Source organism: Paenibacillus sp. B46(2026) (assembly GCF_056786355.1).
Window position 1 is genome coordinate 5,767,147 of sequence record NZ_CM165907.1, and the last position, 115,343, is coordinate 5,882,489.

Consider the following 115,343-nt stretch of genomic DNA (forward strand, 5'->3'; position numbering starts at 1 on the left):
GTGTACCTTTATTTTCGAAAAAAGAATTTTGTTCCGGGCCCTCGGCATAGACAACAATGATGCTGACAGGTAATCGATCCCCCTCGTAACCCTGATGTGCTCTTACAACCTTCTCGAAGCGAATATAACAATCCCACCATGATTTTCTAATCTCTGGATCAAAAAATTCCTTTAAGATGTTTTGCGCCTGTACTTTCAAACATCGGATGACATTCGAGGAAATAATCCAGATTGGTTTTCCAACCATCATAACGCATTCTTTATGTTGAGTTTTTCTATGTCTTATGTACTACTTTAATAAGAGAACCTTCCCCTCGATACCCGATTCAGCCGCTGCAATAGCCTGTTGAACATTCGTTAGTTCATACGTCGCCCCATTGTTTGCCATGACAAGCCTCCCTGCTCTGATCAGCTCCATCACCTCATGAAATACCTGTTCCCAGCGTTCTTGCGAACAGCGTTCCACCCAATGCTTTAACCAGAAAAGTTTCACATGAACTTGTGTTCCCCGGGTTACTTCATGCCATAACGGTGTGATCCCCGAAAGCAGTCCTACACTGATGACCGTACCATTTGGCTTAAGACAACTGACCAACTGTTCCCCGTCTGTCCCTCCAATACAATCCACGGCTGCATCAGCACCGCACCCCTCTGTTAATTCCGTCATTCTAGCCTGTAGCAACTCTTTCGTCGTATTGATAACAGAAACTGCTCCAAGACGATACAGTTCAGCAGTATGACGATCACCTCTTGTAAGCGCAATCAATTTAAACCCATAGATTTTTGAGATCTGTGCAAAGATTCGTCCGATCGCAGATCCCCCCGCATTCACAATCAAGGTATCACCATACGTAAGATTAAGCATCTCTGTACAGATCAACCAAGCCGTAATCGGGTTAATATAGAGCTGACTTGCTGATTGATCATCGATATCATTAGGCACAATGATTGTATTGCGATTCAAAGTCTTCACGACGTCCTGCCAAGTATTCTCGCCTTTCAAAGGCAAGACACGGCGCCCCAACATTTGATTGGATACTCCCGGCCCTACTGCTTCTACTATCCCCACGCCCTCAAACCCGGGAACAGCTGGTAATCGGGTACGATGCGGGTAAGCTCCTCGAACAGGAATAATATCGGAGGGATTAATAGGCCGAGCATACATCCTCACTGCTAATTCACCGGGCCCAGGTGGTATCACATCTTTTTCTTCCATACATAACACTTCACTTGGTTCGCCAAAACGATAATAACGGATTACCCTAGCTTTCATTGGTACATCTCCTAAAATAATTTTGCTAAAATAGCTCTAGCTAAAATATTGAATATATTGACAGAGTGTATAACAATAGTATCACTGGTAAATTATTTCATCAACGACTTATTATGATATAATCCAACTTTTTTTTCGATAATATATTCGATAACTTCTGCTTAGAAAAAAAAAGAGCCCCACAACCTTGAATTCCAAGGTCGTGAAGCTCTTTCATCATATAAATTAATGTGCAACAGCATTGTTAAGCATGATCCAGATCGAACCAATCACGATAGTCATCATGATCAGCAAACCGAAGATAAGAGCCATCACATTCCAGCGTGGTTTCTCTGTTTCACGGATATGCATGAAGAAGAAGAGTTGAACCACAAACTGAAGTGCCGCTGTGCCAAGAACAACAATGAGTGTTCCTGTTCTTTCCATCATATCATTGAGAACCACCACAAGTGGAATGATTGTCAGAACGACGGACAGGATGAAGCCGATGACATAAGACTTCAGTGAACCATGTTGCTCATGACCGTGGGAATCATGTGAGTTGTGCTCTGACATCTACATCACCCCCATGAGATAGACGATCGACAGGAGGAAAATCCATACGACGTCCAAGAAGTGCCAGTACAAGCTGATGACGTTGATTTTACCGCGAGTAACATCGGTAATACCACGTTTTTTCAGTTGTAACATAAGTCCAATCATCCAGATCAGACCGAGCGATACGTGAAGTCCGTGAGTTCCCACAAGGGTGAAGAATGCGCCAGAAGCAGCACTCGTTGTAAAGCTAAACCCTTCGTGAATCAACTCAATAAACTCATATACTTCCAGTGCGATAAAGCTTGCACCCAGAACGGCTGTTACCGCCAGCCAACTGATTAATTGTTTTACTTTGCCTTGATTCATCGCCAGTACGGCAAGTCCGCTCGTGAATGAACTTGTGAGCAAGATAAATGTTTCGGCAATAACACCAGGCATTTTGATCAATTCAGACAAAATCGGTCCGCCCGCCGTATTGTCACGCAACACAATGAAGGTTGCGAACAATACGGAGAACAGGATAACGTCAGAAATCAGGAAGAACCAGAATCCGAGAATTTTCATTTCCTGTGGATCATGATGTCCATGGTCATGACCATGTGCATGATTCTCACCGTGCTTAGCGGCTGCTTGAGCCATCTATACCGACCCCCTTAACGACGCTTCGGTACGCTTAATTTCGTCGACCGGAATATAATAATCCGTATCGTATGAGAATGAACGGGCGATCATGCAGATCCCTACGCCAGCGAGTCCGAGAATTGCCATCCAAAGCCATCCGAAGACAAAGCCGAAACCGGCGATGAACCAGAAGACAGACATGATGAACGGAATTCCAGAGTTCTTCGGCATATGAATCGGCTCAAGCGGTTGCTCTGGCGGATAGATGCCTTTGGCACGACGTTCTTTCTCTTCCCACCACTCATCAATATCATCTCCGCGCGGTGTAACGGCGAAGTTGTATTCAGGAGCTGGTGAAGGAATTGACCACTCCAGCGTACGGCCATCCCATGGATCGGCAGGAGCTTTGAGTGATTTGTATTTACGAATACCGTCTGCGATTTGCGCTACTTGGAACAGGAACCCGACACCCATCAGGAATGCCCCGATTGTAGATACGAAGTTCAATTCCCACCAGCCAGTATCCCAGCCGTAAGTGCTCAGACGACGTGTCATACCCATCAAGCCGACAGCGTACTGCGGCATGAAGCAGACATAGAAACCAATATTCCAAGTCCAGAATGCCCATTTGCCCAGTTTCTCTTCGAGTTGGAAACCGAACATTTTAGGCCACCAGTAATACAGACCTGCGAAGTATCCGAAGACAACGCCACCGATCAATACTTGGTGGAAGTGGGCAATCAGGAAGTAACTGTTGTGGAACTGGAAGTCAGCAGGCGCAACGGATAACAGAACGCCTGTCATACCCCCGACAATAAAGCACGGGATAAAGGCAAGTGTCCACATCATCGGAGTCGCCATGCGAATCCTTCCTCGATACATGGTAAATAGCCAGTTGAATATCTTAACCCCTGTTGGAATAGCAATCAACATCGTAGTTACGGCGAAGAATGCATTCACGTCTGCTCCAGAACCCATCGTGAAGAAGTGATGCGCCCATGTGAAGAAGGACAGGAAGCTGATGATCAACATTGCAAATACCATCGACTTGTAACCAAACAGTTTTTTCCGAGAAAAGGTACTTACAATCTCGGAGAACACACCGAATGCCGGCAAGACGACAATGTATACCTCAGGGTGACCCCACATCCAGATCAAGTTGATATACATCATTGGGTTACCGCCCAAATCAAGTGTGAAGAAATGCGCCCCGGCAAACCTGTCGAGGAATAGCAATGCAAGTGTCACGGTCAAGATTGGGAAAGCGAACAAGATGATAATACAGGTGGAGAATACCGACCATGTGAACATCGGCATTTTCATCCATCTCATGCCTGGCGCACGCATTTTAATGATGGTAACCAGGAAGTTGATACCGGTAGCCAGGGAACCGATACCTGATATCTGTATACCCCATATATAGAAGTTCTGTCCTACCCCCGGACTGTGCGACAGCTCCGATAGAGGCGGATAACTCAGCCATCCCGCATCCGGTGAACCACCGATAACGAAGGACAGGTTAAACAGCATTGCGCCCAGGAAGAACAACCAGAAGCTGAGTGAATTCAGGAACGGGAACGCAACGTCTCTTGCTCCGATCTGTAATGGTACGATAACGTTAAATAGACCAAACATAAATGGCATCGCCATGAACAGGATCATGATTGTGCCGTGAGTTGTGAAGACCTGATTATAGTGTTCAGGATTTAGAAATTCATTATTAGGCATAGCCAGCTGAAGGCGCATCATTAGCGCATCCACACCACCACGGAATAACATGATAATGGAAGCGATGATATACATGATACCGATCTTTTTGTGATCGACAGTCGTTAACCAGTTACGCCAGAGCCAGCCCCATTTTTTGAAATAAGTTAGCACCGCTACAATAGTAATCATGGTAATTCCGATAGCTACCATCGCACCATAAATGAGCGGATCACCGGTTACGAAAAACTCCGATGCAAACTCTTTAAGTCCCTCTAACATTGGGGGCCTCCTTTCGAATCTTTAGTTAGCACTCTTGTCCTCGTCTTGATTGGACGTATCAGTTGCATCTTGAATGGCTCCAGAAGCTTCGTTTGAAGTTCCATGCTTGCTGTGAGCACTTTGACCATCTACAACATACTTGGTTACGATATTTTGGAACAATCCTTCTGGGAAGGCAGAATAATAAGCAACATTGCTTGTTCCTGGTTCAGCCAGTGCACTGTAACCTTCTGTAGTCAATGGCTGAGAATTCTGTTTCACATCAGTTACCCATTTGTCAAAATCTTCGTCCGATGTAGCATTCACATCAAAACGCATTTCTCCAAAATGCTCACCTGTGAAGTTAGCACCGGAACCCCAGTACTTACCTTCATGATCTGCCTGCAGGTACAAGGTCATCGCCATACCCGACATCGTATAAATTTGTCCTCCAAGTTGCGGAATCCAGAACGAATTCATTGGTGAATCCGCAGTGAGTTCAAATTTCACGGGCCGATCTGCCGGAATATTCAACGTGTTGACCGTTGCAATCCCTTGCTCAGGATACATAAACAGCCATTTCCAATCCAGTGAAGACACTTGAATGGTAATAGGTGCTTTCTCAGAAGCCAGTGGCTTCGAAGGCTCCAGATCATACGTGTAACGAATCGTAACAATCGCAAGCAGTCCAATAATAATAATTGGAACCGTCCACCAGATTGCCTCAGCCTTTGTACTATGAGACCAGTTAGGCTCATAAGCAGCTTTGTTATCCGGCTTGTCGCGGTAACGCCATACGATTACGGCAGACAAAATGAGTACTGGCACAATAATGACAGCACACAAAATTGTCGAGATGACAATCAAATCTCTCTGCGAAGCGCCAATTGGTCCCTTCGGATCCAGAACAACGTACTGCCCGCCTGCCAGCATTGGCCAGACAATCAATGCAATTGTAACCAACGTCAGGACAACCGGAATGATGATCCGGGTTAGCGACCTAGGTTTCTTGTTCATTTTGATCCCCTCTCCTTAAATTCGCTCATACTGAAAAATCAGTATACTACTCTCTTCCTACTAAAGATATCAGAAATGAACAACTTTTTTGTTCTTGTTAACAAATTTGTCGATTTTACACCTTAAATGTGTGAATTTTTTCTCACAAATCGCTTGCGTGGTTGATATTTGCTTATTGTAATCTTTACACATCAAGTCACAAAATAAAGCCCTTTGCAGTCCCGTTGAACAATGTCAACGAATCCGCAAAGGGCTTTATTGACTGGATTCCGGGTACTTATCCAGTCTTATTATGAACGAGTAAACGCAGGATTATAATCAATCGGCGCCTTCGTCTTCCCGGCGTGTATGAACAAGGCCAATCGCTTTGGCAATAACGTAAATAAACACACTACCTACAAGGAATCCAATACCGACCATCAAGCCAAGATTACGATCGTTAAATTCATTCAGATTGAACAGACACATGATCACTCCCGTAATGAGTGCGACCCATGCCAGAACTGTCATCGTCAAGACGGCGCGCCGCATATTTTTGTCTTTGCGCTCCAATTGGCTAACCATTGCTGTCTTCGATGCCATAGTAAACACTTCCTTTTCCCTTTTTGTAAGTGCTTTCCTTATACCAATATACCACATCAATATGAATTTTAGTCAACAAATGTTCAAATTTCCTTCGCAATTTGGACACTTTATTTTAAATTTACCCGTTGACAAAACATTAATCATTTCTTTCTTACTTCTTATAACCCAAAAACCGTCTCTTCATAACAGAAAACACACTTGACCTTATGAAACCTTTATGAACTACTCATTTTCATCTGTGAAATAACAAAAAAGACGGCGCATCAGAATACTCCAATGCTACCGTCTTTCTCATTTTTAATTCCCTTAAACCCTGCCATTGAATCTATTGGGGATTGTGTTCGTTCCGTGTTTCCAACCAATTATTTTTGATTACATTCTGATACCAGTAATAGCTCTCCTTCGGTGTTCTCACAAGCGAACGATAATCCACATGAACGAGACCGAAGCGCATACGATAACCTTCTGCCCATTCGAAATTATCCATCAGTGACCAAGCCATATATCCTTTTAGGTTAATACCGTCGTTAATGATGCGGTGAATTTGAGCCAAATGCTGCTCATAATAGGCAATCCGGCGATCATCATTAATTTTGCCATTCTCCAGGTCATCATTGATGCAGGCACCATTCTCCGTGATATACACATCCACATTGCCGTACTTTTGCAAGTAATGCATGAATTCATACAACCCGCGTGATTCCACTGGCCAGCCAATATCGGTCTTGGTCAAGCCCATGTCGACTTCTTCCGATTGCAGAGCGCCTGCTTCTGGATTGAAGCGATTGATTCCCATCGTGTAATAATTGATTCCGAGCAGATCGATCGGTTGCGAGATGATCTCCATGTCACCTTCTTGAATAGGCACGGTAGCACCCGCTTCTGCAAACCAATCCACCATAAACTGCGGATATGAACCTTTATAGATCGGATCGAGAAACCAATCGGTATTAAGCGCAATTGATCGGTCACACGCAGCCTGATCTTCAGGTGATTTGCTGTACGGCTCAGCCCAGCATACGTTGGGTGCGATACCAATCTGTCCGGTTATGCCCATCCGACGGAAGGATTGAACAGCTTTACCGTGAGCAACCAGCAGTCCATGAGCAACATTGATTGATGTTTGCAGGTTTTTGTTTCCTGGCGCATGGATACCAAGAAGGTTCGACAGGAACGCGATACACCATGGTTCGTTGAATGTCAGCCAAAAGTTGATTTTGCCTGAGAATTCTTTGAAAATCACTTCGGCATATTTGACGAAGGCATCCACGGTTCTGCGGTTCCCCCAGCCCCCGTCATCCTCCAGCGTTTGTGGAAGATCCCAGTGATACAGGGTGAGAAACGGCTCGATGCCAGCCTCCAGCAATGCATCCACGAAGCGGTGGTAGAAGTCCAGACCTTCTTGATTGATCTCACCATCTCCGTCAGGAATAACACGCGGCCAAGCAATGGAGAATCGGTACGTATTAATCCCGAGTTTCTTCATCAATTCGATATCTTCCTCATACCGGTGGTAGCTGTCACACGCGACATCACCATTGTCTCCGTTATATACTTTGCCAGGCGTGCGCGCAAACGTATCCCAGATGGATACCCCACGTCCACCCTCCTGAGCCGCTCCTTCTATTTGATAGGAAGCTGTTGCTGTCCCCCAGCGGAAATCTTTCGGAAATTGAAAAATCGTCATGGTTTACTCCTCCGTCTCATGATGACACGCGGATCGTCTGTCCTGCGGTCATGGTTAAAATAACTACATAATCGCCTTGCGGCGTAAGCTCTGACTTGGCTTGTTCATGTCCTTCCACGCGCAGGGGATAAGCACTGCGAATGGTCAGCGAGTCATTTCGATCTGCCTTAATGACCGCTGAAGCAAGCTTGTTGTCCGCCCATGTCATGCCCACTGTATACCCACCTCTTGCACGAAGCCCTTCAACACGACCTTGAGTCCAGAGGTCAGGCAGTGCAGGTAGTAAATGCAACTCGTTCAAGTGGCTCTGCAATAACATCTCGGCCATTCCAGCCGTACCTCCAAAGTTTCCATCGATCTGGAACGGTGGATGGTCGTCAAACAGATTCGGATGCGTGGATCGGGCGAGCAGTGTGCGTACAAACTGATGTGCCTGGTTCTTATCCAGTAGTCGTGCATACAGATTGATCAACCATGCGCAGCTCCATCCTGTATGCCCGCCACCTTGTGAGATACGACGTTCAAGCGACACCCGTGCAGCTTCCACAAGTTCCGGTGTATGCACGCGGTTAATCTGCTCCCCCGGATACAGTCCATACAGATGGGAGACGTGTCGATGCCCTGGCTCAGATTCAGCAAAATCCTTAAACCACTCCAGCAATTGCCCTTCGCTTCCAATTTGGAATGGATAGAGTTTGTCCATAGCCTCACCCCACGCGCTCGCCAATGGCTGATCTACATCCAGTTGCTTGGCGGCCTCAATACAGCGGCTGAACAGTTCACGAATTAATGTCATATCCATCGTTGAAGCCATGGATATACTGCGCGCCTCTCCTGCTTCTGTCAGAAACTTGTTCTCTGGTGAAGTGGATGGAATCGTGACCAGATAACCGTCAGGTCCTTCCACCAGCCAGTCGAGACAGAACAATGCAGCCTCTTTCATGATGGGATATGCACGCTCCTCTAGAAAACGCTGATCCCTGGTAAATTGGTAATGCTCCCATAGATGCGAGGTCAGCCAGACACCGCCCATCGGCCAGAATGCCCAGCTCGCGTCTCCGCCTGTAGGCGTAGAGGTTCTCCAGATATCCACGTTATGATGCGCAGTCCATCCACCGGCTCCGTAGAGAATCCGCGCTGTTCTGCGCCCTGTATCACTGAGATCTGTCAGCATATCAAACAGCGGCTCATGACACTCACTGAGATTGCAGACTTCTGCCGGCCAGTAATTCATCTCGGTATTGATATTGATTGTGTAGTCACTGTGCCACGGCGGCTCCACCTGATGGTTCCAGATTCCCTGCAGATTGGCTGGCTGGCTTCCCGGGCGTGAACTAGCCATTAACAGATATCTTCCATATTGAAAATAAAGTGCCTCAAGCCCAGAGTCTTGTTTCCCTGCTTGATAGGCTTGCAATCTTTCATCTGTAGGTAATTCGGCGTTAGCCGATACACCTAGATCAATAGAGACTCTGTTAAACAACGCACTATGATCTTGAATATGTCGGTCACGAAGCGCTTCCGCGCCATGTGTGATCGCTTTGGAGATCATATCCTTGCATTCCTCTTCCAATACAAAATGATTCTTCACAGGCAACACATCGTAACTTTCAAAGGACGTAGCTGCAGCGAGATAAAACACAACCTGATCAGCACCCTGAATATGTAGCTTGCCTTCCAGATTGGAGACCTTCACCTGCTCGCCTGACGCCGTAGCTGCTACACGCACAGCATATGCCGTTCCCCGATCCTCCTCATAAATGACAGATTCCGGGTGATCCCTGAAGTAATTGGACTCCACATGACTTGGGCACCGACTGAACATGGTTAGTGCATCTCCCGAAGTCTCAACGCGATAAGGATGGGGACTGTCTAGCGTAACACTTACATTCACAGCGCCCTTCCGATCAGCAGTCAATATGCAGACCATCAGATCATCCACAGCACTGGAATACACTTCACGCACATATCGAGTTCCTTTCCATGAATACGCCGTGGTTGCAATACCTGATTCAAGATCAAGCTCACGCTCATATGCATCATACGAAAGATCATCCAGACCTTCATGGTGCAATAGTAAATGACCCATCGGCTGGTAAGCCTCCACATCACGGCCAAGCATTTCACGGTTTAACAAATCCTCAGCATCACCATACTGTCCTGACATGATCAACTCACGTGTCTGTTTCAAATACCGTTGGCTGCTGTATTGAATCGTATCCCGTGGAAATCCTGACCATAATGTATCTTCATTGAGCTGAATTCGTTCATCTGCTGCGCCACCGTACACCATGCCTCCAAGACGGCCGTTCCCGATGGGGAGCGCTTCTTCCCAGCGTTTTGCCGGTTGTCGATACCATAGACGATTGATTTTAGTTTGATTATTGTGTTGGGACATGATTAGCTCCTGTTCCTGAATAAGCAGTAAAATTCTCGTGTGCATAAAACGTTTTCGGTAAGTGCTTACAATAATAAAATTATATGTGATTTCAAAATTTGCGTCAATGTATATCATCACATCATCCATAAAAAAAAGGCCCCTTACAGGGCCTTTCCTTGTGCAACCATGGATTGCAAACCATCCATATTATTTTACGTCTTTTCCTGTCCACAGAGAGACACGTTCCTTAACCCAAACCGTAAATTGTTTCTCCATATCAACTGCACCAGCTTTGTCCAAATCAGCCAGTAAAGCATCATATGTTGCATCAAAGTTTGCTGGTGTAGTCAGAACAGCTTCCGGAATCCGTTTACGGATGATATCCTGCGTTTTCTGGAATGTTACTTCATAGTCTGTACCGGAAGGCACTGACATGTTATATGCTGCGCCCCAATCCTTAACTGGCAGATCTTCTTCAGCCGGATAGAATTCTTTCCAGGTCGTGATCCCGTAAGCTTTCAGTGTTTCTTTCTCGGCAGCTGTGTAACCAGCTACAATCTGCTCTGGGAAGTTCGTTGTGTAGTAGTTATCCGTTGAATCTTTTACACCATCACCGTATCTTGCGCTAAATACGTTGTACATCCCAATTCCTGTTTCCTTACTGAAATTGGAGTTGTCATTCGTTTTACGGTCCTGGACGTCATCTGGAATCACGCGTTTACCATCTTCTACGTTGTAATGTTCACCTTCGATACCCCAGTTTCTCAGAACTTGTCCTTCATCGGAAGCAAGCCAATCCATGAATTTGATGATACGCACCGGATCTTTGGCCGAAGTTGTGATCCCGATGCCATAACCGTCAAATCCGGCTGGTTGGAACGTGTGATCCACAATTTCATCGTTAAGTGATACAGAGAAGTGAGCGTATGTGGCATCATCCTTGCCCGATGATTTGAGCGCGTTCTCCGCTTCTTGATAATTCCACTCTTGGTCAATCAGACCGAGTACACGGCCACTGGCAATTTTGGACTTGTATTGGTCATCCTTTTGAACAAATGCATCTTTGTCCAGCAGGCCTTCATTGTACATTTTGTTCAACCAGCGGAAATATTCTCTTTCCTCTGGACGTTTGTAGTGCAGTTTTGCTTCATACGTTTCAGGGTCAATGTAATATTCACCATCATCCGGTGCACCTGTTGCCTGGAAAGCCGGATTCGTTACCGTGATCATGATCTTCCAGTCATCTGCATTTAATGTCAATGGAATGGTTGGTTGACCATCAATCGTTGGATGTTTTTCATAATAGGCTCTGAGTACGTTTTCGTAATCCTCAAGTGTCTTCACTTCAGGGTACCCAAGCTCTTTCAATACTCTTTGCTGAATTTCGAATCCACCTGTAGCGTCAAACGTAACATTATCGACACCCATATTGGTTGGAATGGTATATATCGCTTGATCTTCGAGACTGTATTTCAAACGGTTCATCTGTTCTCCATAGATTTTTTTCAAATTGGGAGCATGCTCCTCAATCAGATCCGTGAGATCCAGCATCGCACCTGCATCCACAAGTTTAGATAAGTTACCTTTAGGGTAGATCATATCAGGAAAGTCACCACTGGCAGCCATAAGCGCAATCTTCTGGTTACCACCATCGTTTACATCATACTCGGCTTCAATTGTAACGCCTGTTTGCTCCGTGATCTTTTTACCAACAGCATCTTGCATCTTGTTCCAGGTTGGACTAGCATCCGCTCCGAAGAACGTTACTGTAATTGGTTCGGTTCCGCTGGACTCTGCAGTCTCTTTGGTTCCCGAATTCCCACAGCCAGCTGTGACCAACATCGCACTTGCGAGCATCAACATTGCAAACGTCTTGGGTGTATTACCTTTCATTTTGCCTCTCATTGTCTAGTTCCCCCTATTATTTATGAAGGTTTTATCTGTATAACAGGCTTTACGCCTGAGGATACCACTTTTTTGAATGCGCTTTCGATACAGTCCATTCTAGCTTTTTGTAAAGCTCCGTTTCAAATGGTTTAAGCGAAATAACAATTCGGCTAACATTTATAAAACGTTTTCGTAATAACTATAAAACGCTTACTGAAAGTGCTTACATGATAAATTATATGCTATCCACCACCTTACGTCAACAACAAAAAAAGCCCTTTCTCAAGGGCTTTTTTTGCAATGAAAACCATTGGCTTTTATGACTTGTTTTCAATCTTATTTCACATCTTTTCCAGTCCAGAGAGCTACACGTTCCTTGATCCAAACAGTATATTGTTGCTCCATCTCTACCGCACCCGCTTTATCGAGTTCAGCCAGGAGACCATCATATACACTGTCAAAGTTCTCAGGTTTGGCAAGGATGGCTTCCGGAATTCGTTTACGGATGATATCCTGCGTTTTCTGGAACGTTACGTTATAATCCGTGTCAGAAGGTACTGGCATGTTATACGCTGCGCCCCAATCTTTCAGCTTCAGGTCCTCTTCAGAAGGATAGAAATCTTTCCATGTTGTAATGCCATAGGCTTTCAAGGTTTCCTTCTCAGCTGCAGTGTAGCCTGCCTGGATCTGCTCAGGGAAGTTCGTTGTGTAATAGTTATCCGTGGAATCCTTTACACCGTCACCGTATCTAGCGCTAAACACGTTATACATGCCAACGCCAGATTCTTTCGTGAATGCGGAGTTATCATTGGTTTTACGATCTTGTACGTCATCCGGAATGATGCGCTTCCCATTTTCGACTTGATAATGTTGACCTTCAACGCCCCAGTTTCTCAGTACCTGGCCTTCATCAGAAGCAAGCCAATCCATGAACTTGATGATCCGTACCGGATCTTTGGCCGAAGTTGTAATCCCAATGCCGTATCCATCAAAACCTGTCGGCTGGAATGTATGGTCCACAATGTCCTTGTTCAGGGACACGGAGAAGTGGGCATATGTTTTATCGCCACCGTTAGACGATTTCAAAGCATTCTCCGCCTCACCGTAGTTCCACTCCTGGTCGATCAGACCAAGTACACGGCCACTGGCAATTTTGGATTTGTATTGGTCATCCTTTTGAACAAATGTGTCTTTGTCCAACAGGCCTTCATTGTACATTTTATTCAACCAGCGGAAGTACTCTTTCTCCTCAGGACGTTTGTAGTGTAGAACGGCTTCATATGTCTCAGGGTTGATATAATACTCACCATCATCCGGTCCACCAGTAGCTTGGAACGCCGGGTTCGTTACCGTAATCATGATCTTCCAGTCGTCTGCATTTAATGTCAACGGAATAGTCGGTTGACCATCAATTGTCGGATGTTTTTCATAATACGTTCTCAGTACGTTTTCATAGTCCTCAAGCGTTTTCACTTCAGGGTAGCCGAGCTCTTTTAATACTCTTTGTTGAATTTCGAATCCGCCCGTAGCGTCAAATGCAACGTTATCTACACCCATATTGGTCGGGATCGTGTAAATGGCTTGATCATCCAAGCTGTATTTCAGACGATTCATCTGGTCGCCATAAATTTTCTTCAGGTTTGGCGCATGCTCCTCAATCAGGTCAGTCAGGTCCAGCATTGCGCCTGCATCCACAAGCTTAGAAAGGTTGCCTTTGGGATAAATCATATCAGGATAATCACCACTGGCAGCCATCAAAGGAATCTTCTGGTCGCCACCATTATTCACATCATACTCAGCTTCAATTGTAACACCCGTTGCCTTTGTAATCTCTTGACCGACAGCATCCTTCATGTTATTCCAGTTCGGACTTGCGTCTGCACCAAAGAATGTAAAGGTTACTGGACTGGTTGTATCTCCGGAATCAACCGGCTGTTCTGAAGCGGTCGTTCCTCCTCCGCTGCATCCTGCAGTAATTGCAAGAGCACTGGCTAACAGAAGCATTGCGAATGTTTTTGGTGTTTTGCCCTTCATGTGTAATCCCCCTTATGGATATTAATGAAGCTGTATATTTGTATAACAGGCTGACCTGCACATACCGTGACCAGATGAAACAAATGTAATTTTCTTGTTTTTATAATATTAGAAGCGTTTTCTTAAAAAAGAAAAAAATGTTCTTCTTGCCTTACTTCCTCTTCATCCTGCAAATATTTACATTGAGATTCAGGTGTATGCCACGTGTTGTACAAGCAAATGTAAGTGCTTTCATATTTGAATGATAATCGCTCCTATATCCCTTGTCAATAGTGAATTTATAAAATTGAAAACGTTTTTTAGAAAACGTTTTAGATAAAAAAAGAACCCAGATATTCCGGGTTCTTTTTCGTTTTTAATCTGATTTGCTAATCGTTTATTTAGCTTCTTCACCGCTCCACAATTGAACACGGTTTTGAACGAGTTCTGTGTATTGTTTCTCCATATCCTCTGCGCCTGCTTGGTTCACTTCTGCAATCATGCCGTCATAGATCGCATCGAACTGTTCAGGAGTACTGAGAATGGCTTCCGGGATACGTTTCCGAATGATATCCTGTGTTTTCTTGAAGATGACGTTGTAGTTGGAGTCACCTGGTGTTGGCAGATTGTATGCTGCTCCCCATGGTTTGATTGGGAACTCATCTTCACTTGGGAACAGGTCTTTCCACGTCGTAGCACCGTACGCTTTGAGTGTTTCTTTCTCTGCATCGGAATATGCTGCCACGATCTGTTCAGGGAAATTCGTAGTGTAGTAGTTATCCGTTGAATCCTTCACACCGTCTCCATAGTGACCTGACATATTGGTGTACAGTCCAATACCCGTTTCTTTCTGGAATACAGCTGCATTATTGGTTTTCTGATCCAGAATGTCGGCAGGAATGACACGTTTGCCGTCCTTCACTTCGTACTGTTTGCCCTCAATTCCCCAGTTCATCAGCACTTGCCCTTCTTCAGAAGCCAGGTAATCGAAGAATTTGATCGTACGAACCGGGTCAGGATTCGATGTTGTAATCCCTACACCCCAACCGGATACAAAACCAGGGTCTTGGTAGGCATGATCCTTGATATCTTCGGACAGGGTTACCGGGAAGTGTGAATACGTTGCTTCATCCTTGCCCGCAGATTTCAGTGCATTTTCTGCATCGGAATAACCCCAATCCTGGTCAATGACACCCAGAACACGTCCACTTGCAATTTTGGATTTGTATTGGTCTGTTTTCTGGATAAAGCTGTCCTGATCCAGCAATCCAGTGTTGTACATATGGTTCAACCAGCGGAAGTACTCCTTTTCCTCTGGACGTTTGTAATGCAGACTTGCTTCATACGTCTCTGGATTGATGTAGTATTCACCGTCATCCGGAGCTCCTGTTGCCTGGAAGGCCGGGTTCGTTACGGTAATCATGATTCTCCAATCATCCGCGTCCAGTGTTAACGGGATCGTTGGCTGACCATCAATCGTTGGGTGTTTCTCTTTGTACGCCTTCAGTACATTCTCGTAATCCTCAAGTGTACGCACTTCCGGGTATCCGAGTTCTTTCAGTACACGATGCTGAATGCCAAATCCACCGCCTGCATCAAAGTACTTCTGGTCTACCGCATAATACGTCGGCAGCACATAAATAGCCTGATCTTCATTACTGTATTTCAACCGGTCCATGTAATTACCATACAGCTTCTTCAGATTGGGAGCATATTGGTCGATCAGATCTGTCAGATCGAGCATTGCTCCGGCATCCACCAGTTTGCTGAGTTCTCCTTTGGGGGAGACAATATCCGGATAGTCTCCGCTCGCCGCCATTAAGGATATTTTATCTTGACCACCACTAACGGCAAATTCACCGTTAAGGGTTATCCCTGTTTTTTCCGTAAGGACTTTACCTACTTCATCCTTCATGCCATTCCAGTTCGGACTGGGGTCAACGCTGAAGAAATCAAAAGTAAGTGGAGTTGTCTCTGCACTTGTATCCTTGAACGACGTATCACCGCCGCTTCCTCCACCGCAACCTGCGAGTAAAGACATTGCAAGCACTGGTGCCAGTGCAATCTTCATTTTGGAACCTGCCATAATGGTAATCCTCCCTGTTTCATATGTCTGTCTTATCCGGGACTTTTTTGTCCCTGTCTATAGCTTCATGAATACCACACCGCAGCCCTATACGGTGAAGCGCAGACCAAATGGCTGCGCTTCGGGTATCCTGATGCTTCATTTGTAGATGTACGGCCGCTCTATTTGGCAGCCTGTACCCACTTGTTTAACCTTTTACTGCGCCCAGTGTCATACCGCCAACAAAGTACTTCTGAAGGAATGGATATACAATGAGGATTGGAACCGTTACAACGATCGTAATCGCCATTTTGATCGATTCCGGTGAAATCTGTGTCATTTGCTGCGCCATATCATTGGCATTTCGTCCAGCACCTGAGCCTTGCTGTGTACTTTGCAATACTTTCATCAGCTCATATTGGAGCGTGGTCAGATGTGCCTTTGAACCATTATACAGGTACGTATCGAACCACGCATTCCATTGACCTACAGCCAGGAACAATGCGATGGTAGCAAGCACTGGTTTACACAGTGGCAAGATGATTCTGTAATAGATTGTAAAGTCATTCGCTCCGTCCAGCTTCGCGGATTCCTGCAATGAGTATGGCAGGCCATCAATGAATGAACGGATGATGAACACGTTAAATGCACTGATCATGCCAGGCAATACATATACCCAGAATGTACCGATCAGGTTCAAGTCACGCATCAGAATGTACACCGGAATCAGACCACCGGAGAAATACATCGTGAGCGCGAGCGTTGTGGAAACAAATTTTCTAAGTCCAAAATCAGGTCTGCTCAGTGTAAAGGCGATCATGGATGAACTGATCAATCCGAGCACGGTACCTACAAGTGTACGCAGAATGGAGATCTGCAAACCTTGTAACAATCCATCATATTGGAAAATCGTTTTGTAGTTCTGTAATGTGAATTCGCGAGGCCACAAGTATATTCCGCCACGTACTGTATCTGTCGAGTTATTGAGTGAGATGGCTAGTACGTTAAGGAATGGATAAAGTGTTACAACCAGCACCATGGTCATCGCGAGGATGTTGAATATATCGAACAGTTTATCGCCCCGAGTAGCATTGAATGCTTTGTTCGCCATAATGTCGTCCCCTCCCTACATGATGCTTTCTTTAGTGAATTTTTTGAACAAGCCGTTCGCAGTAAACAGAAGGATGATACTGACAACGGAGTTGAATATACCTATGGCTGTACCATACGAGAATCGTCCCATATTCAAACCATAATTGAGCGCGTATAGATCAAGTACTTCCGAGTAGTCTGTGACCAGACTGTTGCCAAGCAAGAACTGCTTCTCGAACCCGATACTGATAAGATGTCCAATTGACATGATGAAAAGTACGGAAATCGTGGTCCGTATGCCAGGCAACGTGATGTGCCACATTTGTCTCCAGCGGTTGGCTCCATCTACACGGGAAGCTTCATACAGCTCATTGTCGATACCTGTAATCGCCGCCAGATAGATGATGGCATTCCAACCGGTTTCCTTCCACATATCTGAAGCGGTTACAATGTACCAGAACAAGTTCCCCTTGGCCATGAATTGGATCGGCTGATCGATAATGTTCAGTCCTACCAATAGATCATTGATAATCCCTCCATCGGTGGAGAGCATCTTCGTAATGATCCCGGCTACAACAACCCAGGATACAAAGTGAGGCAGATATGATACCGTTTGCACGGCACGTTTGAAGAACATGCCTCTCATTTCATTCAGGAGAATAGCGAAGAATATCGGCACGATAAAACCGACAACCAGTCCCATCAAACTCATTGCAAGCGTATTTCGAAGTACCAGATAGAAACGATCATCACTGAACAGCTCTACAAAGTGTTTAAAGCCAACCCACTCTTGATCACCAAACGATCTGGCAGGTTTATAATTTTGGAAAGCCATCGTCCATCCCCATAGTGGCAGATAGTTAAATACGAAAACCCAAGCTACAAATGGCAATGACATGAGATAGAGATATTTCTGCTGTTTCATTCTGTCCCAAATTCCGTTCCGCCGATTCTTTAAAGGCGGTTTGGGGTCACTGCTTCTGTTCGCGGAAGCGGATTTTTTTGTTAGCGTTTCCATCTCCGTTCCCCCTCCTCTGTTTTATAAAATAATCATACTTGATAGAGCGTTTTCAAAATACCATCTGGATTTTAGAGAAAATCATATAAAAATTAGATATAGACATATATAATCAGACATTAATTAGTTAAAATCAGTGATAAATTCTACTTTTAAATGAAACAAAAGTAATATTAAGGTAAAATATTATCTTAAATGGTAAATATCGAAAACGTTTTATAGTAATCGTTTACTTCAACTACATGGCATACAAAAAGGACCCTTTCGGGTCCCTCTGATTACAATGTAAATTGAATGGTTTGCAGTTTAACGATGCCGAGTAATTGCGCTACTGATATGGAGGTTGCTGGACGGAATTGATCTCCATGCAGATACGCAAGTATCTCCTGAAATAAGTAGGCGGCATCCGGACGCTTCATTAACGCCAGGTTGGTGAACGGAAGTGAGGATACCAAAATCCTGCCCTTCCCTACTTTTGCCTCAAAAGCATAAGCAAGCCGTTTGGCCCGATGGAAATGATCGATCACTTCAATCAGCGGCTTCACCCCGGGCAACGTATCCAAACATATCGCTGGGGTACCGTTCACCAGGTGATACCAATGCCAGTCGGAAGCTCCATCATGTGGGAAGGAACCCAACAGTGGTATCTGATCGTTCAAATACATGCCCATCGTTGCACCAGGCTGTGTAGCGAACATGAGATAATTCCAGAATACAGGCAGGTACTTGGTCTCCACTGAATCATATAGCCCTTCTGCGGTTGGCTGAATCCAAACATTCCCCCCGTTGACTACATAATCAACGACATTGGGTGTTAACGACTGAACGATAACCAAGTCAATCTCCCGATTTTTCAACAACTGAAATCCATCAATACGATCCACAGCATCATGTTGTGCTTCCCCGAGGAACGGCTGCAGCTCTGTCACGGTATTCCAGATTCGTTTCGATTGCGAATGAGTCCTATAAAATGGGAAGGACCAGCCATGCCACATATTGACTGCGATCCTCTCCGAATCACCTGATCGCAGTTCCGCTTCGATCCGAAAAGCTGCTGCCCCTTCACGAGGTGCGGTAGCGACGAGGCATCCCAGTGACATTACAGACCCGCATTGGATATCTCCGGTTTTCCATTCCCCTTTGTTAAGTATCACATCATTGCGAATCAACTTCCACTGTATGGATGCATCTTTAAGTCGCTCTTTACCATAGTGAGATATGCGTACATCCACTTGGATAGGTTCTCCAGCGTAAAATGTACGCTCCTTGCAGCTTAACAATAGAACCACATCAGCGTTGAATCGCTTGAATTCTTCAGGGGTTGTAATGCCTTTGTCGTCCCAGAATACGTCCAAAATGCCCGTCGTAGCATGTCCCTGGCCCGGAAAATCGCGGATATCCAGCAACTGCACGCCCGCAGCATCTGGTGTTCGCCGAATCCGCTCCATAGCTTCTTTTAGGGAACGCACCAGATGTGTACCGCTGGCCTGTTGAAAATGCTCCAAGTCCTCGATCATGCCTTTGTTTGTTAACGATTCTTCGATCGGTCGTAACCAGCTAGGACGCAATACGCCAGTATACTTCGCTCGCTCTTGGGGCCGCACATACATGGTGTACTGTGCATGTTCGTGCCCAATGACGGGATGCTCCGCGAGCCGAGTGACTGCATGATAGTCCAGCGTGGTATCCGGCACAGCAGAATATGCGGATTCCAGCGGAGGATGCCAGTTCAACGACTGGATATAATAATCACCTTCCCGCCCTTGCGTCGGAAGCTGCCCAAAACCTGTGTTGTCCGTATATAACCGGGTCGGGTCGATATCCCTTGCCCTCGATACCCATGCATTAAGTTCAGGATGGCCATTCGGACCAATAAGCTCATTCCCCATGGAGAACATGACGAATGAAGGATGTCTGTGCAGCGACTGGAGCAACCCGTCCAGTTCTTGTGTCAGATAAGACAACACTTCAGCCGGCGCAGACTGATGCGGTTGCTCAAAGAATCGAGACCAATGTGGAAGTTCTGCCTGTACCAGCATGCCCTCTTCATCAGCCGCGTCCCAGAATGGCTCTGGTGCACTCCACCCATGCAGTCGGACGTGGTTGAAGCCGTACGATCTGGCGACTCGAAACTGCTGAATATAATGTTCCTTGTCCCAGACGGGATAACCCGTAAGTGGAAAGATACAGCAATCGACGTATCCGCGCAGATACACCGGTGTCCCATTCAATTCAAGCTGCTTCCCGTTCGTTACAAAGGAACGTACACCAAATGACTGCTCCAGCCGATCCAGTTCCTGTTCAACGTCATGGAGATGGATCACTAATTTGTAAAGTTCCGGGGATTCATCCGTCCATAATGCAACAGACTTCTCTTTCCCGAGTTCCAATCGCCACTGGTCTATTACAGTGTTGATTTCAATTGTACCTTCTGAGCTTATATCAGCATTCGAAGAAGCACTTAGCTTGACATTACAACTGTATCGATCCAGCCATGTGCCATCCGGATGCTGGATATCCACATGCAATTGCATAGCTCTATCCATCTCATTAACGGGAGCGCTTAAAGTACAATGAACCAGAATGGTTCCATTTTCAGCATCTGGTTGAATACGTAACGTCTGTATGCGGCATGGGGGCAGACGGTCCAGATAAACACCACCGGTGATTCCACCCCAGGCTGTGGCCGTATGCAACGAATGAATATGGCTGCCAGCCAGCGGAAGTTTCATCGTATTATCCACGCGGATCTCCACCCGATTCACTTCTCCCTGCTTCACCAGAGAGGTAACATCCCACTGCTGTTGATTCACCAGACTATCCTGCTGCCCGGCGTAATGTCCATTGATCCAGAGATTCGTCGTCCATCGTACCCCTTCCAATCTTAATACATACTGGCAGCCAGGATCGCCTGATGGAACATGAACATTCTGAGCATACCAGGCAGAGCCTTCATACTCGCGTACCTTGGTCCAGGTATCGAGTCTTTCGTATCCAGGCTCCTCTCCGTATCCTTGCTCTTCCCATGAACCGGGGATCTGAATAGTATTCCAAGATGTACTCTCACGCCGTGAAGGCGGTAATATCTTTTGTTGAACAAGTTCATCGGACTCCAGATCCAAACAAAACTGCCATGTTCCATTTAAGTTCAATGTATGACGTACAGTGCCTATATCAGACAAATTCATATCGTATAGCCATCCCTTCATCTGAGTTCTAGTAAACCCAGTCTAAGGTATGATACACTCCGTGAACATTGCTTATCATGGGAAGTGCATGGACAATATGATGAATCTGGAAAATTCTCAGCAATTCCGAAAACGTTTTATAAAATAAGCATGGGCAAGGCCCAGCACTGCGTACTTATTCCTCGTTTATATCCGTAGCCGTTTCTTTCGATGAAGATTGGGTTCTGGCTTGTTTGTAAGCGGACGGGGATTCCCCTACATATTTCTTGAACTTACCGTGGAAGTAGTCCACATTCGCATACCCCACTCTCGCCGCGACCTGATGGACTTTGAGTCCTTCATCCAGCAACTCCTTGGCCTTTTCCATACGGACCTTGTCCAGAAATACATTAAAGTACTCTCCTGTGTGATTCTTGAACAACTTGCCCAGATAACTACTGTTATAGTTGAATACTTCAGCAAGTACCTCCAGCTTGAGGTTTTCACCAGGATTACGCTGGATAAATTCAATCATCTGCTTCAGTACGGTATCCTTACTGCCTCCACCCATACGTTGAATAAGCCGATTCAAATGTTCCGCGGCCATCACTTTAAGATCAGACAGCGTGAATTGATGATAGACTTCGTTAATCAGAACCGAGTGTTCCTGCATAATGGAGTGCATATGTTGATTCGTCGCTGCAAGCTTGTTGAACGCCAGGGAAAATACCTGTGAGAACGCCGTCTTGATCGCTTGCTCTGTTCGGTGATATGGAACCAGACGTTCTTCCATCTCACCCAGCACCCGCATGACCGACTCCCTACTGCGGATGTCCAGCGCATAATACAACTTGTCCGCAAGTTCCTCCTCATCTGGTTCATGTGCTCCGTCCACAGCTTCAACTCCTGGGCCAATAACGCCTCCACCTTCGCTACCTTCATTCCATAGAATGATGCGTTGCTCCGCAAACAAGAAGCGTTCCCCAAGTGTACGATTCGCCTGAGTGTAAGACCGCACAATCTCAGCAGTGGACTGTACAGGTTCCCCCGCAGCCCCATACATGTGAATATCCCATTCTCCCAGCAGTCCCTCCAGCTCAACATACAGATTCCTTGCAGACGACTCGGATGTGATCGCTTCCTTGCTTAACAGACCCAGACCGGAATGGAATGAAAATATGATGCCTCGATCCTTCTGATCAAACGCTTCAATCAGTTTGCGTTTCATGACACTTCCCCGTTGCAAGTCTGGCGCCGCATGCATCTCAAGCAACACAATCTGATAGTGAGGCCAGTGCAGACCCAGGCTGTCTTCCTCCATACTGCCTGCACCCTCCAGACTGTCAAAGAGTAAAGCCTCGATCTGATGCTCCCGATAGACGGTATCTTCACCCGCATGACGCGCCATCGTCTCACGTTCACGGGTCAGTATCGTAGCAATACGCTCCAGCTCACCAATTATCTCTTCTTCATCCACCGGTTTGAGCAGATAACCATCCACACCAAAACTGATGGCTTTCTTGGCATAATCAAAATCTGCATAACCGCTCAATATCAAAAAGTGCGAATCCGGATGATCCCGACGTACTTCTTCAATAACATCCAGCCCGGTCATCCCAGGCATGCGTATATCAATAATCGTCAGATCAGGCTCCAATTCCTCAAACCGAGAAATGGCCTCACGCCCGCTGGCCGCTGTACCGATGACCTGGAATCCATATTTCTCCCACTCGATAATGGTTGTCAGTCCCTCACGTATGCTCGGTTCATCATCCACCAAAAAAACTTTATACATGTTGGTCCCCTCCTGCTGGCAAAGTGAAAGAAACCTCTGTTCCTTCCCCATATACACTCGTAATCTGCAATCCATATGGCTCCCCATATGTCAGTGTTAAGCGTTGATGTACATTGCGCATACCGATACGGCTCTTCTCCTGTTCCTCCGGTCCACAGATAAACTGCATCACCTCAGCTAGTCGTTCTGGCGTTATACCTGCACCATTGTCATCCACACGGATCTGCACAATGTTCTCTACTAAACGAATACTTATATGAACACGGACTGTCCCCTCTTTGTTCTCCAGGCCATGGACAATCGCATTCTCAACCAAAGGTTGAATAATCAAAGGCGGAATGTACATCTTCTCCACCTCGGGATCGATATGGATCTGGAATGCAAGGCGGTCGCCGTAACGAAATTTCTGAATTTCCAAATAGGAACGTACCATTTCAAGTTCAGCTCGGAAGGTTGTTTTTCCACTGCCAATCTCCAGACTCTTGCGCATTAGCTTGCCCAGCAACCTGACAATGTTGGCAATCTCTGCTTCTCCTTTGATATGGGCTTTCATGCGAATGGACTCCAGGGCATTAAACAAGAAATGGGGATTGATCTGACTCGCCATCATTTTCAGTTTAATTTCTTTCTGGGCGATTTCCAATTGATTGTTCTGTTCCGTTGCCTCTACCACCTGAGTCATGAGTTCATTGATACTTTTCACCATATAGTTGAACTGTCGTGACAGTTGTCCAATCTCATCGTTGCCATCAATTCGGGAAGTTACGTTCAGGTCTCCTAATGCGAGCTTATTGAGATGTTTACTCAGCCGCAACAATCGGTTCGAAGTGAGGAACGAGATAATATATACGAATAGTAGGGCGATGACCAGCACCAGTATAATAAAAATCATGCCGATCAAGCTGACGGTGTTGGCGTCTTTGACTATATTTTTGGTGGCAAAAACCGAAATCACCTTCAGGCTGTTCATACTCGATCCAGGGCCCAGCTCATCAATAACAATATTAGATGGTTCCCCCCGGAAATCACCCTCTATGGTGCCTTTCGCCTGATTTTGCAGATCGACACCAAAATCAAGCTCATCCAGCGTTTTACCCACCAGCTCGGTATTCTTGGCTGCAACCACATAGCCCTGCTCGTCCGTAATCATCGTCTCGAACTGTTCTTGACGCAACAATCCATTCAGCTCATCCTGATTGATCACAATCATCAGCACACCCTCGGTCCGATATTCGGCAAAAGGCACTTTGCGCACCAGACTCAGCTTGTGTACAGGATTGTCTTCCTTATCCGGAATGTAGAACCACCCGATGCTGGTCGTTTTCAATGCCTGTTGGTACCAGTAGCTCTCTTCCGTCTTCTTGTCCACTGGGATGAATTCGAGGTTATTGATCAAGGTTGGGTTAGTAGAGTAAAAGCGAATACCCGCTATCTCACGGTACAAACGCCTATACTCCTGAAAATCTTTGTATGCGAGATAAGCCGAGGTTAGTTCCACAACGCTCTCGTACCGTTTGTTCACGATTTCCTTAAGGTCCGCGTTAAACATTAACAGGTTGGATATATCTGTTGGCACACGCAGCATGGTCGCCGTCTGGCTCTTGATCTTGTCCACATTGATGATTGTCTGCCCAATCGCATTATCCAGGGCTTGCTGGCGAAAATAACTGGTCACAGCAAGACCGACGATCAAGACCGGGATCATGACAACCAGTACATAGGAAATGAGCAATTTATGCTTTAATTTGAGATTATTGGTGGTTCGTATCAGCCTTTTCAACATGTCTGCACCTTCCGTCTCCTGTATAAGCGCTTACATATAAAGAGCAGGATCAGGATGTCCTGTCCTTTTAATTAATCATACCACATAACCGCCAAACCCTCGCATGAGGGTCGAAAAAGGTACAAAACCTATCTGCTGCTAACGCTCAGGTAAGGCTCAGTCATATTTGCTAGATTAGCACAGATTGACATTCAATTGCAGCAGAGAAGAACTACAAAATTAGTTAATCGTGAAATTCAAAGAGGCCGCCATTGCATGGCGACCATTCCAATATAGTACAGAGTTTGAAACAACAACAGCAGCAATTATACAGTGCCACTATCCGGTTGAACCGGAGAGCGAAGCTCCTATGACTCCTTAAGGACGAGGTGTACTTACCCCATTCAGGATCAGTTTCGGATGAATATCTGCGCTCAGCGAAGCGGAGACTGCACAATATTTTTCCTCAGCCATCTGGATGGCTTTCCAGATTCGATAATCCGGGATATCACCATCTACTTTGAAGATCAGATCAATGGAGGTGAAACCTTTGGGCATCTCTTCGCTGCGTGTGCCTTGCGCTTCAATCTCAATCGATTCAATTTTGTCAAGGAAAGCGTCCAGAATCATCGTGATATCGATTCCCATACAGCCGCCGAGACCCGCCAGTAACAATTCCATCGGGGTAGCACCCTTGTTGTCACCACCATAAGCAGCAGTGGCATCCATGCCAACGGCGTAGCCAGAGGGTCCTTCGGAAGTAAACGCGCGTTTGCCTTTCCATACGGTTGTTACATTCATGATGTTATCCTTCTTTCTTAGAATTCAGTAATTTGCTGCAAGAAACGATGTGTTCGTTCTTGTTTCGGATGCTCAAAGAAAGCCTGTGGACTTGCCTCTTCCACAATCGATCCATCCGCCATAAAGACGATTTTGTTCGCCACATTACGGGCAAACTTCAATTCATGTGTCACGACCAGCATTGTCATGCCTTCCTCTGCTAGCTCCTTCATGACGGAAAGTACCTCTCCCACCAATTCAGGGTCAAGGGCTGAAGTTGGCTCATCAAACAGCATCACTTCCGGTTCCATCGCGAGTGCACGTGCAATGGCGACCCGCTGCTGTTGTCCACCGGACAATCGGGATGGATACGCATCCTGCTTGTCCGACAAGCCCACCCGATCCAGCAGAATCCGGCCGCGTTCGGCGGCTTCGTCACGTTTGATTTTTTTTACCGTAACGAGACCTTCCATCACATTACCCAGCACTGTCTTGTGCGGATACAGATTGAACTGCTGGAATACCATGCCGGTCTGGCGACGAATCTCCAGTACCCGGGCACGCTGGACACGCAGCGAATCAGCACTGTTGACCACAATACCGTTCACTTGGATCTGTCCTCCAGACAGCTCTTCCAGTCCATTCAGGCAACGCAGCAAGGTACTTTTACCTGAACCGCTCGGTCCGAGCAATACAACAATATCTTTGGCATCGACATGCAGATCGATGTTCGTAAGTACTTCATTTTTCTGAAAACGTTTGGTAAGTCCGGTTGTTGTAATCATCGCTTCTCTCCTCCCATCAGTAAGCCCGAGCCAGCCGGCGCTCCACTTGTTCCAGAATGGCTGAGAAGCCGATACTCATAATCCAGTAGATCACACCGATGGCCAGATAAAACGGCATGTTCAATGCATATTGTGATACCAGCAGTTGCGCTGACCGTAATAACTCGGTAACACCGATCGCCGCCACAAGTGATGTTTCCTTCAACATGCCAATAAACGTGTTACCCATCGGCGGAATGGCAATGCGCACAGCCTGCGGGAAGATAATCCGTCTCATCGCTTGAGCCGGGGTCATTCCCGTTGCATATGCAGCTTCCGTCTGTCCTTTTGGTACAGCCTGAATGGCTCCACGGAACGTCTCCGACAGAAACGCACCTGCATTCAGACTCAGTCCCAGACAAGCAGCGGTGAGCGATCCCAAGGTCACTCCATAATCAACCAATCCGTAATAAATGACGAATAATTGCACCAGCAGCGGCGTTCCTCGCATGATGGATACATAGAATCTTGCGATCAACCTAAGCCACACCGGTCCCTTCAGACGGGCAATCGCAACGAGCACCCCGATGATAAAGGCAAAAAACATGGAGATCACAGTTACGTATAACGTATAGTAAGCCCCCTTCAGAAAGAAGGGGATATTCTCAAATACCAGTTCCATGGGTCAAATCTTCCCTTCGCCTTGCAGGTTCATTATTGCGCAGGCTCTTCACCAAACCATTTTTGGAAAATGGTATTGTACGTGCCATCATCTTTCATGCCTTTGAGAGCATCATTCAGTGCTGCTACGAGTTCCGGATTGTCTTTGCGAACAGCAATACCTGCCTGGTCACTCTTAATCGGTTCACCTACGGCTTTGATACTTAATCCATTGGCATCCACAATAGGTTTCAGTGCATACATGTTGTTGATTGTCGCATCAATCCGTCCAGCATTCAGATCCTTGAGTGAAGAGATAACATCGTCATAGGTTTTAATCGTGAAGTCTCCCACTTTTGGCAACACTTCATTACGCAGATATGATTCATCATTTGTACCCAGACCTACGCCAATCGTTTTACCTTTGAAGTCTTCCAGCTTGGTAATATCGTTATTGTCTTCTTTTACAATAATTTTAACTTGGTTCGTAATATACGGATCACTGAAATCGAGTACTTTCTTACGATCATCAGTAATGGTCATCTGGCTGATGATGGCATCCAGCTTTTTGGCTTGCAGACTTGGTGTCAGACCGGAGAACTCCTGGGATACAAATTCAACCTCAACCCCAAGACGCTTCGCAACCTCACGTGCGATATCGGCATCGTAGCCATCCATTTCTTTCTTATCGTTCAGGAAGTTGTACGGTGCGTATGTGCCCATCATGCCCACTTTGATAACGCCGGCAGATTTGATCTGCTCCAGTTCATTGCTTGCCTGTGCACCGTTGGTGCTTCCATTGTCTGTTGCCTTACTTCCACAAGCACTAAGTACCAGCACGGTCATCAGCAGAATCGCTGTCAAAGACCAGCCTTTACGAGTTTTCGATCCATATGTGTTGTTCATTACGTTAACTTCCTCTCAGTCGTGTATTGATCTGGATGTACATTTGGTTACTTTATTGTGACTAAACTGCGGTTGTACCCATTATTCCCTGCTATTTGTTTAATCATGTGAATCTTATGTGCCCAGGAGTCCATAAAATTCAAAGCTTGCTGCCTCAGCTGCCAGCGATGAAGCTGTCATGGCTGAGAACTTGCTGTGCAACTCATCGGAACCGAACAACCAGCGTGATATCATGCCTTCAATCATGCTTACCAACAGCGCTGCTCGAAGCGGTACATCCATGCCCTCAGGCAACATGCCGAGTTCGATGGCACGTTCCATATTGTGACGAAACGCAGTTTCCACGGCATTACGTGTCTCCTCGACCAGGCGTTGTACGGATTCTTCCGTCACAATGCCCTTGAGCAACAGTTCCATAAAATAGCGATTCTGCGCAGCAAATGAGAACAAGTCGGTGAACAGCCTTTCTGATGCTTTCACCATATCCTCTACCGATCCGGCATCTTTACGATACCCTTGTCCAATCGACTCAAGCAACTTCTCCTTGCCCGTTAAGACAATCTCTGAAGCAATGGCTTCTTTACTCTTGAAGTGCCAGTAGAACGTCCCTTGCGCCACACCAGCCTCGCGGACGATATCGGAAATTTTCGTCTGATGGTAGCCTTGGGTTGCAAAACGCTCCATCGCTATGCGTATTATTTGGTCCCGGCGTTCTTCCCCGGGTTCCAAACCGTTAATTTTGGTCATTCATGTAACCCTCCCGATTGATCAGTCAGTCAGTTAAGTTATATCCTATGGGATAACTAGGTTTTTGTCAATATAGTTTTAAACAAATGGTTACAAGCATAAGTTGAAGTTGAGTGCATTAGTGATCATAATAGGTGATAGTCTTGTTCAGATGAACAGGCATTGTCAAGCAGGACAGCCCGTGCTGTCATCTGCATTTCAAGGAGGAAGAGAATTGGACATTATATCATCCATTATTATGGGCATCATCGAAGGTTTGACTGAGTTTTTGCCCGTGTCCTCCACTGGACACATGATTCTGACTGCCCACTTGCTGGGTTTATCGGAGGACAACGAGTCAGTCAAAACGTTTGAGGTGGTTGTTCAACTCGGAGCTGTACTTGCTGTTGTAGTACTGTACTGGAACAAATTCATTGATATGTTCCGCTTCACTGGAGGGAGCCGACCTTACTCCCGCCGCCTCAATCTGGGACATATCTTCCTGGCGATGGTTCCTGCCGTAGTCATCGGACTTGTATTCCGCGACTGGATCAAAGCACATTTATTTGGTCCGGAGACAGTGCTGTACAGCCTCGTTATTGGTGGTATATTGATGATTGTAGCCGAACGCTGGAGCAGTAAGAGTCACCGAATTACCACTCATGATGTCGATGATATCTCTTACAAACAGGCATTCGCGGTGGGGTTATTTCAGATCTTGGCATTGTGGCCAGGCTTCTCCCGTTCGGGGTCAACGATCTCAGGCGGTCTCTTTGCAGGAGTAAGCCGTGTAGCCGCTGCGGAGTTCACATTCCTTGTGTCTGTGCCAATTATGATCGGTGCTACGGGATATGACCTGTACAAGAGTATCGATCACCTGAACGGTAGTGATTTCCCGATCTTCGCGATTGGATTCATCGCTGCTTTCATCGTCGCCATGCTTGCGATCAAGACGTTCCTGTCCATTTTGAAAAAATTGAGCCTGACCGTCTTTGCTGTGTATCGCTTTGTCTTGGCAGCCGTGTTCTTTATTATTTTGATGTAATCATTACCATTCAAGTAATTAGACAGGCAAAATCAATGGCGGCCTCACGTTCCCTTGGGAAGCGAGGCCGCCATATTTTATATTCTGAGCTACGTTTCTGTTGCTTCACGATTCTGTTACTGCTTCAAAGACAGGAATGTCTGTAATTAGAAGAAGTCTTACTCTTCATTACTTCCTTCTTTGCTGGGTTGGATCATTAGTGGTGCCGACTAGGTTTACTATGTATCATGGACATTCATATTTATGTTCACTTCTGAAAAGCAGTCTGGCTAGTACCACTCTTTTACTTGAATGTTCCGGTGTTTCTTCCGATTCTTTAATCTCTCACGCAGATTATATCTATTCTCCTTTTGTTCCTGCAGCAATTGCTTCACCCCGATCATCAACAATCGGTATCTCCGGTCATCATTGTGACTTAATTGGTGCATCTCTTCAAAAATTTCATTCTTCATACGGGTATTGTTCACTCCAATATTCAGTTTGTTCTCACAGTATACATGGGAGCACTGAACAAATTCTAAACAAGCATTGTTTCTCAACTTTAGTTATTCGAATGCACATTTGAATGCACATCATGCGTGCTGGAATGAAGCAGAAAAACCCCTTCCTGTCGCAGGACAAGAAGAGGTCTCCTTAGCTAAGTTAATTAAACAAACTGCTGATGCCTTCGTACGCTTAAACTTTGGATTCAAGCGTCTCCAAATACTCGGAGATTTGAGCAGGTGTTTTAGCCCATTTGCTATGCAGATGTGCGATCTTCTTGCCGTTCTGGAAAACGAGCAGGCTTGGAATGCCGCGTACACCATTCTCTTCAGCAAATGGCTGGAACTTCTCTGCATCCAGGGCATAGAAGGTCTTATCCGTATGCTGGTCGATAACGTCCCCGATAAAGCGATCCAGGTTTTTGCAATCCGGACACCAGGTTGTATCAAATTTAATGACGGTAAAACCATCAGAGTTAATTGTATCCAGATATTGTTGTTCACTTTGAATTCTTTCCATAGGTCTTCTCTCCCTTATATGTTCCTTTTTTGGCTGATCTTCATTGTACCTCGTATAGTTACAATTGAAAATAGGCTGGATGGAGTTAACGATGCTGCTTGTACAGATTAGCGGGACTGAGCTCTCGCATTTCCTGAATTTCCGCAGCTGTGAGTGCAGGTGAATTCGAAGCGGCAATATTATGCAGCAATTGATCTCTTGAACTGGCACCAGGGACAACTGCTGCTACCGCAGGATGGGATAACGCGTAGCGAATAGCCGTCTGAGCCATGCTGCGTTGGTCCGTAACAAGACGACTTAGCCCTTGCCGAATGGTATATAGTTGCTCTGGCGTATAGTCCAGATAACCTTTGTCTGCCTTGGCAGATCCGGAATCGGCGAGCACACCGCTGGCTACAGGTCCACGGGCGATTACGCTAATACCATTTTGCTCAAGTAAAGGTAGCACTTCCTCTTCCGCACGTCGATCTGCCACACTGTATTGGTTCATGACGCTGACGAGAGAAGCCCTCTTCACATATTCCCGGATGACATTCGGACGGATGGAGGATATACCGTAATAACGGATGAGTCCTTCCTGTTTCAGTTCCTCGAAAGCTTCAATTGTTTCTTCAATTGGATCGTCCATTGTACCGCCATGCAGCTGATACAGATCGATATAATCCGTCTGCAGTCGCTTCAGACTTTCATGGACAGCCTGCTTAATGTAGGCTTTGGACGGGTCCCACGACCACCCCTCCTTGCCAGGCATACGACGATTACCTACTTTGGTTGCCACAATGACTTGGTCCCGACGTCCCTTAATAGCTTGTCCTACAATTTCTTCATTACGCCCTGCATCGTACAGATCGGCTGTATCCAGCAGATTGACCCCATGATCCAGAGCTTCATGAATTAGAGCTACAGCAGGTGTTATATCGGTTCCGAGAGACATACAGCCCAGTCCAATCTCAGAAACCATTAATTCGGATGTACCCAAATGATTTTTCTTCATGTGTGCATCTCCTTCCATTACGTTCTGCAAGTATCCATTGTATCATTCTTGCTGGCAAAAATCGCATGCCAGACTAGAGCAAAGGTTTGCTTTTAAGTCACCAAAAAACCTGGAACTATTGCAGCTCCAGGTTTTCTCATGATAACGATATGAATTATTAAACGAGTATATCAAAATCTATTTCACTTCAACGCGTGGTCTGGTTTTTCTTGCATGAGATGAATTGGAGCTTTTCATCATACCGGAGACAGTGCTAAACAACTTATCTCTTGCTTGTTTGTTCCTCATCAGGTAAGTTACGCCTGCTCCGATAGCCGTCATGATGATTCCTCTTCTTTTAGACATATGCTTCTCCTCCTTCAGGATAAATGTACATCGTGTCTTGTTTGACAATTACCCTTTGCGAGGAAAACGAAACGAAGCGGAAGCTTGATCGCGCAAAAAAAGATGACCTCCGAATTTAAATTCAGCGGTCATCTTCCACTTAACTGTTAAGGCATAGACGTTCATCCGCTTAATCAGATGGCGTTGCCACATGGGTCATTTCTTCATGTTTGTAGGTCGATCCATCCGCGGTCAGATAGAAGTGTCCGATGGGATGCAGATCTTCATCCAGTTCATAGACCAGTGGAATGCCTGTCGGAATGTTGAGAGCCATGACGTCTGCCTCGGACAGTTGGTCCAGATGCATGACGAGTGAACGAAGCGTGTTACCATGCGCAGAGATCAGCACTCTTTTGCCAGCAGACACCATCGGTTTGATCTCCGCATTCCAGTACTCCAGTACACGCTTCGATGTATCCATCAGGTTCTCCGTGAAAGGGATGGTACATCCGAGCCGCTTGTACTTGTCCAGATCCTGCACATATCGGTCATCGGATTCGTCCAATGCCGGAGGAGATACGCTAACGGAGCGTCTCCATTCCTGCACCTGTGCTTCCCCATATTTCAAAGCCGTCTGCTGTTTATTCAATCCCTGCAAAGCACCATAATGGCGTTCATTCAGCTTCCAGGTCTTCGTAATGGGAATCCACATCAGGTCCATCTCATCCAGCGCGATGTCGAGTGTTCGAATGGAACGTTTCAGCACAGATGCATAGGCGCAATCAAAATCAAACCCCTGTTCCTTCATGATTTTCCCTGCTTTACGAGCTTCTGCATAACCATCCGTCGTCAGATCCACATCTGTCCAACCGGTAAATCGATTCTCCACATTCCACATGCTCTGTCCATGGCGTATCAAAACAACTCTGTACATAACTGTGAACCCTCCTTCCATGGAAACATTACCTCAAGTCCAGTAAGATATGCTTAATTACATTAATAATAAGGCGCCATCATCAGGTATACCACGACACCTGTAGAGCTGACATACAGCCAGATTGGCATGGTCCAGCGTGCAATTTTGCGGTGTTTCTTCAGCTGATTCGTCCAGCCCCATACAAGTGTGAACAACGCCAATGGAACAATGAGGGCTGCCAGTATGCTATGGGTGATCAGAATGAAGAAATAGATGGAACGAATAATTCCCTCGCCGCCGTATTTGGACGTCTCTGGTGAGAGGTAATGAAACGTCAGATATGTCACAAGGAATAACAGGGTCGTTGAAAATGCAGCAAGAATAAATCGTTTGTGCAGCTTCACATTTCGCTTGATAATAGCAATAAGCGCTGCGAGCAGGAAGATGAAGGTAAAGCTGTTAAATACGGCATTAAACCGCGGCAACACCGTAATATCAAAAGTGACATCACCTTTGTACCCGATGGACGGTGCGAAAAACAATAATAAAATAATGACATTAGCAAGAATGGAAATCGTAATAATAATGCCTGCGAAATTTTTATTGCTGGTCGGGGATTGAATGTTAGGGTCCCCTTTGTCCTTTTTGCTCAATGCAAAATCCTCCTCATATGCTAACTTCTATGTTCTATATCATTATATCTCGCTATTTCTCTACTGTTAAGTGACAACACTCTGAACAAAACAGGACACAAACGACGTTAGCGTTCCCGTTATAGCCATTTTCATACTTACCAAGACAGCAGTATGTTTACCACAGCTCAAATTTGTGTTATAATTAGTGTCATTAATCACATACGCGTTAAACCGGAGGAGCCTGTCACCAAGGGCCCTCTTTGTCTTTTTTCAGGCATGAATGGCACTATTTATTAATGCTGTTCTATGCCCTTTTTTTGTTTTTTTGGCTTGGAATGATTCGCCCTTGGGCAGGGAATCCTATAAAAACGCAACTACTGGAGAGGAGCACACCTATGGAATTTGTTTTGGTTCTTGCACTTATTTTGATCTTCACTAAACTTGCTGGTGATTTATCCGTAAGATTGGGTCAGCCATCGGTTCTGGGAAAATTAATTGTCGGTGTCGTCCTCGGGCCTGCACTGCTCGGTTGGGTTCAGCAAAGTGATTTCGTTCATTACATGGCTGAGATCGGGGTACTGCTGTTAATGTTCATTGCCGGACTGGAAACCGATCTGGAGCAGTTGAAGAAAAACTGGAAGGCAGCCTTTGCCGTAGCCGTTGGCGGTATCATATTACCTTTTATCGGGGGATACGGCTCGGCCATAGCCTTTGGCATGTCACAAACACACGCACTGTTCTTTGGACTTTTATTCTGTGCCACTTCCGTCAGTATTTCGGTTCAGACACTGAAAGACATGGATCAACTCAGCTCTCGTGAGGGTACAACAATCCTTGGCGCAGCTGTCGTCGATGATGTCCTGGTCGTTGTCATTCTTGCCGTTATGATGAGTTTGTTAGGTACAGGTGGAGGAGACACTTCGATCTCTTTGCTCATTGGTAAAAAGCTGTTGTTCTTTGTGATCATCATCGCTGCCAGCTGGTTCCTTGTTCCACGCATCATGAAGTGGATGGCACCACTGAAGGTAACGGAGACCATTATTACTGCGGGACTGATCATTTGTTTCGGATTTTCCTACTTTGCAGAGTGGATGGGTGTTGCTGGAATTATTGGTGCTTTTGCCGCTGGTATCGCTATCTCCCAAACCAACTTCAAACATGAAGTCGAAACCAAACTTGAACCGATCGCCTACGGAATATTTGTCCCGGTATTCTTTGTGAGCATCGGCTTAAATGTCACCTTTGATGGTGTGGGATCACAGATTTGGTTTATTGTCGTCATCAGTCTCATCGCCATTGCGACTAAACTTCTTGGCGGCGGAGCCGGTGCACGCCTTACCGGATTTGATCGTATATCATCTTTGGCCATTGGCTCCGGAATGATTTCCAGGGGTGAAGTTGCCCTGATTATCGCTTCTACCGGACTTGCTGCCGGATTGCTTGATCCGGAGTACTTTACCAGCGTCGTGATCATGGTTATTATCACTACCTTGGTTACACCACCGTTGCTCAAGATCACCTTTGCACGTAAAAAGGGAGAAAAGAGCGTGGAAAGAGGTATTGAGGAATCCCACCTAAGCGGATAAATAGAAATCGTGAAACAAACGCCGCTTTGATCCATTCACCTTCAACCCGGAGGTTGGAGAGGATCAGAGCGGCTTTTTATATTTTCATAAAATCCTCAGTATTTGTTGATCCTTACAGTTCCTCATAATTCGTTACAAAACAAAAAAGACCACCTTACACTCAAGAGGTCTTCGATCTTTGCCTGTTGTTGCAACAGGCTGTCCCATTTTAAGTTAGCACACCGACATAAAAACCAATGGAGATAAAGACAACACACCATACAAATGCACCAATGCCCGATACGAGAACGTACCTGCCGATGGCCATCTTGCTAATTCCGGAGAAACAGCACATCAGATGACGAATGCCTGGAATGAAGTAACCCAGGATGATGGACCAATATCCATATTTGAGAAACCACGACTCCACCCTGCTGAATCGTTTGGCATTAACGCCGACCCACTTGCCGTATTTTTCAACCAGCGGCCTGCCCGCTTTCTTGCCAATCATGTAGCTAAGCAGCCCTCCGGTAAATGCGCCACCGAAACTGACGGCGATGGATACGGAGTAATTCAATACCGAGATGGAGGCGAGATAACCGACAAAAGTCATCATCACCTCATCCGGAATCGGCATGCCAATAACGCCAAGAGCCAGTAGTCCGTATATTGCGAAATAACCATATTGACCAATAAATTCTTTTGCAAATTCCATACTGACTCGCTCCTTATTTCGGTTCCACAATATCCTTCTCATGTGAGGCTAGCACTTGTTTTAAAGACGGGAATCGGATTTGGCTCACCATGAGACCGGATAATACAATAATGACAAGATAGGCTACACCATGTGTGAAATAAGGACTCCAGAGCGCGAAAAAGGACATCAGACCTCCGGCAAAGGTAATCGGCATTCCAACAAAACCGCTGCTTGCTGTCTTCTGACAGTTATAACGGGCCAGACGCAAAGCACCGCAAACCGGGAACAATGCGGTCAGTGCCATCCCCAGCACATTCACTTCAATCATGGAATTCAGGTACAGAATCAGCACGGGGGCTGTTCCGAATGAAACTACATCCGCAAGCGAGTCCAGGGACTTGCCGAACTCACCCTCACAATGCAATTTACGAGCCGCATACCCGTCAAACAGATCAAAGAACATCGCTACCCATATCATCATCACAGCCAGGGCAAATTCACCATGAATAGCCATAATGACTGCCAGCATGCCTGAACTCAGATTCCCCAAGGTTAAAATCGATGGTAAAGACTTCATAAGATTGACTCCCTTTCGTACTAGGCTTTAGGAAAAATAATATAAAAACGGACTCCATCCGGTGTGTTCTCCACGCCATAATTGCACCCATGCAGATCAAGGATTTGCTTCGCAATGGCCAGGCCGAGCCCGGTTCCCCCCATTTTGCGATTACGTGAACGCTCTACCCGATAGAACCTCTCCCATATAAACTGCCGCTCAGCTTCAGCAATGTGCTCGCCCTTGTTCTCAATAGAAATGTGGACAAAACCGTCACGCCTGCTAATCTCAATAGTTATATCGGTATGTGGTATCGCATGGCGTATAGCATTCATCATCATATTAAAAATAACTTGCTCCAGCTTGCTTCGGTCACCCTCAACCGTCTGCTCTGTTGTAGATACAAGCACCACATCCAATCCTTTGTCCTTCAGTTGCGGACCTAGACGGCCGGAGATATCTTCAATCATGTCAGCCAGTGCAACAGCATCCGTATTCAATTGGATTGCTGAGGATTCCAGTCGCACCAGATCCAGCATCTCTTCAACCATCGTTTCCATTTTGATAGCCTCATCGGCAATGATCTCAATGTAACGCTCCCGTTTGCTCTCACTCACGCCATCCTTCAGCCCTTCAGAATATCCCTTAATAATGCTGATTGGTGTCTTAAGTTCATGTGATGCATCGGCAAAAAACTTGCGCTGACGCTGTTCAATCTCCTGCTTCATTTCCATATCTGTACGCATCTGCGTGTTGGCCTGCCTCAGCTCTTCCAGTGTCTGACCCAAGGTTCCCGATAAGGCATTGAGGCTGTTAGACAGACTGCCGATTTCATCATTACGCCGGATGGGTGATTTCACCGTGAAATCCAGCGTAGACATTTTCTTGGCGACATGGTTCAAAGCCAGGAGCGGCTTCGTTACAATTCGGGACAGGAGCAACGCCAATAACAGAATCAATACAAATGCGCCAATACCAAAATACGCATAAAATAAACGTGTTGCCTCATTCGCTTCCCGCATCTCTTGCAGAGAAGTGAGCGAGAAGATCAGTTGTTGCTCAGGTCCTGAACGATGCACTGGAGCGATGGTGATGACATTGCGAACACCACTCCAGCTATCCATCCATTCTTCATTGAGCATTTTGCCATTTGCCAAGGCAAGTTGGTCTTCGGTGGATAAAGGGAAACGACTATCCAGTGCCTGCACCAGCAGTCCCTGCCTCTGACTCCACGTTGCCAGATTGGGAAGAACAACCTCGGTCAATACACCTGACCATTCCTGTACCGGTTCAATCGATTCCTGAAAACTTGCCGTTCCCCATGCAACAGAATTGGCATCCTGGATTTCGAATGGATAGACCATGGACCCGCTGGAAGGGCCTCTAACCGTCAGTTCCTGCCCATACTTCAGATGGGACGTAATCCAGCCTGCATTCTCACTATTGATAAACAAGGACAAGGACACCTTCACGTGACTCCCGTCCTCTTGAAGCAGCGTAATGTGGAACGGGTCATTAACCAGTCTTCCGGTATTCGTCAGAATGACCAGATGAGACTGATTCTGACGCATGAACTTCCCGGTCTCCTTAGCTAGTTGTAAATCACTCCAATGCCCATTGGAGTATTCCTGTTCGAACTTGGACAGCTTTTTCTTCATACTGCTGACCTTTTGATGCTGATAGAAGTCGGGAAACCAGACCAACTGGGCAAAAACCGTCGTTCCGTATAAAAGAACCAGGCATCCTGCCATGACCAGGAATAGCTTCATCGTTACGCCATTTCTTCTCATGCTTCTGCCTCGAAACGATATCCGGTGCCAATCACTGTCCGGATGCACTTGGCTTCTTCACCCAGTTTGCTGCGCAGCTTCTTGATGTGAGTATCCACAACACGCGAGTCACCTTCAAAATCAAATCCCCAGATCCGATTCAAAATGGAATCCCGGGACAATACAATGCCTGCATTACGCACCAAATAGAGCAACAGATCATATTCCTTTGGCGCAAGCTCGACTTCAACCCCGTCCTTCTCCAGCCGCCGAGCCCATGGATCAAGGGTTACCTGTCCGAAGCGAATCACACCTTGCTCTCTTGCAAATGAACCTTCAACCCGCTTCATTAAGGTCTCTGCACGTGCAACCAGCACACGTGGACTGAATGGCTTCGTGACGTAATCATCTACGCCCAGCTGGAATCCATGAATTTTATCGTCATCCTCAGACCGTGCAGTCAGCATGATAATAGGTACGGTGGATTGGGATCGAATATGCCCGCATAATGTCCATCCATCCATTTCAGGCATCAAAACATCCAGAATAACCAGATCCACCTCATGCAATGCCAACAGTTCCAATGCCTGTACTCCATGTTCTGCTTCTAAGACGTTCCATTGTTCTTTTATGAAATAATCGGCCACAATCTCACGAATGCGGCTTTCATCTTCCACCAGAAGCACTGTTCTGATCATGGCCGACTCTCCTTTTTAGATTTCTGATCATAACATACCTATTCCATGTGTCGTTCATGTGTCCATACATGTTTTGGAATGAACCCCATGATATATACGATTAATATAAGCCAAAAGTTACTAATTTTTATCAAAATGCGCACAAAAAAGAAGCTGCCAACGAGCAACTTCCTGCTCATTGACAGCTACTTGAATGAAATCGATTTGTGTTATCCAAAAGTGATGCGCTACGACTGCGCGCTCCCTGGCAACACTTAACGTTGTTGCTCCAGACGATGTGCCACATGAAGTGTAGGACCAACAAAACGATTCAGCGGGAATCCGCCTGCAATCGCTTTGGTCACGAAGGCTTTACCCTCACGAACAGCCTCTTTCACTGTAAGACCACGAGCCAACCCCGCGGTAATCGCCGCAGACGTCGTGCAGCCCGCACCATGCGTATATCCGGAGCCGACAACATCGGCTTCAAACCATTCGTAGTTGGTTCCATCATAGAGTAGATCCATTGCTTTACCTGGGTTAATCACACCTCGGTCTTTGATCAGTACATGCTTCGAACCATGGGCATGAATTGCTGCTGCCGCTGCTTCCATCTGTTCCTTGGAGCGAATCGGTCCACTCTTCGCCAGTTGGGATGCTTCGAACAGATTAGGTGTAACCAGATCGGCACCTGGCAACAGGAATTCGATCATCGCTTCCGTATTTTCCGGTTGCAGTACTTCGTCTGTACCTTTGCAGACCATCACCGGATCGATAACGATCTGTGGCAGACCACTGCGGCGAATATGTTTCGCTACCAGTTCAATAATATCTACAGAACCGAGCATACCTGTCTTCATCGCATCGAAACCGATGCCGTCCAGAACAGTGCGAAGCTGCGCTTCAACTACATTTAATTCTACAGGAAAGACCTGGTGATCCCATGTATCGGGCTCCATTGCCACAACCGTAGTCAGTACGGTCATGCCATACACACCCAGCTCCTGAAAAGTTTTCAAATCAGCTTGAATACCTGCACCGCCGCTCGTGTCCGAACCAGCTATTGTTAATGTCTTTGGAATCGTCATGGTAGTTATATTCTCCTTCGTGTCTCAGTTGACATTATCCTATCCCTTGTACGAGCGGATGTCAATGGCATCTGAAGCCATACGGAGCATGCTTTTTAGAATGATTCAGTTCACATCTTTGGTCTCCAGACGAACCATGGACATCGAAGCAATCCATATCCCTATAGCTCCAAGGGTCAGAGGGATAACAATAAGCGAATGAATGGAAACTTCCGAGCCGTTGAATCCGGAGCAGACAATAAAAACCAGCAAAATGGACGAGACCATTGTCGTTGTAACAGAATGCTTACGCATACCGAAGAATAAGGGAATGAGCGCCATGCTTGCAGCTGATAAGGAACTCATACTGTACTTCACCAGAAGTCCCAATATATCCTGATTCGTCAATGATCCAGGAATGAAGGAGTAGAATTGATTAACAATCAACAGCAGTGAACCCATCAACAGATCGGTAACCATAATCATCACAAATGTAAAACCAAACACGATAATCAATTTGGCAGCGATGATTTTATGACGCTGGATGGGATAGGTGAACATGACGTTCATCGTTTTATTTCTATACTCACTGATCACCAGCTTGGATAATAAAGCTCCTGCAAATATGATAAAGGTCGCTCTCACAAACGTATCAATAATCATAAAGGCAGTCTGGTAATCGGCATAGGCATAATCTTCCGCTCCCACATCCACAAATCCAATCATGATCAGGAAAAGAAGAACGGCTATATTGGCAATACCTGCACCTGCAAAATTTCGTGCAAAGCGGTGCTTCCGCATCTCAAGCCTGATTAGTTTAAGCAACGTGTTCATCCCCTTTTACAAGCTTCATGAAGTGTTCTTCCAGGGAATGTGCCCGTTTGGATATCGATTCGATCTCAATGCCATGCTGGATCAGCTTGGTGGTTAATTCCGATGGAATGATGCCCGGATCATAGATACGCAACGTATGGTCATCGACCAGTTTATAATTGCTCAAACCCAGCTGATGTTCAATGACATAGGTCGCTTTGCGGATATCTACCGCCTGTAACTCGATGTACTCATTTTGACTTCCACGAATGCTCTCCATCGAGACTTCCTCCACCAAACGACCGCCGCGAATGACACCAACCGTGTCGGCAATCTGCTCAATCTCGCCAAGGATGTGACTGGAGACCAACAGGGTGATTCGATACTCATTGCTAAGTCGCTTGAACAAATCTCGCATCTCTCGGATCCCTACCGGATCCAATCCGTTAATCGGTTCATCCAGAATGAGCAGTTCAGGTGTGGTTATGAGTGCACGAGCCAGTCCTAGCCTCTGCTTCATGCCCAGAGAGAAGTCTTTAACCGGTTTCTTGCCCGTATCTTTTAACCCTACCATTTCCATCGTGTTGTCGATGATCTTTTTGTTGTAGAATCCCATGTATTCACAGTGAAGCTCCAGATTCTCGCGAGCAGACAGTCTATCGTAGAAAAAAGGATATTCAATAATACTGCCCATTCGCTTCAATACTTCATAGGAGGTCGGCGTAAGCTTCTCCCCAAACAGTTCTATCTCCCCTGTGGTTGGTTTGACGAGATTGGTCAGCATCTTCATGATGGTTGTTTTACCTGCACCATTCGGACCAAGAAACCCATAGATCTCACCTTGCTTAATATTCATATTGACGTTGGATACAACCTCTGCCCCTTCATATACTTTGGTCACATCTATTGTTCGTGCGATATAATTCATCGTCTTGTTCTCCTTTACGTCCCCTGTCCGGGTTCCTATATCTATATTGTAAAGAGAAAAGTCTGCATTTTTATTAATCAAATCTTACAAAAACCTTAAGCTTGATCGGAAACGCCAAAACGGCTCTACCAAGCCTTTAAGGTAACTGAAAATACAGTCCGTTGATACGGCACACTATGTAAATGAATGCTTCCACCCATCCGTTCGATTAGCCGCTTCGTGATCGTCAGACCAAGGCCGCTGCCCTGATAGAGTCGATTACGGGAATCCTCCAGCGTATACATGCGTTCGAACACACGACTATGCTCGCTCTCAGGAATCCCTTTTCCCTGGTCCCAGATCTGCAGCGTCACAGGTCCACCTATCGAATGGTCGAGCGAAAGTCCTAGCACCTTACCCTCTGCTCCATATTTCATCCCATTGGTAATGAGATTATCCAGCACACGGTCCAATGCCTCTTCATTCGCTTGCACGAAGATATCACCATCAGGTATCTCCAGCTCCACGTGCAACCCCAGATCCGTCAACATTTCATAAAAGGAGAGCATCTTCAACCGGCATAATTCGCTTAAATTTACTCGACTAAGCACCAGCTCCGTATCTCCGGACTCAAGCTTCGCCAGATCAAAGAAAGAATGAATCAAACGTAACACTTCCTGCGCCTTATCCTGTATTTTCTCCGTCATGATCTTCCGTTCCTGATCGGTTAATGATGGGCCGTGCAGCAAGGTCTCACTATAACCCAGCACAACGGTGAGCGGCGTTTTCAGATCATGCGAAATGTTGGAGAGCATATTGCGCATCTCCTTCTCCTGGTTCGCATAACCGGCTTTGGCGCGGTGGGCATAGTCCAGCAGCTGGTTCATGTCTTTCAGTAGCTGGCTAACCTGATCATCACTGTCGAATACAAGCAAACGCTCAAAGGTGCCTTGATCCAAAATATCGGATATTTTCTCATGAATATACGACAGGTGTTGGCTGCGTTTCCGGAATTTCATCCACAATACAATGACGGCAATGGCCAGAATACCCGTTGTAATGGCAAAAATCAATGTCATCCCTGCTCCGCCTCCAGCTTATACCCGATGCCCCAGAGTGTCTTGATATATTGGGGAGCCGAAGGATCTGCCTCCAGTTTCTCACGCAGACGACGCATATGTACGTTAATGATATTTTCGTCTCCATAATAATGATCGTTCCAAACGGAAGCATAGATCTGCGCCTTGGTGAACACTTTGCCAGGATGGGTAACCAATAGCTTCAGGATGCCAAATTCCTTGGATGTCAGTTTGACGGGTGTACCTTCACGCTCCACCTCGTACGTCTCCATATCAACCACAAGTCCTCCAATATGAATACGTTGATCTTTAACCATTTCAGTCACAGGCGGAGTGATATAATTGGCGCGGCGAATCGCAGCTTTGATGCGGGCAGTCAGTTCGATTAACGAGAACGGTTTGCTCAAGTAATCATCTGCGCCGAAGCCCAGACCTAGCGCTTTGTCCACCTCCCCATCCTTCGCAGACAGAATGAGCACAGGCACCAAACTGACTGCCCGAATGGTTTGCAACACATCCATCCCACTTTTGCGAGGGAGCATCAGGTCCAGAATAACCAGATCATACTCAGGTTGTGACTGGCTGAACTGACGTTCTGCCTCTAAGCCGTCATATGCATAAGTGACGTCGTAGCCCTCTTTTTCCAGATAAGGCCCGACCATTTCACTAATTGAACGATCATCTTCAACAAGCAACAAGCGGTGACTTGACACGAGTTCCCCTCCAACATGAACATTTTTTCCTTTATTACCTCACAGTTTGTTTGAATTGGCAATGACATACGAAAAAACCTGACAGGAGCACCACTTTGACATCAAGTGTGTTCCTGCCAGGTCTATAAGAGTCTATAGATGAATGCTGGTGCTTCTAATCTCTATATCCGTTCTCGCTGTGGATCCAGCATAGTCCAATGGTTCCTGCACCTGCATGGATACTTACTACAGGGATGAACGGCATGATTTCGGTCTTTAATCTAGGCAGCAGAGCTGCAATCTGTTTTTTGATTGTAACGGCTTCTTCCTGATTGTTCGCATGCATAATGCACACATGCTTTACTTTCCCCACATCCAGCTTGAGCATATCCAGCATGCGCTCTTTCGTCCGCTTGAACGTGCGAATCTTCTCATTCACAACCACTTTGCCCTCTTCAAATCGAAGCAGCAGATGGATCTTGAGCAGTTGACTGATGATCAGTTGTGTACCCGACACCCGCCCACTGCGGTGAAGATGCTGAAGACTGGCCGGTATGAGGTAAAAGGACATGTTATCAATCATCTGTTCAATGTTTACTTTGATCTCGGCAGCTGAACATCCCTGCTTCTGCCATTCCAGTCCTTGCATAATCATCTCACGGTGAGGATAGGCGCCTGCCTTTGAATCAATTGCGGTCACCGTCACTCCTGCAATCTCTGCAGCCTGCATGGACGTATGCAGCGTTCCGCTCAGTGCAGTAGAGCAATGAATCGTAATAATCTCATCGTACTTGTCTTTGAGCGACTCATACAGTTCAATAAACTCACCAATGGGTGGCTGCGAACTGCTCGCACGTGAAGACTCCGCAAGTTTCTCATAGAACATTTCAGATGTGATGTCATCGGTTTCCCGGTAACATTCCTCTCCAAATACGATGCGCAGCGGTACGATATAGATATGATTTTGCTCCGCAAAAACGGGATCCAGTGTACTGGTACTGTCGGTGACCCATGCAATTTTCTTCATGACATCCTTCTCTCTTGCCGGATTGTTCGTTCTGTATCCCAATCATCAGGCACAAGCCCGGCGGTTTTTATTTAAAATTTGAATATTTCACGTTGTAAACGTTTGCGATACTACCTCTTAATTATAAATGAACGGACAGACCGTTGTCTTGTGGCGCAATCATGAACAACCCTGTTAATACCATTATTAGCTAAAAAAATGTCTTGCCTGTGAAGGAATAAATTGGTATGCTGTTGTCCTTCTCTCTTTTTCGCCTTGACTGAAGTGAACGGAAACGCCGTTCAATCCACTTATCGGAGGTGTCACATGCTTTATTTCACTCTGGCTTCCAAAGCCTACTCCCGGAATCTGCAATACCGCGGGGCACACATGGTACATAACTTGGCAAGCGCCATGTTTGGTTACATGTATGCCTGCCTCTGGATCGGCATCGGGGCCGACCATACTCTCGGGGAATACGGGACACAGGGGATGATCAGTTACATTGCGTTCACGCAATCCTCTCTCTGGATCTCGGGTTTTCTCACGAACGGATTGGGTATTCCCTTAACCGTCAGGACAGGGCAGATCGCACTGGATCTGATGAGGCCTGTTCATCTGTTCACCCACCTGATGGCACGCGAATGGGGGCAGATTGCCTACCAGTTCGTGTACAAAAGTATTCCGATCTACCTGCTCTTCTCCATTGTCTTTTCCCTGGATTGGCCCTCAGACGTTTCAACGCTGTTCTATGCCGCACTTGGTCTTGCCGGCGCCGCATACTTGTCCATCTGCATGAACTACATCATTGGTGCTACGTCGATGTGGACCACGGAGTCTTCCTGGCTTCACTGGGGCAATCACGCCATGATGAATCTGCTGGCTGGTTTCTTCATTCCGCTGGAATGGCTGCCGGACTGGCTTGAACAACTTGCCTGGCTATCACCCTACCCTTTCCTGCTGTATGTACCTACCCGAATCTACCTTGGTTTCGAAGATGGCTCCTTGCTATGGGGAACCTTGCTTTGGTGCGTCTTCATGACGTTGATCTGTCTTGCGATTACCCAGGTGTTACGTCGTAAAGTGGAGGTGCAGGGCGGATGAAACGGACTTCCTGGTTCAATTTATATAAAATGCTCATTCGAACAAGCATCCGCAGCCGGATGCAATACAAGTTCAATTTCATTATGGCATCCGTACTCGCCGCTTTAATTCAGATCTCCGAGTTTCTGATGGTTGCTCTGGTGCTGCACAAATTCGGAGCGATTAAAGGCTGGTCCCTCCATGAGATTGGTTATCTCTTCGCCATCATGACCTTATCCAAAACACTGTACCGCACATTCGGCAATGAGGTTCACCATCTGGAAAAATATCTGGTCAATGGTGAGCTTGATCAATTGTTAACACGTCCTATGCCCGTATTGTTGGCCCTGTTGCCCCAGAACTTCCGCATCATGGCTGGGGAAGTCCTGCAAGGCGGGTTCATTCTCTGCTGGTCTCTGGCAGGCATGATGCACAGCGGACAGATCGGCTGGATAGCCATCCCTTTCTCCCTGCTCATTATCCTGACGGGGGCAGTCATTCTCTTTTCCATCGGACTCGCTACCGCCACACTCGGATTCTGGACCACACGCATCGAGGAATTACAGACGATCACTGAGGATGCAGCACGAACGGCTGCCCAATATCCGCTAACGTTATATCCCAAATGGATGTCTGGCATTCTGCTAACGGTGATTCCCGTGGGATTCGTCAACTACATCCCGTCACTCTATCTACTGCGGGGGGAAGGAGGAGCGTGGATTCTTGTTGCTGTTGCGGCGGTTGCCGTACTGAGCTTGGCTGCAAGTCTGCGTTTCTGGCAATTCGGCATGACCAAATATCAAAGTACAGGTAGCTAAGGAGGCGAAACGAATCATGAACATGATCACAGCAAGGCATCTGCAAAAGGAATTCAAAACTCCTGTTATTCGCGAAGGGCGTTTCTCCGGTTTACGTACGTTATTTTCACGTGAGTATGTGTCCAAGGAAGCGGTACGCGATATCAGTTTTGATATCGGGCAAGGGGAGTTTGTAGGCTACATCGGTCCGAACGGGGCTGGCAAGTCTACCACCATCAAAATGCTGACAGGTATCCTCCACCCAACCTCGGGTGAGGTACTACTTGACGGTATGAACCCGCATCAGGACAGGCGCAGAACCGTTGGTCGACTGGGCGTCGTGTTTGGACAGCGCAGTCAGCTCTGGTGGGATCTGCCTGTAAAAGATTCATATGATATTCTGGCCGAGATGTATGACGTCCGTGCCGAGGATAAAAAGAGACGGCTGTCCCAGTTCGCTGAGCTGCTGGACCTTGAATCATTCTGGGCCACGCCTGTCCGCAAGCTCTCGCTTGGACAACGCATGCGTGCGGATCTCGCAGCTTCCATGCTGCATGATCCCGAACTGCTTTTTCTCGATGAACCAACGATCGGACTGGATGTGAACGCGAAACGGAACATTCGTCAGTTTCTACGTACCTTAAATGAAACATTTGGCAAAACGATTCTGCTGACCACACATGACATGGACGATATCGAGCAGTTATGCAGCCGAGTCATGGTGATTAACCATGGTCAACTGACATATGACGGCACGATCTCGTCACTTCGCGAAACCATCGGACTTCCTACGTTGATTCGAGTAACATTCCGGGGAGCGTTTCACCTCCCCGACGTTATATCGCCCGCGATACACATTACAGGAGTGGAAGGGCAGATTGTCACCGTGGAGGTGAACCGGAAGGAATGGAGCACAATGGACATTCTAAAACAGCTGGAACACTGGGGAGAAATTGAAGATGTGGAGATGAAAGAACCCGATTTCGAAGATATCATCCACCGGGTGTATTAATTGGCCCATTTTGTGAGGAAATAGGATGAAGACCTGTTCTTACGCCGTTACATGAAAGAGGGACATGGCGTACTGTAATAACGGAGGTGAAGCGTCATGCTTGTGACCAAACATGTCCTTGCAGCATCCAGCGCACACGCCACTCCCTATTACATCGTACGTGGCATGATGCCGGGCCCGGTGATGTTCATTACTTCCGGGGTTCACGGGAACGAAACGTCGAGTATGGCCGCTGCGCAAAAACTCGCAGATGATTGTGCGACAGGTCGCCCTGTCATTCAGCGAGGGCTATTAATTATCGTGCCACGTGTGAACCAGCAAGCCTACGCAAAGAAAATCAGAGGCAAGCCAGATCTGAATCGTACGTTTCCACGCCGTATGTCAGGCAAGGCCAAACATCCGCTCGCTGCGGCGGTTTTTCAGCTGGCGCGTGAACATCGGGCCGACTGGTGGCTTGATCTGCATGAAGCCAACGGCCTGTCTCAACTGAGTTCACGAGTGCTTGGACAGACGTTGATCACTAATCCCGGCAGTCGGACGATTCCAGCTTGCAGAAGAGTTATCGAACGGATGAATCGGTCGATTGCCATTCGTGATCGTCGTTTCAACCTCAAGCAGCATGAACTGCTGGGTTCTGCCCGTACAGCGGCTTCAAGACTATTACAAGCCCGTTCCGTCACGGTGGAGACCTGTTGGAGTCTGAAACGCTCTACCCGTATCAAGTATCAGACGGAGATTGTGCACCATTTTCTGCGTGAAGCGGGCTTAACTTGATTGAGATCATTAAGATAGAACTAAAAGAAACCTTCAGAAGAGAGCGCCCGAGGATGTACTTCGGGAGTTCGCTTTGGAGGTGACTTTTCTGCATTTATCTCTGCATCATTGCTTCCAGTATATTATTCCCCACAGGGTCCAGCGGCATGAGTGGAAAAAGGTCTTTTTTAGTTATAAACTTGAATATCGCATCCAGATACTCATCCACAATGGAGGCTGATCCAAAACAATAATTGGATAATAATACAACCCCTATACTCTGTTCCTTATTTATAGCCAAATAACTAGAAAAACCAAATGTGCCACCGTTATGCCAGAGAATATTCTGATCTGAGATGTTATCACTAAACCAGCCGTAACGATGAGTCGAATCTCCAATCATTGCAGGCATGTGACTTTGTTGTATTGCAGAGGATGGCGGATGATCTTCATTCAGATTGGCCTGCACAAATAAACACATACCGTGAAGAGATGACTTGATCGCCCCTGCCCCTTCATGAACACCAGTATCCCAGTGAGGCATTTTTTTCCCCGTTGATGTATGTCCATCCACAAATCTGCCATTCTGTTCTGCATTCAGCATAACAGCTGTCTCCGTCATGTTTAATGGACCTGTGATATATTTTTTAAGCAGATCGTCATATGTACTGCCTGATACTTTACATAGGATATAGCCCAGTAAGCCCACGCCGGTATTGGAATACTCAAATGAACCCATCTGATCCGTAAAGTCAGCATCAGATAAAAAAGCAAGTAAATCATCCTCCGTATAATTTGAATACGGATTGTATCGATTTTTCTTCGAGGACAGATTTGTGGCAACTCCGGGTAATCCAGAGGTATGCGTCGCAAGACTTTTTAAGGTAACCTTATTCAAATAATCGTTTTTACCGTTGTGTATGTACTTGCCAACAGTGTTATCCGTGGAAAGTAGCTGTTGACGTTCCAATTCTAATAGAAGGATAGATGTAAAAAGTTTGGTTACAGAGCCGATTTCGAACAACCTGTGTTCAGGGGCAGCCGAGCTCTTCTTTTGGGGATTGCCTAATGAATGATATTCGATATCTCCCTTCGTAATAGCGCCAATCTCAAGATGCAGATGTTTCTTTCCTTTGATGTAATCGGATACAAAACCTTGTAAATCCCTCATAGAAAATCTTACTCCTTTATGGTGTGAATTTCATTATTAGAATATTGAAATCACGTTAACCACCACTATGTATTGGCAAACTACACTATGTATTCGTTTTAAATCTCCGATTCCCTGCTCGATAGTCGACGCCTGTGTTCTCCTAAACAGGAAAAGAGCCGCGATTACGGCTCTGAGACTCTTTCCCTATTTGCATCAGCTTCTTGAATAAGCCACCCAACTAAATACACTGACTTTATGGGTTAATCTCATCCTGCTCTTTCTTTTTCACCCTGAACGACTGAATATAGCTATGGATATCATCTTCTGGCGTCTTGAGCAATCTGGCCAGATGAATCTGCATCTGTTCAAGGTGATCGATATGCTTTTGAATGTCAGCGATTCGGTCACGGACCCGTATTTTTAACGTATCACTTTCCATGTCCTCCTGGCTAAGCAGTTGCAGGGTCTCTTGTATTTCCTTTAGAGAGTATCCCAGCGATTGGGCATCCTTAATAAATTTAATTTTGACCAGATAATCCTCTGTATACACCCGGTATCCGTTGGATGAACGACGGGGAGCGGGCAGAATCCCGCTATCCTCGTAATAACGAAGGGTGGCCATACTCACACCGGTACGCTTGGCCAACGTTCCCCTTGTCATGGTTTCCATCGATAGATACCCTCCATCCTTCTGTGGGATTATTCCGCTTTTTGGTGACGTAGCTTGGTGTACTTGCTGTCATACGTAGCCTCAGGAAATTGGGATGAAGGGCCTTGTAACAATGGCTGCTCTTTTCCTTTGAGGTAACGATCAAAGAATGCCAGCGTATATGATCTGGTGATATCTACATTATGTTCTGGTGTTATGCCTCTGGCAAACATTTTTGGTGAAATTAACGAAATATCCGTAAAGCTTTGATGAAAGAAATTCTCCACTGTCAGATAATAGGTGTCATTGAGACTGCTTGTCATCACCCGATCCAGATCAGGCTCAAACTCGGGATAAAATACTTTATCCTTGGCAGTGGCGTCGGGGTCCAGACTTTTGGCTGTCCCACCTGACATGATATACATAAACGGCTGTTTCAAGGCTGTCGTGGATACTTTACCCCAGAATCCGCCTTCCAAACTAAGTCCTGCCTGGAAACGGTCATCCTGAGCCAGCGCTTCCGCCGTGGTTGCACCGCCGTAGGAGTGACCAAAGATACCGACAGCATCCAGATCAAGCTTGCCTTCGAGCAATTGATTCGGATCATGTGAATTCCACTGTGTGAGAGTGTCCAGTACAAAGCTTGCATCCTCTGCACGTATACCTATCCCTTTTATATTATATTGATATAGTTCTTTGGAGGTTGGGAAGTCAGGGTCCGGCTGATAAGAAGCGACATGGCCATCCGAGAATGTAACTTGTGCAGATGTATACGGATGGTCGATACCAACCACAATGTAGCCGTGGCTTACGAGCTCCTCGATCGCGGTCATACTTTGAAAGCGAGTAGAACGTATCCCCGGTGAAAACAGTAATACAGGATACTTGCTCTGTGCAGCAGATACCTCGGCACCTTTAACAACATGCGTCGGAATCGTGTCAAGGTAACTGAATACCACTGGTGGAATGCCAAATACCAGGCTGATCGCCTCTCCCAACTCGGCAGGATAATGCTCTAACGGCAATCCTTTGGCAGTTTCCTGATCTACAGGATACCAGACGTTGATCATGAGTTCCCGCTTATCTCCCGTTTCATCCGATTTGGTCTCTTCCCGGGAATCATCCGTTAACTGCTGCGAAAAGGTTCCTATGGCAAATGAACCTGTCGATTCAGGCATCGTGAATGCAGGGAAAAACGACGTCAGCACAATGGTACCTGCACTAAGAGCCAGCACCAGAATGGATGCCAAAATGATTTTGAACCACGATCGACGTTTCTGTTTCTGTGTATTCTGAATATTGCGCCCGGACTTCCATAATTGAACGGACAATACAATCAGTAAAACAAGGACCACGATATAGGTAGGCAGCAACTGCACACGAAAATGATCCATTACCCCATGCAAAAGGATAGCCAGCACCAGTGCCAACAACGTACCGCCCCCCACTACCCGGCGTTTGGGAGCCACCAACATGACCACTGCACTAATAACTGTCACGATTACTAAAATCCATTCTAAAATTCTCATTTTTCAGCCTCCATTATTCCTTGATGAATCAAGAATAAACCTTGAAGTATACTTCAAGGTCAAGGCTGTATTTTAGAAAAGATTTTATCGAGGAATACGTAAATCCCATTTGCGAAGTTCAGTCAACGTACACGTTCCGGACGAGAAAGCCTTAATACCCGTCGAGTTCGGCCCAGGATAGATCCGCCCTGTCATCACCTGCTCTCCCTGCTGAATGAACACCTCAACGGAGCTGACATCCATAAAAATATGAAGTTCCAGCTTCCCGCCAAGCAGTTCCACTGTCGCAGCTCGTTCTCCGCCCGGCCCTTGCCCGGCATGCTCGCGATTCAAGCATAGACGGCGCTGCTCTACATCATAGGAAATCACTGTTTCTTCATCCTCACCCGTGCGCAGCTTCAACCCGAAGTGTCGTGCCTGTTCCGCTTCGAATACAGCATACAGTTCGTAACGGTCTCCGCTGACTCCAAGATCAAGAACATGTTCATCATCGTTTAGATGTATACCATACTGCTCGGTGCCTTCCGATCTGTACTGTATAAGTTCGGGAAGAGGCTGGAATATCAATCGTTCTCCCCTGCGAATTAGTTGTCTTGGCAAAGTCATCGCTCCAGCCCAGGCATGGGACTGTTGTGTCGGGATTTCCGTTTCCCACGTATCCATCCAGGCCACCATAATTCGTCGCCCCTGTGCATCCTCCATCGTCTGAGGTGCGTAAAAGTCGAAGCCACAGTCCAGCGGAACGTACTGCTTGTACTTCAGCACACCCGAGTCTTCATCCAGTGTTCCCATCATATAAACGGTCGAATGCAAGTTGCGATAGTTATCACCCTGAGCAGGCATGCGCTGCGGAGACATGATCAGCACATCTCGGCCATCCAGTGTGAACAGATCGGGACATTCCCAATTGTCGCCAAGCGTCCCGTCACTCTGGGCCATAATGTTAACATAACTCCAATCCAGCAAGTCCGTTGAACGATATAACAGAATGACGCCTTTGCCCGCAGCATCATTCGATCCAAGGACGCAATAGTACACACCGTTTCGTTCAAACACTTTCGGATCACGGAAGTCCTTCGGACTGGTATGCTCTGGGATTTGATCCAGCCGAATGATCGGATTCATCGCACTTTTGACAAAATCAATCCCATTGTCCGATACAGCGATATTCTGTGTCTGCAAGTAATCGTTATCCTTGTCAGGTCCAGTCACGACATGCCCCGTGTACATCAGCACCAACTTGCCATCCTGAACGATTGCACTTCCGGAGAAACAGCCTCCACTGTCGTAGCTCTGATCGGGTGCCAGTGCAACAGGCAGATAAGACCACGTAACCAAATCACGGCTCACCGCATGGCCCCAGTGCATCGGCCCCCATACCGGTTCGTAGGGATAATGCTGATAGAACATATGATACATCCCATTGAAATATATGAAGCCGTTGGGATCATTCATCCAGCCCACCTCTGGCATCAAATGATAGGCCATTCGATAGGTTGGATCAACCTGATGTCGATGCTCCTTGATATATGCGTTGGCCCGGTCGAGTGTATAACTCTCCTTCGTTTGAGCCGAAGAACTCGTCAGTCCAGGGTCTGTCTCTTGCCTTGTGTCTAGTTCCTGCTTCTCGTATCGTTCCTGGTTCATATGTCCTTCACTCCTGTCTCTCTCTCTATATCACCCAACTGTACTTATTTGATAGCCCCTTGCATGACCCCCTGAATAATGTACTTCTGCGCAAACAGATAAACGATCAGTACAGGCAGCAGCGTCAACACCAGACCAGCCATCAATGGACCGTAATCCACGGTGTATGTTCCATAAAAATAAAACGTGGACAGCGGCAGCGTTCGCTGCTCGGATGAAGTCAGCACCAGGGATGGTAGCAAAAAGTCATTCCATATCCACAATACATTCAGTACGCTAATCGTTACGGTTGTTGGCAACAACACCGGCAGTACGATGCGAAAAAAGGTTTGCACTCTGCCGCAGCCATCCATTAGAGCCGCTTCTTCAAGCTCCAGGGGAATACTTTTGATAAAGCCATGGTAGATAAATACGGCGAGCGGACTGCCAAAGCCAATATACATGTAGATCAGCGACCACTTATTGTCCAGCAGGCTGAGCGAGCCGTATATTTTAACCAGTGGAATCATAATGGCCTGGAACGGAATAATCATGGCAGCTACCATCAGGAAAAAGAGATACTGATTCAGCTTGCTTTTGTGACGAACAAAGTAATGTGCTGTCATCGCCGCAAAAAGAGCAATCAGTAATACACCTGCAATGGTAATGAGCAACGAATTGCTGAAGGCGGATACATATCCCATTTTGTCAAACGCATTGACGTAATTATCGAATTGAAAGGAGCTTGGCAACCCCAGCGGATCGGAGGTAATTGCCTGATTAGCCTTGAACGAATTGACGATCAGAAGTACAAAAGGAAATACAAACAAAATCATCACAACGATTAATGCAATAAACTTCATCCAGTTGAGAATGCGCGATTGTCCAGCCATCATGCCTCGACCTCCAGTTTTTTGCTGAAATAGACCTGGAGCAATGTAATGGCGGCTACAAGGATAAACAGAACAAAGGCTTCTGCCTGACCCAATCCGTAGTCACGAGCAAGAAAGGCCTGCTCATACACATGCATGGACACCATCTCTGTGCTCTTGAAGGGCCCGCCACTGGTCAGGGAGACGTTCAGATCATACACCATGAATCCCCGTTGCAGTGACAAAAAGATGCATACAATAAACGAAGGAACCATCAGTGGCAATACAATGCGCGCCAGCATTTTGCGATTACTTGCCCCATCAATACTGGCTGCCTCCATAACATCCTTCGGCACATTCATCAGTCCTGCAATGTAGATCACCATCATATAGCCGGCATACTGCCAAACGGTCACCACAATGAGTGCCCAGAACGCTTTATCCGGGTCAGCCAGCCAGGAGGTGGAAAACAGCGTGAGATTCATTTTTTGTCCTGCAAAGACCAGTACCTGATTAAATATAAACTGCCAGATGAAACCAAGCACGATTCCGCCCACCAGATTCGGCAGGAAAAATCCGGCACGAAACCAGCCCTGTGCCTTCATTCCCCGGGTTACAGCGTAAGCGAGCAGGAAGGCAACCGCATTGGTCAGCACAACGGTAATAAATACGTACTCCAGCGTCATCCCGAATGATTTCCAGAACACGGTGTCCTTGAACACACCGATGTAATTATCCCAGCCAACAAAGTTTTGATCGATAGCAATGCCATCCCAGTTCGTAAACGTCAAATATATACCATACAAAAATGGAATAATCATCACTGTAGCAAACGCAAATAATGTCGGGCCCGTAAAGATCAGGCGGGTGCGCAGACGTGTCCATAATCCTTTTTCGGTCAGCATTGTCAACCTCCACTCTATCCAAATGATTAGCCTGGCGGTTATGCCGGAAACAAGTCGAACAGACCTCATGTGGAAGCTGTGCGTTCATCATCTCCGGCGTACCGCAAGTCTCTCTCTATGTGCTTGTGCTACACAGGGCCAAGATTAATTTCTTTATTTCACGTTGCTCCAGTATGCCTGAATTTCGCTGGCAAGTCCGGCACGGTCAATGACGTCAGCCAAATATTTCTGCATGGATGCACCCAGCTTGGACCAGTGATCCGCAGGAAGTGTACTCATTGATTCCTCGATTTTGCCTGCCTTGATGTATTCACTAATGGATTTGCCAAGCGGATCGGTCGGCTCCAGTGTAATGTTGCTGAATGCCGGAATAATGCTGGCTTGATTCACCAGGAAATCCTGACCTTTTTCGTTATAAACGATCCAATCCAAAAATTTCTTCGCTGCTTCCTGCTGCGCTGGTGTGCTCTTTTCCTTATCCAGCAAAATTCGTTTGGATACGGCAGCAGAGATTTGCGTATTACCGAAATCATCCGGATTATTACTCACAGGTACCGGGAGGAAGCCGTATTTTCCATCTGCTGTATCAAAGCTGGAAATTTGCGGCCATGCCCAGTTGCCCTGGAACCAGATGCCAACCTCACCCTTGCCAAGCACCTCAGGTCCACGCTCATAGGTTCCGGACAGTGGAGAAGCCTTGTCAATATTGTACGTTTTCATCAGATCAAATGTATCCATCAAACCATTAAACACGGCGTTGGAAGCAAGGTCCACTTGACCTGCCTTCAGATCAGTAATGAATTGATCCACCTTCGTATGGTCCGGTGACTGCCCACCATATGCAAGCCCCAGATAATGCGCACCAAGCGACCAATCCATCGGAGATACAATCAAAGGTGATTTTCCAGTAGCGGCGATTTTTTTGAACAAATCCTCAAGCTGTGCAGTGGTCTGTACAGACTTCGGATCGAATGTCCCCCCTACCGCCTGATCCAATACATTCTGGTTATAGATGAATCCATATCCTTCAATAGAGAACGGGAAGGCATAATTTTTGCCATCAAACGTTGTAGCCGCTGTGCTGTTCTCCACAGCATCCTTCATCCAAGACTCGGATGTGAGATCCAGAACACGATCCTTGAATTTCTCTACATCCCCTGTATCCAGCATCATCATCGTTGTAGGGCTGCCGGAGGCATACAAGGCAGACGCTTTTTCAAACGGAGACTGTCCACTGCCTACAGGTACAATTTCGAGTGTGATATTTGGATTTTCGGCATGGAAGTCCTTAGCCGCTTGCTCCAGCTGACTGTTAATTTCCGACTTGGAATTGAGCATGGTAATTTTGACACTCTCACTGCTATTGCCCTCAGAGGAGGAGTTGGAATCAGTCGCTGCTTTACCTCCACATGCTGACAATATTAGCATCATAATCAATGACAACACCGATAATTTCATCCATTTCTGTTCTCTTTTCATCTTGTCATGGCCCCCGTTCAATAGTTTAAAAGGAAACGCTTACAATACGAATTATAATGTCAAAGGTTTGACATGTCAATCGTTTGACATACCATTTAAAAAAAATTATCGCGACTTCATTTCTTCGTGCAAAAGGACGAATAGGAAAAAACGACCTGTGTCAGGTCGTCTCTCTCTCCACGATGGTAACCGGCAAAATATGCTCCATTCCGATCTTCTCTTCCGCGAGCTGGCGCCGAATCAGATCAATCGCCAGCTTAGCCATGGCCTCCACCGGCTGCCTGATCGTTGTAATGCCAGGCACCGTATACGCTGCCGCACGACTGTCATCATAACCGACAATAGCGATATCGTCGGGTACCTTGCGCCCACCTAACACGATCTGCTTGAGCGCATGCACCGCCATCAGATCACTCGTTACAAAGAGTCCGTCCACCTCCGGGTGTTGTGCAAGCAGCTTATCCACCAATTCCGTATACTGATGCTGATCAAACACATTCAGATCGGTTTCATGAATCATGACCGGCTTGACTCCATGAGCCTGCAATGTATCAACGAAACCTGTCGTCCGGCGATTGGACAGCATTTGCAATTCCAGATTACCGCAGATATGCGCCAAATGCCGTCTGTTCTTCGAGAGCAGCAATTCAGCAGCCATAACCCCTCCCTGATAGTTATCAGATGAGATAAACGGGATGTCTTCACCGATCTTGCGATCAAAGGTCACGATTGGGGAATGCAGATTCATATACTCATCAACTTCTAGGGTATGACTTCCCATAATAATACCATCCACGCGATTACCCTTGAGCATTTCCACATATTCACGCTCTTTGGAAGGGTCCATGTGGGAATTGCATAACATAATTTTAAACCCGTTCTGGTATGCATGATACTCAACATAGTTAGCCAGTTCTCCAAAAAATGGATGGGATACATCGGGAATAATCAAGCCTATGACGTTTGATTGCTTACGCAGAAGAGAACGGGCAATTTCGTTGGGTCGATAGTTCAGTTCGTCCATGGTTTGATACACTTTGTCCCGAGTCTTCTGACTGATATATCCCCGGTTGTTTAATACACGCGAGACGGTAGTTACAGAAACTCCTGCCCTGAGTGCAACATCATGAATAGTTGCCATAACAGCCTCTTTTCCTACAACATTCTTCATACCATTATTATTATAAACCTATTGCTAACCCTGAACCAAACCTCCGGTACCCCGCAGTTTCTGCTTCATTCCGCTACAATTCTCGCTCTGGGCATGCTATGCATAGCTCCGTGCGTAACATGGACCTGTACCACATACGTACCTGGTTCTTCAAAGGTATGCTGGATTTCATACAGCCCTTTCTCTGACTCATTGGCAGTAATAGCCCCCTGATTCTCCAGTTCTTCGGCTGTCATCATACCTTGTTCCGGAGATACAGAAGGCGGATCATCAAGCTCATTCCAGATCTGGAATTGTACATGGTCAGCCTGGCTTAACGGTGCATCTCCCTGTGTAAGCTTCACCTGCAACCGTATTGGTTTATGAAGAGAAGCCTTCTCTGGAACGTCAAGTTTCACTTTGATCATCTCTGGCATCTCGCCCGATTGTGACTGTTCCTCATAAGAGCATCCCACCGTCAGGAGGAGCAGAACAATGAAGGGCATGAACCAACGAGCTTGTCCGCTCATCACCATCTATCCTTTCTTATTAAGAAGATTTTGGTGTTTTGCCGATGCCCCACAGCATCACGATGATGATAATAAATGCGATCAGTGCCAGTAATGGAATCGTGATGAAACCAAACCAGTTCAAATAGTCGGTATAACATGGAACCTTGCCACACGCGACGGCATTACCTGTAGCCGAAAAAATACGCTGGATCGTTACATGATATAACGAAATGCCGCCACCGACGAAACTAAGTGGGAGTACGTATTTCGTGATGCCCACGTCATCCTTAAAGTAGGCAATGCCCAGCAAGATGGTTAGTGGATACATGAATATACGCTGGTACCAGCACAGATCACATGGAAGATATCCCTTGATCTCACTGAAATAGAGACTCCCCCCTGTTGCAATAACGGAAACGGTCCAAGCAACAAATAACCGGGTATCCACATTTCTCGCTGGACGCTCCGATTTTGATGATGTACTCATTCCTCTGTCCTCCTCTTCATTTTACTTATACCAAATGATCATACATCATTCTAGACTCCATCGGCTATTCAAGCTGTTATGTAGGTCATTACCCGATGATTATACCAAATATTTGAACTTTTGGGTTCATTTATGGTCACATTGAATATGTTCGTCCTTTTCCATTCCGATTGTCCTTGCGTACGTATTGCCCCAGTCGCACATCGTATTCAAGACCGGAACGAAGGATCGTCCGAGTTCAGTTAAGCTATATTCCACTTTTGGCGGGACTTCCTTGAATATTTCCCTATGAACAAGTCCGTCGTTCTCCAACTGTTTCAATTGGTCGGTTAAGACTTTTTGTGTGATTCCAGGTATCAATTCATAGAATTCCTTGGTTCGTACCGATTGTTGACTCAGAAAAAAAAGGATAAGGCACTTCCATTTCCCGCCAGCGATATCCATGAAAATATTTATTCCTGTATTATATTTAACCAATGTCCCGTCACTCCTCAATAGATACTTTAAAGTGGCTATCCCACCTTTTTGTGCGTTATTTTCGTATTTGATATTGCCTACTATAATGCAAGGGAGCCCTAAATAACAACGATGGAGATGATTTTGTGAGTGTACAATCCGTTTTGGAACAACGACGTTCCGTTCGACATTTTGATTCAAATTATACGATAAGCCCCGTGATTCTGACATCCCTCATTGAATCTGCAAGCAAATCACCGAATGGGAATAATATTCAAGCCACCCGGTACCTTATTATTGATGATCCTGACTTGCGGAGCGCATTGCTGCCTATAGCTTTTAATCAACAACAGGTGATCGATGCTTCCGCTTTGATCGTCATGTTAGGAGATTATCAAGCATTTGAAGCGGATAACATCATCAGAATTCACGAAGAAGGCTTTCAGGCGGGCTTTTATGATGCATCACTCCGAGATTATCTGGCGAATGCGGCAATACAATACTATGCCAATAAATCCGATGAAGAGCTGAAGTTGGAGTTAACCCGAGATGTAAGCCTGGCATCCATGTCATTCATTCTGCTCGCTAATGAGGCTGGTTTCGAAACCATCACGATGTCAGGTTATGATTCCGCTCAATTAAAAGCCAGCTTGAATATTTCTGAAAGATACTTGGATGTCATGCTGATCGCTGTTGGTAAAGGTACGAAAAATGGACATCAGACGGTACGTCACCCCGTTCATCAAATTATGTATCGAAACACATTGACCTCCTTATGATAACAAAAAGAAGCTGCCGAACGTATGGGCAGCTCTTTTTGTTTTAATCTTATTTAAACGCTGCTATTACATGGATTTCGTCAGTGTAATAGATCCATCTTTTTGTGCCCATTTCACCTCCCAGCTCAGAAGTTCAGCAATGAAGCGCAGGGGTACTTGCGTACGTCCATCTTTGTTTACAAATACCGTTGCACCGATACCTTCACTCAGGAAACGTAGTGGAATGTATGTTGTGTTTTTCCAAAGCACTGGTGTGGTATCCATGTTGGTTGTTTTGTCGTTAATTTTCAGTATTTTGCTGTTCAATTGCATCCATACCGCGTTGAATTGAGTCACGATTGCGTTACCCAGAGCTTGACCTACACCGAACATCACTTTGAAGCCTTCACGATTCGTTGTGTAAGAAGCATCATAGTTACCTGCTGCATATTGATTCAATACGTTTCTCTACTGCTGCACGAGCCGTAACATCATTGTTTTTAACGGCTTTTACGTAATCGCTTTGCGCATTAACATGGTTGGTTACCCAGATTTTCTCGAAAGCATTGGCACCATCGTTACCGTAAACGGAAGCAATCGCTGCTTTGAAGTCAGCGGTGTTTCCAGCTTCCGCTGTAACCAGTGCGTTGGAAGCTGCTGTGCGTCCATCAAATTCCTCTTGCATTTGCAGAACCGAAAGCGCAAAGTGCTCGGACAGCAGGTGGTCCAGGTTTGCTCTCAGGTCAGCCGCAGGTGTGTTCACGGATGCTTTCATCATTGTCATCGGTGTCTGTGTTGCGGAAGCTGCCCCAGCGATCCCCGCCATCAATAGTGTCAAACTCAGCATAGGTTCTTTCCTCGTCGTTGTCTTCATAGGGTGTAACGCAGGGTTCTCTATTCTGGATCACTCTAAGGGCAAAAAAATCCGCAGCCTCCAGTGGAAAAAGCCGCGAATGCTTGTTGTATCAAGGTTTTTAGGATTAAAAAAATATAAAAATGTAGTAATCTTTTCTATCCAGGACTAGATACATACTGTAAGACAGATACTCCATTTGCCTTTATTTCTCAACTAAAGCTTACATCCAAGGTTATCCTGAAGTACAATGAAGACAAATCATATCATTCGTGAAGGGGGCCCAATTATGACTTGGTTGCCTTATGTTTTAATTGTGAGTATCGCTTTATTTGGAGGTATTGCTACCATGATCATCGGAAATTCCAAAGCCAATCAGACCAGCAACCCCGAATATGACCGCCGCACAAAGCAAAACCTCAGCAAACTTTCCTATGTATACGTTGGTGCGATTATACTTGGTTTTGGCGGACTAATCCTCTATCTTTTTAACTAAAATTATTCGAATCAGCGAAGAATGCTTTCAAACATACTGAGTATCTTCAGGTTTCGTTCTACATATCCAATGGTTGAGGGGGCGACTCCCCTCTCCCTGATTACCGCCAAAAATCCTCGCAACATCCATACTTGTATCTGTTCGTATAGATGCCTCCTGCTAAAATTAGCATTCTCCTGTACATAACCATCTTCAAAGTCAGACATAATCTTTCCAAGTTCTTGCCTATGTGTTAATGAGGGAATTGTAGAAGTCAGTACAGCTGCCAGATCGAAATGATAATCGTCCATTCTTACTTCACCGAAATCAATAATGTAGATGGACTCTTTTGTAAACAACAAATTCCAAATGCCCAGATCCCCGTGAATGACTGAATGGTTCTTCTTACGAAATTTCAGACACTGCTCTGTAAGCTGGGCTAACGTACGAATTTGGTCAGATGACGTGGCCAACACTACATTGGAAACTTCACGCCATAATTGAGATAACTCGAAACGATCTTCCATACTAGTAACTTCAAAGCGACTCGTCATACGATGAAAAAGACCGATCACCTGACCCAACCGAACAAAGTCTATGTTAATCTGGCTACGAGGTAGCACATCCTCTATGTAGATCTGCAAATTATAAATCCCATTATTATATGTAATATACGGAGACGCATATTTGGTCTGTAACATGAATGGGGAAATGTTTACGGGCGCTAATGCCTGAACCATTTCATACTCAGCCCACGCCTGTTGTTCATTCTTCAGTTTACGTAAAACGAACTTACCTGATGTAGACTCGATCAACATCGCTTTAGAACTATTACCGTGTTCTATGGCATTAAATCCTACAACATTCCCAATATCATAATGATCTACCACGTAATGAAAAATAGTCATGCCTTCACCTCCTTTCCTGATCCTAAGCGATCTATTCAACAGACAGATGCTAGTCTCCTGTCTACATGCACATGTTTACAAGTTGGAGATAATTCAGAATTATTCTGGATATGTTCGGGGTTTAATATAAAGCCATAAGGGACAGCGAGCCCATCAAACAAAACAAACCCCAACTTGAAGGAGAGATAGATGATGAAAAAAAACATGAAGAAATCCGTAGCAACAATGATGGTACTTGGCATGACATTGACAGGAGCAACGGGCGTATTTGCCGGAACGCAGCTGGAGAAAATCTCTGCATACCTTAATCATGGAATTAGCTTCAATGTCGATGGAGCGGCGTACTCACCAACAGATGGCAATGGCAACAAACTTGCGCCAATTACCTATAATAACTCTACTTATCTCCCTGTACGTGCGCTTGCCGATGCGTTGCATGTATCTGTATCCTATGACGGCAAAAAAGGACAGGTCATTATTGGCCAAGCTACCAGCAATCCATCAGCTTTGACGAATGTAACGTATAGCGCAGCACAAAAAGAGGCCATTCAAAAGGCTTTTGCACAGTTCGATGGTTTCGAGACAGCTTATGCACCTCAACAGATGATCGCAGGTGACACGTTTAAAAGTGTAGGTGCGGGTGGCGATGGCGTCAGCTTTGTTTTCAACCATATGAAAGTCGATGTATCTCCAAGAGATTATTCGGATGGCTATACGAGCAAAGACGTGAAACTGTCCAATGGTGTTATCGCCAAATGGTACACACCCGATCAAACGGGCATGCTCACGTTCCAACTGGATGATCGTTATGTAACCATCAGCTCGCCGGATCATAAGCTGAATCAAGCTCAACTGCAACAAGTCGCTGTCTCTGTTCAGAAAGCCAATAACAACAATGATCAAGGGATCACTGCATTCGCTGATGTGAACTATAGCAAACAACAATTGGATAACATTCGCAAAGCATTTGCGAAGTTTGACGGGTTCACAACAGCCTATGCCCCACAACATATGGTTGCTGGAGATACGTTCAAAAGCGTAGGTGCGGGTGGCGATGGTGTAAACTTTGTTTTCAATCGCATGAATATAACGGTATCCCCTAAAGACTACTCGTTCAGCTATGATGGCAAAACGGTAAAACTGCCTAATGGCGTATCCGCCAAATGGTATACACCCGACCAAACCGATATGCTCACATTCAAGCTGGATGATCGTTATGTAACCATCAGCTCACCGAATAACCAATTGACTCACACTCAACTGGAGCAAATGGCGGTATCCGTACAAAAAGTGAAATAAACGATAAATAGAAGAATAGAAATAAAACAGAAGCACACATCATCTCGGTCCCCCTCTATGATTAAGGGCTGATATGATGTGTGTTTTGTCCTATGTAAGCCGAATTTTAGCTATTCTAAAAACAAGGCTTTCGTCCAGCTTCATTTTGTAAAGGATGGGGTTATAATGGAGTGTACAGCATCTTACAACAGAAGCGAAACGGAGTGTACCTCATGAACCAGCGTATTGATCTGTCCCCAGAAGAACTGCAACAACTTGCAGGTGAGTTCAACAAGGCATCCCAGAACGGACAAGATATTCTTGCTCAGCTCAAAACGATGATCGATCAGTCTGAGGGACAATGGGAAGGCGAACGCCAGCGGGAGTTTCTCGGGCGTATGAATGACAGCATGACGAACATCAGCCATTATTTGCGCGGTTTACAGGAAACCAGCACCAGTCTTCAGCAGACAGCGACGCGTTTCCGCGAAACGGATCAGTCACGTTAGGACTGATCCGTTTATTTTATTTTCCTTCACATATCAAGGTGACCTTTATGAATAGAACTACTTACGCTCAAGCTCCGCTGCCAATGCCTCTTCCTCCTGATCCACGTATCCTCTGAAAATGATCTCTTCGATATCTTCATGATTGAATACATAGGTGTAATCCGGATTGATGTAACCCTCAGGGTACGGACAGCCAATATAATCGAATTGACGCGGTGGTTCTGTCATTAACATCTGCTTGCGTCCGTAGATGACGAGCTTTTTGGTACCTTCTTTCAGCCGAATCACGGAGCCATTGGGCAGTAAGGTAGATGTTTCTTTTGCCATCATGTAATCCTCCTCTCTGGGCCGTGGGCTTCCACAGGTGTGTTCAGCACCCGGCGAAGCCAGTAGTAGCGATGTACATCCATTATAAAATGAAACACAACAAAGGCCAGCATGATATACACACTCATGAGTACAACAGCAACCGTCTGTTCTGTAACAAAGGCCAGGGAAATATTGGCCAGCAGATAACCCCCGCCCGTCAACATGGTCAGCGTCGCGACAGGCATACGAGAGCCCTTTTCAGACTTGGGACTGTCAGGTGACTGCTTCAATCTGTTTATGTGAAACTTCGCATACTGAAAGAATGCAAAACCGTATACGACAAACGAACCAATCGCATACCATGGCGTTGTGAGGCCCAACATGCCGTAAGCAAACTTTTGAATAATTATCATAAAGCCCAATGAACATACGATACCAAACACACCTCGAAACAGGACATAATTCAATTGCAGCCTGCGGGGAGCCACTATTAGAGCCAGGGCCCACACATTCATCACTGCCAGAGGCGGCAGTAGTATATATACGTACATAAGTTGAACCGGAACACTGAACACCGGAATCAGCAGGAATACATTTAGGAAAAAAAGAACGAGCGTACCTGCGCTGAAACGAATTCCATCCACGGCGTATACCGCAAGATAGTTCTCGAATGCATCCCGGTTGTAGGATGTTCCTTCATACATGGCAAACTCGGCGTTATTGGATGACATGGCAGATCGTCTATGACTTCCCATCTACTTGAACCACCCGGAAACCGTAGACCAGGCTTTCTTCGCTCCATGTTTCACAACATCCTTCACGGAATCATCCTGCCCATCGCCATCCAAATCCATATTCATGGTTACCCCTTCTGCAAGATACGTCAAACCTACGGATACACCCAGGCCGACCGCACCTACGGCCAGGACAGGCGCCGCCGCAGGCAGAATAGCCGCTGCCAAGAGAGTTGCTCCCACGGTTGTTGCCCCACCGACGACAACATTACCGATGATATCACCAGCAATCTTGTCACCGGATGCATTCTGGCTGATGTTCTCTTGTGTATCCGTGAATACATCAATGCCAACACTGGCCCAGCCCAGCTTGTCCGTTAAGGCGGATTTGACTGCATAACCTGGCTTCATCATCGAGGCAATTTCTTTAATCTGAGGCGTAGCTGTTCCGTTTGCTATTTTGGCTTCAATGTCACGTACATAATGGATTTTGTAATCCCTTGGTCTGCCGTTTACCAACGGATTCCCCTTCACTGAATTGTAGCTCTCACGAACCAAGATGCGTGGTGTGTTTCGATTCAGCTCCTGCTTGACCATATAACCGTTCTTCACTCGATATCCCAGTTTGGCGACAGCCGCAGCAGCGGTTAACGTACCTACTGTGCTTCCGGGTCCATCAAATGGCGCGAGCAGGTTAACACCCGTAAGGCCAAATGTCCCCCCTGACTGATCCTCCTGTTCCATCTTCTCACGGGTCGTCTTTACATACGCAGCCAGCTGCTGCATGCTCTGTCCAGCGGTCTGAAACCGCTGCTGATGGGTCTGGTACAGACCAATAATGGTCTGTCGATTCCCCGACTGCCAGGCTGCTCCCTGAATGGCGTGTTGAAGAACACCGTCCACCTGCTGCAGCTGTGCCGTCACTTGTTCAATCTGCTGTGCGAGTGAGTTCAAGTAGTCGGCCTTCATGACAATTTTGGTCAACTGGATCCCCCCTTGGTTTACATTTGTGTATGTCTATATTGGGTTTAAATTCCGGGCAGTACATATAACGAACGCGTCGTTAACAGAAACAGGCTTTGCACCAATTCTTCTTCCGTCACCTTAAATGCTGTAAACAGACTGGATTCTTCCCCTTCAAGGAACAACCAGTTACCTTGGGTGCTGCCTATAAAATAAATGGTCTGTGGCTGTCCTTCCTGTCCCCGGGTGTACACCTCGAACTGCCCCCACTTCTCAAGCGTGGCAAAGCCCTTCGCCAATGTCTGTAATAATGTGTGATCCAAATGATGGTCCTGTTGCAAAATGGACACAAACTTCTCCATGGATGAATCGACTGCCAACGCGGACAGACGCTGCAGCGTTTCTCCCTGGATGGTTGTACGAATCGTATCCTGAGATTCAGGATTACCGTTGGATGCTGATGGATCGGGTAGTTCAATCCGATTGCCAATGACTTGGAACATATCCTGTAATTCATCAAATGAAGTCAGTACCGCCTGATCTTCTGCAGGCTTCCATACCATTTCAACCATCTGCGTACCTGACAAAAATCCATAGGTCACCGATGATTGCCCATCTGCTGCATGCAAATCAAGTCGGGTTATTGCACTGCTGAGCTTGCAGCCCATAAGCAGGTTATGTACTTGCGGCTCTATGGTGATCTGCTTGTTGTCTTCCACCATAACACCGTCATCAACAAGACCTCTGAGAATTTGTTCGTAAACCCGTTCTGACTGTTCACCCTGTAATTCCGGGTCATTCAGATCCACAAGCAGCTGGTTCGCTTCCGGAATATTCATCAATTGAAACAGAAACAAGGCCTCCCGGCCGGAACACTGAAACGATGTATATGAAGGCAAAGTCATTCCCCTTTTCCATGATGTCAATTTAAAGAGGTTGGCGAAAAATTCTATTCTTTTATTGTAAAAGGAACCTTGGCTGGGCTCAATGCGCCCCCACTCCTGATCTTAAGCCGTTAGGCCTGATTATATATACCCAAAAAAATAGCCAAGTCACAGCAATGACACTGCACTTGGACTATTATTTTTCTATAATTGCGCCCCACTGAAAGGGAAATGTTTCCTCGACAGTTTCCTATTCATGGACACCAGTTAAACGAACAACCCTGCGATAAACCATCGCATCCATCAATTCCTCCCAGTCGAGTTCACTGGCATTAACGTCTCGATAATACACCGCAGCAGCAGGCAAGAAACCAACCAGAGGTCCTGTCCCACCGCAAATCAGACTCCCGCCGTCTCCGCCTTTGGGCATTACTTCCCCATCCGAATCCAGTGTAAGCTCATACTTGTAGGGATCACCGGCAAACTGTACTCCGAAGAAATTCGGCAGTTCCAGATCGTATGGACGATCATCCTTTTCTTCAACCAGTGAAGAGTCCGGTTCTGTCGATTCATCCACAAGCTCATCCACGCCTTCCAGACTTCCAAAGTGCTTCAATCTCATCGTATAGTCGAAGCTGTCACCCCAGGGAAATAACGTGCGACAACCGCCGCCATAGATATACTCCCATTCGTCTTCGGTCAGCAAACCAAAGCCCGCCGCAGCTTCCTCCCTCACAACGTCTTCCAATTCTATTCCTTCGTTAAACCACAGGATTCGGACTTCATTCTCACTTTGGCGAATCAGACGGAATTGTTGATGCAATTCATATTCACGTATTTCCGACTGCTTAAACTGCTCCAGTGCTGACGGGAAATCAGGATCTTCCTGTGCAAATGCTTCCTCCTCGGACACTTCAATCCAGCCTAGCGAGATCAGTTCGCATTCAACAAGCATCGGCACAAAAGTAACTTCTCTCACAGGTGACATTTGACTCGCCAGAAACGAATCCACGTCCTCCACACCATACTCACTGACCGTTTCATGCAGGTCGGTTGAGGTCTCTTCGTTCATACCATGCTGCCAACGATCCCAGCCGAGCGTTACTTGATCCCCAGGCACAAACACAAATCTTAGCCCATCCTCCGTAAATACACCTGTCTCCATCCGCTGACCGAATCGTTCAAATGTCTCGAGACCCTCATATACCATACCTTCTGGTAACTGACGAACAAGCTTACGCATCCAAGCCTCTTTGTCCTGAGCATTCAACCCCTGCCACACGTCTCGACTCAATGCTTCCACGACTTCACCCACCCTTCCTTATGCACTTTCACTTCTCTAAAATGCTTTACTGGCTGGCACAGCACAATCTCACTTGTCTTGTTTACATTTTTATTTCCCTGCGGCCTGCAACATTTCCAGCAATAATTCCTTCCGTCTTCCCTCCGCTTTGCGAGCGAGCGTTGTGAGCTTCTCCACCTTGCCGAAGATCGGGTAAAGCACATGTTCTGCTTCATAACGTTCGAGTACTTGAATCTGTCTAACCAACAGATCGAGTATTTCCTCATTCTCCAGCTCGGGCTGAATCTTTAGCTTCAGACTATCGGTCGAACGACGTAAGCTGGCGACTAACGCAGGTATGGATTGGGCCGTTACACCCTGTTTTTCTACAAATGCCGCAATGAACTTATCCTGAATCAATTGATGCTCATCATCCACTTCGCCCATGTAATATTCAACCAGGGGGAAATACCGCTCATCCACGAGCCCCAGCCCAAAGGTTGCATAACTGCCTGGCATACAGCTTTTCTCTCCCTCGGTATCCTCATAAAACTCGAACTCCTGGATAGCCTCACGTGCATACTCTTCCAGGAGTGGATGCAGCTCCGGGTACTCCAGTGCATTGGCAAAGAATCGGTGGGTATCCGACTTCGCGAGTCCTTTGATCGGCAAATACTGCTTTACGCTGGACTTGAGCTTGATCTTATAACCATTCGGAAAGCCCTGTTTCAATAAATGAGTGATAAAGGTAATTGCCTGTTGATAGGCACCCGGCTCTTCCTTACGAATGTGAATGGTCATCAGAGCAAATACATCATTTGCTTTGCATTCTACTTCTTCCGTTTTCACATGAATATCGTCCTTCGCATACGTTCCGCTACCTTCTGTCATCATGCGTGCCGCACGACGACTGCCAAGCTGCTTCGCCAGTTCCAGGAAAGTAAGACCTTTAGGTTTGCTATAACTGGGCTCGAAACGTAGAATCATGACCGCCACGTATAACAGCAGATCTATTGGTTGAGTCCCTGGTGTTTGCTCCTTCCCATGCTCGTTCGCATGTTGGGCTGCCTGCGTTTCAATGTTCGATTGAAGTGTTGCTCCGGGCTTAAGTGAATATTCATTGGTACGATAAGGCGAAGACTGTACATCATAATACTGTGGCAAAAACTGATTCTCCGCCCATGCCGTCAACGCACGAATAATCTCACCACGATGTTCCGCAAGTGCATCCGGACGACCCTGATTCAACGCTTGAATCCGGTCATACTGCCGGATCGTCCATGCTATATCCAACTCCGGGAACAGCTTCGGATCGAGCAGATGACTCGTCAAAAAGAAAGATTCCAGTTGCTTCGTCGGATATGTACCATGTTCCAGCTTTTTGTCTACATAGGTATGAATACGCTCAAGGAGCAGCTGTCTTTTCTCTTCATTAATATATTCCAATAACGTCAATTGCAGCTTACCTTCGGTTGTTGGGAATTTACCACGGAAGGTGAAGCGGTAGTCAATCAACGGTGTGTTAGCCAGCTTGTCCAATCTAACTTGGACAACCTCTACAAGCTTAGGTCCAATCTCGTTTCGTACCTGCTCCTCGGTAAAGGCTCCTGCCTGCTTCGATTTCAAACCATCATCCAAACCCAGATCCAGACTGTCTACTGTGGTCCGTCCAGGTCTGTAATCCAGCACAATATCATTAAAGCTGCCCATTTGCAGCGTGGTTCGTTTCACAACACTTTCCAAGTCATCCCGCTTTTCCTGTTCATCAAACCATTCATGGATCGTCGTAATCATCTCTTCCATCGCCTGGTCATAAAGTGTGCTCATCTAATCTCCTGCTTTCCCATGTATCTTATGATATTCATCAACAACACTTGAACCTCTATGAATCCCGGATCAATTCGAGGCATTTATGCTATAAATACGTATTGATGTTCGTATATTACCTATTATTTTACTCTCTCAAGTACAAAGGGAACAATAAGGCTTATGCACGGTTGTTCGCTAGTAAAGATCTACGGATTGCTTTCATATCTATGTATGCACTCGCTATCATCATGCCCACGTTGTATAATCATTGTATTCCTTTTCAGGAGGTCTGACTAAATGAGCTACAGCAAATACTTCCCCTTGGAAAACTATTTGAATCAAGTTTCAATTACCCTTACATACTCAGAACTCGAGGAGATACTCGGGTTTACGTTACCCCCTACAGCATATAATCGCGAGCAATGGTGGGTGAATAATTCCATGAATCATACACAGGCACTATCCTGGTTAAATGCCGGATGGAAGGTGGAGAATGTGATTTTAGGAAAAAACGTTACCTTTGTCCGCTGTGAGTCATAGTACGTTTGAGGAAACAAAAAAGCAGGGTAGATTCGATGAATTCATCGTTCTACCCTGCTTTGATTATTAATTAACTGTCTCATACCACTCGTTCACTTCAGCTGTAATATCATCCCCGCCCATAGACTTCCACTTGGTCACAAACGCATCGAATTCCTCAATGCCCACCTGACCATAGATGATCTTGCTGAACGTATCCTTCTCCAGCTTGTCGATCGCGTCCTTTTTCATTTTCATCGTCTCGGTTGGTGCTCCCGTGAACTTGTTCTTAATCGCGTTATCTTTATTCGCAACGACCACTTCAGCGGCCACAAATACCTCGGGTTTGTTGGCAATCTTCGTATTTTTCTCAAAAGGAGTCTCCGGCTCTTTACCCTTGGCAAGTTCCGCCAGCGTATCCATCATCAGATTCGGAATTCGTGCACCATCATACGTAATGGTATATTTGAGTGGTGATACGCCATCCTTCACCTCAGCTTCACCAACCACTTTGCCGTCCACGATGTCATAGTCATATCCTTGCGCGAAGCCATGTTCGAACTCGCTGCCCACTTCCGGGTTGGCAAAGTTGTCGAACAGATAATTTTGATACGTGAAGAAAATCTCCGGGTTCGCCATATCCTTGTTAATCAGCACCACCCCATTGCTTGCACCAGAACCATGTTGGTGGCTCTCGCCTGTTGGTCCTGTAGGTAAAGCAATGGCCTTGTACGTGGCACCGTCCACATTTTTCTTCACATCATCAATCGGCCAGTTTGGCATCCAGTGTGGCCCCACGATAATGCCAGCTTTACCTGCGGTGAACAGTTCTGCTGCCTTGATCTCGTCATAGACGCCCGCTTCTTTGGGCAGGTAACCTTTGGACAACCAATCTTTCATCGTTGCTAGGCCTTCCTTCACTCCTGGCTGAATAGAGCCATATTGCAGTGTTCCGTCTCCAGCATCATTCCACTGTCCAGGCATCGTGTTGTACATGCCGAAGATCCAGCCCGATTCCGTCATCCAGGTATTGAGCGCATTTTTCATGCCCACGGTCAGACCATACGTATCTTTCTTATCGTTCCCATCCGGGTCTTGATTCGTAAAAGCATCCATAACCGTAACCAGCTCATCCATGGTTTTAGGTTCTTCCAGTCCCAGCTTCTTCAGCCAGTCTTCACGGATAAACATGACCGAATCGCCGTTGTACGCATAATCGAAGATTGGAATGCCATAACGCTCGCCCTCATACATGTATGGATACCATTCTTCCGGTGCCGATTCGGATGCCTGTTTCCATGTGTCCGAAGCATATTGGTCAAACAACTCGCCCGCATTGGCAAACTTGCCCGATTCGATCAATTCCCTTACCAGATTGTAGTCTCCCCGAATGGAGACAATATCCGGCAGTTCTTCGTTAGCGGGCAGGGACAAGCGTAATTTCGTGTAAAATGCATCATTGGTCACCGATACAGCCCACGGTGTGGTCAGATCGATACCAAGCCGTTCCTTGGCCCATTTGGTATGCACATTGTTCTGAGCCGTTTCCCCATTCTTGAATTTTGTATCATCATTCCAGGCCCGTAAATAACTCATCTGTACCGCCGGTTCATACTTCCCGTCTTGCAGAGCAAGTGGTGCAGCGGCTTCCTTCGCCGGTTCTTCCTTGGCCCCCGAACTGCATGCCGTTACAGCAACCATCGTGATTGCGAGCAATGCCGTCATCATTTTTCTATACATGAACTAACCCCTCCTCAGGTAACTTGGATACCCTTTTGTGCCAAATGCACCTCTGCATGTGGCATTATGCACCTTACATGAAAAGGATAGTGCAGCCGGGGAGGCAAACATATATCACAATTTCAATGTTCATATTGATTTGTTAACCGTTCCGAAAATCCTGCGGGGTCAGTCCATAATGTTTGCGGAACACCTGAATGAAATAGGGCGTGTTATTGTACCCCACTTCCTGACCGACTTCATAGATCTTCATCGCCGTATGCTTGAGCAAATGAACCGCACGTTCCATTCTGGAACGGATAATATAATCACTAATGCCTTCACCTGTGGATTGTTTGTACATTTTCGACAGATATACCGGGTGCAGATGCACCTCTCCGGCAATGACCTGCAACGATAGATCCTCACCCAGATGATGGTCGATCCATTGCTGCACCTGCCTGATCAGCGTTGATCCGGCATCCTGTCCCGCATCGCTGGTGCTCTCAGCCCACTGCTGCATTACAGACCGAGTCCACGTTTCCAGACTACGCAGTGAGATGCCATAGCCGTCCTTGAGCAGCTGCTGGTACTGCTCGCCAAGCACTTCTGCTAACTGCCTTCCTTCCCGATGTGCCATATAGGAGAATGCCGCCGCCAAATAATGAAAAGCCACATACACATGTTCCGGGAATACACTTTTCGACAGTTCGGCGAAGATCTGATCAATCTTGCGGTGTGCATCCTCCATGCGCCCGGCTTCCAGTAACGTCGTCAGATCTGGCGGTTCATACAGCGCTGCAAGTGATTTCAAGGTGGCCCCATTGGAGCCTGCTGCCGCATTCAGATGCAATCCTTTGCCTGCCTCGGCCTGCTTGCGAAGCGCACTTACGGCTTGATGATATAGTTGCGGCACCTGATCTGGAAAACGCCCCATACGACTAACGGACAGGGAAATGGTCGCGTTCAGATACTGCCTCACACTGTGAAGCAATCGTTCTCCGAGTCGGCCCATTAGCATTTCAGGTTCGGACTGAGTTTGTTTTGGACTGGCCATGAAGACCAGATCATCGTAGGCGTCATCCGTATGACAAAGGTGATAGGTACTGCCGTAGATCTCTTCCACTACATTCGAGATGGCATACTTCATCAGTCGAAACGCTTTATGTGTAGGTTGATGGTCATCATACCGGATGAGCAGCAGTTGCATTTTATCCTGTGGACGGAACCCGATCTCCAGTTGCTCCAGCTTGCCTTCGAGTTCAGCATCCGCAAATTTATGCCCTAACAATACATCCTTCATCAGCTCCGCCCGCTTCTCGGGCAGATGTTCCCTCACTGAATACATGGCCCGCTGATGCAGCATTTGTTTCTCACCCTCCAGGCGAATCTGCACTGCGGCCTGCTGCACGGATTCGATCAGTTCCTCATCCCGAACCGGTTTGAGCAGATAACTTACTGTCCCATGTTTGAGCGCCTGCTTCGCATAATCGAAGGAAGCATGCCCCGATAAAATAATACATTTGGTCTGTTCCCACTTTTGCCGGATGTGACTGACCAGATCCAGACCGGACAGACCCGGCATACGGATATCCGTGATAATAATATGGACCTGATGTGATGCCATATGTTCCAGGGCTTCTTTGACTGAATAGGCTTTGAATACCTGACCAATTCCGTGTTCTCTCCACGGTATCGAGACAGCAATCGACTCTACTGCCGAATGTTCATCATCCACGACCATCAGATTCATCATACGTTTGTTCCTCCTCAAACCATCGAATTTCTACACTAAGTCCACCATAGGGAATCGCTCCAAAATGAAGCCCGGACGACAGCCCATAACGCGTAACGAGACGCTGGTGTACATTCCACGTGCCTGTTCCAATCTCCTCGCCCATCGGTTCATTGATCTCCCGTTCCAAATCGGAAATCTCTTCCGCTGTCAGCGTGACACCGTCATTGTCAACAAACAGGCTGTATCTTGTATATTTCCGACCCTCAATATGTTCGGGTACCGCCATACCCGTTACGACGACATGCCCACTGCCTTCCATCGGCTCGATGCCATGGATCACTGCATTCTCAACGATTGGTTGAATGAGCAGTCGCGGAATGTGGAGTTGCATCAGTTGCTGTGGTACGGCAATCTCGTAGCTCAGCCGATTGGTCCGCATCTGTTGAATGGACAGATAATGGTCCAGTAACCGGATCTCTTCTTCCACTGTCGTCATGTCATTCTCGCCCCGCGTAATGTAGCGATAGTAGTCACCCAGACTTAGCGACATGGCAATAACCGCTTCGCGGTTGCCGAGCTGGGTCATATTTTTGATATAAAACAGGCAGTTGTACAGGAAATGGGGATTGATCTGTGATTGCAGATGTTTCAATGTGGCTTCCCGTGAGCGGATACGTTCCTCGTATACCTTCTCGATTAGTTCCTGAATCTGCTCCGCCATATGGTTGAAACTCTGGGTGAGATACGCGAATTCATCACGGGAGTGATCAACTGGAATCCGTGTGGACAGCTGCCCTTTGCGAATCTGTTGTAGTCCTCTCATCAAGCGATGGATTGGCACCTGGACTTTTCGATACAAAAGCAGTGCAGCCCCGATACTCAGTACGAGCAGTAACAGAATGGATGTAATAAACATATTCCGGCTCTTGTCCATCGGGTTCAGCAGATCATCCAATACCACCGGGTTCACGTATACCGCTTGCAGTTGTTTGGAGTGCACGTAACTGACCAGATATTGTTTACCGCCTACCTCCAGCTGATGATTACCTTCCCTCTCCGGTCCGTTAAAGGGGATATTACGCATGATCGCTTCGACCAGCTCAGGGTCCGCAGTACGGTTCAGCAATGGTTCGTTACCCGGGACCAGCAGGAAAGGATCTCCGCCCTGTGTCTCTTTAAAATCATCCAACATGGCAACCACGTTCATCGGATCAAAATTAATCTCCATCACTGTTCGCACACCTGTGTTCACCGGTTTTTCATTCCACTCATAGTTATCCGTGAAAAAGTAGGTGAAACTCCCCTGCTCCAGCTGCCATTGGCCCGGTTGTGGAAACGTCAACATCTTCTCATCGTAGACCGTCCGGCTGGACATGGTGGATAACACAAGTTCCGCTTGTGGCAGCACAATGGTAATATCGTTCTTCCAGCGGCTGGTGGACTGGTACAATGATAATTTGTCGAGAATATCCAGATAGATGCTGTTTTTCTCATATTGGCTGGTGGAGTCCGTCATGTAACGGTAGTGCAGGATACTGGGATCTCGCAGCAATGTCAGGCCATACAGCGAGAGCTGCTCGATATTTTTATCCACCTGGGAACTGAAATAATTGAACTGGTTCAGACTCGACTGCTGTTTCTCCTCCACCACCATGTCCACATTTGCTTGGTTCGCGTATGTATACAGCAGCAGAATGGGTACGAGCAGGCAGATTAGAAGAATGACCGTCTTCGCAAATACTGTGAATTTCATCGTTTCACCCTGTCCCTGAATTTGAAGTCGTTCTACACCGAAGTCCTATTTTATATTGAAAGCCCTTACAATTCTATATGATTTTATATTGGTTTATCTATATTCTATTGTAATTTCCTCGAATGGTTTAGGCTGATTTTACTGCTATTCAGCGAGTTCATCATATTTTAAAGTCGTTCAATGGTGTTGCCCCATCCAATGAGAACTTTAGTTTGTATAAAACGAGAACATTAGTTCTTTCCATAATATAAAAAAACCCCATTAGCAATTATATGCTAGTGGGGCTTAAACTTTAGTTATCTCGTCTGCGTTTATTATTGATTCGTACTGAGAGTAACAGTGATGTTGTCAATAGCAAAAAGACGATAATATTGCTCTGGTTAACGGAACCTGTTACTAATGAATTCGTGACTGCCATAATAATTGCTGCAGCAGTAATTCCCGTCAGAACATAACCAGTTTTGATTTTATCTCCTTTAAAAATCAAACTAACGATAGTGACCAAGACAACAGCAGGAATTAAAAGAAAGAGTAGTATAATTGCAAATGAAGTCCCCAAGATATCCCTCCTCTCTTTTAATATTCTACTTTAACCTTTATTTGTTGTCACCTCATAGTATACAAATGGCAACCAATGCAAGTTCAAGGTTACTCCTCTGCCAGCATTGTTATGCGACATTGAATTAGCAATCATATTAGCGCCAGCAGCTTCAATTGCGGCTACTACAGCCCCCAATTGACCCCCAGGGATAAACACCGCTATCGCAGCGAGCATAGCTCCTACACTTGATGTTTGTTGCAAAGAAAAGATCATATCTTTAGTTTCTTGATTATTAAAAGTAATTGCGACTCCCCACCAGTAAGAGTTGCTAAATACAAACGGAGTTACAACTTGGCTGCCACTAGCAGAAACTTGACTGTTAATTGCAGCATTTAAATTTTGGACTCCTGTAGCAAAATGATTGTACACGTCCTGTTCAACAACCTCTTGTGCAGCAGGATTGATATGATATAGATTGTCCGATCCTTTGTTTATGTACGGCGTCATTGCTTCAACAGAATTTAAAATTTTTGCTGAGAATTCATCTTCTCCCAATACCAATGTTTTTTTATTAAAAGTAAATTCACCTTTAGGTAGTTCAATTGATGGAGAGGGAGTTGCAGTTGAAGCAAAAGCAACCGGAGCCAAGGATGTAATAGCCAAAGCGCTACACAAGAGAGTAGATAACATTTTTACCTTTTTATTCAATTTTATTCCTCCTAAAGTATATTTATGTTACATTTTGTATAATATACTTGAGTCTTGTAAAAAACGTGCTGTCGGACAAATGGAATTAAAGTCAAATCGTTAGAACTTTTATCGAATAGGCAGACAGAAGAAGGACATCCAGCCTTGTTGGAGAAATTGTCGTTTACCAAGACCACAATTTCCAGATAAAGGAGATGTCCCACTCTTATGGTATCCCTCTACCTGCCCATCGTCAAGTTTATTTTGTCTCTCCACTTGCACATGTCGAAGCCGCAGCTCAGCCATCTGTTTACGCTTGTTCAAGGCATCATTCTCTGTGCCGGAAGGAAGAATATCACTCAAATTCAGCATGCGGCCAAGGGGAATCGTCATTTAAGCAGTACGACGAATTTTCTGAATCATTCACCTTGGTGTGTAAATCGGATGCAACGACGGCGTATGGAGAGGATCATGAAGCAGATTTCTGCTAAATCGGGTGATACACGAACTCCTGTATTCCTCATCGTGGACGACACGTGTTGCAAGAAAGACAAATCGACCAAGAAAATGGAGGCACTCAGCTTTCAATATGCTCATGAAGCCGGGAAATCGGTGTGGTGCCATTGCCTGGTCACTACACATGTGGTTGCTGCAGAGGGCTCGTATGCTTGGGATTTTCGGCCGTACTATCCCGAGAAGTACTGCCAATCTCAGCGTCTGCCTTTCCAGAGCAAAAATGATTTGGCGCTAGAGATGGTCGAGGCGTTTCCCATTTCAAAGGATGAACGGGTCTACGTCCTCATGGATAGCTGGTACACCAGCGAAAAGGTGATTAACGCGTGTAACCGTAAAGGATTTCATGTCATTGCCGCCGTCAAAACCAATCGCCGGATTCGCCCGGCAGGAATTAACATGCCTTTAGATGATTTCGCTCAGCAGTACATTCGCAAGTCTGACCTCCACTCCGTTACGGTAGAGGATCAGGGAAGGTACTGGGTCTACCCTTACGAGGGTCCGGTGAGCAGCATCGAAAACGTCAAACTGTTGCTGTCCTGGAAGGACGAATACACCGTTTCGAGCAAGCCGCAGGTTTGTCTCCTGTGTACGGATCTGTCTTTGGATCTCGTTACGATTCAAAGGTATTATCACGTGCGCTGGAATATCGAGACGGGATATCGATACTTTAAGGAACTGCTCGGCTTTGACCAGTACCAATTGCTTTCGTTTCGCGGTATTGAACGCTTTTGGGCGATCCAGTTCTTGACGCAGAATTTCTTGGAGTATCAGCGGCAAGAGTGGATGAAGCATGCGTCGAATCTCACCCTAGGTGATGTGGTACGTCGCATTCGAGAAGAGCATTTCGGGCAAATGATTGTCTTCGTGTATCAACAAGCATTAGAAAAGAAGCCTCTTTTCGACATTCTGAAATTGCTTCGGTTGTCTGCCTAAATCGCTCGATCCCCCAACACACGACAGGTCTGCCTTTTTCAAGACATTCAGGTCAATTTTGCAAGACTCAAGTAATATATTAAATCGAAGCTTGTATCAATCATATTTTGTAAAATATTGTGTACATTTTGTTAATTTAGAATTTATATACAATCAATAATAGGAAATCCTAACTATTCATTCAGAGCTTTTTTCGTTTTATTATAGTCAGAAATAAGGGGTACATTCTCTATCAAGATGTGCTCAATGATTTATAGGATAAGGGCTATTCGGCTTGAACTCTAATGAATTTCACGTTACTGCAAATATGATTATGAAGTAAGTATTGAAAATAAATGTAGATCGGATAACTCTTGTAGCGAAAGTGCTCAATATAGAAGGAATATAAAACGTTTCTATAAAGGAAGATATTTTAAAATATGGACTAGCAGAGTTTCATCCAGTATTTAAAGAGCATGTTCGCTTTCTCAAAAATGCTCTAGGAGAGCTCTGCTCACTAAAGGGTTCTAATTTTTCTTTGATACAAAATGAAATATCCATTACAATGATTATTGATTTCCCAACGAATAGTAGTAAAAGTTGCTTGTTACCTCCTCAAAAAACGAAAGAATCTGTCAGAAGAATTGGTATACCTTGGAAGTTATTAAGTTAATAGGCTCTCTGAAAATAGAAAAAAAACTTTCGTGCAGACGATTATTACATTGAGTCTTTTGTGTTTGCACACCCACACACATAACCGCTAGTCCCTCTCCGAATTACCATAAAATGTATTAAAAAACAAATATTTTAAATAAACTGAAACTTGCCTCTCGTTATATCCTTCGCCATACTCATTATCTATGCCTAGCTGAAGCTGAGGTGAACCTAAAAACTACACTTAAAATTTAGACTCTCGTGACTAACAAGATGAAGAAGAATACTAATGAGCTTTACTCAGGCTTAATTCAATGTGATCTTGCATAGGATTTTTTTCATTATTTTGTATATATAATATAATTTATCCAGTTTATGTTGATCTGTAATCCCCTTATACTGGGAGTGAATCAACATTTCGTAAGGGGGCTCTGTGATGCAACTGACAGAACAAGGCATTTTGCACATTGAAGAAGACGATATCTCCAGCTTGTATTGTTACCGGGATCAGGATGGCATGGGTTTCGATGCTTCCTTCCTGTTTGAATTACAGCTTCAGGGATTAACGTTGAACAAGGCAGCGTTCGGGCGATTCAGTTTAGTTTTGAGGAAGAGGAGGCCCCCCTCTATGAAGAACGGGATCGTCTTGTAACCGAGGTGAAGTCAGCGGTTCTTACCGTTGATTCGCAGTATGATGGCTCGATTGTGAAATAATATAGGCACGTTCAGCATGAAGGGTATATTGGAAGCAGACAGCATATGGCAGGAACACAACCTGAAGACAGGGGCATTGGACTTTACAGTCGGATGCTCCTTTTTGCCGTTTCCATCAACAAGTTAATATTTCAACATCCGCATTGAAATGTTGTTCTATAGTCCGCCCTTTTCCGTTGCTATAATTCAGTTGCTCCACTCTGTACAGAGGCTTACTCGCCTCATTATGCAGGGCTGGACGAGATAAAGGAGGGACCCTGATGGCTATGGAACAACCGTTAATAACCAATACGCCGGTGCGAAAAATGACACCCCATCCACGCAAACGTACCCGCTGGAACTTCAAACGCACATGGCCGCTGCATCTGATGCTGCTGCCTGCTGTACTGCTTACATTGCTGTTCGCCTATGTGCCCATGGGCGGCATTATTATTGCATTTCAGGACTTCAAACCGTGGCTGGGGTTCACTGGCTCCAAATGGGTGGGCTGGGACAACTTCCGGTTCATGTTCGAATATCCCGACAGTGTTCAGGTCATCTGGAACACGGTACTGATCGCTTCGATGAAAATTGTGGCCGGGCTTGTGGCCCCCGTTGTATTCGCCATTTTGCTGAATGAAGTGCGGAACTCCACGTTCAAACGCTTCTCACAGACCTTGGTGTATCTGCCCCATTTCCTGTCCTGGGTTGTCCTGGGCGGCATTCTGCTCGATATGTTATCACCGGAAGGTGGTCTGGTAAACCAGGTGTTAGCAGCAGCAGGTGTTGAACCGATCTTCTTTCTGGGGGATGGCGACTGGTTCCGTGTCACGGTGGTTGTCAGTGATGTGTGGAAGGAGTTTGGATTCGGTACGATTGTATTTCTGGCAGCACTTGCGGGCATTAACCCGGCACTGTACGAGGCTTCAGAGGTCGATGGGGCAACACGACTTAGACAGACATTGCACATTACCCTGCCTGCACTCGTGCCGATGATTATCGTGGTAGGTACGTTATCGCTGGGCAATATCCTGAATGCAGGCTTTGACCAGATCTTCAACCTGTACAATCCGCTGGTATATGAAAAAGGCGATATTATTGATACCTTTGTCTACCGGATGGGGATTCTGAATGGCAAAATGAGCTTTGCGACCGCCGTTGGACTATTCAAATCATTTGTCGCGATGTTCCTGGTCATCTCTGCGTACCGGATGGCGTACAAAATCGCCAATTACCGTATTTTTTAAGGAGGAATCAAGGTGTATCACAAAACAACCGGGTACCGTATATTCAATGGCTTCAACCTGATATTCATCGCGGCCGTCTCGATCCTGTGCATCCTGCCGCTGGTCCATATTCTGGCCGTTTCCTTCAGTGGTAAAGCGGCAGCATCCGCCAATCTGGTGACACTTTGGCCGATTGATTTTACGGTGGACGCCTACACCAAAACATTTGGTAACAGTAACTTTCTGAATGCACTCTGGATTTCAGTCCAACGTACGGTTCTGGGCACACTGCTTAGTATGACACTTGTCTTCCTGACGGCTTATCCGTTATCCAAGGAGAGTCTGCATTTCAAGGGGCGCTCGTTATATGCGTGGTTTTTCATCTTCACAATGCTGTTTAGCGGGGGATTGATTCCATCCTATATTTTGATCCAGAAGCTTGGACTAATTAATACGATGTGGGCTCTCATTTTGCCGGGAGCGGTGGCTGTCTGGAACCTGATTCTGATGATGAACTTTTTCCGCAACGTGCCAAAAGAGCTGGAAGAAGCCGCATTTATTGATGGAGCCAACCATATTACGACCCTGTTCAAAATCTATCTGCCTGTATCCATGCCCGCTATTGCCACGATCTCCTTATTCACCATGGTAGGTCAGTGGAATTCCTGGTTTGACGGGCTGATCTATATGAATGATGCTTCCAAATATCCACTAGCCACGTTAATGCAGACCATTATCGTTCAGCAGGATTTCTCTAATATGAACGTGGATGCAACGCAGCTTCAGAACATGTCTCAGCGTACGGTGAACGCGGCTCAGATCTTTATTGGCGCTCTGCCGATCCTGCTCGTATATCCGTTCTTGCAGCGTTTCTTCGTAAAGGGGATTGTGCTCGGGGCGGTAAAAGAGTAAGGCAAACACACGGAATCCCTTCATGGGATTCTTGGTTCAGAAAGGTCATGATTTCAGTTGATTCGTGATTGTTCTCCCGCGAGTTGCGTTGTTATATTCATTAATCAACTCATCCAGCACCATGGATTGGCGAATAACCTCCGGATGCCATAGTTCCGGATATTGAGCTGCAATCTGGTAGAGTCTTTGTCGTGCATGTTCGATACACTCCTGAATGGTTTCCGGATTATGTACCATACTCCCGCCCCCTGTTTCCTTGAATATCATCATCCAAAAAAGACCATCTAATATAATATTCGGAACAAGACGGGATTTGGATTACCCCAAAATTAAAATTTTGTATTTTTTTCTTGACGGATTGTCAAACCAAGTGCGACAGTTCCTCTGTAAAAGATTCGTGAGCCGTCTTCCAACCCAAGCATTTTCGTGGTCTGTGATTCATTAGATCGAGTGAGTGTGCGAGTTCTTCATCCTCCACTTGAGCGAAATCTGTACCTTTGGGGTGGAACTCTCGTAGTAAGCCATTCGCATTCTCGTTGGAACCGCGTTGCCAAGAGGAATACGGATCAGCAAAATAAACGTGCAGGTTATGCGTGGTTTCCAGACTGGCATAGCATGCAAACTCCTTTCCTCGGTCAGCCGTGGCTGTGAGAAAGGTCCCTGTAGGGTACTGTGAGATGGCTACACCGAGTGCAATCTCCATTGACAAAGCGGTACGGTCGGGCATGAGAACAGCGGTATATAGGCGTGTTTTACGTTCAATCAACGTGGCCACGCAGCCTTTACTTTTCCCACGGCCCGATACGACGGTATCCAGTTCCCAGTGCCCAAACGTTTCACGGGAACGTACCTCTTTGGGACGATCCGAAATGGATCGACCAATGGCAAATTTACCGCGAGTTTCTGCGGGTTTCTGACGCTTCCCTTTGTGCCGAAGAACCTGTAATACGCCTTGAACCAAGCGCCCCGTGTAGATCCAGCGATAGATGGTTTTGAAGGTGACGGTTGGCAGGCCTTCCATACGGAAACGTTCGGTGATTTGTTCTGGAGACCACGTCGCCTGAAGCTTCTTCTCCAAGGAAGCAGCCAAGGCTTCTGACCATTTACCTCGAGAGACAGAAGCCTTACGGCGCTCCTCATAAGCGTTTTGAGCTTGTTCTGCCTGATAGGGTTGCGATGCAGTAACACGATCTAACTCACGACAAATCGTCGACGGATGCCTCCCTAGTACTTTTGCAATGGCTCTCGAACTTTGGCCTTGGCTGTGGAGGATTTCTAGCTTGCTGCGTTCGATTATGCTAAGATGTGAATAACTCATGGACTGATTCTCCTTGTGTGAATGCTTGTGTGGTAACTTTCATTCTACACGAATCAGGCTATGAGCCATTTTTTTATTTCCAGTAGGTGTCGCACTTCATATTACAATCTGTCTCTTATAAAAGTTATAACTGGTTGGATTCACATGACCTGATCTGCATTTACGTTCACATCAAATAAACCGGATCGGCTGCGGCCTGTCCGGTTTTATAGCGTTTATATCTTTTCCAGAACAACTTCACATGCCGTTCCGATCTGAAGCTTCATTGAAGTAAAATGATCTTAAATTACAATCCCCTAAATGGTTGGACTCGTATAGGGGTCTTTCTCGATTCAAAAATAAAAATGTCCCCTCTTCGACCTGAAGAAAGGACACCATTTAGGAAGGATCTGTGCTCGTCTGAGCTGCGGCCTGCAATAACGGTTGCAAGAGCCCTGGAAAGCGTGTTTCCAGATCATCGGACCGCAAGGTGAGAAAATGCTGTGTGCCCTGCACTCTGACCCGAATAACTCCGGCTTCCCGCAGAGTACGAATGTGATGCGACATCGTTGACTTCACAACAGGTGCATGAAAATGACTGCACGGCTGCTCCCCGCTTCTCGCTGCTTCCGCAACAATCCCAAGACGAGTCGGGTCGCTTAACGCATACAATACGGAGGAAAGTTCAATATCGGATACTTGTGGATGATGTAAAATTTTCATACTGTAGTCTCCTTTTTTCAGACTATCCATTGTATTTTAACACAGATCCATGATATATTTCTAATGTTCGACACCAATCGAACTTTAATAATTTCGTTATGTAACCCCTGCTGTCAGGCACGGGATTGACATCATACTACATTTTGCAAATGTTACACACCGTTTCTGAAATGTTGCGAAATACACATCACTTTAGGAGGTTTTTATGAACAACACCGCAACCGCATCATCAAGGGAACGGACCGGAATACAGGAAGGATTAATTGTAAGCTTGCTTGGCTTCACCGTTGTACTCGTTGTGATGAATACAATGATGTTTAATCTGGCCCTGCCCAAAATTGCAGCCGAATTTATGCTTACATCCGTCGCTTCCTCATGGATTGTTACAGGGTATTCCATAGTATTTGCTATTTCCTCGATTACGTTCTCACGTCTATCGGATTTCATACCCATTCGTACATTATTCACGACCGGGCTTACTTTACTTGGTGCAGCATCCGTTCTCGGGTTCTTCAGTAATCACTTCATCATTTTGCTTATTGCACGTCTGATTCAGGCTGCGGGTGCTGCTTCGGTTCCGGGGCTTGCCATTGTGCTGATTACCCGGTACATTCCACATGATCGCCGGGGTAAATCGATGGCTGTCATCATGTCCGCCAGTTCACTGGGGCTTGGACTTGGTCCCGTCATCGGCGGAAGTATTACTCAGTTTCTGGGATGGCATGATCTATTTATCGTTACGGGATTAACGTTATTCTTGATTCCTGTATTCTTCAAATTGCTTCCTCGGGAAACACCGCAAAAAGGGTCATTTGACCTGCCGGGTGCCGTACTTCTCGCCATCGGTACTACGGGTGTGCTGTTATTCCTGACTTCCCGTCAGTGGTTCACGCTTGTCATCGGTGCTGCGGCACTGCTTCTGTTCTGGCTCCGAATTCGGCGCGCGGCAGATCCATTTGTTCAACCTGCTTTGTTCAAAAACAAAAAATATATGATGCTCAGCTCGCTGGGTATTGTATCGTACATCAATAACTTCTCAACGCTGTTCCTGCTGCCGCAGATTTTGGCGCATCTGTATGGACTGACACCTGCTCAATCCGGACTTGTCATCTTCCCGGGTGCAGTCGTATCCATGCTGCTCTCCAACCGAATCGGCCGCATGATTGACCGACATGGCAATACGTTGCTGCTGAAGTTTGCACCATGGTTGTTACTGGCCGCTGCTGGATTGTTCGCCTTATTTGCAGACAATAGCATCTACGCCATCATGGTCGTATATGTCCTGCTCAGCGTAGGCTTCTCTTCCCTAACCACGAGCGTATCCAATGAATTATCTGGCAATCTGACCATGGATCAGGTCGGCGCAGGTATGGGATTGTTCCAACTTAGTCAGTTCTTCAGCGGTGCTTTCAGCGTTGCTGTCACTGGTGTAGCGTTGACTGCGATGCAAAACATGCCGCTGTCCTCAGCGTACACTAATATTTTCTGGGGCATGACCGTGGTTGCACTGGCATCCGTTATTTTCTCTCAGGTGTATCTGAGAATGCAGTCACGGAAAGTCACGGAAACAAGTAGCCGGATCTAACATCATATTTAACCAAAAGAAGTCAGGAAGGGACCCTCGGGTTCTGAACCTGGCTTTTTTTCTACCTAATTTCTATGCATGTGTCAGCTGCCCTCTCCCACAAACACAAAACAGCCCCAGGGACGCGTTCATCACGCTCCTCGGGGCTATTATTTTATGGTTGACCAACTTCTCTATTCTTCTACACTGAGTATACTATTCAAACAGGTCCAGACGAAGACGCTTCAGGCTCGTATGTTTGATGTACCATTGGCCGTCGATTTTGACAAAAGTCTCGTGGTAGTGCCCAAATCCGTGGAAGGATTTGTTCTCATTGCCCTCCGGGAACGTTACCCAATCTTCCATTGGGGAAATGACCTTTGCTTCGTTCTCAGATACAAATTCAACTTCGGCGCTATGAACATGATGCACGGTTACGGCAACATCCACCAGATCACGGAATACTTGTACGATCGTATCACGGCCTGTTAATACCGGAATTGGATTGCCTTCTGTGCTGAAATCGGCGACTGCATCCGGAGCAAACACATCACCCAAGGTATCCCACTGTTTCGTATCAATATAGCGGCAATAACGCGCCTTGGTGTTCCGAATGTTTTCCAGCGCGAACAATTGTTCCAGTCCTGTAATCGTTGATTGGCTCATGTGTTGTCCCTCCAGAGATGTAAAATGTGATGTAAGATTTGGATCATGTATGTATGTATGTATGTATGTATACTATACCTTCCTTATTGTACCATTCGGCTTCTATTAGGTACAACGATACAAAAAAATCTTTCCTTACCTCTCGCGAGGTTGGGGAAAGATCTGGATATACCTATGTGCCAGACGAGTTAACAGCGTCCATCGAAACTTCACTTCTAGTACAAGTTACAGGGAATGTGCACCCTTCATCTGGGAAGCCAGTTCTGACATTTTTTTATTGTTCAAAAAACTTTCCATCTCTTCTTCAGCCTGCACCATCACCTGCTGGATCAAACAGCCTGCGTTATGATTCTGGGAACATTCGAACAGGGACGCCTGACCTTCAATCGCATGAATGATTTCCAGGAAGGACGGATCCGGATTTTTACGACTAAGCCGGTAGCCACCATTGGCACCAGAAGTCGATTCGATCATGCCCGCCTTAACCAATTTGGTCAAAATTTTGGATAGATAGGTTGGTGACACCTTCTGCAAATCTGCAAGTTGGTGTACACTAACCAGCTGTTCGGGGGCAGTGCTTACAAGATGAAGCATCGTATGCAAAGCATAATTTGTCGCTTTTGAATATTTCATGAGGGCACCTCATTATACACGGATTTAATTTATCCATAATAGACTTGATTCAGCTCTCTGTCAAACCACTATACCTCAAGTACTGGCAACATCGAAAGGATACGGGTTAATTGTGATACAATCCGCGGTAATCCGTAGGAGTCATCCCCTCATGGGCCATGAACTGGCGGTTAAAATAACTGGCATTGGGATACCCCGCTTCCTCCGCGATTTGTCCAATGTTGGCCGTAGGCCGTTCGAGTAACCATTGCTTCGCCATCTGTAGTCGTGAACGAGTGATAAACTCCATAGGCGTCATCTCCACAGCACTCTTGAACATTTTGCAAAAGTAATACGAACTCACACCTGCAAGATCTGCCCAGTCCTGTAACAGGAAAGGTTGACAGGCCTCTTGCTGCATCTGTGGAAGAAGTGCAAGTACCCGACTCTCCGCCTTACTGGTGGTACGTGTGCTCTTTAAAGGTACTGCATGCTGCACGAACTCGGCGAGTACAGCATAGGTCAATGTGGATAGCTGCGCCGGACGCAGCATGGTGTTCTGTTCCGCTTCAGTCAGCAAGGCCAGATGAGCCTCTTCCCAGGAGCTGCGTTGCCGCAGTGTCCACAACAGATTGCGATGTAACCCCCGCTCGATCATATAATCATGCAGACGTTCACCGTAAAAATGAACCCATCGTACATCCCATGGATCATCTTCACTACTATAATAATGCTGCCGCTGCTGCGGGAAATAGAGAACCGCCTGACCTGCGCGAAGCTCATGCACCACCCCATCTACTTCCACATATCCCTTGCCCGAAGCGACGTAGTGAATATTAAAGTTGTTCAGTGCGCCAGCCTCACGCAACACGGAATGCTGGACGTGGTCCATATAATGTCCAACGGACTCGGGATAACAAAAATATGGAATATCCTGCAGGGTAAGCAATACCGTTTGTCTCATCATAGCCAGTTCTCCTCGATCAACAATATTGTGTTAACTAACTTCAATATATTATCATTTTAATTCATTGGTCTATTCTTTATAATCACAATATACATTTATACACAGGAGGATACAACACATGAATTCAGTTCAAAAATTGCGTTGGGGCATTCTTGGTAGCGCTAGCATTGCTGTGGAATCCGTCATTCCAGGCCTGCAGAAATCCGAGTTGAATGAAGTAACCGCGATCGCCAGTCGTGACGAAGATAAAGCCAAACAGACGGCCGAACAACTTGGGATCGACAAGGCTTATGGAAGTTATGAATCTTTGCTGGCTGATGATTCCATTGATGCCGTATATATCCCACTGCCGAATCATCTGCATCGGGAATGGACGATCCGGGCTGCTGAAGCAGGCAAACATATTTTGTGCGAAAAACCACTTGCTCTGACAGAGCAGGAAGCTCAGGAGATGGTTCAAGCTTGTGCAGATGCAGGTGTGCATCTGGCTGAAGCATTCATGTACCGCCATCATCCACGATATGAGCAGATCCGGGATATCATTGCCAGCGGTGAGATTGGTGAGATTCGTGGTATTCACAGCACATTTTCATTTAATAACTCCAATGCATCCGGCAATGTCCGCTTTCGGAAAGAGTGGGGTGGAGGTGCACTTTATGATATCGGATGTTATTCCATCAGCGTAGCACGTCTGCTGCTTGGTCAAGAACCAAGTGCAGTTACCGTTATTGGCATGTTCTCCCCACAGCATGATCAGGTCGATATGATGGCTTCCGGACTGCTGGAATTCGATAATCACGTTGGTGTGACGTTTGACAGCAGCATGTGGGCAGCCTTCCGAAACACGCTCGAAGTTCTAGGTTCTGATGGCATCATTGAGGTGCCATCGGCCTTTATCGGTCGTCAAGATCGCAGTTCCAACTTCTATGTAACGGCTGGCGGTGAACGCAAAGAGATTGAAGTTCCGCAAGTGAACCACTACTCTCTACAGGGAGATGACATGGCACGTGCGGTACTTCAGGGCAAGGATCTGCGCTTCGCCCCTTCCGATGCGCTTGCTAATATGAAAGTGCTGGAAGCTTGCCTTCGTTCAGCGGAAGAACGGATACGAATTACACTATAATTGAGAGGATGAACTGACTTATGGAATATATCGAAATTGCTGGTGCAGGTAAACGCGTCTCCAGATTGATTAAAGGAACCGATTATTTCGTGCATGATGCCTACGATAAAGCAGCTACGAACATGGATGCTTTTCTGTCGATTGGCGGTAACACCGTAGATACAGCACATATTTATTGTGGTGGACAGAGTGAAGAAGTCCTCGGTCGTTACATGAAGGAACGTGGTAACCGCGACCAGATCGTCATTCTCACCAAAGGCGCGCATCATGACCAGAATGGACCACGCGTGAACGCTGATGCCATCCGTAGTGACTTGCTGGAAAGTCTGGAGCGTCTGCAGACAGATCACGTAGAGATGTATGCCTTGCACCGGGATGATCCCAATACCCCTGTGAGTGTTATTCTTGAAGCACTGAACGAACATATTGAATCCGGCAAAATCGGCGCAATTGGCGCCTCCAACTGGACCTGGCAGCGGCTCGAGGAAGCCAATGCGTACGCTGCGACAAATGGCTTGAAGGGCTTCACATTTAGCAGTCCAAATCTCAGTCTCGCCAAAGCAAACGAACCTTTCTGGGAAGGCTGTGTGTCAGCAGATGCAGAGACGCTGGCATGGCATGAGCAAACTAAACTACCATTGCTATCCTGGTCCTCCCAAGCGCGTGGTTTCTTCACTGGACGATTCACACCTGAAGTTCGGGATAACGAAGATCTGGTACGTGTATTCTACAGTGATGGCAACTGGGAACGGTTGCGTCGGGCTGAACAATTGGCTAATTCGAAGAAAACATCACCCATTCAGATTGCACTCGCTTATGTATTGAATCAGACGTTCCCAACCTGTGCGCTGATTGGTGCCCAGAATCAGGCGGAGCTGCTGTCCTGTGACGAGGGGTCCCGCATCACACTGACTCCTGCTGAAATAACATGGCTGGATCTGGGCAGCGATGTACCGGCTGGCATCTAAAGAAAGTTAATCATTCTATCATTTAATCTAATGACTTCTAAGGGGCTGATATTCCGCGATAGCGCGAGATGTCAGCCTTTTTCTGTTCTGCACAAGCGATCAGATGCTTTAACCTTGTTGCACAAATTACCGTATACACTGTTCACTTTCCCACACTTGCCTTGAAACAAACAGAGAAAGACTTACCCCAGAACACTTCACTGAGATAAGTCCCTTATATCATAGATTAAGCCATATAGAATATTAAAAATTGCACTGTCATTCGTATGGATTACAGTTTAACGATCTGACCTGTTTTCTCGGATTCGAATGCTGCCAGGATGACTTGCAAGGAACGCAAGCCCTCTTCCCCAGAAATCGCTGGAGGTGTTTGGGTCACAATCGACTCTACAAAAGCGTCAATCACACCACTCGGCACTTGTTTCTCGTTAGTAGCCATGGCACCGACTTTGTACGTTTCAACCGTACCGTTGGTCAACTCAACGATAACTTCATCGCCTTCCACTGTTCCAATCTTCATAACACCATTCTCACACCACAGAACTGTACTGTTGTCTCCGGCTCTGTATTGCGTCCAGCTCGCTACCAGCGTTCCGATTGCTCCACTCTTCATACGAAGCAAGCAAGTTGCGTTATCGTCAACCTTGGTGCCTTCCTTGTGCAGTGTGCTGATGAAACCAGCCACTTCAGATACTTCATCATTCAGCAAGTAACGGATGAAGTCTGATTTGTGCACGCCGAGGTCACCCATAGCGCCCATAATAGCTTCTTCTTTACGGAAGAACCAGCTTTCGGCTCCGTCCACACTCCATGCTTCCGGGCCCGGGTGACCGAAGGATGTACGGAAATTCAGGACTTTACCGAGTTTGCCGGAGTCGAGAATTTCTTTTGCTTTGACATGAGGAGGCATCAGACGCTGGTTGTGTCCAACCATCAGATACACACCGTTTTTCTTGGCAGCTTCGATCATTTGCTCGCCTTCTTCAGTGGATACTGCCATTGGCTTCTCAACCAAAACATGCTTGCCTGCATTTGCAGCAGCAATCGCCATTGGCGCATGCAGATAGTTCGGTGTACACACACTTACGGCATCAACCGTTTCGTTTGCAAGCAATTCTTCGTAACTGGAGTACGCTTTACCTCCGTAAGTCTCGGCCATCTTCTCCGCACGCTCCACAATCGGATCGGCAAAAGCGACAAGTTCTACGTTCTCATTGGCAGCGTACTCTGGAATATGTCTGCGCTCGGCAATGGCTCCACAGCCGAATACAGCAACTTTAATTTTACTCATGTACATAAGTCTCCTTTGACAAATAGATTAGCATTTTGCATGGTTCGATGATGCTCTTAGAACTGGTTTAGGTAGTTTTCTTTCAGCCAGTTGTAGCTATTGGATACGCTCTCAAGTGGAGGATTCTGACATACGTCTTGTTCCACGATCAGCCACTCCACACCTGCATTCGTAGCGCCTTCAATAACAGCCGGCAGGTCAACCGAACCTTGTCCCAGTTCCAGCGTTTTCATCTGGCCCTGTTCGTCTTTGCTGAAGTCCTTCAGATGAAGAAGCGGTAAACGACCCGCATATTTATTAATATACTCGATCGGATTTTGTCCCGCAAATTGGACCCAACATACATCCATTTCCACTTTTACCGCTTCCGGTGATGTTTGAGCGAACATGGCATCAAAGGCATTGGCATCTCCAACCTGGCCGTGGAATTCAAAGTCATGGTTATGGTAACCGAAGATCAAACCTTGCTTCGCCGCTTCAGCTCCATATTGTTGTAACTCAGCGAACAGCTTGGTCCAACCTTCTGCATTCTCAGGACGATCTTCTGGCATCAGGTAAGGACAAATGATATATTGTGCACCAATTGTTTTCAGGTAATCGATTTGTTTTTGCAAGTCTTCGCGCATCGCATGTAGTGAAACGTGGCTGCTGAATCCTTTCAATCCAAGTTCATCTAGTAGCGCTTTCATTTCTTCGGCTGGAATGTCACCATATCCGGCAAACTCCACGCCTTCATATCCAAGGGCCGCCACCTTACGCAACGTACCACGAAAATCTGCTGCAGTTTCATCACGGAGTGTAAACAATTGCAAACCAATATTAAGTTTTTTCATGTAGGATACACCTCTGTTCTCAAATTTGCTTTCATTGCTCTATCTGGTATCATCCTACCGCAAAACAGGCTAGAATGAACATATACAATATAGTCAGAACATGAACTATCTGGTCAAATTTTATTTCCATCATTTTGCATCAATTGAATGTAGCTAATTTCAACTGAAGATATTTACACTGGCACTCCGATGACAGAACAACCTTCCGATCGCTGTTATCCCCAGATTTTTTTGATTTCCTTTTCAAAAGGATAAAATCTGGAGCTAAAGGCGAGTTTATGCTTCCGATGCAGCTTTCTTTCAGAAAGCTTTTAACTTCGTTTCTTCAGGTTCTTTCTGTCCTCTCCGTTATCGTGTAAATGTTAAGTTAAACTTATGATGTAAAAGCATCGATATATTGGGGGATTTCATCTTTGGATACGTTAGAGACATCTGTACTGATCTGTGACTACTCATATCACTATAAGGCGTTCACTCATAATATGAAGGGCGAGCTGCAAACCTATCTGTTCCGCCTGCAGACCGAAGGCTCGTGCAAAGTATATGTACAGGATGAAGAATTCAGGATGACGAGCGGGGATTTGCTGCTGCTCAAGCCTGGTGACGATTATCATCTTGTAGTCGATGAACCACATAAGGAAGGACGCTTGTCTAGCGGAGATTATTATCTGTTCTGCGAGGGCAGTTGGATCGAGAATTGGTGGAAACGGCAGCAAAGATCCACTGTGAGCCGGATTGGATTGGATGATAAGCTGATCAGCCTATGGCGAAATATGTTACTGGAGAAACGTCGCGGACCTCTCGAGGAGAATGCGGAGCTAAAGGATGCGTTACTGCGCGGATTATGTCTATATATCGACCGGGCAATCACCGAGAATATCCAGACGGATCGGGCTGTTTCCTCTGCGTTGAAGTTAAAACGTTTTATTGAGGAACATGCCACCGTTACCTTTAAACTTGAAGAAGCAGCACGTTATGCCGGACTCAGCCTGTCGCGTGCAGTCCGTTTATTCAAGGAGCACTACAATCAGACCATGATTCAATATGCGATTGAGATCCGTCTGAATGCGGCATTGGAACGTATGAAATACAGTGAAATGACACTGGAGCATATTGCTGAATCCTGCGGTTTTGCAAGTTACTCCTATTTTCACCGGGTATTCCGGGCACATTTCGGTGTATCTCCGGCAGAGTATCTCAAATCCAAGCAGCATGAGCCTATTGATTTAGAACGTGTGTGACGTATTCGTATCAGAAACCCATGACCTTCAAGCAGGTTCATGGGTTATTTTGATATGACGAAACTTGTAGAGAGCCACTAGTAAGGCCACGATTAACAAGAATGATGTTCACTTCAATATTTCATGTGACTCCAACAGAACAAGACTGTACAATTATAAAAGACTGTCATCTTACCCATTCATATATCTCATTGAATTCCCATTAAAAATACTGGAGCGATACATATGCTAACCCACCCGCGCAAAGTCCTCATCATCGAGGATGAACCGGATATATCGCGTATTCTGCGAGATTATCTGACCAAAAACCAGTATGAAGCTGCCGTTGCAGCCACTGGGCAAGATGGGCTTCAGATTATGGAGCTTATTCAACCAGATTACATTATTCTGGACATTATGCTTCCGGACATGGACGGGATTGAAGTGTGCCGAGAGATTAGACGGCGAAACAACATCCCCATCCTTATTCTGAGTGCCAGGGGCAGTGATACCGATAAAGTGCTTGGTCTTGGATTTGGAGCAGACGACTATATGACGAAACCCTTCTCACTTAGCGAACTGCTGGCACGGATTAATGCCCACTTTAGGCGTTATGACAGCATGACACCCGATCAGGAGCGAACAGACCTACTACGTCTTGGAAACCTGGTGATTGATAAAAAAGCCTATAAAGTTACATTGAACGAATCGGAAGTTTCTCTGTCTGAATTACTTCATTATCTGGCAAGCCATAAGAATCAGGTTTTCTCCAAAGCCCAGTTGCTTGACGCCATCTGGGGATATGCAACCTATGGGGATGAAAACACCGTAACCGTATACATTCGCAGACTACGAGAAAAAATCGAGGCAGATGCCTCCCATCCCACTGTTCTGAAGACGGTCTGGGGTGTCGGTTACAAATTTAATTACGAATAATCCAGATTGGAGACATCCGCATGTCATTGAACACCTGGTCCAGACGCTGGCTGTTAACAACACTTGGCCTTCTGATTATTATGATTTTAAGTATCCTCGCGCTGTCGATGATGTTATTCCAAAACCGAAATTCTGAACAATCCAATCTGTCTATGAATCAGATTCGCCTCAAGGTCAATCCCACTCTGCTCGCTCTGGAGCAAAATCATCAACATCTGGACGATCAATATATTCATGAAGATATACGTTCCACCGCCAAAGAAAGCGGGGTTGTGCTTACCTATGTGAACTTGGATGGAACAGTAATTCTGTCCTCCGCCCCCACCTCTGAAGGAACCCAAGTTAATCTGCGTTCATCCCTTCATTATGATCTACACCATGCCGCGCAGGCTGCGAATGGTAACGAATCGCTTGAAATTGCATTTCCCGTGATGGACGGACCTGTGGGGAGCCAGATCGGCAATGCCATCTTTTCCATCCCCCAAGCTATGGTTACTGTTCAGCAACCAATGACTTTTCTAGTGATATGGATTAGCGTACTATTGCTCCTGTCCCTGATCCTGAGCTTATTTCTATTTTGGATGAAACGAAAGCTGGAGAAGCAGCTGCTCTCTCCCATTCATAATTTGAAGCTCCATGCGGAATACATCCTCAAAGGCAATTATGAAGAACAGATTCAGTACAACCGGACGGATGAAATGGGCGACCTTTATGCCATGTTGGATTTGATGCGCACCGAAATCAAGCATATGAACGAGCTGCGCATCCAGCAAGAACAGGCGCAGAAGGAACTCATCACCAATATATCCCATGATATCAAAACACCAATTACGACGATAAAAGCATACATAGAAGCTATAGAGGAAGGGCTATGTAACGATCAGGAAACGCTGATGGAATATATGAGAGTCATGCGGACCCATACGGATAAAACGGCCCGACTTGTGGAGGACCTGCTGGTTCATGCACTGCAGGAACTCGGGCAAATTTCGGTGGAACCTCGTGAAATGTACAGTGGCCCTGTCTTGGAAACTATGTTGAAACCTATTGAACATGTTGTTCTCACGAAAGGTCTGGTCTACGACGGCCCCAATTCTAACCACATCCCCAATGTGTTAGTCGCAATCGATCCTACCCGAATTGAACAGGTCATCTCCAATCTTGCCGCCAATGCCCTCAAGCATACAGCTCCGGGAGACACGATACGTATAGTCACGGAACTGGAATCCGGTCACTTGAAAGTGACCATCGCCGATTCGGGTCAGGGAATACGTGTACAGGACATGCCGTTTGTTTTCCAGCGTTATTTCAGAGGCCAAGCTAGTCAGGCAGACCAACGTGTTCAGGAAGGTACGGGACTGGGACTTTCCATCTGCCAAAGCATTATTGAAGCACATGGAGGCCATATTTCCTTCACTAGTAAAGAAGGACAAGGTACGACCTTCCGGTTCTATCTGCCTATCTGCTGAGCCATTCTGGCCTGGCTATTTTACCAAGCGCCTTTAACTTCCGCTTCACCCCATTTGGCTGTAATACTTTATTCATAATTTGATAAGGCTTCCTCAACATCCCTCCTCTAGAATGAATCCTATACTGCACTCGGGAGTGATTCGACTTGTCCAAAAAGGTAATTATTCGTGCACAGAACCTGTGCAAAACGTACAACAGCGGGAGTGAGCAACATCATGCCATCCGTAATGTCGATCTCGACATCTATGAAGGGGAATTCACGGTCATCATGGGGAATTCCGGATCCGGAAAATCAACCCTCTTATACCTGCTAAGCGGGCTGGATCAGATTACAGCCTGTGAGGTCTATTTTCGCAACCAACGGATTGACGCTTACAGTGAACGAGAAATGTCTGACTTCCGCACCCGCCGGATTGGTTATATCTATCAAAGTATCAATCTGGTCCCAGACCTTTCCATCAAAGAGAACATTGCTTTACCGGGATATATCGCGGGAAACAAAAAGAAGGACATCCAATCCCGCGCTGCTGAGCTGATGAATGCCATGGATATTGATGGACAGCGTAACCGCCTCCCCTCCCAAACCTCCGGAGGACAGCAGCAGCGAGCTGCCATTGCACGGGCTTTGATTAATTCGCCGGATATCCTGTTCGCTGACGAACCTACCGGAAGTTTGAACTATGAACATGGTAATGCGGTGCTCGACATCCTGACAGATATGAACCGGAAAGGACAGTCGGTCGTTATGGTGACACATGACATCAAAGCTGCTTGCCGAGCCGACCGTCTGATCCTGATCCGTGATGGTAAAGTCAGCGGCATTCTGGAGTTCGACAAATATGATGAATATCAGATTCCGGATCGGGAATCAATCGTCTTTGCCTTTGTGTCGGGAAAGGAGTAACCTATGGCTGCCATCCTGAAGCTGAGTTTTTCTTATCTGAGTAAAAATAAAATTCAGAACCTGTTTATTACCCTGCTTATTTTGTTGTCCACACTTCTGGTGTGTACTTCCATCATCATTTTGGCTAACACGGGTAACCAGTTCAATGAGATGCACAGCCGAACCAACGGGTCGCATCAGATCTTGACGTTCGACAAAGGGCTGAATGATCCCCAAACGGTACATGACTGGTGGGCCGCCCAGAATGGTGTTCAGATCTCGACTTTACTTGCTTACCAAACTTTATCAGGCATCACCTTTGACGGCATGGATATACCTAACATTTACCTCTATATGATGAACACCCCGCCGCCTCCTTGGGATGTAGATAAACTCGTATTTGTAGCCGGAAAAGAAAGCTCATCTCCCGCACAAGGTAGCGTATGGATTCCTACGTCCATGGCGAATAGCCATAACATTGTTGTCGGCGATACCATTCAATTCAAGACCGGCTCAGCCACGCTTGACCTCGCTGTATCAGCTGTTGTTGTCGATGTTCCTTATGGCGCACCGTTCACCAATAACGCAAGAATCTGGATGAACAGTGCAGATTACCAACATGATTTTAGTACGCTTGCAGGGAAAGAGAATCACATGATGGGCATCCATTTTGACGATTACAGTATGAGTTCCAGTTACTGGAACCGTTATACTAACGAGACGGGTGCTCCGCTTCTGGAAACCAAAATGGAATTCGAAAGTATTTCATCCTTTTATCTGATTATGAACCAGATCGTCGGTTTCATCATGATTTTCCTAGGAGCCGTCATGATGATAATTGCACTCATCACAATTGGCTTCACCATCTCTGATGCTATTCTGGCTAACTACAAAACGATAGGTATCCTTAAGTCACTGGGACTCACTTCCCGTGCAACGATCGGCACCTATGTCATTCAATATTCCCTGCTGTCCATCATCGCTGTTCTTCCCGGGTTTGCGCTGAGTGTGTTGGTGTCTAAATTCATCATCAACATCTCCGTATCGTCCTTGCGAACAGGCAATAGTGATCTTCCGGTTGAGGGCGTTGGAGCAGCTATACTTGTAGGATTGCTGTTATTCATCCTTGTGATTGTATTTGTTATATTTTATGCCAAAAAAGCCCGTATGATCGAGCCTGTTCAGGCCATTCGCTACGGTATGTCAGAGGATGAGAACGTAGCCATGGCAAAGCGAATGAATTCACCACTCGCAAATGCGGCCTCGTTTGGTCGACTACCTATCTCTTTTGTAATCGGCCTGCGCAGTCTAATCAGAAACAGCAAAAGCTCTGTTTTAATAATATTGCTGACGTCCGTAGCTGCTTCCGTGCTTGTCTTCGGATATGTTGTGCTGACCAGCATTACCGGAATCAATCAGACTGCAGCTAAATGGGGTTATGACAATGCAAACATTGCTGCTGTGGTGGTGAACAAAACAACGTTTCCCAGAGCAGAGCTGCAAAACGTGCTTGAAGAAGATCCCCGCATCCACAATGTAGGTTGGCAAGGAAACATTACCGGAGTTATTCCCTCAGATGTTTCCTCGCGCAATCCAGCCAGTCAGTCTATTAGCCTTTATCTAGGCGTATTGGATGGAAGCTATGAGGATTTCGGCTTCGAGACGTTGAGAGGAAATAACCCTGAACGAGAAAATGAGATTTCAATTGGGGTCAGTGCTGCCAAGATGTTAAACAAGGATCTGGGTGACCTTATCGATATCTACATTGAGGGAGAAAAGCGTACGTTCATCATCTCGGGTATCTATCAAGCGATCTCCAACATGTCGCTATCCGGGAGAATCACCGTTCAAGCGGTCCGAAGTGTAAATCCGAGTTACAGTGATATAGATGTTGCATTTATTAATGCCATCGATCCTTCACAAGCAGGGGCAATTGCAGCCCAGTTAAATGAGCAGTTCAAATACTCTGCATCCATTGTCACGCAAAAAACGCTGCTGGATTCCGTTTATACAGAAGCAGCAAACATTCTCATATATCCCATGGCCCTGATCGGTCTTCTATTCATCATAGTTACGTTTATGATCATCTTCAGTACCAGCCGGATCAGCATTCGCAAAGAAAACAAGACGTACGGCATCTACAAATCGATTGGTATGACATCCGGCAGTATTCGGTCCTCTATTACACTGGGAGTTGTATTGTTATCCCTGATCGGTTCGATGTTTGGCGTTATTGCTGGCGTGTACCTTCTTCCGTTGTTGCTTGAAAAGGTACTCTCGGGATACGGTATCGTACAAATCCCGTTGGTTCTGAATTGGTGGGGGATTATACTTTTATCTTCTCTGAGTATCCTTGCAGCAACTTTTGGCTCCTGGAGATCATCCAAGGTGATTCGTCAGGCATCCCCGCGTATTCTTGTCATTGAATAACATGCAGCAGACAGACATTAAAACACATAACAATATTTTTCAACAAAACTTTAAATCCGACACAAGAATAGTCCTATATACCTAGTAATGATAGATATGATAAACTTAATGGCATACTATGGTAAAGGAGTTAATTTCTTTGTACAACAAAAATAAAACGAGTAAATTGTTGAAGTGGATAGCTTGGATTAGCATCATTCTATCCATTATTGCCAGTATCCTCGTTGGGCAAAATGAGTTCAATGGCTTTCAATGGTCTTTGACTCTTCCAGTTATGATGAACGGCATTGTAGCAGGACTATTGTTACTAGGTGTTGCGGAGATCATACGGTTGGTGCAGGATATTAAAAATGAAACGGTAGGTCCAGATTAAGTTTGACCTCGATTTTTCTTAAGGAGTTGTTTATTTTGAAATGGTTTTGTATTCGATTTTGTTTGTTGATCAGCATCCTGAGTCTAGGATTGTTGTCAGTAGACAAACCCTCAGCGTCGGCTAAAGCCAAGACCGTGCCACAGCTTGAATGGGTCAAGCAGGTCGATTCTGGCAAATGGGGGGATGGATTTACTCCGCATTACTTCAGACTGGATTTGTCCGGCAACCTAAACATTTTGGTGAGAAAGGTAGTGAACGAGGAGCTCACATACGTGGAGAATATTAGTGGTGAAACCGGGGACATCCGATGGTCCAAGCCAGAATCTGATTATGGGTTAACTAGGGATGGTTACATGTATACTTTCAAACCCGCTGAGACTGATGACTATGAAAGAAGATTTGATGATATTATTACGGTCTCGGATCTGACAACCGGTAAACCGATATGGTCCGCTATAAACCCTTACTTTCGTGAAGGTCAGTCTTCAGATTTCACCAAAAACGGAACAGCTTATTCTTTCACTTATCACAAAAACAAATATGTAACTCTTTATTATTATGATGAAAAGGGAAACCGAAGCAAAAAGTTCATTCTCCCCTACATGCAATACTACACAATAGAAGGAAATTTTATTTTAGGTCAACCTGGCAACAAAAGTCCGTATACTCACGTTTTTGATCTTTCTACAGGTAAGAAGCTAACGGTGCTGACCAATGAAACAACCTTGCCCTACGGGAATAGGGTTACGGACGATGGAACCCTAATAACTAGGAAGTTTATCAATAACCGTGAACTTGAGTTGAGGGCGTACTCGCCTACGGGAGCTTTGAAATGGAAGTATGATTTTTCTTTTAAAAAGGGGCCTCCCGAGATATTTATCATCCATGATCGTGTGCTGTATCTGGAACAAACCGCAGGCAATATCATGCTTATGAATTCGGATGGAAAATTCATTACAGGAGTTAATGAAAATCCCTTCTACATGCAAGGTGAGCCAAATAGTCATCTAAAAATGGCAATCGATTTACAGAGTTTTATGTATATTCAATACACCGAACAGGGAATAGAACTCGTGATTAGAGATTCAAATAATCTGAGAGAGCTCTATCGGCTGTCACAGAACGATTGGAACGATGTAAGGTTTAATCGAGATGAATTGTTCCTTAATAAGCAAAATGAATTATTTTTCCTGCCTCCTGACGGGCAGACGATAAGAAAGTATCAGTTACTTCCATAATCCAGAGAACATTACATAAGGAGTCTACCAATCATGAGTTTAAAGCGAATCAACTATTGGCTTATAGCCAGCCTATTCATCTTTCTTGCGATCCCATCCGAGCCAGCTCTGGCTAAAGATCTGCTGCAATTCCAATGGGGGTATGATATTACCAACGGCGGACAGAGTGCAACAAGCTCATATTCAATAAAGAGTGTTACGGATGCCATGGGGAATGAAAGTCTGCTCGTAACTAAAGCAGGTAAGAATAATGATTATTATATCGACAGTGTGGATGCCAAAACAGGGGAGCTACTTTGGTCGATTCCAACGGACAACGAGTACACGCTATCCGATGATGGATATATGTTTATTTTCCACGATAATCAAGTCAGTGCCAAGCATATAGCTACGGGCCAGATCCGTTGGACAGCTTCTCTGCCCGGACCGCCAGAAGATTGGAGACTATACTCGGCTGAGTCAGGCAGTCCAGGCGAAAATGGAAGTTTGTATGTGATTGCAGACTCTGATGATTTAAAAAGCAGTACACTCTACTATTACGATGCTAATGGAAATTTAAGTCGAAAGTTCAAGGTTCCATATTTTATGCAACAGATTCATGGTGATGTGATTGTCGGCAGTAAGTTTGGCAATCATCCCGATTTATACTTGATTAGCCTGACAACCGGAAAAAAAATTAAAACGATCACTGGTGGTAAAGGTTACAATGGGATTAAGAGTCTATCTGACGGCACACTACTATATTATAATATCTACAAAAAAACAATAACGCTTAAAGGCTATAACAGCACGGGGCAGCTAAAGTGGACAAAACAACTTCCTTATAAGGAATATTCAACAGAGCTTTTTGCATTGAAAGATCGGTTTGTATTTGTGGATTATAAAAATAAGCGAATCAAGCTATATTCATCTTCAGGTAAATTAATTGCTGAGAAGGCATATCTGCCAGTATCATATCCCAATATGGCTTTGGATGGCACAAGTTTGATGTTTAAATCTGAAAAGAATGACGAAGATGAACTAGAACTAATTATTATGGACACAAGCAACCTGAACGTTTTGTACACCTACAAAAATGACGAATTTGATCTTAATGATGAACGTCTATTTCTCAATAACACAACGGGTCTGTACATCCTAAGCGACGAAGGTCGTACCTTAGTTAGCACTCAGTTAATTAAATAGCATAATCAGAAGCATCAGAAGAGGAATGTCCTCATGTTGATGTTAACGCTAAATCACACTGAAAAAGCCCTCACCAATCCAGTAATGGGTCGTGAGGGCTTCTTCATATGTGGTTGTATCTCTAGCTTTTCGGTGTACAACTCTACATCAAGTCTTTTAACTCCGCCACTTCTTCGCAAGTTCACCAATCTGATGTGGCGTAGTTCGGCAACAACCACCAATAATTTTCGCGCCCGCTGCAACCCACTGCTCCGAAGCATCACTCATACTGCCACATGTACCCTGTCCGCTCCACGTCTTCGTTGCCGCATCGTATACTTCTCCCGAGTTCGGATACACAATTACAGGTTTGTCACTGGTACGGCTCAAAATGCCCACTGCTTCCGTCACCACTTCCATCGGAGCACAATTCAGGCCAATCGCCGCAATCTGCGGCTCGGAGCCAAACTTCTGTGCACACACCTCAAGCGGTGTGCCTTCGCTGATGCTTGTCCCGTCTTTTAAAGAAAAAGATAACCAGGCATACGCATGAGGAAACTCCTTCAGTAAATCAACCAGCACCTGCGCTTCCTGCAAGGATGGAATGGTCTCAAACGCCAGAATATCAGCACCCGCTTCAAGCAGCGCCGCCATACGCGGACGGTGAAATGCGGCAAGCGTCTCATCCGACACGCCGTAATGTCCCACATACTCTGAACCATCCGCCAGATAGGCGCCGTACGGTCCAACGGACCCGGCAATAATTGGACGTGGACGAAGACAGTCTTCTTCGCGATCCTCTGTACGATCTGTTATATACTCCTCATTCTCCACGGTCTCGGAACGTACCGAAGGAGCTTTTACAAGCTGACCTGTCGAGCTTTCTCTCCCTACTAAACCACCCTGCACTTCTGCCCATACGTCATCTCTCGCCTTTGCAGCCAGTTCCACCGTCTTGCGAATCAGGTCCAACGCTTCTTGCTCTCCGATTCCTCTCTTGCTAAAGCCATCCACCGTCGCCTGATAACTGGATGTAATGGCGCAGTCGGCTCCTGCTCGAAAATAATCCGCATGGACCTGAACGATAACGTCCGGATTCTCAATTAACACACGCGCCGACCATAGCGGATCATCCAGATCAGATCCATGCTGTTCGAGTTCCGTTGCGAGCGCTCCATCCAGAATCATGACCGGATGTTCGCGCAGGATCTGTTCTATGGGGTTAATCTGTTGTACTTGCGTCATGTACTTGTCCTCTTTTCTTATTCACACGTTCTGTCAGATAATAAGCTGCGTAACACACTGCGATAAATGGAATCCCACAATACAGCGCAATTCGCTGTGTAGGATCAAAAGCAATACCTATGCATGAAGCCAGGCATAATATAAATGAGATAATCGGTACCGCCGGATACAGTGGTGTGCGGTAGACCAGATCTTTGACCGCATGTCCTTCCCGGATATACTGTCTACGGAACATGTACTGGGAAGCACTGATGCTCATCCATACGGCCACAACAGCCAGACCTGAAATGGAGACCAGTGTAATATACACGGTACCTGGCGCAATGATGCTGGACAGCAGAGCGAGCGCACCACCAACCATACTGATCAGGAGCGCATTCAGCGGTACCCCGCGTTTCGTCAATTTGGCGAACCAAGGAGAGATCGTTCTTTTATCAGCCAGAGACCAGAGCATCCGTGATGAAGCATACAGGCCTGAATTGGCAGCAGAGAGAATTGCCGTTAGAATAACAAAGTTCATAATGTCTGCTGCATACGGTACACCCACTCGCTCCATGACCGCTACAAATGGACTTTGCAGTACACTGGCATCCGACATAGGCAGCAAGGCAGACAAGATAATAATCGTTCCGATGAAAAAAATCACCAAACGCCACAGCGTTGTATGAATAGCCTTTGGTATTGTCTTTTCCGGATTCTCCGTCTCCCCGGCAGCAATGCCGATTAACTCGGTGCCTGAGAATGCAAAATTTACAGCAAGCATGGTCATCAATATCGCTGTAGCCCCATGAGGGAACCATCCAGATGCTGTAATATTCGATAGAAACGGAGCAGGTTCAGCATCCGCCATCGGAATGATACCAAACATGGCTGCGCCACCGATAATAATGAAGATTACGATGGTAACTACTTTCACCGATGAGAACCAGAACTCCGATTCCGCGAAAAATTTTACCGTCAGTGCATTAAACAAAAAGATCATCAGTGCAAACAGCGCGCTCCAGATCCATACGTTCACCGATGGAAACCAACGCTGCATTAGCAGTCCCGCGGCTGTAAACTCGGAACCAAGGGCAACCGTCCAGGTTAACCAGTACAACCAGGCCACCGTGTATCCTGTTGCTGGTCCGATGTATTTGGCTGCGTAGCTATGAAATGCTCCCGTCTCTGGCATATGAACAGACAGTTCACCGAGACATAGCATGACCAGATATACGACGATTGCTCCGATCAGGTAGGACAGAATGGTTCCCAGTGGTCCCGCCTGCTGAATCGTGTAACCCGAGCTGAGGAATAATCCCGTTCCAATGACTCCTCCGAGAGAGAGCATGATCACATGCCGTGCCTGCATTTTCCGCTGAAAATGCCCTTTATCGTTGTTGTTCTCCATACCTGCTGCTCCCCTACTTCTTCATCCAGAAAAAACAAAAAAGACCCACTCTTCCTAAAGAGTGCGCCGTTACTGACAAATAAAAACAAACGCTCCTATCTATCAGGCTTTCACCCGCTGGAATTAGCACAGTATCCTTCAGATCTGTTGCTGAGGTTTCTAAGGGCCAGTCCCTCCACCTCTCTGGATAAGAAAATGATTTTTTATAAATATAGCGATCTATCATGAATGTGTCAACAGTTATTCAAAATTGAACATGTTTCTAGTCGGTTGAGGAACCCGGACTGTTAATGCTGAGGTTCACCTCATAAGTAATCGGCACGGTGCTAAAAATTTGGTCCCAATCGTCTTTGACCTTTTTCCATGTTTCCGGATATTTGATGCGCAGACTATCCCGAAAATCAGCAACGTCTACTTTATAGGTGTGTTGAAGTTTGTAGAGAACCTGTCGAACCTGTTGCTCGGCCAGCTCAGCAAATTCCTCTTCCAGCTCTTTGAGGTAAGCCTCCTCTAGCTCTTCTTCGGGAACACGCCAATCCTCCATCAGCCAGCCTTCAGATTCGTTCTTTACATGGAACGATATATCATCGCCGACCACCTTCGGAATTACTTTTGTTTTTTTCTTCTTCGTTTCAAATATAACGGTGAACCCCTCCTTGTTATATGTCTTCAAGACGCCTCCTTTTGCTTTAGGCTTAATCCACGATAGCCCTTCCAGGTCCGTTTGACTCAGTTCCCCGAGAAATTTTTTCGTCTTTCCATCAAAAACGCTGCCTCCGGAGAACTCATCTTCTCCATTGGAATTCAGCACATTTTGAAGCAGGAAGCTGGATCCGGATTGCATTTTGGCATCTAATTTGGAGAGCAAGACTGGGTCCAGAATCTTATTGGAAATGTACGAATTGTTCGTTATTCCTGTGAGATGAAATGCAGGAATCCGGGAAGGGTCCTGTGAAGTCAGTACATCTACCGCACGATGATGACTAATCAGGACCAGGCAATTTGGACGAATATCGTTATCTCGAAGGACTAAATCAAGGAGTTGGTCCAGACCATACTTTTTGGCAATATCCTTGGAGACAACGATAACCTTCAGATGATGTCCGATAAGTGGACGATCTCGCCTTAGTGCAAACTGACGAAAGATTTGCAGCAAGGAATCTCCGGTAAGCTGTTCATTGGAATAGGAGCTTTTGCCTGAAGCAGGTGAACCGGATTGCTCGCTTTTCTGGCTTTTCGAACTACCCGGAGCAATCTGTACTGTGGCTGTCACATTTTTCTGCATCGGATACGTTCCTCCCTGAGCTGCAGTGTTCTTCTCGAATTCCGTCTCTTTGCCGATATCGATCCCGAGACCAACGTAGACACTTAGATCCTCTATCTCCCGGCTGCTCCAACATCCGGATATCGTTAACAGAATGCATAATACAGCGGCTAAGCGTAGGAACATATGGAATGGAATCATGCATGTTTGCCTCCTTTTTTGCGAATAAGACTCAGCAGTAGCAATACCAGCGGTAGAATAGCAAATAAAAACACGGATGTATTGCCTAGCATATCCCCTAGTGCAAAGGTCTCATTCACCGTTTTGGGCATCATTGCAGTCAAATAAATGACCGGAAGCAGGCAATACATAATGACCTGTATCTTCTTCATACGAAACAAATCACGAATGCCCACCGAAGCGCAGTAATGTGTGATCGCCATTGTCGAAAAAATCTGCATAATCCAGATGACCAGCAACAATGATTCAAATCGCTCGAATATTAAACCTTGTATTTCAAAGCTTCTTACCAAATCCAGCGTTGGCCACGTTCTTGTCTTAATCCCGTCAAGGGACAAGCTGCCCACAACCATAACAACTGTAATCAAGTAGATCATTGTCGAGATCATTAAGCCCCATGTCATAGCCTTATTGCTTTTTTTCGGATCTTGCATATATGCGGTCATGACCAGCATCACCTCGTAACCTGTATACGACAGTAGTGAGGGCTTCAATCCTTTAATAACCGGTATGATTCCCTCTCCAAGTACCGGCCTCAAATTACCGATCTCAAATAGCTGGTTACTGAGCAGAATTTCGATTACAAATATAATCAGCGTAATCGGCAAAATGATCTCAAATACACGCACAAGGACGGCAAGTCCACCGGAGATCAAATATATGCCAATCCACATAAAAACCATGACAATGGCCCAGGTTGGAGTACGTTCGAGCAGATACATGCCCGTTACATCTGCCATGACTCTGATTTCGAATGCTGCAATGACCATAAAATACATAATCATGGCACAGCCCAGTATGTAAGCAATCCAGCGCCCGGTAATCTCACGGGTGAACTGGAACACGGTTTTCTCGGGAAATCTGCGACACAGGGTGACCATAATAAGGCCGACACCTGTAATAATCAGTCCGGAAAGAATAATGGAAATCCAGACATCTGGTGTTCCAACAGCTTTACCGGCCGTTCTAGGGAGTGTCAAGATGCCTGCACCAAGCATGTAATTGACAATAATCACCACGGCCTGTCTACCACTAATCTTTCCTTCAGAGTTGTTCACTTCTTGTCACCTCAATCACTTTATGATTTTGTTCGGTCCTTATCGGTCGGATGAGTCATCTCAGGACGTTTTTTCATCATATTTAGCGGGGCACGGATCACAAAATCCTTCCATTCCCCGAATCGATAAGGCACGGCTGGTTCAACATAAGGCACACCAAAGCTCGATAGTCTCGCCAGATGCGTACAGATGAGGAGAAAGAACATAACTACACCAAACAACCCGAGCACGGCTGCACTAAACATGGCGGCAAAACGCAGAATTCGCAGGGTTAAGCCTGCACTGTATACAGGGATCGTAAAGGAAGAAATGGCTGTAACCGCAACGACAATAACCAGGAATTGGCTTATTATTCCTGCCTGTACCGCTGCTTGGCCGATAATCAGACCTCCAACGATACCCATCGCGGGCGCAATCGGCTTAGGCAGACGTATGCCTGCCTCTCTGAGAATTTCAATCGAGAGCTCCATGATCAGCACTTCAATGATCGAAGGAAACGGCACGCCCGTTCGCGTTTCAATGATCGTCAATACCAGCTTGGTGGGGATCAGCCCGGGATGGAACGAGATAAACGAGATATAGAGCGCAGGAGCAAGCAAGGCCAGCATGGCAGACATCGTACGCAACGTTCGCATGAAGGTTCCGGGAATCCAGCGTTCATAGTAGTCCTCGGGAGATTGAAGCAGCATGCTGAAGGTCATCGGTACAATCAAAACAAATGGCGTACCGTCTAACATAATGGCTACCCGTCCCTCCAACAAGGCACCCATGACCCGATCAGGTCTCTCCGTATTTAATACCTGTTGAAAGGGACTCAGCGTACTGTCCTCGATCAGTTGTTCGACATAACCTGATTCCAGCATGGAGTCCATGTCAATCTTCTCGATTCGCTTCCGAACTTCATCCACAAGTACAGGATTAGCAATGTCCTGAATATAGGCTATCGCCAAATCTTTTTTGATTCGTTTTCCCACTTCAAACTTCTGAATAAACAGGCTCTGATCGCTTCCATAGCGACGCAAAATGGCTGTATTATCGCTTAACTGTTCTGTAAAACCAATGCGGGGGCCACGAAGCAATCCTTCGGACAAAGGTTCATTCACACCTCGTGCTTTAATTTTATGGGTTCCAATTAATAAAGCACCCGGCAATCCATCAACCAACAGCGCATTTTTGCCAAAAAGTACACCCAGTGAAAGCTCCTGAAGGGAATTGGTCTCCTGAATCTGACTAACTGGAAGTAATTGATTCTGCAGATATGCCGAAAGTAAATATGCATTATCCGGATGAAGAAACCCCTCCTGCTTAAGCTGCGGTATGCCTTCTAACATTAGTGGTGTAATCAAGTGATCAATAATTAAGTCATGATCTCCCAAACCTTCGGTATACATGACCGCAGCGCGTGTATTCGTACCCCTGATGGTAAATTCCCGAATATGCACGTCTGCATTTTGACCAAAGCTTTCTCTTACGCTAATCAGATCCGTAATGTACTTTCCGGTTATCTTAATATTCGCATAGTGGCCCGTCTCCGTTCCCTCGCCCTGCCCTGCGGCGGCTGGCGAGATGTCCTTCGAGGAAGTGGACGGTCGCTCCGAACGAGAGAAGCTTCCACGTTTAATGGTGGCATTGATCCAGCGCGTAGTCATAGTAATGCCAATCGGAATAATGACGACCAGAAATGCCTGCATCCATATGTTCAAATCCGGCACGTAGGATACAATTGTTGACCACATGTTCCCACCCCAACATTTCTCTGCATAACGAAGCTGCAGGTATTCCCAAGTATTGTGTCCCCGTTTGCACACAATAATTCCCGTTTTTTGTAGACCACTCAATTGGACCTGCTTATAACAGATGCTCGCATTCTCCTTACTTCCATTGCATGTTTTGAACACAGCAAAAAAAACGGTCCCTGTATAAGGAACCGCTTCGTATTGATCAGTCAACATACTGAGTCAGAAGGATATCAAGAATATATCGCATGGTTTTCCTATGATCCATCCACCATATATTAAACGATTCTGGTCACATGCTCCGCTTTGGCATCAAGCAACTGAGCGGATTCAGCAATTGCCTTAAAGTCATTCAAAGCAATCTCGATTCGCTCCTGGCTCTGCTCGACATACTCCTCTACCTTTTGTGTACCGCCTGTAATATTGGCAATTTCCTTGGTTATTCCGGTAACACTATCACGAATCTCATTAATGGAGTTCTCCACCATTGTGGATAGTTTCTTTACTTCCTTGGCGACGATGTCGAATCCTCGTCCGAACTCTCCAGCATGCGCCGCTTCAATGGCAGCATTTAATGCGAGCAGTTGCGTCTGTGATGAAATCTCGCGTATGGTTCGTACCACTCCCTGGATTGATCCGGCCTGTTCCTGCAGATGAGTCAGCGTCACACGATTAGAAGCCGACACCTCTGAGATATATGAGATACTGGACATTAACTCCTGGCTTCGTCCAATCCCTGTATCTGCTTGCTCATTCAGCTCATGGGACATCGCTTTCAGTTCATTTACCACGACCGAGATATTGTTCTGACGATTAGTGATGTTGGTCGCTATTTTGGATACACCCAGTATCTTCTGATTCGTCTCATCGTACACCGGCATATACGTCGCCTCAAGCCATACGGGATTTCCCTTGGCATCCTTGCGTTCAACCTTGTCCTGGAAGCTGACACCATTAAATATGCTATTCCAAAAAGCATCATAGTCCGGGGTGTTCACAAAATGGCCGAAGCATAACTGCTGATGCTGCATGCCATACATCTCATCTACCGTATATCCCATCGTCTGGGCAAAAACTTCATTCACATAAGTTACCCGTCGATCCAGATCGAATCGAATGATAGCAAGACTTTTCTCCATCGCCTTGATGACCAACGCATCGGTGACAGCATCTTTCTTTTCCATATCTAATATAGGCACTTGATAACCCCCACAGTTCATTCCATAATAAACAGCCTTTAACCAGCAAAACAACGATCACAGCAATATATGTATCCATCAGGTTCTGGATGACTCTACTATTGATACCCGATTTGCAGCATTTTGGATCATCTGTTGCCGTTTATTTTTTTATGTCATTTTTCACTCTTCCAGAAAAGAGACTCAATAGCTTATCCCCATCCGTAAAACGTCTCTGTATCTACTTGTACGTATGGTAACACAAAGCAAAGAAACACACACTTATATATGGCTACCATTTGGTCTGTTTCTAGTAACCGGCTGTCCCTTGTAAACAAGAAAAACAGGACGATTTGTCGTGATCATCGCCCTGTTTGTGTATTGAACTTCATCTTTATCGTTATCGCCTGTACATTCATCACCCTCGCGGCAGCTTATCTCCATACCGACTGCGCAGTTCAGCAAGCCGTTCCAACTTGGACAGCGCACGCTCTTTCTGCATTAATCCCACAGCCAGCACCATCTGTTCCATTAACAGCAGTGGAGTCACCATGGAATGAAATTCTCCCAGTTCTCCTCTGCTGACGTAAAAAGACAACTCCGTTGCCAGTCCATATAACAGGTCTTCCCGATCTGTCACAAGTATGGCTTTGCTTCCCGTATCACGGGCATAATCCAGAATGACCTCTGCTTCAGGCAACAAGCGGGTGAAACACATGAGCATCACCATATCCTCTTGCTGCATATGCATTAACGATTCCAACAACTCATGTCCACCTCCAGCAAGGTGAATAACGGTCAATCCAAATCTGGACAAGCGGAATGATAATAGCTCCGCCAGACCTGCAGATGGTCCAGGTGCATAGATGTATACTCTTCGCGCTTCAGCCAGGATGGCTGCTGCCTGCTCCAGATCCCCTTGCTTCATATGAGATAACGTCTCCTGCAAATGGCTGACGGACGCTTCCAATAACTGAATAGGCAAGCTCTCCGTATCCATGCGGGATATGGTTTTGTTTAACTTTAACGCGGGTGTGGTGTCTTCAGACGTGCGGAGCCGAATTTTAAATGCCTTGGCATTGTCATATCCAACTGCACGCCAGAAACGGGATACCGTCGCAATGCTGACCCCCAGCCTGTCGGCGATCTCCTGTTCCGTCATGAATAAAATTTCTTCGGGATTACGTTCAACAAAGTCGGCAATTTTCAGATGGCCTGGCGATAGCTGTTCTTTTCGCGTAAACAAATTCATTCAGGATACACTCCCTTTCTCGCTCTCCAATTAGTATATCAGTGGACTGGGGACGAAGTAGTTTATCTATGTAATAAATTTTTCAATAAAATCAAAATTTGTAATAAAAATTACAATCGATTTACAAATGTCTTCTTTCCCGTTAATACTCTCCCCCTAGACTTTGGCTATGAAGAATACCAACTTTCAGGGGGGATCTATCTATGAAGAAGATGACTGAACGTTACACGCTGACGTCTTCACAGAAAATGATGGTTTTTGTGCTGTCCATGTCACTGTACGGCTTGTCCAACATGTTCACAGAGCTTATTCCCAAGCTACAGCTTGGACCCATTGAATTGTCCGTTGAATACTTTGCTTTTATACCGCTGACACTCTGTATTCTGTTTCATCCCATGATTGCCGCGCTTGGTGCTGCCCTCGGCGAAATCATTTTCGGTGAGTTGATGCTGGGGCAATTTGGCGGACTTGGCGAGCTCGAGAAATTCATTACTTTTTCCTTCGCCATGTACGTCGCAGGGCGTATGGTACGTGATCCCCGTAATCGCAGGCAGGTTGGTATTGCAGCCATGACCGGAGTCATCATTCATCAATTTCTCAGTTCGCTGGTCGATATCGGCAAAGTATGGATCGGGGTGGAACAGCTTGAAGCGGTTCCGGGACTCGCTGAAAGTGTCGTTTTGATCGAAGGGGTTGGTTTCATTAATGACGTCCTGTTCTCGGGTATCCTCTTCGCGCTACTGCCAACACTGTATCTGGTTCCCCTGCTCTATGGCAAAATTGAACCACTGCTCGGAATCAAACCTCGCAATCCTGGCATGAAATATGAAGGCGTTGGCTTCTTCCGTCCAAAGCTTATCCTGATCGGTGTGTTACTGCTCGCGTTGGCTTTCGGCGCCGAATCCCTCTCCGAGATGGACATTAACTTCGCGGTGTGGGAGACGGACTATGCGGATCAATACGGTTCTGCCTCCATCTGGATCAGTATCGGTACTGCGGCATTAATTGCTGTGGTGACACTCATCTTCATGCGGGCCAGACGCAACAAGAACAACTCCATTTCAGATACGGAGAGCCGTCCTTATGCATAATGTCATGTCCCAATCTGTTTCTATTCCCGCACCGGAGTCCGCTATCTCCATTCAAAATGTGACCTTTACCTATCCCGGCTCGGAGGAGCCTGTTCTGAACAGGGCTTCACTCGAACTCCCACAAGGCAGTTTCACTGCAATCATCGGGAGCAACGGTTGTGGCAAATCAACGATGTGCAAATTGTTCAACGGCCTCATTCCCCAATTCTACACGGGTGACTTCTCGGGTGAAGTCCATGTACTTGGTGTACCTGCCGAAGGCCGAAGTGTTGCAGACCTGTCCAGAAAAATTGGTTACGTATACCAGGACTTTGATAATCAACTGGTCCGCCCAACTGTTCTGGATGAAGCCTGCTTTGCACCTCTGAACTATGGGTTACCCAACTACCGGGAGATGGGTGAACAGGCGCTTGCCATGTGCGGACTGGATACTATTCACAACCGATACATCTGGGAATTGAGTGGTGGACAGAAACATCTGCTCGCTCTCGCTGGTGCGCTGTCACTCGACCCGGATATTCTGATCGTCGACGAGCCGGTTTCCCAGCTTGATCCGCAGCATGCGAGACTGATCTACGAATGTCTGTCCCGATTAAATACGGAATATGGCAAGACGATTATCGTCATTGAACATCATACCGAATTTATCGCCGACTTCTGCGCAGATGTGGTGCTGATGGATAAAGGCCGTGTGTTGTGGAATCTTCCCGTCAAGGAAGGCTTGAATCGAATTGCCGATCTGGAGCGGCTTGGCATTCAGCCACCCGAGGTGACTCGTGCAGCTATTCAAGCGGTTGAGCATTACAAGGAAGGTAAATTATCCAGCGGTACCCAGGATTCTGCTACTCGATATTGGTTCCCCATTACGGTGGATGAAGCCACGATTTACTTTGCACAACGACAATACCAGCAGGACTTACATGCTTCAGGCAAACCGGGGGATGCCGTAGAACATCCGTTGCAAAGGCAAACCGTGAATACGATCCAGTCTGCCATGGAGCAGAACGATTCAGCCGTTTCGCGAATATCGGGGTGCACACTGATAGATTCTACTGCGGTGCCTGTTCCCATTGTCGAATTTCGAAATACGCGGCTACGGTACAGAGGACTGGGCAAAAAAAAGCATGAGGTTATTCGTGGCATTAACTTTTCACTGCATGAAGGAGAACGGATTGCCTTGGTTGGCAACAACGGAGCCGGCAAGTCTTCACTGCTCAGACTCATGGCTGGAATCAGCTTGCCTCAGGAAGGCAGCGTCAGCGTTTTGGGCGAGGTTACCCATCGATCTTCTTTGGAACAGCTTGCGGGCAGAGTGGCGTATATTTTTCAGAACTCCTCCGAGATGTTCATCGAAGACAGTGTACGTAAAGAAGTGGCGTATTTCCTGAAAACCCGTCGCATTCAGGAAGCTGACGAGCAGATCGCTCATGTGCTGGATCGCTTCCGGCTTACGCCACTACAAGAGCGGGATGCCCGGCTCCTGAGCGGTGGACAACAACGGCGGGTTACCCTCGCCATCGGCGCAGCCATGAAGCCTTCCCTCATGTTGCTCGATGAACCTACTGCCAATCTGGATCTTGCTACAAGAGAAGAATTGATTGGTGTACTGGATGAGCTGGATCAGTATGTGCGTACAACCGTCATTGCCACGCATGACATGCAACTGGTTACCCAGTGGGCCAGCCGAGTCATTGTACTTCACAATGGCCGGGTAGAAGCCGACGGCACCCCTGCCGAGGTATTCGCAGACGAACCCCTTCTGCGCCGATCGGGACTTGCCCTTACACAGATCATGGAGCTCTCGCACCGTATCGGATTGCCTGCACTTTGCCCTACAACCGATGCCTTTGTTGCAAGTCTGGATCAATCATTCACCAAGGAGGATGCCCGTCATGCAGCTTGTCCGCAACTGGTTTGACAAACTATCCATTGAACGCATACAGCTGGAGCTAATGAATACCGTATATGGCAGTGGTCATGCCAGCCTGTCACGGATTGACCCGCGTGCAATGCTGATCTGGTATCTCTTTTTTGCCATTGTACCCTGGTTTATTCACAACGGCACCGTGTTGCTTGGCATGTTTCTGCTCATGGTCACCACCACGATTTTATCTCGGGCTGCTCCCTTTATTATCATCATTCTCTGCCTGGGGTTAATCGGTCAAGTGGGCTGGATGTTTATCATCTCGCTGTTCTTCGGAGGCAATTGGGAATCTGCATTTCCCCTGTTGCTGCTCACCCTGAAGCTGTCCATCGTCTCGCTGGCGAGTATCACCGTCTTCTCGGGTATGGACCCGGAACGGATTGGCGATGGATTACTGGCACTCGGCATGCCTGCAACATTCTCGTTCAGCCTCTCTTACGCTTATCGGATCTTGCCAGTGCTGTTCGGTGAGTTCCGGAATATCATGTTGTCCTACCGACTGCGGGGCCTTGTTCCTTCCCGGCATGGATGGCTCTATTGGCGGCTTGTCGTTTATTATATGAAACTGTTCGTCGTGTCCTTCTTCCCGCTCATGCTGGCTACAGCCAAACGCTCACGCACAACCGTTGAAGCACTGGAGACACGCGGCTTCTCTTACGGCATGAAGCATCCAGAATCCAAACGTCTGAAGCTGGCCCATCTAAGAATCACCCCTCGTGACATCGGATTTCTCGCTACATCGGCGCTTTATGTGGCTCTGCTGTTCTGGTTCGGCGCACATTATGAAATTTTGTAATTCATATACTTAACCATTCATGGAATAAAAGGAGTGTCATTATGCGCATTGATCTTCATACTCACGGCAAATTATCCAAAAACTCTGATTTCTCAATCAATTACTTCACCGAAATGGTCACGGAAGCGAAAGCCAGCGGGCTGGATGCCCTCGCGCTTACAGAGCACTTTAACACCCGTCACTTCCACGATGTCTATGAGACGCTGGATCGTCTTTACCCCTATAACGGAGAATACTATGATGCAGACGGACTTCGCATTTTCCCTGGGATGGAAGTGGATATTCAGGAGACGGGGCATATTTTGCTGATTGGTCAAAAAGAACATATCCTCGCCGTCCGTGCCGGCCTGGAAAATAATATAGCCAAGGGGTCTTTCATTCCCTTTGCCGACCTGCTAGATCTGGCCGAAGCATGGCCTTTACTCAAAATTGGCGCACACCCTTTCCGCGAATCCACTCCGCTGCATCAGTTGGACCGCAACCTGCTTGGGCGTCTGGATGCATTTGACCTGAACGCCAAGGACATGTACAAAGTCGGTATCGAGACCTGCCGCAGTCAGGTTGAACCGTTTGCCCAATCCCTAGGCAAGCCGGTTACCGCCGGAAGTGATACACACCAATGTCTGCAATACGGCAGTGTATACAACGTGTTGGATCGTCCATGTGCATCGGTGGCTGAACTTAAAGAGCAGATTATCACGGGAGCATACACCATCGGAATCTCTGCCGATCTTCCTTTACGCGTCAAAGCCTCAGTAATGCTCAAGAAAGTAATGAAACGTCTTGCCAAGCTGGAGACCACCAGTCTGCAGGAGGTTTAATTCAACAGCACTGCATTTCATAACATGAGCCCGAAGTATTAATGTCTT

Annotated in this window: 109 protein-coding genes and 1 riboswitch (1 of these 110 running past the window's edge); of the genes, 30 read left to right on the plus strand and 79 right to left on the minus strand. The window is 46.2% G+C overall.

Annotated elements, in window-relative coordinates; all coding sequences use genetic code 11:
- From AC1S8V_RS25635 to AC1S8V_RS25740, 22 genes are all read right to left on the minus strand, one after another.
- Positions 1 to 199: the 5' portion of a hypothetical protein gene (locus AC1S8V_RS25635; protein WP_482071276.1), read on the minus strand. The gene continues 26 nt to the left of window position 1, outside the view; 199 of the gene's 225 nt are visible here — the first part of the coding sequence; the start codon lies at positions 197 to 199; the stop codon falls past the left edge of the window.
- A 90-nt stretch (positions 200 to 289) separates the two neighbouring features.
- The gene (locus AC1S8V_RS25640; protein ID WP_482071277.1) at positions 290 to 1,273 is read right to left on the minus strand and encodes a zinc-dependent alcohol dehydrogenase family protein; all 984 of its coding nucleotides are present in this window, start codon (positions 1,271 to 1,273) and stop codon (positions 290 to 292) included.
- A gap of 225 nt (positions 1,274 to 1,498) precedes the next feature.
- Positions 1,499 to 1,828, minus strand: coding sequence for a cytochrome o ubiquinol oxidase subunit IV (gene cyoD, locus AC1S8V_RS25645; RefSeq protein WP_036606914.1), 330 nt, complete (start codon positions 1,826 to 1,828; stop codon positions 1,499 to 1,501).
- Complete coding sequence (gene cyoC, locus AC1S8V_RS25650) at positions 1,829 to 2,449, minus strand: cytochrome o ubiquinol oxidase subunit III (protein WP_036606911.1); 621 nt, start codon at positions 2,447 to 2,449, stop codon at positions 1,829 to 1,831. It lies immediately after the preceding gene.
- Positions 2,450 to 4,420 carry a cbb3-type cytochrome c oxidase subunit I gene (locus tag AC1S8V_RS25655; protein WP_482071278.1) on the minus strand — a complete coding sequence of 657 codons (1,971 nt, stop codon included), beginning with the start codon at positions 4,418 to 4,420 and terminating at the stop codon, positions 2,450 to 2,452.
- Between the two features lie 21 nt (positions 4,421 to 4,441).
- The gene (gene cyoA / locus AC1S8V_RS25660) at positions 4,442 to 5,416 is read right to left on the minus strand and encodes a ubiquinol oxidase subunit II (RefSeq protein WP_482071279.1); all 975 of its coding nucleotides are present in this window, start codon (positions 5,414 to 5,416) and stop codon (positions 4,442 to 4,444) included.
- A gap of 318 nt (positions 5,417 to 5,734) precedes the next feature.
- Positions 5,735 to 5,998, minus strand: coding sequence for a hypothetical protein (locus AC1S8V_RS25665; protein WP_482071280.1), 264 nt, complete (start codon positions 5,996 to 5,998; stop codon positions 5,735 to 5,737).
- A 328-nt stretch (positions 5,999 to 6,326) separates the two neighbouring features.
- Positions 6,327 to 7,688, minus strand: coding sequence for a GH1 family beta-glucosidase (locus AC1S8V_RS25670; RefSeq protein WP_482071281.1), 1,362 nt, complete (start codon positions 7,686 to 7,688; stop codon positions 6,327 to 6,329).
- Between the two features lie 16 nt (positions 7,689 to 7,704).
- On the minus strand, positions 7,705 to 10,086 hold the full coding sequence (locus tag AC1S8V_RS25675; protein ID WP_482071282.1) for a glycoside hydrolase family 95 protein: 2,382 nt from the start codon (positions 10,084 to 10,086) through the stop codon (positions 7,705 to 7,707).
- 189 nt (positions 10,087 to 10,275) lie between these two features.
- The gene (locus tag AC1S8V_RS25680; RefSeq protein WP_482071283.1) at positions 10,276 to 11,973 is read right to left on the minus strand and encodes an ABC transporter substrate-binding protein; all 1,698 of its coding nucleotides are present in this window, start codon (positions 11,971 to 11,973) and stop codon (positions 10,276 to 10,278) included.
- Positions 11,974 to 12,291: 318 nt separating this feature from the next.
- Positions 12,292 to 13,989: an ABC transporter substrate-binding protein gene (locus AC1S8V_RS25685; protein ID WP_482071284.1), complete on the minus strand. Its 1,698-nt coding sequence runs from the start codon at positions 13,987 to 13,989 to the stop codon at positions 12,292 to 12,294.
- Between the two features lie 376 nt (positions 13,990 to 14,365).
- Positions 14,366 to 16,054, minus strand: a complete 1,689-nt coding sequence (locus AC1S8V_RS25690; RefSeq protein WP_482071285.1) for an ABC transporter substrate-binding protein — start codon at positions 16,052 to 16,054, stop codon at positions 14,366 to 14,368.
- A 187-nt stretch (positions 16,055 to 16,241) separates the two neighbouring features.
- Complete coding sequence (locus AC1S8V_RS25695) at positions 16,242 to 17,144, minus strand: carbohydrate ABC transporter permease (protein ID WP_036606894.1); 903 nt, start codon at positions 17,142 to 17,144, stop codon at positions 16,242 to 16,244.
- 15 nt (positions 17,145 to 17,159) lie between these two features.
- Positions 17,160 to 18,143, minus strand: coding sequence for an ABC transporter permease (locus tag AC1S8V_RS25700; protein ID WP_036606891.1), 984 nt, complete (start codon positions 18,141 to 18,143; stop codon positions 17,160 to 17,162).
- A gap of 278 nt (positions 18,144 to 18,421) precedes the next feature.
- Complete coding sequence (locus AC1S8V_RS25705) at positions 18,422 to 21,331, minus strand: glycoside hydrolase family 2 protein (RefSeq protein WP_482071286.1); 2,910 nt, start codon at positions 21,329 to 21,331, stop codon at positions 18,422 to 18,424.
- Between the two features lie 175 nt (positions 21,332 to 21,506).
- The gene (locus AC1S8V_RS25710; protein WP_482071287.1) at positions 21,507 to 23,105 is read right to left on the minus strand and encodes a response regulator; all 1,599 of its coding nucleotides are present in this window, start codon (positions 23,103 to 23,105) and stop codon (positions 21,507 to 21,509) included.
- Positions 23,098 to 24,888, minus strand: coding sequence for a sensor histidine kinase (locus AC1S8V_RS25715; RefSeq protein WP_482071288.1), 1,791 nt, complete (start codon positions 24,886 to 24,888; stop codon positions 23,098 to 23,100). Before AC1S8V_RS25715 ends, AC1S8V_RS25710 begins: the two co-directional genes overlap by 8 nt.
- Before the next feature lie 357 nt (positions 24,889 to 25,245).
- Complete coding sequence (locus AC1S8V_RS25720) at positions 25,246 to 25,668, minus strand: OsmC family protein (RefSeq protein ID WP_482071289.1); 423 nt, start codon at positions 25,666 to 25,668, stop codon at positions 25,246 to 25,248.
- 17 nt (positions 25,669 to 25,685) lie between these two features.
- Complete coding sequence (locus AC1S8V_RS25725) at positions 25,686 to 26,432, minus strand: amino acid ABC transporter ATP-binding protein (RefSeq protein ID WP_482071290.1); 747 nt, start codon at positions 26,430 to 26,432, stop codon at positions 25,686 to 25,688.
- Between the two features lie 16 nt (positions 26,433 to 26,448).
- The gene (locus tag AC1S8V_RS25730; RefSeq protein ID WP_482071291.1) at positions 26,449 to 27,093 is read right to left on the minus strand and encodes an amino acid ABC transporter permease; all 645 of its coding nucleotides are present in this window, start codon (positions 27,091 to 27,093) and stop codon (positions 26,449 to 26,451) included.
- A gap of 32 nt (positions 27,094 to 27,125) precedes the next feature.
- Entirely contained in the window at positions 27,126 to 27,977 is an 852-nt protein-coding gene (locus AC1S8V_RS25735; protein ID WP_482071292.1) for a substrate-binding periplasmic protein, read from the minus strand.
- Between the two features lie 114 nt (positions 27,978 to 28,091).
- Positions 28,092 to 28,724: a TetR/AcrR family transcriptional regulator gene (locus AC1S8V_RS25740; RefSeq protein ID WP_482071293.1), complete on the minus strand. Its 633-nt coding sequence runs from the start codon at positions 28,722 to 28,724 to the stop codon at positions 28,092 to 28,094.
- 214 nt (positions 28,725 to 28,938) lie between these two features.
- Between AC1S8V_RS25740 and bacA the strand changes: the two genes are divergently transcribed.
- On the plus strand, positions 28,939 to 29,748 hold the full coding sequence (gene bacA / locus AC1S8V_RS25745; RefSeq protein WP_482071294.1) for an undecaprenyl-diphosphate phosphatase: 810 nt from the start codon (positions 28,939 to 28,941) through the stop codon (positions 29,746 to 29,748).
- A 269-nt stretch (positions 29,749 to 30,017) separates the two neighbouring features.
- Here bacA and AC1S8V_RS25750 read toward each other — a convergent pair whose 3' ends face one another.
- The 6 genes from AC1S8V_RS25750 to AC1S8V_RS25775 all read right to left on the minus strand — a co-directional run bounded on the left by AC1S8V_RS25750 (position 30,018) and on the right by AC1S8V_RS25775 (position 33,637).
- On the minus strand, positions 30,018 to 30,200 hold the full coding sequence (locus tag AC1S8V_RS25750) for a hypothetical protein (RefSeq protein WP_017692203.1): 183 nt from the start codon (positions 30,198 to 30,200) through the stop codon (positions 30,018 to 30,020).
- 223 nt (positions 30,201 to 30,423) lie between these two features.
- A complete protein-coding gene (locus AC1S8V_RS25755) occupies positions 30,424 to 30,750 on the minus strand; it encodes a thioredoxin family protein (protein WP_017692202.1) in 327 nt (108 codons plus the stop codon).
- A gap of 85 nt (positions 30,751 to 30,835) precedes the next feature.
- On the minus strand, positions 30,836 to 31,744 hold the full coding sequence (locus tag AC1S8V_RS25760) for an aldo/keto reductase (protein WP_482071295.1): 909 nt from the start codon (positions 31,742 to 31,744) through the stop codon (positions 30,836 to 30,838).
- Between the two features lie 177 nt (positions 31,745 to 31,921).
- The gene (locus tag AC1S8V_RS25765) at positions 31,922 to 32,089 is read right to left on the minus strand and encodes a hypothetical protein (protein ID WP_482071296.1); all 168 of its coding nucleotides are present in this window, start codon (positions 32,087 to 32,089) and stop codon (positions 31,922 to 31,924) included.
- A gap of 169 nt (positions 32,090 to 32,258) precedes the next feature.
- Positions 32,259 to 33,002, minus strand: coding sequence for a 2,3-diphosphoglycerate-dependent phosphoglycerate mutase (gene gpmA / locus AC1S8V_RS25770; protein WP_482071297.1), 744 nt, complete (start codon positions 33,000 to 33,002; stop codon positions 32,259 to 32,261).
- Between the two features lie 62 nt (positions 33,003 to 33,064).
- Complete coding sequence (locus tag AC1S8V_RS25775; RefSeq protein WP_482071298.1) at positions 33,065 to 33,637, minus strand: DUF420 domain-containing protein; 573 nt, start codon at positions 33,635 to 33,637, stop codon at positions 33,065 to 33,067.
- 377 nt (positions 33,638 to 34,014) lie between these two features.
- Between AC1S8V_RS25775 and AC1S8V_RS25780 the strand changes: the two genes are divergently transcribed.
- Positions 34,015 to 35,205 carry a cation:proton antiporter gene (locus AC1S8V_RS25780; RefSeq protein WP_482071299.1) on the plus strand — a complete coding sequence of 397 codons (1,191 nt, stop codon included), beginning with the start codon at positions 34,015 to 34,017 and terminating at the stop codon, positions 35,203 to 35,205.
- 208 nt (positions 35,206 to 35,413) lie between these two features.
- On the opposite strand, the gene AC1S8V_RS25785 is transcribed toward AC1S8V_RS25780, so the two are convergent.
- From AC1S8V_RS25785 to AC1S8V_RS25830, 10 genes are all read right to left on the minus strand, one after another.
- Positions 35,414 to 35,899 carry a DedA family protein gene (locus AC1S8V_RS25785; protein ID WP_482071300.1) on the minus strand — a complete coding sequence of 162 codons (486 nt, stop codon included), beginning with the start codon at positions 35,897 to 35,899 and terminating at the stop codon, positions 35,414 to 35,416.
- A 13-nt stretch (positions 35,900 to 35,912) separates the two neighbouring features.
- On the minus strand, positions 35,913 to 36,458 hold the full coding sequence (gene pssA / locus AC1S8V_RS25790; RefSeq protein WP_215077935.1) for a CDP-diacylglycerol--serine O-phosphatidyltransferase: 546 nt from the start codon (positions 36,456 to 36,458) through the stop codon (positions 35,913 to 35,915).
- A 20-nt stretch (positions 36,459 to 36,478) separates the two neighbouring features.
- On the minus strand, positions 36,479 to 38,227 hold the full coding sequence (locus tag AC1S8V_RS25795) for a sensor histidine kinase (RefSeq protein WP_482071301.1): 1,749 nt from the start codon (positions 38,225 to 38,227) through the stop codon (positions 36,479 to 36,481).
- Positions 38,224 to 38,904, minus strand: coding sequence for a response regulator transcription factor (locus tag AC1S8V_RS25800; protein WP_482071302.1), 681 nt, complete (start codon positions 38,902 to 38,904; stop codon positions 38,224 to 38,226). The genes AC1S8V_RS25795 and AC1S8V_RS25800 overlap by 4 nt, the downstream gene beginning before the upstream one ends.
- A gap of 254 nt (positions 38,905 to 39,158) precedes the next feature.
- Positions 39,159 to 39,971, minus strand: coding sequence for a bifunctional hydroxymethylpyrimidine kinase/phosphomethylpyrimidine kinase (gene thiD, locus AC1S8V_RS25805; RefSeq protein WP_145325859.1), 813 nt, complete (start codon positions 39,969 to 39,971; stop codon positions 39,159 to 39,161).
- A 105-nt stretch (positions 39,972 to 40,076) separates the two neighbouring features.
- Complete coding sequence (locus tag AC1S8V_RS25810; RefSeq protein ID WP_482071303.1) at positions 40,077 to 40,775, minus strand: ABC transporter permease; 699 nt, start codon at positions 40,773 to 40,775, stop codon at positions 40,077 to 40,079.
- Positions 40,768 to 41,691: an ABC transporter ATP-binding protein gene (locus AC1S8V_RS25815; protein ID WP_482071304.1), complete on the minus strand. Its 924-nt coding sequence runs from the start codon at positions 41,689 to 41,691 to the stop codon at positions 40,768 to 40,770. Before AC1S8V_RS25815 ends, AC1S8V_RS25810 begins: the two co-directional genes overlap by 8 nt.
- Before the next feature lie 125 nt (positions 41,692 to 41,816).
- Positions 41,817 to 42,749 carry a sensor histidine kinase gene (locus tag AC1S8V_RS25820; RefSeq protein ID WP_482071305.1) on the minus strand — a complete coding sequence of 311 codons (933 nt, stop codon included), beginning with the start codon at positions 42,747 to 42,749 and terminating at the stop codon, positions 41,817 to 41,819.
- Positions 42,746 to 43,411, minus strand: a complete 666-nt coding sequence (locus tag AC1S8V_RS25825) for a response regulator transcription factor (protein ID WP_482074588.1) — start codon at positions 43,409 to 43,411, stop codon at positions 42,746 to 42,748. Before AC1S8V_RS25825 ends, AC1S8V_RS25820 begins: the two co-directional genes overlap by 4 nt.
- A gap of 205 nt (positions 43,412 to 43,616) precedes the next feature.
- Positions 43,617 to 44,468, minus strand: a complete 852-nt coding sequence (locus tag AC1S8V_RS25830) for a DegV family protein (RefSeq protein ID WP_482071306.1) — start codon at positions 44,466 to 44,468, stop codon at positions 43,617 to 43,619.
- A gap of 306 nt (positions 44,469 to 44,774) precedes the next feature.
- On the opposite strand from AC1S8V_RS25830, the gene AC1S8V_RS25835 reads away from it, so the two are divergent.
- From AC1S8V_RS25835 to AC1S8V_RS25850, 4 genes are all read left to right on the plus strand, one after another.
- Positions 44,775 to 45,551: an ABC transporter permease gene (locus AC1S8V_RS25835; protein WP_482071307.1), complete on the plus strand. Its 777-nt coding sequence runs from the start codon at positions 44,775 to 44,777 to the stop codon at positions 45,549 to 45,551.
- On the plus strand, positions 45,548 to 46,348 hold the full coding sequence (locus AC1S8V_RS25840; protein WP_133387183.1) for an ABC transporter permease: 801 nt from the start codon (positions 45,548 to 45,550) through the stop codon (positions 46,346 to 46,348). Before AC1S8V_RS25835 ends, AC1S8V_RS25840 begins: the two co-directional genes overlap by 4 nt.
- A gap of 22 nt (positions 46,349 to 46,370) precedes the next feature.
- Positions 46,371 to 47,339, plus strand: coding sequence for an ABC transporter ATP-binding protein (locus tag AC1S8V_RS25845; protein ID WP_482074589.1), 969 nt, complete (start codon positions 46,371 to 46,373; stop codon positions 47,337 to 47,339).
- Between the two features lie 96 nt (positions 47,340 to 47,435).
- Positions 47,436 to 48,113: a succinylglutamate desuccinylase/aspartoacylase family protein gene (locus AC1S8V_RS25850; RefSeq protein WP_482071308.1), complete on the plus strand. Its 678-nt coding sequence runs from the start codon at positions 47,436 to 47,438 to the stop codon at positions 48,111 to 48,113.
- A gap of 94 nt (positions 48,114 to 48,207) precedes the next feature.
- On the opposite strand, the gene AC1S8V_RS25855 is transcribed toward AC1S8V_RS25850, so the two are convergent.
- The 11 genes from AC1S8V_RS25855 to AC1S8V_RS25905 all read right to left on the minus strand — a co-directional run bounded on the left by AC1S8V_RS25855 (position 48,208) and on the right by AC1S8V_RS25905 (position 59,141).
- The gene (locus tag AC1S8V_RS25855) at positions 48,208 to 49,263 is read right to left on the minus strand and encodes a serine hydrolase domain-containing protein (protein ID WP_482071309.1); all 1,056 of its coding nucleotides are present in this window, start codon (positions 49,261 to 49,263) and stop codon (positions 48,208 to 48,210) included.
- A 235-nt stretch (positions 49,264 to 49,498) separates the two neighbouring features.
- Positions 49,499 to 49,915, minus strand: a complete 417-nt coding sequence (locus AC1S8V_RS25860) for a MerR family transcriptional regulator (RefSeq protein WP_482071310.1) — start codon at positions 49,913 to 49,915, stop codon at positions 49,499 to 49,501.
- A 29-nt stretch (positions 49,916 to 49,944) separates the two neighbouring features.
- Positions 49,945 to 51,423 (minus strand): alpha/beta hydrolase family protein, encoded by a 1,479-nt coding sequence (locus tag AC1S8V_RS25865; protein ID WP_482071311.1) that lies wholly within the window; start codon positions 51,421 to 51,423, stop codon positions 49,945 to 49,947.
- Positions 51,424 to 51,507: 84 nt separating this feature from the next.
- On the minus strand, positions 51,508 to 53,070 hold the full coding sequence (locus AC1S8V_RS25870; protein ID WP_482071312.1) for a glycoside hydrolase family 32 protein: 1,563 nt from the start codon (positions 53,068 to 53,070) through the stop codon (positions 51,508 to 51,510).
- A gap of 44 nt (positions 53,071 to 53,114) precedes the next feature.
- On the minus strand, positions 53,115 to 53,945 hold the full coding sequence (locus tag AC1S8V_RS25875; RefSeq protein WP_397387109.1) for a carbohydrate ABC transporter permease: 831 nt from the start codon (positions 53,943 to 53,945) through the stop codon (positions 53,115 to 53,117).
- The gene (locus AC1S8V_RS25880) at positions 53,942 to 54,826 is read right to left on the minus strand and encodes a carbohydrate ABC transporter permease (RefSeq protein WP_091019202.1); all 885 of its coding nucleotides are present in this window, start codon (positions 54,824 to 54,826) and stop codon (positions 53,942 to 53,944) included. The genes AC1S8V_RS25875 and AC1S8V_RS25880 overlap by 4 nt, the downstream gene beginning before the upstream one ends.
- Positions 54,827 to 54,979: 153 nt before the next feature.
- The gene (locus AC1S8V_RS25885) at positions 54,980 to 56,305 is read right to left on the minus strand and encodes an ABC transporter substrate-binding protein (RefSeq protein ID WP_482071313.1); all 1,326 of its coding nucleotides are present in this window, start codon (positions 56,303 to 56,305) and stop codon (positions 54,980 to 54,982) included.
- Between the two features lie 160 nt (positions 56,306 to 56,465).
- Entirely contained in the window at positions 56,466 to 57,446 is a 981-nt protein-coding gene (locus tag AC1S8V_RS25890; RefSeq protein ID WP_482071314.1) for a LacI family DNA-binding transcriptional regulator, read from the minus strand.
- A 95-nt stretch (positions 57,447 to 57,541) separates the two neighbouring features.
- Positions 57,542 to 57,985: a FixH family protein gene (locus AC1S8V_RS25895; protein ID WP_482071315.1), complete on the minus strand. Its 444-nt coding sequence runs from the start codon at positions 57,983 to 57,985 to the stop codon at positions 57,542 to 57,544.
- A gap of 19 nt (positions 57,986 to 58,004) precedes the next feature.
- The gene (locus AC1S8V_RS25900; protein ID WP_339179536.1) at positions 58,005 to 58,454 is read right to left on the minus strand and encodes a disulfide oxidoreductase; all 450 of its coding nucleotides are present in this window, start codon (positions 58,452 to 58,454) and stop codon (positions 58,005 to 58,007) included.
- 126 nt (positions 58,455 to 58,580) lie between these two features.
- Positions 58,581 to 59,141, minus strand: coding sequence for a winged helix-turn-helix transcriptional regulator (locus tag AC1S8V_RS25905; RefSeq protein WP_482071316.1), 561 nt, complete (start codon positions 59,139 to 59,141; stop codon positions 58,581 to 58,583).
- Between AC1S8V_RS25905 and AC1S8V_RS25910 the strand changes: the two genes are divergently transcribed.
- A complete protein-coding gene (locus AC1S8V_RS25910; protein WP_482071317.1) occupies positions 59,057 to 59,689 on the plus strand; it encodes a nitroreductase family protein in 633 nt (210 codons plus the stop codon). The genes AC1S8V_RS25905 and AC1S8V_RS25910 overlap by 85 nt on opposite strands.
- A gap of 66 nt (positions 59,690 to 59,755) precedes the next feature.
- On the opposite strand, the gene AC1S8V_RS25915 is transcribed toward AC1S8V_RS25910, so the two are convergent.
- Positions 59,756 to 60,127 carry a stalk domain-containing protein gene (locus AC1S8V_RS25915; RefSeq protein WP_482071318.1) on the minus strand — a complete coding sequence of 124 codons (372 nt, stop codon included), beginning with the start codon at positions 60,125 to 60,127 and terminating at the stop codon, positions 59,756 to 59,758.
- Positions 60,105 to 60,515 carry a hypothetical protein gene (locus AC1S8V_RS25920; RefSeq protein WP_482071319.1) on the minus strand — a complete coding sequence of 137 codons (411 nt, stop codon included), beginning with the start codon at positions 60,513 to 60,515 and terminating at the stop codon, positions 60,105 to 60,107. Before AC1S8V_RS25920 ends, AC1S8V_RS25915 begins: the two co-directional genes overlap by 23 nt.
- A gap of 295 nt (positions 60,516 to 60,810) precedes the next feature.
- On the opposite strand from AC1S8V_RS25920, the gene AC1S8V_RS25925 reads away from it, so the two are divergent.
- Positions 60,811 to 61,017 (plus strand): hypothetical protein, encoded by a 207-nt coding sequence (locus AC1S8V_RS25925; protein ID WP_482071320.1) that lies wholly within the window; start codon positions 60,811 to 60,813, stop codon positions 61,015 to 61,017.
- 11 nt (positions 61,018 to 61,028) lie between these two features.
- Here AC1S8V_RS25925 and AC1S8V_RS25930 read toward each other — a convergent pair whose 3' ends face one another.
- Positions 61,029 to 61,904, minus strand: coding sequence for a phosphotransferase (locus tag AC1S8V_RS25930; RefSeq protein WP_482071321.1), 876 nt, complete (start codon positions 61,902 to 61,904; stop codon positions 61,029 to 61,031).
- A gap of 189 nt (positions 61,905 to 62,093) precedes the next feature.
- On the opposite strand from AC1S8V_RS25930, the gene AC1S8V_RS25935 reads away from it, so the two are divergent.
- Both AC1S8V_RS25935 and AC1S8V_RS25940 read left to right on the plus strand, forming a co-directional pair.
- Entirely contained in the window at positions 62,094 to 63,203 is a 1,110-nt protein-coding gene (locus AC1S8V_RS25935; RefSeq protein WP_482071322.1) for a stalk domain-containing protein, read from the plus strand.
- Positions 63,204 to 63,415: 212 nt separating this feature from the next.
- Complete coding sequence (locus AC1S8V_RS25940; protein WP_145325876.1) at positions 63,416 to 63,691, plus strand: WXG100 family type VII secretion target; 276 nt, start codon at positions 63,416 to 63,418, stop codon at positions 63,689 to 63,691.
- A gap of 57 nt (positions 63,692 to 63,748) precedes the next feature.
- On the opposite strand, the gene AC1S8V_RS25945 is transcribed toward AC1S8V_RS25940, so the two are convergent.
- The 6 genes from AC1S8V_RS25945 to AC1S8V_RS25970 form a co-directional block, all read right to left on the minus strand.
- Entirely contained in the window at positions 63,749 to 64,018 is a 270-nt protein-coding gene (locus AC1S8V_RS25945; protein WP_482074590.1) for a DUF4176 domain-containing protein, read from the minus strand.
- Positions 64,018 to 64,755 carry a hypothetical protein gene (locus tag AC1S8V_RS25950; protein ID WP_482071323.1) on the minus strand — a complete coding sequence of 246 codons (738 nt, stop codon included), beginning with the start codon at positions 64,753 to 64,755 and terminating at the stop codon, positions 64,018 to 64,020. Before AC1S8V_RS25950 ends, AC1S8V_RS25945 begins: the two co-directional genes overlap by 1 nt.
- Complete coding sequence (locus AC1S8V_RS25955) at positions 64,756 to 65,718, minus strand: hypothetical protein (protein ID WP_482071324.1); 963 nt, start codon at positions 65,716 to 65,718, stop codon at positions 64,756 to 64,758.
- Between the two features lie 44 nt (positions 65,719 to 65,762).
- Positions 65,763 to 66,554: a hypothetical protein gene (locus AC1S8V_RS25960; protein ID WP_482071325.1), complete on the minus strand. Its 792-nt coding sequence runs from the start codon at positions 66,552 to 66,554 to the stop codon at positions 65,763 to 65,765.
- 277 nt (positions 66,555 to 66,831) lie between these two features.
- Positions 66,832 to 67,884 (minus strand): hypothetical protein, encoded by a 1,053-nt coding sequence (locus AC1S8V_RS25965; RefSeq protein WP_482071326.1) that lies wholly within the window; start codon positions 67,882 to 67,884, stop codon positions 66,832 to 66,834.
- 90 nt (positions 67,885 to 67,974) lie between these two features.
- Positions 67,975 to 69,690, minus strand: a complete 1,716-nt coding sequence (locus AC1S8V_RS25970; RefSeq protein ID WP_482071327.1) for a DUF6138 family protein — start codon at positions 69,688 to 69,690, stop codon at positions 67,975 to 67,977.
- A gap of 279 nt (positions 69,691 to 69,969) precedes the next feature.
- On the opposite strand from AC1S8V_RS25970, the gene AC1S8V_RS25975 reads away from it, so the two are divergent.
- On the plus strand, positions 69,970 to 70,212 hold the full coding sequence (locus tag AC1S8V_RS25975) for a DUF7662 domain-containing protein (protein WP_482071328.1): 243 nt from the start codon (positions 69,970 to 69,972) through the stop codon (positions 70,210 to 70,212).
- A 66-nt stretch (positions 70,213 to 70,278) separates the two neighbouring features.
- Here AC1S8V_RS25975 and AC1S8V_RS25980 read toward each other — a convergent pair whose 3' ends face one another.
- The 6 genes from AC1S8V_RS25980 to AC1S8V_RS26005 all read right to left on the minus strand — a co-directional run bounded on the left by AC1S8V_RS25980 (position 70,279) and on the right by AC1S8V_RS26005 (position 77,022).
- A complete protein-coding gene (locus AC1S8V_RS25980; protein WP_482071329.1) occupies positions 70,279 to 71,931 on the minus strand; it encodes an extracellular solute-binding protein in 1,653 nt (550 codons plus the stop codon).
- A gap of 142 nt (positions 71,932 to 72,073) precedes the next feature.
- Positions 72,074 to 73,666 carry a response regulator transcription factor gene (locus AC1S8V_RS25985; protein WP_482071330.1) on the minus strand — a complete coding sequence of 531 codons (1,593 nt, stop codon included), beginning with the start codon at positions 73,664 to 73,666 and terminating at the stop codon, positions 72,074 to 72,076.
- Complete coding sequence (locus AC1S8V_RS25990; protein WP_482071331.1) at positions 73,641 to 75,401, minus strand: sensor histidine kinase; 1,761 nt, start codon at positions 75,399 to 75,401, stop codon at positions 73,641 to 73,643. Before AC1S8V_RS25990 ends, AC1S8V_RS25985 begins: the two co-directional genes overlap by 26 nt.
- A gap of 292 nt (positions 75,402 to 75,693) precedes the next feature.
- Positions 75,694 to 75,960: a hypothetical protein gene (locus tag AC1S8V_RS25995; protein ID WP_482071332.1), complete on the minus strand. Its 267-nt coding sequence runs from the start codon at positions 75,958 to 75,960 to the stop codon at positions 75,694 to 75,696.
- A 30-nt stretch (positions 75,961 to 75,990) separates the two neighbouring features.
- Positions 75,991 to 76,650 carry a hypothetical protein gene (locus AC1S8V_RS26000; RefSeq protein ID WP_482071333.1) on the minus strand — a complete coding sequence of 220 codons (660 nt, stop codon included), beginning with the start codon at positions 76,648 to 76,650 and terminating at the stop codon, positions 75,991 to 75,993.
- A gap of 108 nt (positions 76,651 to 76,758) precedes the next feature.
- Positions 76,759 to 77,022 carry a hypothetical protein gene (locus AC1S8V_RS26005; protein WP_482074624.1) on the minus strand — a complete coding sequence of 88 codons (264 nt, stop codon included), beginning with the start codon at positions 77,020 to 77,022 and terminating at the stop codon, positions 76,759 to 76,761.
- Between AC1S8V_RS26005 and AC1S8V_RS26010 the strand changes: the two genes are divergently transcribed.
- From AC1S8V_RS26010 to AC1S8V_RS26025, 4 genes are all read left to right on the plus strand, one after another.
- Positions 76,912 to 78,078 carry an IS701 family transposase gene (locus tag AC1S8V_RS26010; protein ID WP_482074491.1) on the plus strand — a complete coding sequence of 389 codons (1,167 nt, stop codon included), beginning with the start codon at positions 76,912 to 76,914 and terminating at the stop codon, positions 78,076 to 78,078. The genes AC1S8V_RS26005 and AC1S8V_RS26010 overlap by 111 nt on opposite strands.
- 1,069 nt (positions 78,079 to 79,147) lie before the next feature.
- Positions 79,148 to 79,363, plus strand: a complete 216-nt coding sequence (locus tag AC1S8V_RS26015; protein WP_482071334.1) for a hypothetical protein — start codon at positions 79,148 to 79,150, stop codon at positions 79,361 to 79,363.
- Positions 79,364 to 79,730: 367 nt separating this feature from the next.
- Positions 79,731 to 80,651, plus strand: a complete 921-nt coding sequence (locus AC1S8V_RS26020) for an ABC transporter permease (protein WP_036668173.1) — start codon at positions 79,731 to 79,733, stop codon at positions 80,649 to 80,651.
- Positions 80,652 to 80,663: 12 nt separating this feature from the next.
- Positions 80,664 to 81,542, plus strand: a complete 879-nt coding sequence (locus AC1S8V_RS26025; protein WP_482071335.1) for a carbohydrate ABC transporter permease — start codon at positions 80,664 to 80,666, stop codon at positions 81,540 to 81,542.
- Between the two features lie 45 nt (positions 81,543 to 81,587).
- On the opposite strand, the gene AC1S8V_RS26030 is transcribed toward AC1S8V_RS26025, so the two are convergent.
- The 3 genes from AC1S8V_RS26030 to AC1S8V_RS26040 all read right to left on the minus strand — a co-directional run bounded on the left by AC1S8V_RS26030 (position 81,588) and on the right by AC1S8V_RS26040 (position 83,562).
- Entirely contained in the window at positions 81,588 to 81,779 is a 192-nt protein-coding gene (locus AC1S8V_RS26030) for a Spo0E family sporulation regulatory protein-aspartic acid phosphatase (RefSeq protein ID WP_482071336.1), read from the minus strand.
- Between the two features lie 124 nt (positions 81,780 to 81,903).
- A complete protein-coding gene (locus AC1S8V_RS26035; RefSeq protein WP_482071163.1) occupies positions 81,904 to 82,860 on the minus strand; it encodes an IS30 family transposase in 957 nt (318 codons plus the stop codon).
- A 378-nt stretch (positions 82,861 to 83,238) separates the two neighbouring features.
- Positions 83,239 to 83,562: an ArsR/SmtB family transcription factor gene (locus tag AC1S8V_RS26040; protein WP_221820674.1), complete on the minus strand. Its 324-nt coding sequence runs from the start codon at positions 83,560 to 83,562 to the stop codon at positions 83,239 to 83,241.
- A gap of 205 nt (positions 83,563 to 83,767) precedes the next feature.
- On the opposite strand from AC1S8V_RS26040, the gene AC1S8V_RS26045 reads away from it, so the two are divergent.
- Complete coding sequence (locus AC1S8V_RS26045) at positions 83,768 to 85,147, plus strand: MFS transporter (RefSeq protein ID WP_482071337.1); 1,380 nt, start codon at positions 83,768 to 83,770, stop codon at positions 85,145 to 85,147.
- A 195-nt stretch (positions 85,148 to 85,342) separates the two neighbouring features.
- Here the strand turns inward: AC1S8V_RS26045 and AC1S8V_RS26050 are convergent, their stop codons facing one another.
- From AC1S8V_RS26050 to AC1S8V_RS26060, 3 genes are all read right to left on the minus strand, one after another.
- Positions 85,343 to 85,792 (minus strand): nuclear transport factor 2 family protein, encoded by a 450-nt coding sequence (locus AC1S8V_RS26050; protein ID WP_482071338.1) that lies wholly within the window; start codon positions 85,790 to 85,792, stop codon positions 85,343 to 85,345.
- Positions 85,793 to 86,017: 225 nt separating this feature from the next.
- Entirely contained in the window at positions 86,018 to 86,425 is a 408-nt protein-coding gene (locus AC1S8V_RS26055) for an RrF2 family transcriptional regulator (protein ID WP_482071339.1), read from the minus strand.
- A 106-nt stretch (positions 86,426 to 86,531) separates the two neighbouring features.
- Positions 86,532 to 87,371, minus strand: coding sequence for an AraC family transcriptional regulator (locus AC1S8V_RS26060; protein ID WP_315939379.1), 840 nt, complete (start codon positions 87,369 to 87,371; stop codon positions 86,532 to 86,534).
- Between the two features lie 118 nt (positions 87,372 to 87,489).
- Between AC1S8V_RS26060 and AC1S8V_RS26065 the strand changes: the two genes are divergently transcribed.
- Both AC1S8V_RS26065 and AC1S8V_RS26070 read left to right on the plus strand, forming a co-directional pair.
- A complete protein-coding gene (locus AC1S8V_RS26065; protein WP_482071340.1) occupies positions 87,490 to 88,494 on the plus strand; it encodes a Gfo/Idh/MocA family protein in 1,005 nt (334 codons plus the stop codon).
- A 20-nt stretch (positions 88,495 to 88,514) separates the two neighbouring features.
- Positions 88,515 to 89,462, plus strand: coding sequence for an aldo/keto reductase (locus tag AC1S8V_RS26070; RefSeq protein WP_482071341.1), 948 nt, complete (start codon positions 88,515 to 88,517; stop codon positions 89,460 to 89,462).
- 271 nt (positions 89,463 to 89,733) lie between these two features.
- On the opposite strand, the gene AC1S8V_RS26075 is transcribed toward AC1S8V_RS26070, so the two are convergent.
- Entirely contained in the window at positions 89,734 to 90,753 is a 1,020-nt protein-coding gene (locus AC1S8V_RS26075) for a Gfo/Idh/MocA family protein (RefSeq protein WP_482071342.1), read from the minus strand.
- Positions 90,754 to 90,809: 56 nt separating this feature from the next.
- On the minus strand, positions 90,810 to 91,586 hold the full coding sequence (locus AC1S8V_RS26080; RefSeq protein WP_036606781.1) for a sugar phosphate isomerase/epimerase family protein: 777 nt from the start codon (positions 91,584 to 91,586) through the stop codon (positions 90,810 to 90,812).
- A gap of 413 nt (positions 91,587 to 91,999) precedes the next feature.
- Between AC1S8V_RS26080 and AC1S8V_RS26085 the strand changes: the two genes are divergently transcribed.
- From AC1S8V_RS26085 to AC1S8V_RS26120, 8 genes are all read left to right on the plus strand, one after another.
- Positions 92,000 to 92,827 carry an AraC family transcriptional regulator gene (locus AC1S8V_RS26085; protein WP_145325897.1) on the plus strand — a complete coding sequence of 276 codons (828 nt, stop codon included), beginning with the start codon at positions 92,000 to 92,002 and terminating at the stop codon, positions 92,825 to 92,827.
- Between the two features lie 225 nt (positions 92,828 to 93,052).
- Positions 93,053 to 93,742, plus strand: a complete 690-nt coding sequence (locus tag AC1S8V_RS26090; protein ID WP_482071343.1) for a response regulator transcription factor — start codon at positions 93,053 to 93,055, stop codon at positions 93,740 to 93,742.
- A gap of 20 nt (positions 93,743 to 93,762) precedes the next feature.
- Positions 93,763 to 95,211: a sensor histidine kinase gene (locus AC1S8V_RS26095; RefSeq protein ID WP_482071344.1), complete on the plus strand. Its 1,449-nt coding sequence runs from the start codon at positions 93,763 to 93,765 to the stop codon at positions 95,209 to 95,211.
- Positions 95,212 to 95,357: 146 nt separating this feature from the next.
- Positions 95,358 to 96,116, plus strand: a complete 759-nt coding sequence (locus AC1S8V_RS26100) for an ABC transporter ATP-binding protein (RefSeq protein ID WP_482071345.1) — start codon at positions 95,358 to 95,360, stop codon at positions 96,114 to 96,116.
- Positions 96,117 to 96,119: 3 nt separating this feature from the next.
- Complete coding sequence (locus tag AC1S8V_RS26105; RefSeq protein WP_482071346.1) at positions 96,120 to 98,525, plus strand: ABC transporter permease; 2,406 nt, start codon at positions 96,120 to 96,122, stop codon at positions 98,523 to 98,525.
- A 139-nt stretch (positions 98,526 to 98,664) separates the two neighbouring features.
- A complete protein-coding gene (locus AC1S8V_RS26110) occupies positions 98,665 to 98,898 on the plus strand; it encodes a hypothetical protein (protein WP_482071347.1) in 234 nt (77 codons plus the stop codon).
- A gap of 92 nt (positions 98,899 to 98,990) precedes the next feature.
- Positions 98,991 to 100,136, plus strand: coding sequence for a hypothetical protein (locus AC1S8V_RS26115; protein WP_482071348.1), 1,146 nt, complete (start codon positions 98,991 to 98,993; stop codon positions 100,134 to 100,136).
- 33 nt (positions 100,137 to 100,169) lie between these two features.
- Entirely contained in the window at positions 100,170 to 101,321 is a 1,152-nt protein-coding gene (locus tag AC1S8V_RS26120) for an outer membrane protein assembly factor BamB family protein (RefSeq protein ID WP_482071349.1), read from the plus strand.
- A 156-nt stretch (positions 101,322 to 101,477) separates the two neighbouring features.
- Here the strand turns inward: AC1S8V_RS26120 and mmuM are convergent, their stop codons facing one another.
- From mmuM to AC1S8V_RS26155, 7 genes are all read right to left on the minus strand, one after another.
- Entirely contained in the window at positions 101,478 to 102,545 is a 1,068-nt protein-coding gene (mmuM, locus tag AC1S8V_RS26125) for a homocysteine S-methyltransferase (RefSeq protein ID WP_482071350.1), read from the minus strand.
- Positions 102,523 to 103,935 (minus strand): S-methylmethionine permease, encoded by a 1,413-nt coding sequence (mmuP, locus tag AC1S8V_RS26130; protein ID WP_482071351.1) that lies wholly within the window; start codon positions 103,933 to 103,935, stop codon positions 102,523 to 102,525. The genes mmuM and mmuP overlap by 23 nt, the downstream gene beginning before the upstream one ends.
- 92 nt (positions 103,936 to 104,027) lie before the next feature.
- Positions 104,028 to 104,129: riboswitch (SAM riboswitch) on the minus strand.
- Positions 104,130 to 104,197: 68 nt separating this feature from the next.
- Positions 104,198 to 105,400 carry a Ger(x)C family spore germination protein gene (locus tag AC1S8V_RS26135; protein WP_482071352.1) on the minus strand — a complete coding sequence of 401 codons (1,203 nt, stop codon included), beginning with the start codon at positions 105,398 to 105,400 and terminating at the stop codon, positions 104,198 to 104,200.
- Positions 105,397 to 106,497 carry a GerAB/ArcD/ProY family transporter gene (locus AC1S8V_RS26140; protein WP_482071353.1) on the minus strand — a complete coding sequence of 367 codons (1,101 nt, stop codon included), beginning with the start codon at positions 106,495 to 106,497 and terminating at the stop codon, positions 105,397 to 105,399. Before AC1S8V_RS26140 ends, AC1S8V_RS26135 begins: the two co-directional genes overlap by 4 nt.
- A gap of 20 nt (positions 106,498 to 106,517) precedes the next feature.
- A complete protein-coding gene (locus tag AC1S8V_RS26145) occupies positions 106,518 to 108,233 on the minus strand; it encodes a spore germination protein (protein ID WP_482071354.1) in 1,716 nt (571 codons plus the stop codon).
- 278 nt (positions 108,234 to 108,511) lie between these two features.
- Positions 108,512 to 109,417, minus strand: a complete 906-nt coding sequence (locus tag AC1S8V_RS26150; protein WP_482071355.1) for a methyl-accepting chemotaxis protein — start codon at positions 109,415 to 109,417, stop codon at positions 108,512 to 108,514.
- A gap of 412 nt (positions 109,418 to 109,829) precedes the next feature.
- Positions 109,830 to 110,663, minus strand: coding sequence for a MurR/RpiR family transcriptional regulator (locus AC1S8V_RS26155; protein WP_482071356.1), 834 nt, complete (start codon positions 110,661 to 110,663; stop codon positions 109,830 to 109,832).
- A 203-nt stretch (positions 110,664 to 110,866) separates the two neighbouring features.
- Here AC1S8V_RS26155 and AC1S8V_RS26160 point away from each other — a divergent pair, with 203 nt between their 5' ends.
- From AC1S8V_RS26160 to AC1S8V_RS26175, 4 genes are read left to right on the plus strand one after another with little or no spacing between them, the layout of a single operon-like run.
- The gene (locus AC1S8V_RS26160; RefSeq protein ID WP_482071357.1) at positions 110,867 to 111,754 is read left to right on the plus strand and encodes a DUF8171 family membrane protein; all 888 of its coding nucleotides are present in this window, start codon (positions 110,867 to 110,869) and stop codon (positions 111,752 to 111,754) included.
- The gene (locus tag AC1S8V_RS26165) at positions 111,747 to 113,672 is read left to right on the plus strand and encodes an ABC transporter ATP-binding protein (protein ID WP_482071358.1); all 1,926 of its coding nucleotides are present in this window, start codon (positions 111,747 to 111,749) and stop codon (positions 113,670 to 113,672) included. The genes AC1S8V_RS26160 and AC1S8V_RS26165 overlap by 8 nt, the downstream gene beginning before the upstream one ends.
- Positions 113,647 to 114,474 carry an energy-coupling factor transporter transmembrane component T family protein gene (locus AC1S8V_RS26170; protein WP_482071359.1) on the plus strand — a complete coding sequence of 276 codons (828 nt, stop codon included), beginning with the start codon at positions 113,647 to 113,649 and terminating at the stop codon, positions 114,472 to 114,474. Before AC1S8V_RS26165 ends, AC1S8V_RS26170 begins: the two co-directional genes overlap by 26 nt.
- 41 nt (positions 114,475 to 114,515) lie before the next feature.
- Positions 114,516 to 115,295, plus strand: a complete 780-nt coding sequence (locus AC1S8V_RS26175) for a PHP domain-containing protein (RefSeq protein WP_482071360.1) — start codon at positions 114,516 to 114,518, stop codon at positions 115,293 to 115,295.
- Positions 115,296 to 115,343: the final 48 nt, after the last annotated feature.

Coding starts and splice junctions, on each gene's coding strand:
- AC1S8V_RS26035 (WP_482071163.1), bottom strand. CDS start 82,860: ATGAGTTATTCACATCTTAGCATAATCGAACGCAGCAAGCTAGAAATC.
- AC1S8V_RS26080 (WP_036606781.1), bottom strand. CDS start 91,586: ATGAAAAAACTTAATATTGGTTTGCAATTGTTTACACTCCGTGATGAA.
- AC1S8V_RS25900 (WP_339179536.1), bottom strand. CDS start 58,454: ATGAGTACATCATCAAAATCGGAGCGTCCAGCGAGAAATGTGGATACC.
- AC1S8V_RS25670 (WP_482071281.1), bottom strand. CDS start 7,688: ATGACGATTTTTCAATTTCCGAAAGATTTCCGCTGGGGGACAGCAACA.
- AC1S8V_RS25695 (WP_036606894.1), bottom strand. CDS start 17,144: ATGGCGAACAAAGCATTCAATGCTACTCGGGGCGATAAACTGTTCGAT.
- mmuM (WP_482071350.1), bottom strand. CDS start 102,545: ATGACGCAAGTACAACAGATTAACCCCATAGAACAGATCCTGCGCGAA.
- AC1S8V_RS25710 (WP_482071287.1), bottom strand. CDS start 23,105: ATGTATAAAGTTTTTTTGGTGGATGATGAACCGAGCATACGTGAGGGA.
- mmuP (WP_482071351.1), bottom strand. CDS start 103,935: ATGGAGAACAACAACGATAAAGGGCATTTTCAGCGGAAAATGCAGGCA.
- AC1S8V_RS25840 (WP_133387183.1), top strand. CDS start 45,548: ATGAAACGGACTTCCTGGTTCAATTTATATAAAATGCTCATTCGAACA.
- AC1S8V_RS25975 (WP_482071328.1), top strand. CDS start 69,970: ATGAGCTACAGCAAATACTTCCCCTTGGAAAACTATTTGAATCAAGTT.
- cyoC (WP_036606911.1), bottom strand. CDS start 2,449: ATGGCTCAAGCAGCCGCTAAGCACGGTGAGAATCATGCACATGGTCAT.
- AC1S8V_RS25785 (WP_482071300.1), bottom strand. CDS start 35,899: ATGGAATTTGCAAAAGAATTTATTGGTCAATATGGTTATTTCGCAATA.
- AC1S8V_RS25990 (WP_482071331.1), bottom strand. CDS start 75,401: ATGAAATTCACAGTATTTGCGAAGACGGTCATTCTTCTAATCTGCCTG.
- cyoA (WP_482071279.1), bottom strand. CDS start 5,416: ATGAACAAGAAACCTAGGTCGCTAACCCGGATCATCATTCCGGTTGTC.
- AC1S8V_RS25950 (WP_482071323.1), bottom strand. CDS start 64,755: ATGGGAAGTCATAGACGATCTGCCATGTCATCCAATAACGCCGAGTTT.
- AC1S8V_RS25905 (WP_482071316.1), bottom strand. CDS start 59,141: ATGTCAGAATCACGGGGCTTATCGTATAATTTGAATCAAAATGTCGAA.
- pssA (WP_215077935.1), bottom strand. CDS start 36,458: ATGAAGTCTTTACCATCGATTTTAACCTTGGGGAATCTGAGTTCAGGC.
- AC1S8V_RS26160 (WP_482071357.1), top strand. CDS start 110,867: ATGAAGAAGATGACTGAACGTTACACGCTGACGTCTTCACAGAAAATG.
- AC1S8V_RS26095 (WP_482071344.1), top strand. CDS start 93,763: ATGTCATTGAACACCTGGTCCAGACGCTGGCTGTTAACAACACTTGGC.
- AC1S8V_RS26020 (WP_036668173.1), top strand. CDS start 79,731: ATGACACCCCATCCACGCAAACGTACCCGCTGGAACTTCAAACGCACA.
- AC1S8V_RS25880 (WP_091019202.1), bottom strand. CDS start 54,826: ATGCTGACCGAAAAAGGATTATGGACACGTCTGCGCACCCGCCTGATC.
- AC1S8V_RS25680 (WP_482071283.1), bottom strand. CDS start 11,973: ATGAGAGGCAAAATGAAAGGTAATACACCCAAGACGTTTGCAATGTTG.
- AC1S8V_RS25825 (WP_482074588.1), bottom strand. CDS start 43,411: ATGGTCGGGCCTTATCTGGAAAAAGAGGGCTACGACGTCACTTATGCA.
- AC1S8V_RS25780 (WP_482071299.1), top strand. CDS start 34,015: ATGGAATTTGTTTTGGTTCTTGCACTTATTTTGATCTTCACTAAACTT.
- AC1S8V_RS25640 (WP_482071277.1), bottom strand. CDS start 1,273: ATGAAAGCTAGGGTAATCCGTTATTATCGTTTTGGCGAACCAAGTGAA.
- AC1S8V_RS26040 (WP_221820674.1), bottom strand. CDS start 83,562: ATGAAAATTTTACATCATCCACAAGTATCCGATATTGAACTTTCCTCC.
- AC1S8V_RS25765 (WP_482071296.1), bottom strand. CDS start 32,089: ATGTCTAAAAGAAGAGGAATCATCATGACGGCTATCGGAGCAGGCGTA.
- AC1S8V_RS26065 (WP_482071340.1), top strand. CDS start 87,490: ATGAATTCAGTTCAAAAATTGCGTTGGGGCATTCTTGGTAGCGCTAGC.
- AC1S8V_RS26045 (WP_482071337.1), top strand. CDS start 83,768: ATGAACAACACCGCAACCGCATCATCAAGGGAACGGACCGGAATACAG.
- AC1S8V_RS25870 (WP_482071312.1), bottom strand. CDS start 53,070: ATGAACCAGGAACGATACGAGAAGCAGGAACTAGACACAAGGCAAGAG.
- AC1S8V_RS25980 (WP_482071329.1), bottom strand. CDS start 71,931: ATGTATAGAAAAATGATGACGGCATTGCTCGCAATCACGATGGTTGCT.
- AC1S8V_RS26010 (WP_482074491.1), top strand. CDS start 76,912: ATGTCGAAGCCGCAGCTCAGCCATCTGTTTACGCTTGTTCAAGGCATC.
- AC1S8V_RS25855 (WP_482071309.1), bottom strand. CDS start 49,263: ATGAGGGATTTACAAGGTTTTGTATCCGATTACATCAAAGGAAAGAAA.
- thiD (WP_145325859.1), bottom strand. CDS start 39,971: ATGACGATTCCAAAGACATTAACAATAGCTGGTTCGGACACGAGCGGC.
- AC1S8V_RS25690 (WP_482071285.1), bottom strand. CDS start 16,054: ATGGCAGGTTCCAAAATGAAGATTGCACTGGCACCAGTGCTTGCAATG.
- AC1S8V_RS26030 (WP_482071336.1), bottom strand. CDS start 81,779: ATGGTACATAATCCGGAAACCATTCAGGAGTGTATCGAACATGCACGA.
- AC1S8V_RS25800 (WP_482071302.1), bottom strand. CDS start 38,904: ATGATCAGAACAGTGCTTCTGGTGGAAGATGAAAGCCGCATTCGTGAG.
- cyoD (WP_036606914.1), bottom strand. CDS start 1,828: ATGTCAGAGCACAACTCACATGATTCCCACGGTCATGAGCAACATGGT.
- AC1S8V_RS26015 (WP_482071334.1), top strand. CDS start 79,148: ATGCAACTGACAGAACAAGGCATTTTGCACATTGAAGAAGACGATATC.
- AC1S8V_RS25705 (WP_482071286.1), bottom strand. CDS start 21,331: ATGAATTTGTCTGATATAGGCACTGTACGTCATACATTGAACTTAAAT.
- AC1S8V_RS25935 (WP_482071322.1), top strand. CDS start 62,094: ATGATGAAAAAAAACATGAAGAAATCCGTAGCAACAATGATGGTACTT.
- AC1S8V_RS25985 (WP_482071330.1), bottom strand. CDS start 73,666: ATGATGAATCTGATGGTCGTGGATGATGAACATTCGGCAGTAGAGTCG.
- AC1S8V_RS25885 (WP_482071313.1), bottom strand. CDS start 56,305: ATGAAAAGAGAACAGAAATGGATGAAATTATCGGTGTTGTCATTGATT.
- AC1S8V_RS26155 (WP_482071356.1), bottom strand. CDS start 110,663: ATGAATTTGTTTACGCGAAAAGAACAGCTATCGCCAGGCCATCTGAAA.
- AC1S8V_RS25730 (WP_482071291.1), bottom strand. CDS start 27,093: ATGGAACTGGTATTTGAGAATATCCCCTTCTTTCTGAAGGGGGCTTAC.
- AC1S8V_RS25795 (WP_482071301.1), bottom strand. CDS start 38,227: ATGAGAAGAAATGGCGTAACGATGAAGCTATTCCTGGTCATGGCAGGA.
- AC1S8V_RS25655 (WP_482071278.1), bottom strand. CDS start 4,420: ATGTTAGAGGGACTTAAAGAGTTTGCATCGGAGTTTTTCGTAACCGGT.
- AC1S8V_RS25830 (WP_482071306.1), bottom strand. CDS start 44,468: ATGAAGAAAATTGCATGGGTCACCGACAGTACCAGTACACTGGATCCC.
- AC1S8V_RS25895 (WP_482071315.1), bottom strand. CDS start 57,985: ATGAGCGGACAAGCTCGTTGGTTCATGCCCTTCATTGTTCTGCTCCTC.
- AC1S8V_RS25750 (WP_017692203.1), bottom strand. CDS start 30,200: ATGAAGAATGAAATTTTTGAAGAGATGCACCAATTAAGTCACAATGAT.
- AC1S8V_RS26165 (WP_482071358.1), top strand. CDS start 111,747: ATGCATAATGTCATGTCCCAATCTGTTTCTATTCCCGCACCGGAGTCC.
- AC1S8V_RS26170 (WP_482071359.1), top strand. CDS start 113,647: ATGCAGCTTGTCCGCAACTGGTTTGACAAACTATCCATTGAACGCATA.
- AC1S8V_RS25675 (WP_482071282.1), bottom strand. CDS start 10,086: ATGTCCCAACACAATAATCAAACTAAAATCAATCGTCTATGGTATCGA.
- AC1S8V_RS25835 (WP_482071307.1), top strand. CDS start 44,775: ATGCTTTATTTCACTCTGGCTTCCAAAGCCTACTCCCGGAATCTGCAA.
- gpmA (WP_482071297.1), bottom strand. CDS start 33,002: ATGTACAGAGTTGTTTTGATACGCCATGGACAGAGCATGTGGAATGTG.
- AC1S8V_RS25700 (WP_036606891.1), bottom strand. CDS start 18,143: ATGGAAACGCTAACAAAAAAATCCGCTTCCGCGAACAGAAGCAGTGAC.
- AC1S8V_RS26070 (WP_482071341.1), top strand. CDS start 88,515: ATGGAATATATCGAAATTGCTGGTGCAGGTAAACGCGTCTCCAGATTG.
- AC1S8V_RS25850 (WP_482071308.1), top strand. CDS start 47,436: ATGCTTGTGACCAAACATGTCCTTGCAGCATCCAGCGCACACGCCACT.
- AC1S8V_RS25720 (WP_482071289.1), bottom strand. CDS start 25,668: ATGAATGTAACAACCGTATGGAAAGGCAAACGCGCGTTTACTTCCGAA.
- AC1S8V_RS25735 (WP_482071292.1), bottom strand. CDS start 27,977: ATGAACAACACATATGGATCGAAAACTCGTAAAGGCTGGTCTTTGACA.
- AC1S8V_RS25945 (WP_482074590.1), bottom strand. CDS start 64,018: ATGGCAAAAGAAACATCTACCTTACTGCCCAATGGCTCCGTGATTCGG.
- AC1S8V_RS26005 (WP_482074624.1), bottom strand. CDS start 77,022: ATGACGATTCCCCTTGGCCGCATGCTGAATTTGAGTGATATTCTTCCT.
- AC1S8V_RS26135 (WP_482071352.1), bottom strand. CDS start 105,400: ATGATTCCATTCCATATGTTCCTACGCTTAGCCGCTGTATTATGCATT.
- AC1S8V_RS25925 (WP_482071320.1), top strand. CDS start 60,811: ATGACTTGGTTGCCTTATGTTTTAATTGTGAGTATCGCTTTATTTGGA.
- AC1S8V_RS25715 (WP_482071288.1), bottom strand. CDS start 24,888: ATGTTGAAAAGGCTGATACGAACCACCAATAATCTCAAATTAAAGCAT.
- AC1S8V_RS26055 (WP_482071339.1), bottom strand. CDS start 86,425: ATGAAATATTCAAAAGCGACAAATTATGCTTTGCATACGATGCTTCAT.
- AC1S8V_RS25760 (WP_482071295.1), bottom strand. CDS start 31,744: ATGAAGAAAAATCATTTGGGTACATCCGAATTAATGGTTTCTGAGATT.
- AC1S8V_RS25875 (WP_397387109.1), bottom strand. CDS start 53,945: ATGATGGCTGGACAATCGCGCATTCTCAACTGGATGAAGTTTATTGCA.
- AC1S8V_RS26105 (WP_482071346.1), top strand. CDS start 96,120: ATGGCTGCCATCCTGAAGCTGAGTTTTTCTTATCTGAGTAAAAATAAA.
- AC1S8V_RS25860 (WP_482071310.1), bottom strand. CDS start 49,915: ATGGAAACCATGACAAGGGGAACGTTGGCCAAGCGTACCGGTGTGAGT.
- AC1S8V_RS25725 (WP_482071290.1), bottom strand. CDS start 26,432: ATGATTACAACAACCGGACTTACCAAACGTTTTCAGAAAAATGAAGTA.
- AC1S8V_RS25940 (WP_145325876.1), top strand. CDS start 63,416: ATGAACCAGCGTATTGATCTGTCCCCAGAAGAACTGCAACAACTTGCA.
- AC1S8V_RS25845 (WP_482074589.1), top strand. CDS start 46,371: ATGATCACAGCAAGGCATCTGCAAAAGGAATTCAAAACTCCTGTTATT.
- AC1S8V_RS25930 (WP_482071321.1), bottom strand. CDS start 61,904: ATGACTATTTTTCATTACGTGGTAGATCATTATGATATTGGGAATGTT.
- AC1S8V_RS25815 (WP_482071304.1), bottom strand. CDS start 41,691: ATGAATTATATCGCACGAACAATAGATGTGACCAAAGTATATGAAGGG.
- AC1S8V_RS25685 (WP_482071284.1), bottom strand. CDS start 13,989: ATGAAGGGCAAAACACCAAAAACATTCGCAATGCTTCTGTTAGCCAGT.
- AC1S8V_RS25755 (WP_017692202.1), bottom strand. CDS start 30,750: ATGGAAAGAATTCAAAGTGAACAACAATATCTGGATACAATTAACTCT.
- AC1S8V_RS26075 (WP_482071342.1), bottom strand. CDS start 90,753: ATGAGTAAAATTAAAGTTGCTGTATTCGGCTGTGGAGCCATTGCCGAG.
- AC1S8V_RS25890 (WP_482071314.1), bottom strand. CDS start 57,446: ATGGCAACTATTCATGATGTTGCACTCAGGGCAGGAGTTTCTGTAACT.
- AC1S8V_RS25820 (WP_482071305.1), bottom strand. CDS start 42,749: ATGACATTGATTTTTGCCATTACAACGGGTATTCTGGCCATTGCCGTC.
- AC1S8V_RS25920 (WP_482071319.1), bottom strand. CDS start 60,515: ATGCTGAGTTTGACACTATTGATGGCGGGGATCGCTGGGGCAGCTTCC.
- AC1S8V_RS25665 (WP_482071280.1), bottom strand. CDS start 5,998: ATGGCATCGAAGACAGCAATGGTTAGCCAATTGGAGCGCAAAGACAAA.
- AC1S8V_RS26120 (WP_482071349.1), top strand. CDS start 100,170: ATGAGTTTAAAGCGAATCAACTATTGGCTTATAGCCAGCCTATTCATC.
- AC1S8V_RS25740 (WP_482071293.1), bottom strand. CDS start 28,724: ATGACCAAAATTAACGGTTTGGAACCCGGGGAAGAACGCCGGGACCAA.
- AC1S8V_RS25865 (WP_482071311.1), bottom strand. CDS start 51,423: ATGAGAATTTTAGAATGGATTTTAGTAATCGTGACAGTTATTAGTGCA.
- AC1S8V_RS26145 (WP_482071354.1), bottom strand. CDS start 108,233: ATGTGGTCAACAATTGTATCCTACGTGCCGGATTTGAACATATGGATG.
- AC1S8V_RS26050 (WP_482071338.1), bottom strand. CDS start 85,792: ATGAGCCAATCAACGATTACAGGACTGGAACAATTGTTCGCGCTGGAA.
- AC1S8V_RS26060 (WP_315939379.1), bottom strand. CDS start 87,371: ATGATGAGACAAACGGTATTGCTTACCCTGCAGGATATTCCATATTTT.
- AC1S8V_RS25970 (WP_482071327.1), bottom strand. CDS start 69,690: ATGAGCACACTTTATGACCAGGCGATGGAAGAGATGATTACGACGATC.
- AC1S8V_RS26175 (WP_482071360.1), top strand. CDS start 114,516: ATGCGCATTGATCTTCATACTCACGGCAAATTATCCAAAAACTCTGAT.
- AC1S8V_RS26090 (WP_482071343.1), top strand. CDS start 93,053: ATGCTAACCCACCCGCGCAAAGTCCTCATCATCGAGGATGAACCGGAT.
- AC1S8V_RS26150 (WP_482071355.1), bottom strand. CDS start 109,417: ATGGAAAAGAAAGATGCTGTCACCGATGCGTTGGTCATCAAGGCGATG.